We start from the raw sequence: 111,022 nt of genomic DNA on the forward strand, positions 1-111,022 counted from the left end.
CAAGCCCCCTCTCCCGCCCGGGAGCGGGGGTTGGGGGTGAGGGGCTCGCGGCAGGCGCTGCGTCCCGCCTCTGCCCCCTCACCCCTGCCCCTCTCCCCCTGAGAGGGAGAGGGGTTGCAGTCCCCTCGCCCTCCGAAGCCCCCCGTACCCGCACATCCAGCCACCCTGCCAGCACCTCCGGCTCCCGCACCGTCGCGGACAATCCGATGAACCGGCACTCCGGCGCCCATTCCGCCAGCGTCGCCAGCCCCAGCGCCAGCAGGTCTCCCCGCTTCGACGGCGCCAGCGCGTGGATCTCGTCGATGATCACACAGCGCAGATCCGCAAAGAATGCCGCCGCATGGTCCGACGCGATCAGCAGCGCCAACTGTTCCGGCGTTGTCAGCAGGATGTCGGGCGGCGATTTGCGCTGGCGCTGGCGCACATGGCTCGCCGTATCCCCCGTCCGCGTCTCGATGCGGATATCGAGCCCCATCTCCGCCACCGGCAGCATGAGGTTGCGCGCCACGTCCGCCGCCAGCGCTTTCAGGGGGGAGATGTAGAGCGTTTGTAATCTCGGGCGTTTGCTTGAAGTGCTCGCCGCTGCTCCGCCGCCTGCGGCGCCGGGCGGCTGCGCCTGCGCTTCGCTCGTAAGTCCCCTCTCCCTCAAGGGAGAGGGGGTTGGGGGTGAGGGCCTGGCGAGCTCCACCAGGCTCCCCAGGAACCCCGCCAGCGTCTTGCCCCCGCCCGTTGGCGCGATCAGCAGCGCGCTTTCCCCGCGCAGCGTTGCTTCCGCCAGCGCCAGCTGGTGCGGCCGGGGCGACCAGCCGCGCGCCGCAAACCATGCCTCAAAGCGCGCCGGCAACCGGAATGTCAGGGGGGATGAACCATCCATTCACCCAAGATTAAACCAGCCCCGGATTAAACCAAGGCAAGGCGCCGCCTGCCGCCCTTTCTTTTTTCTGGCCCCGCAATATCGTCGCGCTGTTCTTTCTCCCCAGCGCCGCCCCAATCAACGGACCCGTCCCATGCGCTTATCCCCGCTGACCTGCCTGATCCTCACCAGCCTGACAGCAACAGCCCTGCCGGCGGCTGCAGACGCCGTGCTGGAGCGCGCCCGCACCGCCAGCAAGGAAGGCCCGCCCTACATCCTCGACATGGTCTATGAACGCGGCAGCGAGCGCTTCCAGATGACCGTCGACCAGAGCCGCCCCGAAGGCCAGCGCGTCACCGCCTTCAGCCCCGATCCCGCAAGCCTCACGGGCGATGCCGCAAGCCGCGCCGAACGCCTGAAGGCGCGCACCACCGGCGAAATCTGGTGCAGCGGCTTTGCCGCCAACATTCCCGCAAATGCCCGGCGCGTCTCTGAAGCCGGCGGGCGCGCGACCTACCGCTTCACACCCCTGCCCGGTCCGGACGACAGCAACGACATCGCCAGCGCCTATCGCCATCTCGAAGCCACGGCAGTCATCGACACCGCCAGCGGCCAGATCTTCAGCTACCAGATGTCTGCCCCCCGGTCCTTCAAGCCGAACCTTGCCGCGAAGGTCGATTCCTTCAGCCTGGAGGTCACCTGCAAACCCGCCCCGGATGGCCGCACCCATGTCGAGACCTACCGGATGCGCCTCGCCGGCTCGGCCATGATGCAGTCCTTCAACCAGGATGAATCGCGCCGCATTTCGAACCTGCGGCCCGCCCCTGTGAGCGGCACCGGCTCACGCTGAAATTCCCGGCACCTGCCCCGCCATGCCTTGAAACTGCCCGATACCTGCCGCACAGGTGCCTCCTGAAGTTGCGGGAGGTATCCAGAATGTCATTTGTTTCGAAGCTTAAGGCGGGTGCCCTCTCGCTCGTGCTGGCTGCAGCGCCGGTAACCGGTTTTGCACAGAGCACATACTTTCCGCCAACGTCCGAGCTCGCCCAGACCGCCGACACACTCTTCGAAGCAGCGCTGCGCCGCCCGGCCCCGCGTGCCGGCGCGCCCGCCTTCGATGCCGCGAGCCTTGCTGCCCTGACCGGAGACGCAGTCTCCCTGACTTTTAATTCTTCTGCTCCTGATGCCGCCACCGGCGCCTGGCAGCTGAGCGGCATCGCCCTGACACTCGACCCCAACGCGCCGAAGCCCTTCATGACGGCGGATTCCGCCCTTGCCTGGGGCTTCGACAGCGCAGCCCTCGCGGCCCGTTTGCGCGGGGAACGCCTCGGCGAGACCATCCGTGTCTTCGACCGGATCGAGCTCTCCGGTGTGAACTTCGACATCACCGATCTCAGCAATACGGTTCAGGACGTCACCGCCGAAATCTCCCCGGATTCGAGCCAGGTCATTTATCAGGACGCGGATTTGGCGGTGAGCCGTGTCGTCCTTGGAGGCCTGACGCTGCACCCGTGGACGCACAGCGCGACCGAGGGCGAAGACGCGGGGGTTGCAGCGATCCGGCTTCTCTCCGCCATTGCCCGCAGCTTCTCGCTCGAAACCCTGCTCTTTGAAGATGTTGTGAGCACGCAATCTGTCGAGACCGATGAAATCTCCGGGGATATTTTCTACAGCTATCCTCGCACCCTGCTCACTGGCTATGATCGCGGCAGGATCGAGGGCCAATACCAGACGGGCTTCAGCTTCAATTTCGACTATGGTGTCGATGGCCTCACCCCGGAAGGATCGGAGCTCGGCGCTTTCCACATGAGCGGCCGCGGCGGCTATGGCGGCTGGACCGGGCTCGACTTTTCGAACCTCCTCGCCTGGGGTGAGCGCGGGGAGCTGCCCCCGATAACTGAGCGCAATCTCTTTAGCTTCGGGCGGTATGTGCTCGATGACATGGAGTTCGACCTCAACGGCCAGCCGCTGTTCAGCGTCGGCCGGATGGAGATGACCGCCGACGAATTCGCCTGGTTCATGCCGGAACGCATCAGCCTGGGTTATCAGGGCCTCACCGTCGATATCGGGGGCTTCCTCAACTTCACCGAAGAACTGACCGCCGGAGTTCCGATTGCCGAGGGCCAGCCGCGCCCGGCAGACATCGCTGCGCTGCTGGAACGCGTCGGCCTGTCCAAATTCAGCGGCGATGGCATGCTGGACCTGCGCTGGAATTCCGAAACCGGCGAGGGCCTGATCGAAAGCCGCGGCTTCAACGATAACCTGTTCCGGGGCCTCCTGCGCTTCGATATGAACCTTCCGTCATATGCCGCCCTCGTCCCGGCATTTGGGCCGGACGGCACCTCACCGGACGAGGAAGTGATCGGCAGCCTGTTCGAGAAGACCACAGCCCTGCGCCGCGGCGAGTTCACGATGACCGATATCGGCGGGCTGAACGCGATCGCCAGCCTGATCATCGAACTCGCCAATTCCGGCTATGTTGATGACCCGTCGCTCGCGTCCTTTGCTGGCCAGACGCCGGATGGCCTGCGCATGACGGCGTCTGCCCTCATGTCGATGGGAGCGGGCGCCGCGGCAGCTGAAGTGCCGGAAGCCCGGGCGTGGATTGCGGCTCTTTCCCGGTTTGTCACGCAGGGCGGCACATTCTCCGTCCGGATGGATCCGAAAAAGCCGGTTAAAGCCGATCACCTGAACGGCCCGGGCACGGAGACACCGTCCGGCATCGTCAACCTGTTCGGCCTGACGATCACGCACACCCCACCGGCCCGGTAGGCGCGCGCTGCGATCAGTTGCGCCGGATCAGCGGCAAGCGCGGCGTCGCCGCACGCTCATTCTCTTCTTCTGCCTGGCGGCGCAGCGCTTCTGCCGCTGCCAGGCGGTCTTCATCTGCGGCCTGCAGCGCGCGCACCACATCAAGTGTGAAGGCATTGATGTCAAAACGGGCGCCGCCGATGACATCATGGCCCTGGCGGACCACAACGGCGTTCAGCGCCGGCAGGATCACAACATACTGCCCGCGATTGCCAGCGGCATAAAAGGTGCCCGCCGGCACGCCGGGCACATCATTCATGATCCAGAACTGCGCGCCATACGCCGCTCCGCTGGCTGGCTGGGCGGGGGCAGGCGTCGCCACGAATTCTGCCCAGCCCTCTGCCAGAATGCGCTCATTCCCCCACATCCCGTCCTGCAGGTAGAGCTGGCCCAGACGGGCAAGATCGCGCGCCGTGGCCCAGACCTGGCTTGAGGAAATAAAGTCGCCATTCCAGTCGACTTCCAGCGTCGTGCGCAGCGCGCCGATCCGGTTCAGGAGGCCCTCATACGGGAAGCGGTGGAACGCGCCATCATCCTTCATGGCTTCCCGCAAGGCGCGCATGATGATGACCGTGTCATTGTTTGCATATCTGAAGCGTTTGCCGGGTTCGGCCTCCAGCACATTGCGGGCGGCCTGGTCGACCACGCGCCCACCCCCGAAATACAGCCGGTCGGTGCGTGAGCCATTGTCGCCGCTATCGAGGCCGCTGGCCATGTGCAGCAGGTGCCGCAGCGTGATGTCCCGGCGCGGGTCTGCCCCGTGGTTCCACGCCTCGATGACGGACGGATGGTCAATTCCGATCTTGCCCTGCTCGCGCGCTGCACCGATGATCGTTGCTGTGAGGGCCTTGCCTGCAGACCAGGTGCGCTGCGGGGTTTCGTGGGTGACTCCCCGGCCGTAGCGTTCGGCAACGACCTGACCGCCGCGCGCGATGACGACGGCGCTGGTGCGCGTGCCGATGCCATAGGTGCTTTCGTCAAAGGCTGCAGTCATCGGGTTTTCCAGCCGCTCGGCGTCTTCCAGCCGGAGCTCAACCCGAACATTCGAACCGATGGCGCTGCCCCGATCCTGCCCGTTCACGGCCGGCCAGGATGAGAAACGCGGCAGGAAGGCAATCGCCTCTTCCCCCGCCCCGATCGGCAGCTGTGTGCACCCGAACCCCGGACGGTAAGCCGCAATCCTTGGCGGCATGGTGGGCGAATAGCGGACGGATACGAGGCGGCGCGTCTGGTCGATCTCGGCGTCAGGCAGCGCATCGAACGTGCTGATATAGTCCGGATAGATGCCTGAAAGTTCGTTGCGGTCGACTGTTTCCGGGCTCTGGCCCGCGACAAAGACGCCGGAGCAGAGGAAGGACGCCTTCCAGCCAGCCGCCAGTGCCGATCGGGTGACAGCCGTGGTTCCGGTCTCCTGCGATACCGCTGGCAGGACGAGAGCAAGCGGCAGGATCATGGCCGCAAGGACGGGGCGCAGGTGGGGCATGTCTTTGGACTCCGGTTACTGAGCAAGGTTTTACCTGCCCACCCGCCCGGGCCAAGCCCGCTGCGGCAGTTGGCCTGCCTCTGCGGGCGGTTGACCCCGGCCCCCTGAACAGCCTTTATGCCGATCCGCGATGTTTTCAGAAGGGGACCATCGGACATGCGGTACTTGAACCTGCTCCTTGGCGCGAGCGCCGCTTTCATTCTCCTCGCTGGCTGCGATCAGGTGCGCCTGCCGGGCAATGCGCCGGAACCGAAAGCGCCGCTGCGCGCCGTGCCCGAAGCTGCCCCCCGCAGCGTTGCCCCGCCTGCAGCCGTTGAAGAGCCGCCTGTGCAATCTGCCGATACAGCAGACCTTGCCAACGCGCCGGAAGCCGGGGAGCCTGAGACGCTTCTCGCCGAGGCTGACACGACCGGAACGGATGAAGACGGTGAAGCGCCCGGCGCAGAGGCCGGCGGCGACGATCCAGCTTCGGATGCGGAGGCCGGCACTGACGTCCAGCCAGCCGCCCTCGCGGCGATGAGCCTCGGCCAGATCAACGCCATGCGCTGCGCCCTGCCGGAAGATGCTGCTCCCACGCCAACCGTCGCCATGGTCGCCGGCGCGACCGAGATCGAGGATCCTGTCGTTGGGGTAGAGGCCGTTAATGCCCTCGCCGCCCGGCTCAGCGCCTTCCCTGGCATCGTCAAGCTAGAGCCCCGCCGGACCGAACCGACCGGCGCGACTGCCACCGGCCATTGCGGCGCCCTGCGCATTTCTCAGAACTGGTTCGTCACCGCCGCGCACTGTGTGGACCAGCCCTATGACGAAATCGGGCTGATCGGCGCGGCCGAGGACCTGCGCAGCCCGGAAGCCCGCCGCGTGCCCGCAATCGGCGCTGTGTGCCATGCGGGTTATAAGGGCACCGCCAACGGGTACGCCAATGACATCGCCCTGATCCGCCTGTCAGACGAGCAGGTGGCGGCGCTGGAAGCCGTCCCCGCAGCCCGCTTTGGCGAAACGCGCCTGCCGCTTGCCCCTGTAAACTATCCTGAAGCGGAAATGGCCGGCTGGGGCGTCACCCGGTTCGGCGGCCCGCTGTCCAGCCAGCTGCTCGCCACCGGCCTTGAGCTGACCAGTGCCGGCCCCGCCGCCATCACCGTGCGCAGCCGAAATGGCGCGGGCCCGTGCATCGGCGACAGCGGGGGCCCCCTCTTCGTCACCGAAGCCGACGGCACCCGCACCGCCATCGGCATCCTCTCGGTCGTCGAGCAGAACCGCACCACAGGCAATTTCTGCGAGGGTGAGTATTCCGGACGTTATATCAGCCTGCAGGGCTATGCCGGCTGGATCTCCTCGGTCATGTCGCTCTGCGAGACCGACCCCGCCGCCTGCCGCTGACAGCCAGGCGCTGGACCGGGCCTTGCCGCCGGATATATGACCTCGCAGACGGGCCTGTTGCCCGCATGCGAGGATCCGGCTGCCCATGGCGCGCCTCTTAGCCTTCCTGATCCTCCTCACAGGGATCGCACAGCCGCTGGCCGGCGCGCTCGCGCCCGCCTTCGGCATCGGCACGCCCATCGGCGCGGCCACATCCGGACAGGACATGCCGGACCAGCCCTTGCCTGCTTTCTTCTCGATCTGGAGCGTGATCTTTGCGGCCTATATCGCATTTGGCGCCGCCGCTCTGATCCGCCCGCCAGCCTGGCTTACCCGCTTCGGCCTGCCGCTCCTCGCCGCCGGTCTTCTCAACATCCTCTGGATGCTGACCGCGCAGCTGGTCGTCTACCAGCCGCTCGACTTCCTCATCCTGTTCCCGATCCTGGCTGCCAGCTGGACAGCGGCCCGCATCGCGGCCCGGATCAATGCCGGGGGCGAGCGTTCGCTGGCCTTCCGTTTTGCCGAAGCGGCCAGCGGGCTCCTTTCGGGGTGGATTTCGGTCGCCACCGCCATCTCGGTCCCCCTCACGATCCGCAGCCTGACGACCATTGGCCCGACCGACCATGCCTGGCCGATGGTCTGGACCACCCTCCTCACTGCCGGCGCCCTCGGCGTCCTCTACACACGCTTCATCAGCCCCGCGCTCTGGTTTTTCGCCGCCGCCGGCTGGGGCCTTCTCGGCATCGCGATGCACAACTGGCTGGAAACCGGTATGCACCTCATCGGACATGTCGCAGCAGGCTACCTTGTGCTCCTGCTCGTCTGGAGGCTGACGCGCGGCGCAAACCTCGCTAAACCGGCCTGATGACCGACCTGACCGATGCCAGCTGGCTGCTCGCCTACATAACGCTCGACACGACCGGCTGGCCCGGCTGGCTCGCTGCGACCTGGCCACAGATCCTGAAATGGACGCTGGTGCTGATCTCGGTTGCGCTGATCTGGTTCATCGCCTCGCTGGTCAAGTTCGCCGTCCAGTTTGCAGGGCGGCGCCTGACTCCGAAGGACAAGGAGTTCGAAGGCTCGGTCTGGGATTTCAGCGCCTCCATCGCGCGCGTCTTCGCCTTCATCCTGATGTCGCCCCTGCCGCTCGGCCTTGCGGGCTTTGACTGGCGCACCCTGATCGAGACACGCGGCCCCGGCGCCTTCTCCGCTGTCATCATCTTTGTCCTCGCCATCCTGATCGCGAATTCCATCGCCAAGGCGCTGCGCCGCTTCGGTGAGAAGGCCCACTCCCGCGCCGGGGCAGATGACACGCTGATCGCCTTCAGCGCCTCGCTGATCAAATACATCATCTTCGCCGTCGCGATTGTCCTCGCCCTCGTGCAACTCGGCTTCCCCGCTGCCTCGCTCGCCGCTGTGCTCGGCGCCGCCGGCCTCGCCATCGGCCTCGCGCTGCAGGACACGTTGAAATCTGTCGCCGCTGGCGTCATGCTCGCCCTCTTCCGCCCGTTCCGCATCGGCGACTTCGTCACCCTCGCCGGCCTCGATGGCGAGATCACGAACATCACGCCCTTCACCACCTCGCTGAAGCAGATCGACAACAAGATCGTTTCGGTCACCAATGACAAGGTCTGGGGCTCGCCCCTGATCAACCACACCCTCCAGCCCTACCGGCGGCTCGATATGTATTTCTCCGTCTCCTATGACGATGATCTCGACCATGCCCTCGACGTGCTCAAGAACGCCGCCGATGGCCATCCCAATGTCGTGTCCTATATGAACATCTGGACCGGGGTGCATTCGCTCGATGACTGGAGCGTCAAGTTGCGCCTGCGCGCCTGGACCGCAACCGTCGACTTCGTCCAGGTCCGCGCCGATATCAACAAGGCCGTCAAGCAGGCCTTTGACCGCGAGGGCATTATCATCCCCTATCCGCATGCGGTCGAATACCAGATCGAGGGCAAGCCGAAGAAATTGCGGGAAGGCGCCCTCTATGACGACAAGCCCCGCGCCTATGAGCCGCCGGACGATGAAGGCGGCGACTGAAACCGGGCCGGCCCTGCGCCAGCCCTGATGCCGGAGCGCGTGAGCGCGGCGCCCTGCGCCCGCTTCGCCTCGGCCAGACAGGAGTATTCCATGCCAGAGACCATTGACCCCGCCGCCTTGTGGGCGACGCTTGAACCCTATGTCCTGCCCTTCGGCCTGCGCGCCATCGGTGCGCTTGTCCTGCTGATCATCGGCCTGCGCGTTGCCAGCTGGCTCGGCCGCACCGTCCGAGAACAGACGAAAAAGAACCCGCATATCGACGACACGCTCGGCAGCTTCTTCGCCTCCCTCGTGCGCTGGGGCACCACGGCAGCGGTGTTCATCGCCGTCCTGCAGGTCTTCGGGGTCGAGGCGACCAGCTTCGTCGCGGTCCTTGGGGCGCTCACCCTCGCCATCGGCCTGTCGATGCAGGGCGCCCTTGGCAATATCGCCTCCGGCGTCATGATCATGGTCTTCCGCCCCTACAAGCTCGGCGATTTCATCGACGCGGCCGGCGTCTCCGGCACGGTGCGCGACATCAACCTCTTCCAGACCGTCCTCGCCACGCCGGACAATATCAAGGTCCTCGTCCCCAACAGCCAGGCCATCGCCGGGGTCATCCGCAATTTCTCCGGCTACGAAACCCGCCGCGTGGATGTCACCTTCGGGATCGACTATGACGACGACATGGACAAGGCCCTGAGCATCATCCGCCGGGTCATTGAGGCCGATGAGCGTATCCGGCGGGATCCGGAACCCTTCGTGAAGGTCGTTCGCCTTGGTGATAGTTCCGTCGATATCGCCACCCGCAGCTGGGTCGCCGCGCCTGACTACTGGGATGTCACTTTCGACCTGACCAAGCGCGTCAAGGAAGCCTTCGACCGTGAGGGCATCTCCATCCCCTACCCGCACCGCACGCTGGTCACCAAGCCCGGCGCAGACGCCGCCTGACTGACCCTATGACTGGCCCTCTGACAGGCCCGCTTCCCGGCGCCCGGCCGGGCAGGTATCATGGCCCCATGACCCGCCCGGCCGATCCGCCCCCTGAAACAGATGCGCCGGCCCCGGCAACCCCCGAGGTTCCGGCCCAGGTTCCCGCCCAGGCGCCGCCGGCGGCAGAGGCAGCCCCGCCCCGCCCGCTGGTCCAGCGCCTCTTCGGCATCTCCTTCTGGGGCGCGATAAAACTGCTCGGCCTCTGCATCCTCACCGGCTTCTTTGTCATGGCCTCAAATTTCGATCCCCGGAATCCGGGCTTCGATCCGGGTGAGGCTTTTGGCGCGATCGTCAGCCAGTCCTTTGCCGCGCTCGGCTGGGCCCTGCGCAATTTCTGGCAGCCTGCCCTCGCCGGCGCCCTGGTCGTCCTGCCGCTCTGGATCCTCTGGCGCCTCGTCAGCCTTCCATTCCGGAAATAAGCCTGCCGCGACGTTCCCGCTGGCGGCCTCCCCCCGGCGGCCTATACTCCCCCCAACGCGAAACCGGGAGGATACGGCAATGGACACTTCGAAGCTCATGTTCAAGGACGGCCTGATGGCGGGCGAGCGTATCCTCGTCACCGGCGGCGGCACGGGCCTTGGCAAGGAAATGGCCGAAGGCTTCCTAAAGCTCGGCGCCGAAGTCCACATCTGCGGCCGGCGCGGCGGCGTGTGCGAGGAAACCGCCGCAGAACTCATGGGCAAGCATGGCGGCAAGGTCGTGCCCCATGCCTGCGATATCCGCGTCGCCGAAGCCATCACAGAAATGAACGACCATATCTGGGCCAAGCACGGCCCCCTCACCGGCCTCATCAATAATGCGGCGGGCAATTTCATTTCGCGTACGGAAGATCTCTCCATCCGCGGCTTTGATGCCATCTCCAACATCGTCTTCCGCGGCACGTTTTACATGACGCACGATATCGGCAAGCGCTGGATCGAGCAGAAACTCAAAGGCAATGTCTGCTCCATCCTCACAACATGGGTCTGGAATGGCGGGCCCTTCGTTGTGCCCTCGGCCATGTCGAAGGCCGGCGTGAATGTCATGACCCAGTCGCTCGCCATCGAATGGGGCCGCTATGGCCTGCGCTTCAACGCGATTGCGCCCGGCCCCTTCCCGACCGAAGGCATGTCCAAGCGGCTTTCTCCGGATACGGATATGGGCTCCAGCATGGACCGGGGCGTCGCCAACCCGATGGGCCGCGTCGGAGAGATGCACGAACTCGTCAATCTCGCCGTCCTCCTGATGGCGCCCGGCTGCGAATATGTGAACGGCCAGACCATCGCCATCGACGGCGCCATGTATAACGCCTCAGGCGGAAACTTCAGCATGCTGACCGCCTGGGGCGACGAACAATGGAACGCGGCCCGCCAGGCCATCGAAGCCACCAACGCCCAAGACAGGGCTAAACGGACGGTGTAAGCTCACCCCGGCTGGCGCGTCAGGGGGGGCATCCATGCAGGTCGCGAACCGGGACATGTTCCCAACGCCCGAAATGCGGGCGCGCTTTCCGGCCATCACCGCCCTCCTGACGAACGCCCCGGTGGACGAGGCCTTCAACCGGCACGAAGCCCTCTCGGTGCGCGCCAAGCGCGCTTATCACCGGCTCGGCCTCGCCTCCGTCGTCTTCATCAGCGGCGCGGCGATCTACACCATTGCCGAGACACTCCTGTTCCGCGGCGCGGCGCCCTCATGGATCGCCATCCTCGTCGCCATCGCCGCCGCCCTCGGCGTCAGCGCGCAGGTCTATATGCTCGCCGCGCGCCTGCGCAGCACATGGCTGATCAACCGGTTTGCGTGCGAGCGCCTGCGCTCCATCAAGTTCCAGGCCTATGCCCACGCCGCCGGCGCCAGCAGCGCCGCAGACCTTGAAGCCCGCACCGCCGCCTTCTCCAGCGCCGAACTCGCAAAGCTCGCCGAGGAAGTGAATGCCGGCATCTCGATGTTCGAGAATTTCGTACCGGAAAAACTCGTCGCCGATCCCGGCCCGCCGCCTAAGCCCGGCGATCCAGTCCTCATCGCCGAAGCCACCACCGCCTATCGCGAACTGCGTACACTCTATCAGGACCGCTACGCCCTGTCAGAGCTCCATCGCCTGCGCCACAACCGCCGCTTCTTCCACTCCGCCGCCGACCTCATCTATTTCGCCGGCGCCGTCCTCGTCCTGCTCTCGCTGCTCTCCAAGGTCGTGCCCGCCATGCCGATCAGCGCCTGGGTCGATTTCCTCGCCATCTCCTGCTTCGTCGCCTCGCTGTCGAAACTCGTGCTCGACAATGCCTCGCTGACCGAGCCCTCCGCCGCCCGCTTCGTGCGCTACCGCGAAGACATCGCCCGCGTCACAGCCAGCATGGACACGGGCGCCGGCCTCCATGCCTTCGTCCCCGCCATGGAACGCATCGCGCTCGGCGAACTCGAACAATTCTGCGACGCCGCCAAGACGATCAACTACCGGCTCTGAAGTGGCGTTCCGAAAACTGGGAACCTGTTTTCGGAAAAGCGCCGCGACAAACAAGAAACCAGGACACAGGGACCCGGCGTCCTAGTCCTGCACCGGCCAGCCGCACATCCAGATGTCATCCGGCCCGTAAACAAACACCTCCGCCTCACCCCTGCCCGTCACCCGCCCAAGACGCCCCGACACATGCCGCGCGAACCGCTCGCAGTCCGGCCGCACCATTTCCCCGGCAAGATCGATGATGGCTGCATTGTTCCCCTGCGGATCATATTGCGCCGAAACCACGTCCGGCACCCCGCGTACCCCGGCCAGGAACTCGACCGGCACATCGGCCATCCGCTCCGGGTTCAGCATCGAAATCACGCCGCCCCGCGAAGGTACGAAAAATTCCAGCCCGAGCGCCTCCCCCGGCACGATGCGCCCATCCGCCGTGCGCAGCCGCTGGACCAGAGAGAAAACCGTGGACTTGTCCGTCCGCACAACGATCCGTACCGTGACCGTTTCCCCCGCCGGCACCTCGAACGAGGCTGGCACAATCGCCACATACCCCTCCCGCTCCGGATCAAGGTAGAGATCGTGCATCAGCATGCCGGGCGAAGCCACGATCGACCTCGGCAGCTCGTTCGACACCCGCGCCCGGAACACCGCTTTGCGCACCTCCCCCAGCGAGGAATACTGCAACTCGCCCGAAGCGCATACAAACGCCTCGCTATCATAGGCCGCCGGTACAGCCTCGCCGAGCTCCACTTCCAGGTCCGGAAATCCTGCCTCTCTCGGCACCGCTTCCAGCCAGTCGCCCGGCCCCGGTAGGCGCCGCGACGGCTCCGCGCACGGGTCCATCACCGAGACAGTGCCCCGCCACATCCGCATCACACGGCCAAAATCCTTCTCCGGCAGGCCCCACTGGTCGATCCGTACCAGGACCGGTTCCATCGGCCCCCAGCCCTCATTGACGATCCGCATCAGGCGGTAGTCGATCTCGGCCTCCCGGATCACCGGCAACGCCCTCAGGTCCGGCTCGGCCGAGACCACCTCGAACTGGATTTCCCGGATCGCCAGCGCCGCATCGCCCCGGTTTGTCACCGTCACGTCCAGCTCCGCCGCCTCCGCCACGAAGGGCGATCCCATGAAGGCCAGCCCGGTGATTTCGCCCGCCTCATGCACACGGTCCCGGTACGGAATATCGGCCGCAATCACCAGCCGGCCATCGCTGCCGCGCTCGCTGCGAAAGCCATTGCTGGAAACAAACCGCGTCCGCCCGCTCATGTCGGACCCTTCTGCCAGCGACACCGCGCTCACCGCCCCGGCCACCAACGGCGCGCCGGCGTCTTCGCCTGGCCCGCGCGTTATCACCATTGCCAGCGCCGCCAGCGCCAGCCCGCCCGCCAGCAGCGCGAGCCCCTGCGGCGAGGCCAGCCACTGCAGCGCCCCCGGCCGCGCAATGCCGCCGGCCAGTGCGTCCATGTCCCGCTTGAATGTCGCATGGCTCAGGAACACCGCATTGTGCCGCGTCAGCTGCGCCACATCCTCCGGCAAATCCTCCGCACGCGGCATGTTTGCCCCGTCCACCAGCACCGGGATGATCTTCAGCCCCTGCGCCAACGCCGCGGCCACCTCGATGCGCACGAAATCCCCCGGCAGGTCGATCCGCCGCTGCCCGGCGGCCGTCCGCGCCTCCAGCCAGCCCGGCCCGATGATGACGAGGAACACATCAGAGGCGGCAATCGTATCGCGGATCTTGCGGACGAAATCCTCGCCCGGCGCCACGCTGTCGACATCCATGAACACGCGCGCCTGCCCCAGCCGCGCCACCAACGCATCATGAATGCGCCCGGTGATATGGGCCGCATCATCCCGCCGGTAACTGACGAAAACACCCTTCGCCACCGCTGTCCCCTCGCACTACGCAGAAAACCCTGCACCCACCCAGTTCAGCTGGCAAGCGGTGTTCAAATGCGAACCCCTTCACCCCTCTCCCACTCGTGGGAGAGGCTGCGAAAGTTCCAGTTCCGCCCTGACCTGTTCGTTTCATGTCATCTCAAAGAGTGTCGGGAGACAGAAAAGCGAAGCAGGACAAGTCTCAACTCGCCCCCGAATTTTGTCGGGGTGACAAGAACGATGGGTTTTGCAGTGGTCTCGCTCGCGGGAGAGCAGGGCCCCATCGAGAAGCGATGGGAGGTGAGGGCCTTTACGGCACGATCACAACCTTCCCGACAACTTCCCGCCCGCGCATCATGGCGAACGCCCGCCGCCAGTCGGTGAGCGGAACTTCGGCATGGATGTGCGGCTTCAGCTTGCCTTCGGCGGCCCAGCGCCAGATCGTGTCCATATTCTCGCGCCCGCGCTCCGGAAACCTGCGCCCATATTCGCCCGCCCGGACACCAACCACAGAGAAGCCCTTGATCAGCGGCATGTTGACGTCCACGGACGGTATCCGCCCCGAGGTAAAGCCGATGACCAGAAGCCGGCCGTCAAAGGCGATACAGCGCACACTCTCATCGAACACATCCCCGCCGACGGGATCATAGATCACGTCTGCGCCGCGCCCGCCGGTCAGCGCCTTCACCCGTTCGCGGAAGCCCTGGCGCACATTCAGCGCATAATCCGCTCCGCGCGCGACCACGGCGTCCAGCTTTGCATCTGAGGCTGATGTCGCGATCACTGTCGCGCCAAGGAGCTTGCCCATATCGACAGCGGCGAGACCGACGCCGCCGCTTGCTCCGTGTACGAGCAATGTCTCGCCCGGCTGCAGGTTCGCCCGCCGCACCAGCGCCACATAGGCCGTCAGATACGCCGCGCTGAATGCCGACGCCTCCGCATGGGTAAGTGCCTCGGGCTTCTTCCTCAGCACCGCCGCCGGTGCCAGCGCAAAGCCGGCAAACGCGCCCGTCTTGGCCCCGCCGACCACCGCATCGCCCTGCGCCCAGCCGGTCACACCTTCGCCGACCGCGTCAACAATGCCGGAAAATTCCATGCCCAACACGAAAGGAAGCTCCGGGCGGAACTGGTATTTTCCCTCCGTCATCAGAAGATCGGGAAAATTGAGGCTCGCGGCCTTCACCGCTACGCGCACCTCGCCCGGACCGGGCTCCGGCACGGGCTGGTCTTCAAGCACCACTCCGGCGAAATCGGCCTCAAGCCTCTGGCAGACGAGCGCCTTCATCGCCTCGCTCCCGCGCGCATCATGCCTTGCCGGCGAACATGTCGTGGACCATTCCGGCAATTTCCGCGCACGCCGCCTTCGATCCCGGCGACATGAAGGTGAAGGCCGTGAAGGCATGGGCGAGATGGTCATACCGCTTGTGCATCACCTTCACGCCCGCGCCTTTCAGCCGCGCGGCATATTCATCGCCCTCATCCACCAGCGGGTCATGCCCCGCCGTGATCACGACCGCCGGCGGCAGGCCCGAAAGGTCCGTCTCCTGCCCCGGCGAGACATTGAGGTCAGTATAGTCAAACCCCTTGGGCAGGTATTGCTGCATGAACCAGTCCATCGTGTCCTGGCTCAGCGAGAAATTCCGCGCAAACAGATCCTTGGACGGATAATGTTTCGAAATGTCGATCGCCGGATAGATCAAGAGCTGCAGCGCGGGGATCGTCTTGCCCTCGCGCTTCATCCGCTGGCTGATGATGGCGGAGAAGTTTCCCCCCATACTGTCGCCGCCCACAGCGGCCCTGCCCTCCGGCGCGCCAAAGCGCGTAGTATTCGCGACGCCCCACTCATACGCCGCAATGCAATCGTTCAGCCCCGCCGGAAAGATATGCTGCGGCGCGAGGCGATACTCCACCGACAGCACGGGCGCCTTCGCCCCCTTCGCCAGCATCCCGCAGAAGGCATGGCAGGTCTCCATATCGCCGATGACCCCGCCACCGAAATGAAAGAACACGATCAGCGGGTGTGCCGGGTTCTGTCCCTCCGGCCGGTAAGACCGCACTGGGATCCGGTTACCGTCCGGACCCGGAATATCAAAATCTTCCGTCGCCACGCCCGCGGGCAATTGATCGGCAAACAGGTCCAGCTGCGCCTTCACCGCCGCCTGAACCACCTCCGCCGGCAGCGACGACAGCGGCGGCGCATTGCGCCCGTTCCACGCCATCAGTTGCAATTGCGGCTCCAGCGTGCGCCCGGCAACGGTGAGCGGCTTGCCGCCGGACATCGACACGATCATGCCCCCCGGCAGGCTGGCTATTGCCTTGGCGATCGTCCGCTGCAAGCTCATGGGTTTCCCTCCGAGATACCGGTTTTGGTTCTGGCCGTATTTCGATCGGGAAAGTCTGGCGGGTTTTGCCGTCTCCGCCAAGGGGTTCCCCAGCGGCGTCCGCTTCAGCGCTGCTCCATCATCGCCCGTGCGCCGCCGATGACGAGGCCGACCGCAAAGCGTGTCGCCCCCTCCACATCCACCGGGCGGCGCTGCAGCATGTAGTCGCCCATCTCCCGCGCCATGCCGATGGCTGCGGCGGTAAGGTATTCGATGTCGAGCCCGGCGGCCGCTTCGGTGTTCAGCGCGCGCTCGATATCGGCGCGGATTTCCTCGGCCACCGCCTCCATCTCCGGCGTATCGACACGCACGCCGACGAGGGCCAGGTGGGGCGCGCCGCAGGCGATCGCTTCTTCATTCTCGCGCGCGATGAAGCTGAAATAGGCCCGGAACGCGTTCTCGATATACTCTTCCAGCGTCGAGGCCCGCGCCCGCACATCCGACAGGTGCGCCCGGAAGCGCTGGGTGGAGTCCTCGGCAATCGCCTGGAACACCTCTTCCTTCGACTTGAAGTAGTTATAGAATGTGCCGGAGGCGAGTTCCGTTTCGCGGATAATGTCGCGCACGGTGGTCGCCTCAAAGCCGATCCGCGCGAACACCCGCCGGCCCGCCTCCAGGATCGCGCGGCGGTTTGCGGCCTTGGTGCTGGCGCGCTTGCCGCTGCGGCTGATACTGTCGGCGGTGTCTGACATGAATTGGCCTTTCCTGAATACGCTACCACCCTGCCCGAGGCGTCACGAGGCGTCAACTTTGTAGTTTGTACTTGGGGGGGGGTGCAACGGCGCCCCGCCCAATCCGCCGATCTGCGGGTCCTGTCTCAGGCCTGCTCGAGGACCAGCCCCACGCCTGCCAGCCGCAACTCGTTGTCGACGACTTCAAGACCCAGCCGGATCGCGCGAGCGGCCGCCTCGGCGGCGTCCGGGATGGCAAGTCGGAAACGGGCCAGCCGGTCCACCGGTCCCGGATGGATCATCAGGTCTGCGTCGGCGATCTTCACGAGGCCGCCATTGGCTTCCACGCCGAGACCCTGCGCCCAGCGGGCGGCGAGACGGGCGGGGTCATTGCTGGTCAGCACCGCGCCGGTCAGCCGCCCGGGAACGGCGTTCTTCTGCCAGTCCGGGCCGCCCCAGCGCCAGCTTTCTGCCGGACGGGCCTCGTCAATCGACACAATCGCGGCGCCAACATCCGCCGGGTGGAGGTGGCTGGCGGATATGTCCGGCAGGTCAATGTTCCAGACCCGGCGGATACCGGCGGCGTCAGCGCGCGCGCGGGTGGCCGCGATATCGTCTGTCTGGAAGATCGCCATATAGCCCCCTTCCCCGCCGCGGGCGATGAAGCGGGCGGCAGGCGCAGTTTCGGCCACCGGCACGACGACCTCAAGGAACTGGTCGCCGAGGGCGTACACCCGGTTTACGAGGCCGAACTCCCCAACACCGGGGTCGATATAGGGCGTGCCGAGGCTCAGCACTTGGGCGAGTTGGTCAGCTGTCTCCAGCGAACGGGCGGCAATCACCAGCTGGCGCAGGCGGGGCGGGTTTGTCATGGGCAATTCCTCCGCCCCCCAGCCTAAGGCAATACGCAGGTATTGCTATCACGCGCGCATTGATTTTCCCCGCGCCGCAGGGCACGCCGGAGGCAAGATGAGCGAGCAGAAGCCTCCCCCGGATTGCACGGCCCCGGACGTCGCGGCCCCCGGCAGCGCACATGCCCATGCCCATGCGCACGGGCTGGCGCATGATCATGACCATGCCGGCCACCCTCATCATGAGCATCATTCGGACATGACGACGGCGGATTCGCGCCGGCGGGTCGCCCTTGCCGCAGTGCTGACGGGCACGTTCATGATCGCGGAGGTCGTTGGCGGCGTGATTTCCGGCTCGCTGGCGCTGATTGCCGATGCGGCGCACATGCTGACGGATACCGGCTCCCTGCTGCTGGCCTGGCTAGGCTACAAGCTGGGCGAGCGGCCGGCGGACGCGGCACGCTCCTACGGCTTTGCGCGAATGAAGATCCTGGCGGCGTTCACCAACGGCATCCTGCTGGTGATCCTCGCGGGCTGGATCGTCTGGGAGGCCATTCACCGCATCCTGGAGCCTGTGGAAATCATGGGCGGCGTGATGCTGGGCATCGCGGCGGGCGGGCTCCTCATCAACATCATCGCCTTCCGTATCCTGCATGGCGGAGATACCGACGACCTGAACCTCAAGGGCGCCCTGTGGCATGTGGCGGGCGACCTGCTCGGCTCGGTCGCGGCGATTGTCGCGGCGGGGATCATCCTGTGGACAGGCTGGGTGCTGGCCGATCCGATCCTGTCGGTGCTGGTGGCGATCCTCGTGGCCTTTGCGGGCATCAGGATTGCACGGCAGGCAGGCCATATCCTCTTGGAAGGCACGCCGCCGGGGCTGGAGCCGGCAGCAATCATCGCGGACCTGACGGCGCATGTGCCGGGCGTGGCGAAGGTTGCGCATGTGCACGCCTGGGCGCTGACCGAGTCGCGCCCGCTGGTGACGCTGGAGGTGACCGCCGCGCCGGGGGCAAGCGCCGAACAGCTGCGCCGCGACGTGAAGGCCCGCCTCGCCCATACCTTCAAGGTGTCCCACGCCACCGTGGAAGTGCTGACGAGCGCGGAATAGCCGCCTTGCAGCCTGCGCCGGTGCGCTTTAACCCTCAGTCTTCGCGTCCCATATGGGCGCCCTGACTGCTGCGAGGGAGGCCCGGATGGCCGAAACGAGACATGCCGAAATCCTGATCATCGGTTCCGGCCCGGCTGGCTGGACCGCCGCCGTCTATGCCGCCCGCGCGCTGCGCGACACGCTGGTCGTGACCGGAATGCAGCCGGGCGGCCAGCTGACGATCACCACGGAAGTCGAGAATTATCCGGGCTTTGCGGAGATCCAGGGGCCGGAACTCATGCACAAGATGCAGGAACACGCCGAGAAGATGGGCGCCAAGGTCGCCAATGATCACATCGCCGGCGTCGATTTCGAGAGCCGCCCCTTCAAGGCCATCGGCGAGAGCGGCACGGTCTACACCGCCGATTCGGTGATCATCTCCACCGGCGCGCAGGCCAAATGGCTGGAGCTGCCGAGCGAGGAGAAGTTCAAGGGATTCGGTGTCTCGGCCTGCGCGACCTGTGACGGGTTCTTCTATCGAGGCAAGGAAGTCATGGTCATCGGCGGCGGCAACACCGCTGTGGAGGAGGCCCTGTTCCTGACGAACTTTGCCTCCAAAGTCGTCGTCGTGCACCGGCGCGACCATTTCCGAGCCGAGAAGATCCTGCAGGACCGCCTGTTCAAGAACCCGAAGGTCGAAGTGATCTGGAACCACACGCTCGAGGAAGTCGTCGGCCACGAGCAGCCCCTCGGCGTGACGGCTGCACGTATCCGCGATGTGAACACCGGCGCGGTGCGGGAGATGAATGTCCACGGTATCTTCATCGCCATCGGCCATGCGCCCTCGACCGAACTCTTCGTCGGCAAGCTGCCAATGAAGGAGAATGGCTACCTCATCACCGAACCGGGCTCTCCGCGCACGGTCATTCCGGGCGTCTTCGCCGCCGGGGATGTGACCGACGAGACCTATCGCCAGGCAGTCACCGCCGCCGGCATGGGCTGCATGGCAGCGCTGGACGCCGAACGCTTCCTCTCCGAACAGGAAGCCCATACCGAGGCAGTGGCGGCGGAGTAGACTTCGCGGCGTTGCCGCCGCTAGACTGGCGGGATGGGACGCAAAACAATCATTTCAATGCTGGCCGCCGCTGCCCTTGCAGCCTCGGCCACTGCCGCGCCTTCGGGCCTCAATGCAGCGATCGATGCCTGGCTCAAGGATGACCACAGCCAGATGCATGTCATCGAGCGCCATGCCGGGGCGGGCGATCCGGCGGCGCTCGGCGTACTCGGGCAGGCCTGTTTCTACGGCATCGGCTGCACCCGCGACCGTCCCCGGGCGCTGGACCTGATGACCCGCGCCGCCGAGGCAGGCGATCTGCCCTCGATGGTGCTTCTGGGACGCATCTTTGAATATGGCAGCAGCGATGTGCCGGCTGATCCGGCGCGGGCGGCGAAATGGTTCCTGGCCGCAGCAGAGGCCGGCGACACGATCAGCGCCCCGGCCGGGCTGAAGCGCCTGCCGCGCGAGATGGTGATTGCGGCCGGTGGCAGTGCCTGGCTGGAGGACAGCCCCTCCGCAACCGCCCTCGCGCCCCCTGCTGCGCAAGCTCCGGCCCCGGCTCCCGCCCCAGCCCCGGCCGTGCAAGCAGCCCCACCCCCAGCGCCTCTGCCTGCGCCTCCTGCGCCTTCATCTGCACCTGCGGCAGCGCCCCCACCAGCGCCCGCCTCTCCTGCCGCGCCGGAGCGCAGCACCACCCTCACGATCGCCAACCTCTTCGGCATCTCCACCTCACCACCAGAGCCGCTCCGCATGCGCGATGGCACGGCTTTCCCGATCTATGTCAGCTCGAACATGGGCCCGCGCGGGGATGCCGCCGCCAGCTGCCTGCTCGACCTCGACCCGGCGATTGAGGCCAAGATGGACGAACTGGAAAAGCTGGCCGCACGCGCGCGCACACAGGATGCAGTCGGGCGCCTCGGTACGACGGCGCAAATCGATGTCGCTCAGGCGGAGATCCGCACCCTGATGCTCGCCCGCCGGACTGCCCGCGAGACGCTGGACGCGGTGCCGGACAGCAGGGGGCTCACGGCAGATGCCGTCAATCTCGCCTTCAGCTTCCACATCGATGCCAGCAAGACCCGCCCGGAAACGGGGCCCGGCGCGGACACCTGCCGCCGCCACTATCTCGCGCTGGACGCCCAGCTGCTCGTCCAAGAATTGCAGCCCTAGGCAAACAGGCGAGGCAGCGATTGGACCGGTTTGAAGCAGACATTGTGGTGATCGGAGCCGGGGTGATCGGCCTTGCCTCGGCGCGCGCACTGGCGCGGGCGGGGCGCGAGGTGATCGTGCTTGAGGCGGAGGACGCCATCGCCGTGCACACCTCCTCGCGCAATTCCGAAGTGATCCATGCCGGCATCTATTACCCCCAGGGCAGCCTGAAGGCGCGCCACTGCGTGGCCGGGCGGCGGATGCTGTATGACTATCTCGATACGCACGGCGTGGCGGTGAAGCGCTGCGGCAAGCTGGTCGTGGCCATCGGCGAGGCCGAGGCGGGGGAACTGGGCGCCATCAAGGCGCGCGCAGAAGCCAATGGCGTGGAGGAATTGCGGCTGCTGAGCGGCGCAGAGGCGCGCGCGCTGGAGCCGGCGCTGAGCGGGGACGTGACAGCCGCGCTGCATTCTCCCGTCTCCGGCATCTTCGACAGCCATGCCTATTTCCTCGCCCTGCAGGGCGAGCTTGAGGATGCCGGCGGCAGCATCGCGTTCGGCACACCGCTGGTCTCCGGCGCAGTGGAAGCCAGCCATGTACGGCTGGTGACCGGGGGGGCAAGCCCTGCGGAAATCCGCGCGCGCACCGTGGTCAACGCCGCCGGCCATCAGGCGGTCGCCATCGCAGCCGCCATCGAAGGCCCGCATACCGCCGCCCTGCCGCGCACCTGGTTCACCAAGGGAAATTATTTCACCATCACCGGCCGAGTGCCGTTCAGCCGGCTGATCTATCCGATGCCGACGACCTCCAGCCTCGGCCTGCACCTGACGATTGATCTTGGCGGCAATGGCAAGCTGGGCCCGGACGCCGAATGGCTCCCCGAAGATGCCGCCCCGCCCTTCGATTACCGGGTGGACCCGGCCCGGGCGGCCGTGTTCCTGGCCGAAGCCCGCCGCTACTGGCCGGAGCTGACGGAAGACCGGCTGGCGCCCGGTTATGCCGGGGTGCGTCCCAAACTTGTACCGAAGGGGGCGCCCTCCGGCGATTTCCGCATCGAGGGGCCGGAAGCCCATGGCAGCGCAGGCCTGATCAACCTCCTCGGCATCGAAAGCCCGGGCCTCACCTCCTCGCTTTCGATCGCGGAGCATGTGGCGGAGCTGGCGGGTTGACAGCCCCGCTACTTGCGGCGACCTGAGATGTTGTGAGTCCACGGGGAGCATATGACGGATCTCTACGGCCTCTTCCAAATCCTCCGCGACGTGTTCGGGTTGCACTGGGCCGGATTTGCTATCTTGGCCCTGCTGATCCTGGCCGTCGTTTTTCTGTATTACTATCGCGTTCGGCTCCGGCCCTTTTCGGTCTTCGATGCGGACACCCTGGAAGGCGAAAACGAGCGGGCGCTTTATGCCCAGTGGCGTGAGCGGCTGGTGAATAAGGGCGGGCGGCTTGGCCATACTTATTCTGCGGGGGTGGGGGCCGCTCTTGACCGGATCGACCGGTTTTTCGGGGATGGGGACAATTATGAGAAGCGCGGGCATCATGCCTATTGGAGCGGCGCTTCACTGGACCGCTGCCTGGGGCTAGCCGTCGCCTATCCGGTCCTTACACTGATTATTTCATGGCTCGTTTCCGGATATGTTGGCCCGGTTGAACAGGCCATCCTCTTGGCCGAGGGGACGACGGGTTTGCAACGGCTTTCCACAGCAGCCGCACTTGTTGCGCTGACGATAACCTCGATTTGGTTTGTTAATCCCCCTGCCAGCCATCGTTCATTCATCTGGACCATGCTACGCTTTGCTGCATTCGCAGGCGCAGGCGTAGGCGCAGGCGCACTCGCATTCGCAGGCGCAGGCGCAGGCGCATTCGCATTCGCAATCGCAGGCGCAGGCGCACTCGCAGTCGCATTCGCAGTCGCATTCGCAGGCGTAGGCGCAGGCGCATTCGCAGTCGCATTCGCATTCGCAGTCGCAGTCGCAGGCGCAGGCGCAGGCGCAGTCGCAGTCGCAGGCGCAGTCGCAGGCGCATTCGCATTCGCAGTCGCAGGCGCAGGCGCAAGCGCACGCGTGGAGCGCCTGCGAATGCGCTGGCTGATTCTGCTGATTTTCAGCGCTTCGATTATGGCTGGCCTCGTTTAACTGATCCGCGCGCCGGGGTTTCTCTTCGGCGAACTTGATCCTGAAGGTCTGAACTGGTCTTTCCTGATCCTGTTTGCGGCCCTGCCACTCGTTGCCGCGCTCTTCAACTGGCTGTCCCTCGGCGTGACACGCCTCATGATGCGAAGCGGGCAAAGCATCGGAGGCTGGTCGCCGATCATCTTTGCGGTGATCGATGTCCTGATTGCCACAATGCTGCTGTTCGCAATGCTGCTGGCCTCGCTGGCCTATGTGCAGGTGCTGAATGCCGAAGCCCTGAAAACCGGCGCGCCCCTTCCCTTTGACGTGGACAGCTTGCTGGACCTGATGCGAGAGGAGCCCGCGAGCCCTGCGCTCTGGTGGGTGTATGTGACGGTCTTCAGCACTTTCCTGCCCTCCATGGTGAACCTGATACTCGGTGGCCTCTCCATCCTGCGCGGCCTGCCCGGCCTTGGCCGGTTCGCGGCGCATCACTTCTTTCCCGAGGACCCGCGCAACCTGACCGGGGTGAAGCGGTTTGGCGGCAGCTTGCTTCTGACTGGGCAGTTTGCTGTCGCGGTGACCGGGGCGCTGTTGCTCGCGCTGCTAGCTCTCAATTTTGGATTGCAGTTCCTTGGTCTTGTGGGGATTAACCTGCTCAGCGTCGCAGAACAGGCTAATGACTGGATCATGCAGAGCATTACCCAAGCAGATTGACCCCAATAACGCCCAAACGGCAACGACACCTCGACGCTTGCATGGCCCTCGGTCCGTGTGTATCAGGCGCGTTCGCCGATGCGGCAGACGGTTCGGTAGCTCAGCTGGTTAGAGCGCGCGACTCATAATCGCGAGGTCGAGAGTTCAAGTCTCTCCCGAACCACCACTCGCGCCGGATCGCCCCTGATCAGGTCACAGATTGCCCCTGAAACTCAGTGTGATGATCCGCAACCGATGGCGGCTGGCCGCCCTCCTGCGCGCCTCATCCGCCCGGACCGCCATGATCTGCGCCCGGCTCGATTTGAGCTTCCGCTTCGACGGCTTCCCGGCGACGGACTCACTCTTTGAATGCGGGACCAATCGGATTTCGGCTCAGCTTGCTTCGAACTTACTTCAGCCTGCAACGGGCCACTCGCCCCGGCCCGCAGGCCGACGATATGCAGTTGCTTTTCTTCGAGTTTTTCTGGAGCGGGCGAAGAGATTCGAACTCTCGACCCCAACCTTGGCAAGGTTGTGCTCTACCCCTGAGCTACGCCCGCGTCCTGAATGGGTATGTACGCCTTGCGGCGAAGCGCACGGATTAAGCGCAAGCCGCGGGCTTTGCAAGAGCCAATTCCGGCCTCTCCTGCACAAACCCGGCCAAGCCTGCACCGGGCCTGCACAAAGCCGGAAAAGCCTCAGCCGCGCAGCACCGGGCGGATCTGGTCGGGGCGCACTTCCCGCCCCTCGGCATCGACGAATGCCGCCCGGATCGCGCCTTTCGACCCCGCCTTGGTGAAACTGATCGGCGGCGGCTCGCCCTTGCCGAGCCAGACATCACCCCATTGCGTCAGCCCGATCAGGATGGGCCGCAGCGAGATGCCCATGGCGGAGAGCACATATTCCGGCCGCGCGCGCTTGCCGGCCACCTTGTAGGTGCGCTTCGACAGGAGGCCCGCATCCACCAGCGTCTTCAGCCGGCCGGACAGCACGGTGCGCGGGCAGCCAAGCTCGGCCTGGAAATCATCGAACCTGCGCACGCCATACAGCGCGGCGCGCAGGATCAGCAGCGACCAGCGGTCGCCGATCAATTCGATGGCGCGGGCGAGGTTGCAATTCTCCGGCGGGATCGGAGAGCGGCGGGCGAGGGGAATCTGGCTCATGCCCTCTCCCTGCATGGGTTCGGTTTGCAAATCCAGAGGCAAGGCGAGGAAGGTTCATGCAATGGTAATGTGCGTGCCATCCCCTCGCCATGATTTGGCAATTATGAGCCAGCTGACCTGATGTCCCCAGACCCAGAGGAGCCAAAGATGCGCTTCTTCGCTGCCCTGCCCCTGATCCTCGCGCTCGCGGCTGCGCCGGCCTGCGCCGCGCCGCAGAAGCTGCAGGATGGGCCAGTTGCCGCTGCGCCGGCTGCAGACCCGGGCGCGCCGCTCTGGCACTTTGAAACGGCAACCCCGGGACTGGTGGCAGCCTCCTGCCCGGCCGGCGTGCAGAACCTCGATCCACTGCCCATCGACCTGATGGTCAGCCCCCTCGCCGCCGCTGACACCGCCCGCCTCAACGCCCTCATGCCATCCGGCGCAACGCTCGCCGGCGCCTGGGAACTCAGCTCCCGCAATCCCCTGTTCGGAGGCCTGTCCGGCCTCGCCCGCCTGCCGGAGGACGAGGGCGGCGGCCTGCTCGCCGTCACCGATGAAGGCCATTTCGCCTGGATCACGCTCGAAGGCGGCGCGCCCGCATCTGCAGCACTCTCGGCGATGCGGCGGCCGGATGGCCAGTCCTTCGCCTCCAAGCAGGACATGGACGCTGAGGGCCTGCTCTATCAGGACGGCATCGCCCTCGTCAGCTTCGAGCGCAACCACAGGATCGAGGCCTTCGCCCTCGGCCATTGTGGGGCGGCGGCCCGGGCGGCGCAGGTTGCGTCCCTGCCGGAGACTCAGCCAGCGACCCAGGGAGGCCGCCAGATCGACCCCAATCAGGGCGCCGAGGCAATCTTCCTGACGCCGCAAGGCACGCTGGGCTTCGGCTATGAAGGCACGCTCGGCGTCTCCCCGCTGGGCGAAGTGCTCGCAGGCGGCACCGCCCGCTGGACCGGTGTGCGTGCTCCCGCGCCGCGCCTTCACGGCCTCGTCGCCAAGGAAATCGCCGTGCACCCGCAGACCGGCGAGACCTTACCCATCTACCTCTTCCGCGCCTGGGATCCGCTGCGCGGCAACCGTATCGAGCTCAGATGGGGCGAGGGCGACCCGTCGGTGATCCGCATTTCCCGGCCCGCCCCGGTCGACAATTTCGAAGGCCTCGCCGCAGAATGGCTCGAAGATGGCCGCCTGCGCCTCTGGATCATCTCCGACGACAATTTCAATCGCAGCCAGCGCACCCTGCTGTTCGCCTTCGACATATCCCTGTGAGGCCCGCTTCCCAACGGCCTCCACACCCACTACATTCGACAAGCACAAGGGCTGCGGCGCGCGCGAGGGACTGATCTCCGGCGACCTTACTTTCCGTCAGGGAGCTGGCATCCTGGCTGGGACCGTGGTCCTGGCTCATCCGGCGCCCACCTAGTCTCTAGGTCGACGGGAGTGAAATGTGCCCGGCGGCGTTGTGGTTCTTGTGCACTTTATCCCCAGCCGCCAGACTTCAGGAGCTTTCATCCCGGCGAAAGTCGAGAACCAGATTCAGCGGCCAGAGCTAGTTTCCGGCTTTCGTCCGGATGACAGGCGCAGCCTCTGGTAAACCGATGTTGCGCCCGCTTCCCGCCGCGCAGTAGAAGCGCCCCATGACCATCGAAGCCGACAAGACCCAGCTGCGCCACCGGATGCGCACGATCCGCGCCGAGGCAGCTGCCCGCGATCCGGATGCTGCCGAACGCCTCGCCGGGCTGTTCCCGATGAAGCTGCTGGAACGCTATGGCCCGGTCGTCTCCGGCTATATCGCCATCCATGAGGAGCTCGACCCCGCCCCGCTGATGGACCGCCTCGCCCGCGCCGGCGCAGAGACCTGCCTGCCGCGCATGGACGAGGCCGGCGAGATCAGCTGGCGGCTCTGGTCGCCCGGCGAGCCGCTGGAACGGCGCGGCTTTGGCCTGCTGGAGCCGCCTGCCGACGCGCCGGAGGTGGCGCCGACCCTCGTGCTCACCCCGCTCCTCGCCTTTGACATCATGGGCAACCGGCTGGGCTATGGCCGGGGCCATTACGACCGCGCGCTGGCGAAGCTGCGCGCCAGTGGCCGCGCCTTTGCCTGCGCCGTCGCCTATGCCGCCCAGCAGATCGACCGTGTGCCCGCCGAGGCACACGACCAGCCGCTCGACTGGGCGATCACGCCCATCGGCTCGGTGCCCCTGTTCATGACCCGCAACCGGGCGGCCTTTGCCGCCCCGGCACCCGGAAATGACAGCCCCGCAGGCTGATTCCGCTTTCCTTAACAAAACCTTGGCGCGTATCTTGCTCATTTACGAAGGATTAACCTTCGGGGTGTGCCCATGCCGCGTTCTGGCGATGTCACGTTCAATCTCAGGAGCGACGCTGCCCGCAGCATTGACGCGCTTGTCCTGACCTGTGTCGCGGCTGTGGCCGGCCTTGGCCTGCTGGTTCTGTCGGCGACTTCACCGGAACTGCCGCAGACGGGCGATCCTGTTGTGTATGCAGCAGTTTCAGCGCCGCACGCAGACGCAAGCCGCCTGCCGCCGCAATTCTATCCCTGGCGGGCGCCGGAGCCGTTTGCGCCGCCCGTGCCGGAGGCCGCGCCCCCTGCCGCGCCGATCAGCCGCCAGCCGGCCTTCCTCACCCGGCTCGCCGATCCGCACAATGACCGCACCTTCCGCCCGGCCGCTTACGACAACAATAACAGCCATTACGGCGCCCACTGGCGCGAACAGAATGCCTCGCCGACCTCCAGCGGCACGCTGCTGACAGTGCGCCGCACGCCCGGCCTCACCGTGCCGTTTACCTCCTCCGAGATGTCGACCGGCCGCACCCATGGCTATGGCCGCTATGAGGTGATCATGCGCCCGGCCCGCGGCGAGGGGCTGGTCTCGGCCTTCTTCACCTATACCGGCCCCTGGTTCGGCGATCCGCATGACGAGATCGACATCGAATTCCTCGGCAAGGATACGACCCGCGTTTTCCTGAACTATTTCCGCAATGGCCGGCGCGGCCACCATGCCACGATCGAGCTGCCCTTCGACGCCGCCGAGGCCGACCGGCTCTACGCCTTCGAATGGACGCCGGAGACCATCACCTGGTTCATTGAAGGCGTGCCGGTCTATTCCAGCGCCGCCAGCGAAAGCCGCCATCCGGTGGCAGCGGGGCGCATCTATATGAATGTCTGGCCCGGCGCCCCGTCGATCCATGGCTGGACCGGACAGCCGCGTCTTGCCCAGCCGGCCGGGGCACATTTCAGCTGTGTGTCTTTCGTGCCGATGGGGGGAACAGGCCCGGCCTGCGCCGATGTCTACACCCCGCCGGGGCAGCCCCTCAGCCCTTGAGGTCGTTCATCACCTGCTCGCGCGCCACGGGCATCAGGCGGGCCATCTCTTCCCGGATCTGCGCATCGGTGCGGGAAAGCCCTGTCTTTTCAAGGTCGCCGCGCACCTTGCGCACGACATCATCATCGCCGGCCTCTTCAAGGTCAGCAATCACGACCTCCTTGGCATAGGCCTCCGCCTCAGCGCCGGAAATGCCCATCAGCTCCGCAGCCCAGAGGCCCAGCAGCTTGTTGCGGCGGGCGTTGATCTTGAACTGCGTTTCCTGGTCGAGGGCGTAGCGGGCTTCTTCTGCGCGCTCGCGGTCGTCGAATGTGCTCATGTTCGGGGCCCTTCTTCTGCCAGGTTCGGTGTTGGCGCTGATATAGGGCGGGCCTGCAGGTGTTCGCAATAATTGTTTCCGGCGTGCGAGTGGAGTAACAGTCCCGCCTTCAGGGGCGTGGGCGGGCTGATTCCGGCCTGCCGGGGCCGCGCCCCCTGACTGACGCAGGAAGGACAGGACCGGATGAGCAAACGCCGCATCATCTATGAGGGCAAGGCAAAGATCCTGTACGAGGGTCCCGAGCCCGGCACCCTCATCCAGTACTTCAAGGACGACACGACCGCCTTTGACGCCACCAAGAAGGCCATCCTTGATGGCAAGGGCGTGCTGAACAACCGCATCAGCGAATTCATCATGTCGCACCTGACCACGGTCGGCGTGCCCAACCATTTCATCCGCCGCCTCAACATGCGCGAGCAGCTGATCCGCAAGGTCGAGATCATCCCGCTGGAAGTCGTTGTGCGCAATGTCGCCGCCGGTTCGCTGTCGAAACGCCTCGGCCTGCCGGAGGGCCAGTCCCTGCCGCGCCCGCTGGTGGAGTTCTATTACAAGAGCGACGCCCTGCACGATCCGATGGTGTCGGAAGAACATATCGCCGCCTTCGGCTGGGCGAGCCCGCAGGAATATGACGACATCGTCGCGCTCGCCCTGCGCGTGAATGATTTCATGTCCGGTCTCTTTGCCGGCGCCGGCATCCGCCTCGTCGACTTCAAGGTCGAGTTCGGCCGCTGGTTCGAGAACGACCATGACATGCCGCGCATCCTGCTGGCCGACGAGATCAGCCCCGACAGCTGCCGCCTCTGGGACGTGAAAACCAACGAGAAACTCGACAAGGACCGCTTCCGCCGCGACCTTGGCGGTGTGACCGAGGCCTATGCCGAAGTCGCGCGCCGTCTCGGCATCATCCGGGAATCAGGCGAGGAGACCGACAACGTCATCCACTTCACCGGGGGCAGCAAATAATGAAGGCGGTCGTCCATATCTCGCTCAAATCCGGCGTGCTTGATCCGCAGGGCAAGGCCGTCGCCGACACGCTGACCCGGATGGGCTATGCTGAGGTTGCCGGCGCCCGCGTCGGCAAGGTCATCGAACTCGACCTCACCGGCAGCGAAGACCGCGCCGCCGCCGAAGCCCGCGTGAAGGAAATGTGCGAGAAGCTCCTCGCCAACACCGTCATCCCACGCAACCGCATCGAACGCGCGTGCCGCGCGGCCGGGCCCACCCGCCCGCACTGCCCGCGAAAAATCTTCCTTTGTGAGCGAACACTCACTTGCATTCGGCGGAAGCGTGTGCTACGCATCCTCCCATAGCAAGGGAGTCTGCCCCGATGGCCACCAGACCAAAGCCTGCCCCCCGCGCCAAGCCGGCCGCCCGCAAGGCCCCGGCCAAACCGAAGGCAGAGCCGGAAACGCCCGCCCGCAAGCCGCGCGTGCGCGATGCCCGCCCGAAGATCGAGCGTGCGGCCCTGAAACTGTTCATCCATGAAGGCGTCGACGCCGCCACCACGCGCGGCATCGCGGAGAAAGCCGGCGTCTCCGAAGGCGCGCTCTATCGCCACTATAAAGGCAAGGACGAACTGGCCCTCGCCCTGTTCATGGAGACGCATAACCGGCTCTCCGAAATGCTCGCCGAAGCCCTCTCCGGCCCTGGCAGCCTCGAGGAAAAAGTTCATGCAGCGGTCGAGGCATATTGTCAGCTGGCGGATGAAGATTTCCTCCTCTTCTCCTTCCACCTCGTCTCGCTCAACCGCTACCTGCCCTATGACAAGCGCCGCGACGATGACCCTGTCTCGATCACGGAACGGATCATTGGCGATCTGATGACGGCCGGCATTATCCCGAAGGGCGACCCGGCGCTGAAAGCGGCCATGGCGCTCGGCGTGGTGATGCAGTCCGGCCTCAACAAGATCTACAACCGCCTGCCCGGCCCGCTCGGCCGCCACGCGCCCGCCCTGTCGCGCGCCGTGCTCGCCGTGCTGAAATCCGGCTGATAATCCGCTTACGGAGCAAGACGCCCATGCGCGCCGCCCTTTTCCAGCTTGCCTACTGGCTGCTGTCTGCCCTCTATGTCCTCGTCTCGCTGCCCTTCCTCGCCTGGCCGGGCCACAGCCCGGTGCGCGCAATCATCCGCAGCTATACCCGCGCGATGAACCTCGCCCTGCGCCATATTGCCGGTATACGGAAGGAAGTGCGCGGGCGTGAGCGCCTTCCCGAGGGCGCCTTCGTCATCGGCGCCAAGCATCAGAGCTGGGGCGACGGCTTCCTGATCTATCCCGAGATCAAGGACCTCGCCTTCGTCACTGGTGACCATCTCGAACGCTTCCCCCTCGTCGGCGGTATCCTCAAGAAACTCGGCGCCATCGTCATCGACACCTGTGGCGGCGGCGAGAAGAAAGCCTCCTCCCTCGCCAATGGCATGGCCCGCGCCAAGGCCGATGGCCGCCGTGTGCTGATCTATCCCGAAGGCCACCTTGCGCCCGTCGGCTATCATTTCCGCTACAAGGCCGGCCTCTGGCACATGGCCGAGGCGATGGGCGTGCCCGTCGTGCCGGTCGCCACCAACCTTGGCGTCTTCTGGCAGCAGCAGGAAAGCCCGCGCCGCAAGGGCACCGCCGTGATCGAATTCCTCGACCCTATCCCGCCCGGCCTGCCGAAGGACGAATTCCTCGCCCGCCTGACCGACGCCATCGAGACCCGCACAGCCGAGCTCGTCGCCGAAGCCACGGGCGAGCCCGCCCGCCGCGCCACCCTCATCCCCGACCCACCCAACGGCATGGAAGCCAGCCCCTCCCCGGACAACCTCGCCGCCTTCAAGAAGGCATAACCCTAAGCCCCCTCTCCCTTGGGAGAGGGGGTTGGGGGTGAGGGGCTAGCACCAAACACAGCGCCTGCCCCCCACCTCGCCCACATACGCAGACAGACGCGCGGGGTGCGCCAAGATTCCCCTTGGATTCCCTCCCAAAACCCCCATCTCTCCCGCACACCCAAGGAGGACGGCCTCCCCCATTTCGGGAACGGTTCGGGACGGCCCGGCTTTACGGAGCCTTCCCATGTCCTGGGTTCTTCTTCTCATTGCCGGCCTGCTTGAAATTGTCTGGGCGGCGGCGATGAAACAATCCGCCGGTTTCACGCGGATCGTCCCCACACTGATCATGCTGGCCGCCATGCCCGCGAGCTTCATCCTGCTGGCGATGGCGATGCGCAGCCTGCCGCTCGGCACGGCCTATATGATCTGGACCGGCATCGGCGCGGCCGGCGCCTTCATCTTCGGCGTCATCTGGCTCGGCGAAGCGGTCACGCCGCTGCGCCTTGCCGCTGCCGCCCTGATCGTCAGCGGCATCGTGCTGATGAAACTGGCGGGCGGCGACTGAATGATCAGCGCGCGAAATATTTGTTCTCGGCTGCGTCGAACTGCACCATCCGGTCGGCGTCGCAGACGAGGTCGCTCATCCGTCCGGTTGACTGGCCCACGACGCCGAGCCGTTTGCACCCCGCTTCGATCTGAATTCTGCCACTGCCGCCCGCAAGTTCCGCAGCACAATCAGACAGCCGCCCCCAGCGCGGCCAGAAGGCACAGGAAATCGAGTCCGCGCGGCCATCGCCGTTGAGGTCATGCGTGAAGCTGCGCCGCCCGTCCGGATTGTCCTCGAACACGCTCGAGCGCAGCTCCGCCAGCGCCGGCATTTCCGGACGCACAGCCTCGCTCACCAGCACCGGCATGTCGCCCTCGAAGCGGAAAATGCTCGTCCACTCCCGGAAATCACGGGTGTTCATGCCCTCATTGACCGACACGAACTTCACCAGCGTCTCGCCGTCCTGCTCGATCAGCTCAGGCCCCTCCCAGGAATAGATGCCGGGAATCTGCCGCACGGTAAAATCCCTCCCGCCACGGTGCGCCGCGAAATAATAATCAGACGGACAACAATTGCCCCCGCCATTCACTGCGATGATCGCGTCGGTCGTCCCGTCGCCATTCAGGTCCAGCTGCAGCTCGGGAAAGGTGTGCATGTCCTCGAACACGCGCACGGTCACCGTCTCGCCATCGACCTCAGCGACAATCGTATCGCGCATCGCCCATTCTTCCGTGCCGCCGACGCGCATCGAATAAACCGCGCCGGGTGCAGCGTCCGCAGCCGGTGCGCTGTCTGGCGCCTCTGCCCCTGTCTCGGCGGAGCAGGCCGCAAGCCCTATCCCTGCCAGCAAAACTGCAAACACCTTGAGCATCTCATGTCCCCCTCAGGATCAGCCACCTGCCCCGGAATGTCCCTCAGGAGGCGGATGTCATGCAACCCCAAACATTATGAATTCAGCCTGAGCAGTCCGGCCCGCCATGCCGCCTGCTTGGCCTGAAGCGACAGCGCGGCGTGTGCCGGGCTGGTCGATGGCAGCACAGCCATCCCGGCCCCGGCGGGCATATGCGCTGCGCCATGCCTGCGGAAAACAGCCGCCGCCTTGCCGCCATTCAGGCCGATGCGCCGGATGCGCGGATGGGCGGCAAAGAAGGCGGCGAAATCATTCGGCGCTTCCTCGGTAATGTCTGCGTCCAGGCTGCCCGGCCGCACACAGGCGCTCAGCACATCCCATACCGCCACGCGCGCAGCGATCAGCGCTCTCACGCGCTGGGCATAGGCAAGCTCCGGCCCCGCCCCGAACAGCGCGCCCATCACTGGCCAGAAAGCATTGCGCGGATGGGCATAATACTGCCCCGCCGCCAGCGAGGCCGCGCCCGGCATCGAGCCAAGGATCAGGATTTCGGCATCCGGAGCCGCAATCGGGGGAAAGCTCTCAACCCGCATCCGCGCGGCCCGGGCGGCTCAATCCGCCGCAGCCGGGACGATCGTCACGCTCTCGCCGCAGCCGCAGGCGTCGGTCTGGTTGGGGTTCCGGAACACGAATTTCTCGTGCAGCAGCGTCATCTCATAGTCCACCTCGCTGCCGAGCAGGAACAACACCGCCTTGGCATCGATCAGGATGGTGACGCCATTGTCCTCCACCACCTCGTCCAGCGGCTCCGGCGCGGCGGCATAGTCCATGACATATTCCATGCCCGCGCAGCCGCCATTGGTGACGCCGACGCGCAAATAGCCCATGCCGCGCTCTTCCATGATGTCGCGCACGCGGGCCGCGGCGGCGTCAGTCAGGCGAACGGGTTTGGGGCGAGGTCTGCGGGCCATGGACGTTAAGTGGGCCGGAACGGTGCCCGGATCAAGGCCCCCCTGCCGCTGGCGCCCGGAATGTGGCAGGCTGGGAACCAACCTCGAAGGGAACATCCGATGGCACTGAAGGATGCAGGCGCGGTCACATTCATCCTCACGGCAGACCGGGCTGCCGCGAAACCCTTCTACGAAACGGTCCTCGGCCTCCGGCTCCTCAGCGATGATGCCTTCGCGGCCGTCTTCGATCTCGGCGGCGGCGCGGTCCTGCGCCTCACCGATATCGAAGGCCACACGCCCGGCCCCCATACCGTGCTCGGCTGGAACGTGCCGGATATCGAGGCCGCCATGGCCAGCCTTGCCGCGCGCGGCGTCAAATTCATCGAATATCCCGGCATGACCGACGCAAAGGGCCTCTGGGTCTCGCCGGGCGGGAAGGCCAAAGTCTGCTGGTTCAACGATCCGGACGGCAACAATCTGAGCCTGACCGCCAGCTGACAGCGCACTGCTGCCGGCTGCCCGATTCTTTGTCGCGCCCGCCCGGCGACCGGGCAGCGCAGGGGCATTCCCCTGCAAACCTGCCCACGGGCAGCCCCGGTCAATTGCACTCCCCCGCAAGGCGCCTAGTCCGGAAGGCAGGACATCAGTGCGAGGGAGTCCCGGTTGGCGCCAGACGCCGAAATCCTCAATACGGCCACGCTCGGCTTCATCGCTGCGATGCTGGCGGCCGGCGCCCTGGCAGGCTTCGTCGCCGGCCTCTTCGGCATAGGCGGCGGCTTTGTGGTCGTCCCGGCGCTCGCTGCCGTTCTGACGATGCTGTCGCCCGGCAGCGATACCAGCAAGATCATGCATGTCGCCATCGGCACCTCGCTCGCCACCATCATCTTCACCTCCCTGCGCTCGGTACAGGCCCATGCACGGCGCGGCGCGGTGGATTTCGCCATCCTGAAAGCCTGGGCGCCCTGGGTCGTGGCCGGCGTGCTGCTCGGCCTGATCATCGCGCGCTATCTCGACGGGCAGGCCCTGAAGATCACCTTCGGCGTCGGGGTGTTCCTGATGTCCTGGCATTTCCTGTTCCCGGTGCTCACCCGGCGCGGGCCGCTCTCGGACCAGATGCCCACCGGCATCATGCGCGGCGGGCTTGGCAGCTTCCTCGGCGGCTACTGTACCCTCCTGGGCATCGGCGGGGGCACACCGGCGGTCCTCATCATGACCCTCAGCGGCCAGCCGATGCACCGCGCCATCGCCACAGCTGCCGGCTTCGGCACGATCATCGCGGTGCCTGCCACCATCGGCGCCGTCCTCGGCGGCCTCGGCGAGACCGGCCTGCCGGTCGGCTCGCTCGGCTATGTGAACCTCATTGCCGCCCTCGCCATCATCTCGATGAGCATGATCACCGCGCCCTGGGGCGCCGCCTTCGCCCACAGCCTGAACGCCGCCCATCTCGGCCGCGCGCTGGGCGCCTACCTCCTCATCACCTCCTGCCTGATGCTCGCCTCGGCCTTTACCGGCGCGGCCCCGGCAGCCCCCGAACTCATCCTTCAGACTGCGGAGACAGACCATGGGATATAGGCTCACTCGGCGCGGGCTCCTGTCCGCAGGCTCCCTCACGGCAGCGACCAGCCTCGCCGCCTGCGCCAGCGGGACGACACAAGCCGCTGCCCTCGCCGAGGCCACCGGCGCCTTCCCGCCCGGCGCGCCGGACCCGCTCTTCGGCCCCGCGCCAGGTGTCGCGCTGCTCTCCCGCAACGAAAACCCCTACGGCCCGTCTGCCTCCGCCCTCGCAAAACTCCGCGAGGCCGCTGAGCAGGGCGCCTACTACGTCAATCCCGAAGCGACCTATACGCTGATGAAGCTGATCGCCGGCCGCCATGGCGTTGAGCCCGAACAGATCGTCATCACCACCGGCTCGGGCGAAGCGCTGAGCGCGCTGGCGCTGATGTATGGCCCCAAAGGCCCCATCGTCGCCCCGCGCCTCTTCTGGGACACGACCGCCATCTACGCCTCGAAACTCGGCCTCGCGAGCATCACCCGTGTTCCGCTGACGGAGGATATGGAAGTCGACTATGCCGGCATCGAAGCCGCCATCACGCCGGAAACCGGCATGGTCCAGCTCTGCAATCCCAACAACCCGACCGGTCTCACGACTCCCGGCCACATCATCCGCCCCGCCGTCGCGCGCATGGCGGAGAAAACCACGGTCGTTGTGGACGAAGCCTATATCGAGCTGACCGATGACGAGGCCGGCATCACCTGCCTGCCCCTCCTCCATGAGGGCAAGGATGTCATCATCACACGGACCTTCTCGAAGATTTACGGCATGGCCGGCATCCGCGTCGGCTACACGATCTCCTCGGCTGAAACGGCTGAGAAAATCCGCAGCACCGCCATGTCCTGGACACCCTGCACCTCCATCGCCGCCGCCATCGGCTGCGTCGATGACGAGGCCTTCATCGCCTATTCCAAGGCAAAGATCACCGAGGGCCGCCAGATGGTCGAAGCAACCCTCGACACGCTCGGCCTGCCCTATCTCAAATCGCAGGCAAACTTTGTCTATTTCCAGAGCGGCCAGCCCGCCAATGACCTGCAGAAAGCCATGGCCGCCGAGCAGATCTCCATTCGCGGGCAATACATGGATTACGCGCCATGGTCGCGCGTCTCGATGGGCAAGCTGGAAGATGTGGAGCGCTTCTGCCGCGCCCTGCCGAGGCTCATCAGCGCGTAACCCGCGCCGGCAGCCTCAGAGCATGTTCAGGGCCAGGCGCGCCTCGTCCGACATGCGCGCCGGCGTCCAGGGCGGATCAAAGGTCAGGCGCACCTCGACATCGGTCACCCCGTCCACGCCCTTGGCCGCCGTCTCGATCCAGCCGGGCATATCGCCCGCCACCGGGCAGCCGGGCGCGGTCAGCGTCATCTCGATGTCCACCTTCCGGTCGTCATCGATATCGACCTTGTAGATCAGCCCCAGCTCATAGATGTCGACCGGGATTTCCGGGTCATACACCGTCTTGAACGCCGCAATCAGGTCATCGGTTATCCGGTCGAGTTCCTCCTGCGGAATCGCCGAAGGTGCCGCCGGATCACGGGCGCCAAGAAGGTCCTGGGAGGTCATATCGTCAGCCATGTGGAACACTATACCAGCATTTTCCGCGCCTTGGCGAGCGCTTCGGCGAGCGCGTCCACTTCGGCCTCTGTGTTATACAGCGCAAAGCTCGCCCGCGCGGTGGCCGAGACGCCCAGAAGCTGCATCAGCGGCTGGGCGCAATGGTGCCCGGCGCGGATCGCGACGCCGTAGCGGTCGAGGATCTGGGCGAGGTCATGCGGGTGGGCGCCTTCAAGGCTGAAGGCCAGCACGGCCCCCTTGCCCGGCGCCTCGCCATGGATGCGGATGCCATTGACACTGCGCAGCGCCGCCGCCGCCCGTTCATACAGCGCATGCTCATGCGCCGCGATCTGCGCCTTGTCGAAGGCGGCGAGCCAGCGCAGCGCCGCGCCAAAGCCGATCGCTTCGAGGATCGGCGGCGTGCCCGCTTCAAACTTGTGCGGCGCGGTGTTGTAGGTCACGCGGTCCGTCTCCACGACCTCGATCATTTCCCCGCCGCCCTGATAGGGCCGCGCGCGGGCGAACGCTTCCGCCGTGCCATACAGCGCGCCTATGCCGGTGGGCCCATAGATCTTGTGGCCTGTGATCACATACCAGTCGCAGCCTATGGCCTGCACATCCACCGGCAGGTGCACCGCCGCCTGGCTGCCATCGATCAGGATTTCCGCGCCCGCATCATGCGCAAGCCGCGTGATCGCGGCCACATCCACCACCGTGCCGAGCACATTGCTCATATGGGTGATGGCGACCATCTTCGTCTTCGGCCCGATGGCGGCGGCCAGCGCGTCCATGTCGAGCGCGCCATCTTCGCTCAGCCCGACCCAGCGCAGCACCGCGCCTTGCCGCTCGCGCAGGAAATGCCAGGGCACGATATTGGAGTGATGCTCCATGATGGAGAGCACGATCTCATCGCCCGGCTGGATCCGCGCCGCCAGCGCCGAGGCCACAAGATTGATCCCCTCGGTGGAGCCCTTGGTGAAAACGATATTATCCGTAGACGGAGCTTTCAGGAAAGCGCGCACGCTTTCCCGCGCCGCTTCAAACGCCTCGGTCGTCTCATTCGCCAGCGTATGCAGCCCCCGGTGCACATTCGCATAGGCCGTGCGCATCTGGTCTGCCATTGCGCCAATCACCGCCTCCGGCTTCTGCGCGCTCGCCGCATTGTCGAGATAGACCAGCGGATGCCCGTTCACCTCCCGCGAGAGGATCGGAAATTCAGCGCGGATGGCAGGGATGTCCAGCTTACGGGGCATGGCGCACCTCCAAAGCCCCTTCTCCCCGGGGAGAAGGGTTCAAGAATGCCCTGAGCCACATCATCGCGCCAGCCATGCCCCCGCCTCCGCGCGCAGCGCCGCTTCCGCCGGGCCCGCCTCTTCCAGCGCTTCGGCGATGAACGCCTCCGTCAGCAGCGCGCGTGCCGTCTCCAGCGGAATGCCGCGCTGGCGCATATAGAACAGCTGGTTGGCATCCAGCGCGCCGGATGTGTTTCCGTGCGCACACTGAACATCATCGGCATGGATTTCCAGCTCGGGCTTGGCAAACACTTCGGCGCCATCTTCCAGCAGCAGCGCATTGTGCTGCATCGAGGCGTCCGTTTGCTGGCCGGCATTCTTGGGGACATGGAACTTGCCCTGGAACACGCCGCGCCCGCCATCCAGAACCGCGCCCTTGGTCGCCTGCCGCGTCACGCAGGCGCGCGCGCCATGGCGCACATGCGTGGTAATGTCCGCATGGAAACCATCCCCGGCGAGGTAAGCCGCGTTCAGCGTCGCCTTCGATCCTGTCTGCTGATGCACCAGCCGGGTCTCAATCCGGCAGGCCTTCGCGCCGAAGGACAGCACGGTCTGCACCGTCTCTGCGCCCGCTTGCTGCTCGATCTGTGCCGTGATCGCCACAGCTTCCCCGGCCCCGCCGCGCTGGTACACCGTCCGGCGCAGCTTCGCGCCGGCCTCCAGCTTGAACTCGATCAGCGAAGTGGAAAAATGCGCGCCGCCGACATGGCTCTCGGTCAGGTCAAGCTCCGTCCCCGAACGAAGGAGCACCACCACGCGCGCCGCATGGAAGGCATGCCGCCCTTCAAACAGCATATGCAGCCGCGCCGGCTCAGGCCCGGTCACTTCCACCACGACCACGGATGGCAACCCGCCGCCGCCCGCCAGCGCCGCGGCCAGCGCGCCGAGCGGCATATCCTCCGCCCCCTGAACAGCCATCGGATCTGGAAGCGTGCGGATCGTCAGCCCCGGCACGGATCGCGGCTCGCCGAGCCTGCCCGGGCTCAGATAGAGTTCCGGCACCCCCTCCACAGCCAGCGGATCGGGAAAAGCATTCTCCCGGTATCCCGGCAGGTCCCTGACCGCTGCCTTGAAATCGCTCCAGCGCCAGTTCTCCAGCCGACGGTGCGGCAGGCCTGTCGCGGCAAACGCCTCGAACAGCCGCTCGCGCCGCCCGTCCGGCGCAAAACCGGCATAGCGCTCGACAAGCGAAAACTCCGCATCCGTCGGATTACGGATCATATCCTTGAGCGCCGTGCTCACACTGCCTCCGCGAGCACGCCGTCATAGCCCTCTTTCTCGAGCCGGAGGGCAAGTTCCGGCCCGCCGGTCTTGATGATCCGGCCCTTGGCGAGGACATGCACCTTGTCCGGCCTGATGTGGTCCAGCAGCCGCTGATAGTGGGTGATGACCAGCATTCCCCGGTCGGGCGCGCGCAGGGCATTCACCCCATCCGCCACCGTACGCAGCGCGTCGATGTCGAGCCCGGAATCGGTCTCGTCCAGCACCATGAAGCGCGGCTCCAGCATCATCATCTGATAGATTTCCAGCCGCTTCTTCTCCCCGCCAGAGAAGCCGACATTCACCGGCCGCTTCAGCATCTCGCCGTCGAGGTTCAGCATCGCCGCCACCTCGCGCGACTTGCGGATGAAATCCGGCGCCGAGATTTCCTTCTCCCCGCGCGCCTTGCGCTGGGCGTTCATCGCCGTGCGCACAAAGGTCATCACCGGCACGCCGGGGATCTCCACCGGATACTGGAAAGACAGGAACAGGCCCTTGGCCGCCCGCGCCTCGGGGTCCATCCCCAGGATGTCCTCCCCGTCCAGCACGGCGCTGCCGCCGGTCACCTCATATCCCTCCCGGCCGGTCAGGATGTAGGAGAGCGTGGACTTGCCCGCCCCGTTCGGCCCCATGATGGCGTGTACCTCGCCGGCCGGCACTTCCAGCGACAGGCCATTGATGATGGCCTTGGCCGTTTCGCCCTCGCCGACACTGGCGCTCAGATTTTCGATCTTCAACATGCGCGGGATTTAGGGCGGACAGCCTTCTTTTGAAAGCGGAAAGCGCCGGGAATCGGCGGCTTGTGTCACATGGCCGTCATGCATCCGCGCCGGACAGCGCTTCAGCCGAGCGCAGCGGCCAGCAGCGGCGCCATGAAAATGGCAATTACCAGAAGGGCATAGCCCCCGATTTCCTTCAGCAGACGCGACATTCCCAGCTCCCCGGAGGCCACAAAGCGCCTCCACGGCAGAGATGAGAGCAAAAAGCGTGCCTTGGTCTTCGGGTCTTCGGCGGCCCCTCACCTCCCACGCCCTTCGGGCGCGGGCCCCTCCTCTCCCAGCGGGAGAGGGGTTAATGCGAAGTGCAACCCACCCCTCTCCCGCTTGCGGGAGAGGAGGGACCCATTGCGCAGCAATGGGAGGTGAGGGCCTTAACCCACCGAACCTTCCAGGCTCACTTCCAGCAGCTTCTGCGCCTCGACGGCAAACTCCATCGGCAATTCCTGCAGCACCTCGCGCACGAAACCATTGACCAGCAGGGCCACCGCCTGTTCCTCGCCAATGCCGCGCTGGCGCACATAGAACAGCTGGTCTTCCGACAGTTTCGTCGTCGTCGCCTCATGCTCCAGCTGCGCGTCGGCCCGGCGGTTCTCGATATACGGCACCGTATGCGCCCCGCACCGGTCGCCGATCAGCAGGCTGTCACACTGGGTAAAATTGCGCGCGCCTTCGGCCTTCTTGTTGATGGAAACGAGGCCCCGATAGGTGTTCTCGGACTTGCCCGCCGAGATGCCCTTGGAGATGATCCGGCTCTTCGTGCGCTTGCCCAGATGGATCATCTTGGTGCCGGTGTCGGCCTGCTGGCGCCCGTTTGTGACGGCGATGGAATAGAACTCGCCAACCGAATCATCGCCCCGCAGTACGCAGGACGGATATTTCCACGTCACAGCCGACCCCGTCTCCACCTGCGTCCAGCTGATCTTCGAGCGCGCGCCCCGGCAATCGCCGCGCTTCGTCACGAAGTTATAGATGCCGCCCTTGCCGTCCTCATCGCCCGGCCACCAGTTCTGCACGGTCGAATACTTGATCTCCGCATCATCCAGCGCAACGAGTTCCACCACCGCCGCATGCAGCTGGTTCTCGTCCCGCATCGGCGCGGTGCAACCTTCAAGATAGGACACATACGCGGCTTCATCGGCAATGATCAGCGTGCGCTCGAACTGGCCGGTATTCTCCGCATTCATCCGGAAATAGGTCGACAGCTCCATCGGGCAGCGCACACCCTTCGGGATGTAGACGAAGGATCCATCGGAAAAGACCGCCGAATTCAGCGTCGCATAGAAATTGTCCGTGGTCGGCACAACCGAGCCCAGATACTTCTTCACCAGCTCGGGATGCTCATGCACGGCTTCGGAAATCGACATGAAGATCACGCCGGCCTTCTTCAGCTCCTCGCGGAATGTCGTCGCCACCGAGACAGAATCGAACACGGCGTCCACCGCCACCCGGGGCTTCTCGCGCGCCGCTGCTGCCGTTTCCGCGGCCCCGGCGACGCCCAGGAGCACTTCCGCCTCGCGCAGCGGGATGCCGAGCTTCTCATACGTCTCGAGGATTTCCTTCGGCACCTCGTCGATCGAGTTATACTTCGCCCCGGCCTTCGGCGCGGCGTAATAGTGATAGGCCTGAAAGTCGATCTTCGGATAGCTGACCCGTGCCCAGGTCGGCTCCTCCATCGTCAGCCAGCGGCGATAGGCTTCAAGCCGCCATTCCAGCAGCCATTCCGGCTCATTCTTCTTCGCCGAGATGAACCGCACGGTATCCTCGGAGAGGCCCTTGGGCGCCATCTCCATCTCGATCTCGGTGACGAAGCCGGCCGAATAATTCTCAGACTCGAGCCGCTTGGCCGCCTCGACCGTCTTTGCATCAATGCCGTCCTTCACCTTCACTTCGGTGCACTCGTCATCATGCTCTTCAATTCCGCCGCAGCATTCCATCACGCCGATTCCTTCAACACAGTCCGCCGCGCCGCTTCCAGCCAGGCTTCTGCCACACGCCCGAAATCCGCCGGCGCGCTTGCCCAGCCAAAACTGGCGCGGATGGCCGATTCCGCAAGGGCGTCATCGGCGCCCATCGCCAGCAGCACAAGCGATCTCTTCACCTTGCCCGACGAACAGGCCGAGCCCGCAGAGACGCACACGCCTGCGAGGTCCAGCGCCATCACCTGCGTCTCCGCCCGGAAGCCCGGCCGCGCAAAATTCGACACACCCGCCAGCCGCGGGCTTTCCTCGCCTATCACAACAACGCCGCCCTCGGCCTTCAGCCGCGCTTCCATCGCTTCGCGCGGCCCGGCGAGTTTCGCATACTTCGGCAGGTCCCGAACTGCCGCCGCAGCAGCCGCCCCAAATCCCGCAATCCCGGCGACATTCTCCGTGCCCGAGCGCAGCCCCCGCTCCTGACCGCCGCCATATTGCACCGCCTTCAGCGGCGCCCCGGCCCGGTGCCACAACGCGCCCACGCCCTGCGGCCCGCCGATCTTGTGCGCTGACAACGCAAGGTAATCTGCGCCCAAGAGAGCAACATTCACCGCCGTCTTGCCGAGCCCCTGCACCGTGTCACAGATCGTCAGCCCGCCCGCCGCGCGCACCAGCGCAGCGGCCTCGGCCACAGGCTGCAAGATGCCCGTCTCATTATTCGCCAGCATCAGAACCAGCACCGGCGTACCCTTCGCCGCCCGGTCCCAGGCGCCCAGCCGCGCCTTCAGGTCCTCAAGGTCCACCTGCCCCGATGGCAGCACATAGGCGGTCTCCACCGGCACGCCGGCATGTGCCGCCGCCTTGCCCGCCGCCTCATGCTCGATGGCCGAGACGATCAGCGTCGCCGCCCCGTCCAGCGCCGCCACCGTCCCATAGATCGCCAGCGTCAGGGCTTCGGTGCCCCCGCTGGTAAACACGATATCCTCGGCCCGGCTGCCGATGGCCGCGCCAATCTGGCCCCGCGCCTTTTCGATCACGCCGCGCGCCGCCCGGCCCGCCCGGTGCACCGAGGAGGGGTTGGCCGCGCCAAGCTCCAGCGCTGCGAGCATGGCGTCGCGCGCTTCCGGGCGCAGGGGCGCCGTGGCGTTGTAATCGGCATAGATCATGGCGCCTATATAGGCCGCCAGCGCCCTGAATGCACGGGCTTCCTGCGCCTCTGCGCTCTACTGGGCGGGCGGAGCGACATAGCCGGCTGCCGGCCAGTCGGTGTCCCCTGTGCGGGTTAGGTTCATCTCGAACACTTGCAGAGGCTCGCCGCCCTCTGGCGTGTATTCGCCGATCTGGTCCCAGACGCCATCGGCCACGGTGGCCGTATACACTATCCGCGCGCCCGGCCCCGCCGGCGTGCTCCAGCGGAAGCCGGTCTCCGTCGGCTCGAACGGAAACGTCCCGGCATTGCCGCCGCTATAGCTGCGCATTTCCCAACTGCCGGTGTGATTGTTGCGCGAGACGGCCGCAAAGGCGCTGAAATACAGCGTGCCATCTGCCCCATATCCGCGGCCCTCGATCACAGTGACCGCGCCGTCCAGCATCGGCCCGACCCGCTCGGTCTGGATCACCTCATAGGGCTGCTGGTCCGGCCCGATGCCCTTGGCCGTGCCGATCCATTCGCCGAACAGGAAAGCGAGCGGGTGGCTCTCCGCCGCATCCCCAGCAGCCACCGGCGCCGCCGCAGGCGCCGGCTCCGCCATGCCAACCGGCCCGCCTGCACAGGCCGCCGCCGTCACGAATGCGCCCGCAAGCGCCAGGATCCTGATTTTCAAAGAAGTTTCCCCTGCGCATCAGATGCGGCACCTGCCGCAGGCCGACGCTAACAGACACCGCCCCCGGAGGTGCATAAAAATTTGCTTTTCCGGTCCCAATTGGCCTATCTACCCGCCCTTCTGTGCAAAAAACGCCGAGGTTGCGATGGCCGAGATCATTATTCCGGGTCCCCAGGGCCGTATTGAAGCGCGCTATACCGAGCCGCCCTATCCGGGCGCGCCCATCGCCCTCATCCTGCACCCCCACCCGAAAGCGGGCGGCACGATGCAGGATCCCATCACGATCATGCTCTACCAGCTCTTCGAGAAGCACGGCTTCGGCGTCCTCCGCTACAATTCGCGCGGCGTCGGGCGCAGCCAGGGCACCTATGATCAGGGCATCGGCGAACTCGAGGACGCCGCCTATGTCCTTGATTACCTTGAGAACCTGTCGGAAACCCCGCGCTATGTCTGGTGCGCCGGCTATTCCTTCGGCGCCTGGATCACGCTGCAGCTGCTCATGCGCCGGCCTGAAATTGACGGCTTCCTCGCCATCTCCCCGCCCGCCAACCATTATGACCTCTCCTTCCTCGCGCCCTGCCCGGCCTCCGGCCTGATCATCTCGGGCGACAAGGACGCTGTCGCCTCGCCCGAAGACGTCGAGCGGGCGCTGACCAAGGTGCGCGTCCAGAAAGGCCAGAAGGTCGAGCGCGCCAAGGTCGCCGGCGCCAACCACTTCTATGCCGACCGCCGCGACGAGCTGATCGGCCTGTGCGAGGAATACCTGCTGCGCCGCCTCGCCGAGGCCGAACAGCAACTCCGCCAGGAAGCTGAAGAAGACGACGCCCCCGCCCTCCTAGAAGAAGACGAAGACTTCGAGGATTGATCCTCTGCCCCGGCCCACTCCCCCGCTCGCCCTCGCGCAGGCGGGGGGCGGGCCGGTCCTTTCTGACACGCAACCCCGCGTGCGCGGGGATGAGCGGACAGGTCAGGCCGCCACCACCCCGCCCGTCATCGCCTCCGCCACGCCCGTTGTGCCCGGCCAGCTGAGCGGCAGTCCTCTCGCTGCGCGCACGGCCAGCAGGGCAAACGCCTCCGCCTCGATCGAATCCCCGCGCCAGCCGGCCTGTTCCGCCGACAGCACAGCGCACGGCACGCGCCGTTTCAGCGCCGCCATGAAGGCAGGATTATGCCGCCCGCCGCCGCACGCGATCAGCCGCGCCGGCCGCTCCGGCAGATGCTCGAACCCGCGCGCCACCGCCGCCGCCGAAAACTCCGTCAGTGTCGCCGCGCCATCCTCCAGCGACAGCCCGCGCGCCATCGAGGCGCTGAAATCATACCGGTCGAGCGATTTGGGCGGCGTCTCCTCAAACCAGCCATGATCGAGCAGCTGCGCCAGCAGCCCCTCATGCACTCGCCCAGCCGAGGCGAGCCGCCCGCCGGTGTCCTGCGTGCCTTTCCCATGCCCCTCGACCCATTCATCGATCGGTCCGTTTGCCGGCCCGGTATCAAACGCGATCAGCGTGCCATCGCCCATCCGCGCAGTGATATTCGCCACCCCGCCGAGATTGAGCACCGCCGCTGCCTCCCCGCCGAGCCGCGTCATCAGCGCACCGTGATAGGCAGGCGCCAGCGGCGCGCCCTGCCCGCCAGCTGCCACATCCGCAGACCGGAAATCATAGGCGAGCGGCACGCCCAGCGCCGCGCGCATGGCGCCCGCCTCGATCAGCTGCAGCGTCGCGCCCGGCGCGCCCGGCCTCGCCCTTCGGTGCAGCACCGTCTGCCCGTGCACGCCAGCAATCACAGGCACCGGCGCCCCGGCCTGCCCGGTCAGCATGGCCCAGGCATCGGCATGGGTCGCCGTGATCACCTCGCAGGCCGCCGCAAACGCTGCTTCTGGCCGCGGCCCTGTCCAGTTCCAGGCCCGCGCCGCGTCCGTCGCCGCCTGCAGCACGGCCCGCTCCCCCGGCGTATACTTGCGCTCCGCCACCGGGCCGAACTCCAGCACAGCTTCGCCATCGGTCAGGATCATCGCCGCGTCCACCGCGTCCAGCGAGGTGCCGGACATGAACCCCGCCGCCCAGACCGGGCCTGATTCTACAATCGCCCTGTTCAAGCCCTGCCCTTTCCGTGTTAGGCGCCCTTCGCTCCACGGAGACACAAGAAGATGAGCGAATACAAGTCGGAATTCCTGCGCGAGCTCAGCTGGCGCGGCTTCATCAAGGACACGACGCACAAGGCCGAGCTCGACGCCTATTGCGCTTCCGGCACGCCCGTCGCCTATGTCGGCTATGACGCGACCGCCGACAGCCTGCATGTCGGCCATCTGATGACGATCATGATGCTGCGCATCTTCCAGCGCCATGGCGGCAAGCCGATCACCCTGATGGGCGGCGGCACCACCAAGGTCGGCGACCCGACGGACAAGGAAAAATCCCGCCCCCTGCTCACCGATGAGCAGATCGCCGCCAACATGGCCGGCATCAAGCAGGCCTTCCTGCCTTACATCCGCTTCGGCGATGGCGCTTCGGACGCCGTCATGGTCAATAATGACGACTGGCTGGGCAAGCTCGGCTACATTGAAATGCTGCGCTCGGTCGGCACCTATTTCACCATCAACACGATGGTGAAGCAGGACACGGTCGCCCGCCGGCTCGAGGCTGAGCAGCCCTACACCTTCCTCGAATTCAATTACCTGCTGATGCAGTCCTATGACTTCCTGGAGCTGTTCCGCCGCCATGGCTGCCGGATGCAACTCGGCGGGTCGGACCAGTGGGGCAATATCCTCGGCGGCGTGGACCTGATCCACAAGGCGGATGGCGGGCAGGCCTTCGGCCTGACGGCGCATCTCGTCACCACTTCCTCCGGTGTGAAGATGGGCAAGACGGTCGGCGGCGCGGTCTGGCTGAATGCGGACCGCAAGAGCCCGTATGAATACTGGCAGTTCTGGCGCAACACGGAGGATGCCGATGTCGGCAAGTTCCTCCGTCTGTTCACGGATCTTCCGCAGGACGAAATCCTCCGCCTTGAAGCCCTTCAGGGCGCAGAGATCAATGCGGCCAAGATCGCCCTCGCCAATGCGGCAACGACGCTGCTGCATGGCGAAGCCGCCGCGCAGGAAGCCGAAGCCGCCGCAAGGGCAGTCTTCTCGGCCGGCGCAGCTGCAGACGCATTGCCGACCGTGAATATTCCGCAGGCGGACCTTGCCGCCGGCATCCTCGTGGCCGCCGCCTGCGCCGCTGCCGGGCTGACCAAATCGAACGGCGAAGCCCGCCGGATGATCGAACAGGGCGCGATCCGCCTCAACGATGTGCTCGTGACGGATCCCAACGCAACCCTCACCCTCGCCGACCTGAAAGACGGCGCCGCCAAACTCTCCGCCGGCAAGAAACGCCACGCACTGGTGAAGGCCGGGTAGGTACAACAGACCCGCCATCGCGGTTCCTTCGTCACACTCGACGGGCGACAGCCCGTCTGAGTGCCCATCTCCTCACCTTACCACAATTCCGGGTGGCGACACCCGGAGATGGGCGCTCAGATGGCCCCCGCTATCGCGGCGTCCATCGAGCGTGACGAAACTCAGGAACCGAGCGGTCAATGGAACGCTCTTCTTCCTCACTTCAAAACGTCTCTTCCTTGATCGGCGGAAGCTCTGTGGGAATGGGCTTGTCCGGCGGGCGGGGCATTGCCTCGGGGATGCGCGTATCGGAGGGGTTCTCGAAGATCCGCCGGATCACGCCCGGCGCCAGCGCCGAGAGCGGATTGACCGCCACATTGGCCTTGTCCAGAGTTCCGCGCACGGAATAGGTCAGCGAGAACACGCCCTCCCCGTCACGCCCGACGACGAGGTCGCCCAGGATCGGAATTCCTCCGAGGGCGGAGTTCACACCGAAGCTCGGCACCAGCACCCCATCCAGTTGCAGATCAGTCGTCCGCGTATCCACAAAGCCGCTGGCGGTCAGGCCAAGAGCCGGACCCTGCGCCTTCGCCCCGGAGACCACATATCGGCTGCCCGAAACCTTCAGCGGAATGTCGATCCGCGAGAACAGGACCCCCTCCCCGCCCAGCGTATCCGTCAGCCCCCGGAGCGAGGCGAGCGAGAGGATCTGCGTCAGGAACGGAGCCTCGCGCATCCGCGCATTGGTGATCTGCAGCGCAAGGTCGGCGGGCTGCCCGTCCTTTTCCAGCGTGCCGGAAATCACCATCTGGCCGCCGCTCAGGAAATCGGCGCCGAGGATTGCCCCCGTCAGGAAGCCCGCATCGCCGGACGTCACATCCAACCGCGCCGGGCCATTGCCCGTCGCATCGAGGCGCGCTTCCAGCGGGGCGCCGCCGGCGGTCTGCCCGCTCGCCTCCAATGTCTGCAGCCCGCTGCGCCCGGACGCTGCCATCAGCCTTGCCTGGCGCAGGTCCAGCCCTGGCCGCACTGTCAGCCGGTCGACGGAGGCGGCAAGCCGCATCGGAACCCCGTCATCTTCCGCCGCAGCACTCGCCGCCCCGAGCCCGGAGAGCACGCCCGAAATATCGAGATACCTGCCAGCCAGCGTCACGGTCAGGCTGTTGTCCCGCTCCCGCGCGACGGAGCCTGACACTTCAGCCGAATTGCGCAGGAAGGCTTCGCGCAGCGTGGCCGCAACAAGGCGCGAATCCGCGCCGAGGGTCAAGTCTCCGTCAAGGCGCGCAGAAGGGCTGCGAAAGCTCACGCTCGAGACAGTCCGTCCGTCCACCTCGCGGTGATCAATGGTCGCGGCGGCCTGCTCCCCGGCCGGCTTGATCCATCCGAACTCTGACAAATCAAGCCGCGCCGCAGACAGGTCCGCCCGGACCCGCGACTGCGCCACATCAGGACCATCCAGCTGGACCGTGGCTTCGAACGGCGCCTCGCCGGACATGTACGCCCGCCCGGTAATCCCGAACCGGTTCAGGAAATCAGGGGTCACGGTTCCACGCGCCGTAAGGTCGGAACGCGCATTGCCGGTCATGAAAGCCTGCGTCCAGCGGAAACTGACCGGCGCCGGCCCCAGCTGCCCATCTCCCCGGATCTCCGCCCCGGCCTGGTCCACCGTCACCGTGACCGCCCCGCCCGTCAGGTCATATCCGAGGGCCGCGGCCCGCAGGCCAACCTCCCGCGCGGTGCCGGTCGCGGAGAACCGGACATCCTCATACGGAACTTCGTTCAGCGCCGGCCGGAACATTTCGAATGTCCCTTCCCCCTCGCCGGAGAGGCGCGCCGGATCAAACTCGATCGCGAGCCGCGACTCGACCAGCGTCCGCATGAGCCTGTGCGCAGGGCCACTGGCGCGCCCGAACACGCGCATCTCCTCCCCGCGCGGCCAGAAGGCCGGCAAATGCACCAGCCCCTCGCTGACCTGCCAGCCGGAAAACTGGGCCCGGTCGGCAATCAACCGAAAGCTGTTGCCCGTGAGTTCTCCGCGCCCGAACGCATTGGTCACAGGCGGCAGATCATCAAGGAAGGCAACCGTCACATCCTCCGCGCGGAAGGTCAGGGCCAGATGATCGTCCTTGAGCGATCCATTTTGCAGGCTGTCCCCCTCCAGCCTCAGCCGGCCCCGGATGTCATGCACCGTCCCGCCGCTGATGCGCTGCACGGCAAAGCTTCGGGCCCCGTCGCCCAGCTGGACCGGCCAGAAGGCGTAAACGGTCTCGGGCGTTATCGCTCCGTTCACTGAAAAATTGATCGCGCCGAGCAAGGGAGGCTGCCCCGGTTGCCGTGCCGGCGTGCGCGCCAGCGCTCCGTCGACGCGGAAGGCCGCCCCGCTGCTCGCAAACTCTGCCGTCATTCCGCTGACGGACAAGGCATCGATGTCGGCCTCGCCCGCGATGCGCAGGCTGGCGAGGTCCAACGGGCCTTCGAACATCGGGGCAAGGTTCAGCGTCAGCGCCGGGCTGGTCATCTCGAACGGGCGCGGCCCCTCCCCGCGCAGGGCCGCATCGATCCCGATGGCCGCGGTGCCGGTCACCGGGCCGGCGCCGCGTGTGGCGAGGGTCAGCTCCATCCGGTCCGCCGCCCGGTCATAGGACAGCTCCAACCCCAGATCGCGGACCTCCAGCATCATGTCCGCCAGGCCGATCAGGCCAGCGCCGCTCTGCGTCTCGATCCGCACATGCTCCAGCCCGTCTTCCTCGCTCAGCCCGGCGGTCACCGCGATGGCCGAGACCAGCCCTTCGGCCGCTTCCGGGGCAACGCCCAGCCGTTCGGCGAGATCGCCCAGCGGCCAGGCATCCAGCGCCAGCTCCGCCTCCACGCGCCGCTCCGCATCCAGAAGTGACATCTGCAGCCGGATCGCGCCGGGAAGTCCCGCGCCCTGCCCGTTGCCGGACAGCGCCAGCGTCAGCCCCGCTTCCTTGCGCTCGATCCGCCCGGCCGCGTCATCCACCTGGCCGGTGATCGCGCGCCCTTCGTTCCGGATACGGACTTCAAACCCCTCGAACGCCGCCCGTTCCAGCGTCAGCCCGCCGCCCGCCTCGCGCAGCGCCCGCAGCCAGGCAGGCAGCACCTCGCCGGTATAGTCGATCCAGCCCTGCGGCGTGTCCGGCAGGTCCCGGGTGGGCGCAAAGGGCGGCAGGGGTTCCGCCGCCAGCGCCCAGCGGCCGTCCGGCAACGGATCAAGCGCGATCCATCCCTCGCTGAGATCAATCGCCAGCACCTCTGCCTGCCCGAACAGCAGCGACGAACCGACCAGCGTGATCTGCGCCGCGCGCGCTTCGGCTACCGGCTGGCGGGCATGGTCATACAGGCGCACATCCTGCGCAGTAATCTCGACCCGGCGGCTGCCGCGCGACCATTCCAGCTGTAGTGCGCCCAGCGAGACAGGCCGGCCCTCCCGCGTTTCGGCGAGCGCCCGCTCCACATCATCCCGGAACGGGGCAAGGTCGATCGGCCCGCTCGACAGGCGCAGGAACAACAGCCCGGCCAGCACCAGGGCCAGGAGGATCAGGGCGCCAAGGATTTCCAGGAAGATCACAACGGCGGTCTGACGGACCAAACTTCGGCTCCTCAGAAAAAACACAACAGCCGCAGGGTATTTTGCACAAAGAAACTATAAACAAGATGAACCGGACGAACCATAGGAGGATCACATGACGGCTGCGCCTGCAGAGGGAAAAAAGGCTCCGGAATTCAGGATGGAGACCCTTTCAGGCCCGAAACGGCTGAAAGACTATGCCGGCCGCTGGCTGGTCCTGTATTTCTATCCGAAGGACGACACGCCCGGATGCACCCGGGAGGCGCTGGACTTTACCGCCCTCGCCGCAGAGTTCGACGCGGCCGGTGCCGCCATCCTCGGCGTCTCGCGCGATCCGGTATCCAAACATGAAAAATTCGCGGCCAAGCATGGCCTGACCGTGGAGCTTGGCAGCGATGATGCAGGCTCGGTGTCCAAATCCTATGGCACATGGGAAGAAAAATCCATGTACGGACGAACCTATATGGGAATGGCCCGGCGCACCTTCCTGATCGGGCCCGACGGGCGCATTGCGCGAACCTGGCAAAAGGTAACAGTTGCCGGCCATGCGCAGGAGGTTCTGGACGAAATCCGAAGCCGTTCCCGCGCTTAGTGCCTGTTGCTGACGCAGCAGACGAGCAGGTTAAGCGCAAGTTAACCCCATAAGGCGAAGATTGCTGAAAAATATGTTTTGCAGGGGTTTCGCCCTCAGTCGAATTCGGTATCTATACCCCGGGGTGTAGGAGTTGCTGCGGAGGGGTCCGTGGCGCACATGTTCAAGTATCCAGCGGACGGGTCACTTACATGGCTAAGTTGAGTGCTAACCTCAAAACGGCGTTTGATCGCGCGTTCCCGGAACGTCAGATCTATCACCGGAGCGGAGGCACCGTCCGATACATATCCGTCTCTCCCTGGCAGCAGGCCATCATGGCCGCGGGCATCACCGCCCTGGCTGGCTGGACCGTTTTCGCGACTGCCAATTTCCTGGTGGGCGGCGGCCCCTCGGGCGCCGGCGCGGCGGAGAGCAAGGAACTCGCGAAATACGAGCGCTGGGTGCACAACCTGCGCGCTCAGGAATCGCTGCAGCGCACCCTGTTGGAAGAGCGCACCCGCGAAACAGCCGAGCTTGAAGCCAAGCAGCGCGCGCTGGAAGAACTGCTGAACGAGATCCGCGATGAGGACGGGCTGAAACTTTCCGCGCTCGAAGGCGATGGGGCTTCCCTGCTGATCGAGGCGACGATCGAGGAATCCGACCGGCGCCAGTCGCGCGACGCGCATTTCAGCTTTGCAGCGGTCGGCATGAACGCGGCACGCGGCACACCCCGCGCCATCGAGGCGGACATGCTCCGCCTGTTCAACCAGATGGAAGACATGGCCGCCGAACGGGCGGAGCGCGCCCGGGGCGTCCTGATGCTGACCCAGGTCAGCACCGAACGGATGGGCACCCCGCCCCAGGCCGGCGTTGGCGGGCCGCTCGTCTCGCTCGGCTCGCTCACCTCCTCCGGGGCCGCTGCGGGCCTGCGTGACACCAACTTCACCATCCGCCTAGACCAGGTGCGCGCGCGGATGCTCGAGATGAAGCATTATGAAGGGCTCGTCCGCGACCTGCCCCTCGGCAAGCCAATCAGCGTGCCGTATCGCTATACCAGCCGCTATGGCCGGCGGATTGACCCGTTCACCCGCCGGATGGCCGCGCACCTTGGCCTCGACATGGCCGCCTATCGGGACGCGCCTATCGTCACCACAGGCCCGGGGCGCGTCGTCCATGCCGGCTCTCGCGGCGCTTACGGGCTGCTGGTCGAGGTTGACCACGGAAATGGCTTCTCGACCCGGTATGCTCACCTGCGCTCGATCACCGTGAAGGTCGGCGATAAGGTCAAACAAGGTGATCTGATCGGACGGATGGGCTCAACGGGGCGCAGTACCGGGGATCACCTTCACTATGAAGTGTGGTACAATAATAAACCATACGACCCGATGAATTTCCTGAAAGCAGGCAGACATGTTCACCAAGAATAACAAACCGGCCCCGCCGCCGGCTGCAGAAGCGCAGAAACCGGTGCCCGCCCAGGAGGCCGTGCGCGGCGCCGTGACGAAATCGGCCGCCCGCGCCGCTTCGATCATCTGTGCAGACATGCGCATCAATGGCTCCGTGACTTCCGAAGGCGCCCTGCAGATCGACGGCATCGTCGACGGGGATGTCAGCGCGACCGACATCACGATTGGCGCCAGCGGCCAGATCACCGGCGAGGTGAAAGCCGAAGTCGTCAAGGTGAAGGGCAAGATCAAGGGCTCCATCCGCGCCCGGAAGGTCGAGCTGGAAACCGGCGCGCATGTGAAGGGCGACATCGTCCACTCCTCGCTGCAGATCCAGTCGAACGCCGTCTTTGAAGGCCAGGTCAAGCACGCCGAAGACCCGCTGCGGGATACCGGCCCGGTTGCCGCGTCCGATGTGAAACCGTCGGCAAGCGCCAGCGCCCCGGCCGCAGCCGGCAATGGCAATGGAAACGGGCATGGCGGAACAGTTGGCGCCCCGCCGGTTGCGCCCCCGGGCTGATCGCCCCGCTCGTCTGAGATCATCTCTGAAAGTCCAGGAACACCGGCAGTTTTTATTGCCGGTGTTTTTCTTTTGGGGCCGTGCCAAAGGCAGACAGGCCGTGCCGCCTCGCCAGTGGGGGCGCCCCCAACCTCACTCTCGCCGCCACCGCGCAGTCGACGAGCTGCTCCTGCGGTGCGGGTGCGTACCGCCCTTTAAGCCCCCCCCCTATAGGCCGCTGGCGGCGAAAGGCGCCAAGAAAAAACCCCGGACGCGGGGCCCGGGGTTTCTTTGAAGGCGTGTCCGGAAAGACCCGGCCCGATCAGACCGGCTGCGCGGAGACCCGGCGGCATTCCGGCGTGTCGCGGAACCGCTGCTCCAGCTCCGTCAGACGCTCGCGCACCGTGCGGCAGCCTTCCGGCAGGTTCTCGTCGCCAACCACCGACAGGCGCTGACAGATCTTCTGCTCGTTCTGGACATTGGACAGGGCGGACTGGACCTCGAAGCACACCAGCGCCGCCGCCGTGTATTCCTCCGAATCCATGAAGGCGAGCCAGCCGCGGCCAGCCGGGTTGTTGGCCTGGCGGAAGGCTTCGCGGGCGCCGGAGCGGTCATTGCGCTCATACCGGGACTGGCCAATGCGAACCCAGGCTGCCGCGCGGTCACGGATGCCGGGAGTGTTCAGGGCCCGGGTCAGCGCTTCTTCGGTTTCAGCCCAGCGGCCAAGCTCGTTATAGGAGGCGCCGAGACGCTCATACATCGCGCCGCCGCCGCCCATTTCGGCGGCCTGACGGATCACCGGGATCGCCTTCTCATGCTCACGCGCCACCTGGTAGAGGTTGGCGAGCAGGTCGAGCCGCTCAACGGTCTTCTGGATGCGACCGGCATTCATTTCCTTCTCGAGGATCCGGGCAGCGTGATAAGGCGCGTCCAGACGGTTATAGAAGTTCACGATCCGCATGATCTCTTCTTCGGTGCGCAGGAGGCCGGCGAGATACATCGCCTTCTGCACTTCGAAGGCACGCTGCTCCTGGTTGGCCTGGAACAGGTTGCCGGCGATGGCATCCCAATAGCGCCGCTCCTGCGGGTTGCGCTCGACGAGCACTTCCAGGATCTCGGCGACCTTGGCGTTGTTGTTTGTGCGGTCATAGAGGAAAAGGAGGAGGTCGTAGAGCTGCTGGTCGAACCGGCTGCCATCCTCGCGGCGGACTTCCTCGGCCCAGCGGACGGCCTCGGCATAATTGTCGGCGCGCTGGTTCAGTACGGCGAGCTGCCATTTCTGCGTCCGGTCCGGCCGGCCGCCGGCGCGCTGCCAGCGGGTCATGTATTCGAGCGCCTGACGCAGGTCTTCTTCCTGCAGATAGATCTGGGCGATGTTGTAATAGGTCGAGGCCATCTGGTCCTGCGGAATGGCGCCCATATTGATCAGCGACAGGAGGTCCTGCACCGCGCCGCGGCGGTCGCCGCGCTCCAGCTTCACATAGGCGCCAAGACGGACGATCGCGATCCGCTCATAGCAATTGAGTTCCATGGTCTGCAGCGTCTGGAGACGCGCGGCGGCGGTGTTGAAATCCTTGTTGGTCATCGCCGCGGTTTCGGCTTCGAGGTAGATCGCCCCGGTCCGCGCGCCGAACTGGGTCTCGGTACAGGCCTGCTGCGCCAGCGCGCTGCCTGCGCCCATGACCGCCATCACCCCGGCCACGATCGCCCCTTTGAGGATTGCCTTGAACTGCATCTGTCTTTCTCCTGACCGTTTGCACGGTGTCGTGATGTTCTGGGGCGCCTGGGAGGCGGCAAACCTCCGCCGGCAGCCCGGAAGGGCGGAGCTGGCCGCCGCGCCCGCCAGGACGCCGGCGGCCAGGCCCGGAAGCCCTACTGGAGCTTGAACTCCAGCGGGTAAACCACGTTGCGGCGCTCAACCGCCTGGCCGCGAACAATCTTCGGTGCGAATTCCACGCGGGACACGGCCCGTTCGGCTTCGGACTTGAAGATGTTATCGGTGCAGGTCGCCGAGACATTGTAGGGCTTGCCGCGCGTGTCCACGTCGAAGCGGACATCGCAGGAGCCGGAAATGCCGCGCTCGGCGGCGCGCTGCGGGAAGGACGGGGCCGGCGGCCGGATCGGCTGCGCGTCACGGTCCGACACCGCCACCGGGTCGATGGCAAGGCTCTGCATCCGGCCAAGGTCGAGGTTCTGCGGCGCGCCGCCCTCGATCTTCGGCGTCGGCAGGTTGATGCTCGACTTGGTGGCCGACTGTTTCGGCGGCGGCGGCGGCTTCTGGGCAGCATCAATCTGCTTCGGCGGGGTCCGGGTGCGCGTGCGCATCTCGCTATCCTGCTTCTGCGGGGTGATGGCGGACAGGGTCCGCGTTTCCGCCTCGTTCAGCTCGATTTCCTTGACCGAAATCAGCCAGTTCATCAGGAAAAAGATCGCCAGCACGATCGGCACCGCGATCAGGACACCGATCAGAAGGCGCAACAGGGGATTGTTCATCATGTCTGCGATCTCCTCTAGCCGCTGGTTTTTGCCGAGATATTGATGACCGTAGACCCATCAATCTTGTTGATGGCTTCCATTACGTCAACCATTACTTGCGCCTCGGCATCCACATCGGTCTGCAGGACGATCTCTCCGCGCGGGTTGTCTCCCCGCATCTCCCGGATAATAAAGCCTATTTCCGATGGGGCGACCCGCTGCTTGTCGACATAGATTTCACTGTTCTTGTCGATGGCGATCAGGATCGCGAGCGGCTTGACGCTGGCTTTGTTGTCAACGTCCGGCCGAAGAACCGGAACGCCCGGCTCCTTGATGAACTGCGCGGTAACGATGAAGAAGATCAGGAGGATGAACACCACGTCCAGCATGGGCGTGAGGTTCACATCCGTATCGTTCTTGGGCCCCCCGGAGGATTGGCGTTTTCTGCGTGCCATAGTTCGGGTCTCCTCTGGATCAGCTCTGCGAAATCACGATGTTCACGCGATCCCTGAAGCCGGCATTGTAGGCCTCGTCCCGTATCCGGATCACCATACCACTGCGGGTTCTCGGATGGGCCTGGATGATGAGCGCGCTGTTGGGCTGTTCGGCCACGACACGCTCGATGTTCGCCCGGACGGAGCCGATATCGGTCACCCTTCCGTTCACAGTGATGAGGTTGGACTCATCAATGAAGATCAGGATGGCCGGCACCGGCGGTGGCGGCTCGTCCGTGGGCGGCGGTGGCGGCGGCGGCGGTTCGAGGCCGATGGCCTCTTCCCGTGCGAAGGTCGCCGTCACAATGAAGAAGATAAGCAGGATGAACACAACATCCAGCATGGGAGTCAGGTCGACTTCGGCCTCATCAGGCTGTCTCGATGAACGTCCGCGCATCAGCTGATCTCCATCTCGTCTTCGACAGCCTGGACTGCGCGGCTGACCCGCCGGTCCATGCCCGAGGTGAACATGATGCCTGACAGGGATGCCACCATGCCCGCCATCGTTGGGATCGTGGCGCGCGACACACCGGCCGACATGGCCTTCGCATCCGCGCCCGAAGTGATCGCCATGATGTCGAACACCGCGACCATGCCGGTCACTGTGCCGAGCAGACCCAGCAATGGCGCAAGCGCCACCATTGCCTTCGTCAGCTGCACGTTCGCTTCCGCCTTGCCCCGGACTTCGGAGACGAGCTTGTCGCGCACCCAGTGGGCCAGGGCTGACTTGCGGTCAGACCGGGCGCGCCACTCGGCGACCGCCTCAGCGGCCACCTGCTTGTGCGCAAAGCGGAAATAGAACAGCCGTTCCAGGATCAGGGCCCACATCACGAAGGTTGCGGCCATGATGACGACGAGCACCGGGCCGCCGCGATCAAGGAAGGCTTGCAGGTCTTGGAAACCCATACCGGGTTACTCCTCTGACGCTACGGAGCCCGGGCTTATGCCCGGCCTCCTTGCAGCGATTCCATTTTCTCGGCGACGAGACCGGCAGCCTGCTCATCGAGCAGTTGCTGGTTGCCGCGCGCCATGGCCGAGACGACCGCGTGAATCAGGAGCAGCGGGATAGCTGCCACGAGACCGAACACGGTGGTCATCAGCGCGACCGAGATACCGCCAGCCATCAGCTTCGGATCGCCGGCACCGTAGATGGTGATGGCGGTAAAGGTGATGATCATACCGATAACCGTACCGAGCAGACCCATCAGCGGGGCGACAGCGGCCAGCACCTTGATGATGTCGTTGAGGCGCTCGATGCGGGGGCTCTCGCGCAGGATCTGCTCGTCGAGCTTCAGTTCGAGGGTCTCGACATCGGCATTGCGGTTGTTCTCGTAGACTTCGAAGACGCGGGCCAGCGGATTGCCGGTGCCGGCCTGTTTCGTCTTGGCCGTTGCGCGCATTGCGCCGCCCATCGTGAACAGGGTGAAGATCTTGAACAGGCCGATCAGGATACCGACGAAGGCAAGGAAGGCGATGACCGCGCCGACCGGGCCACCCTGGGCGAGACGCTCGCCGAAGGTCGGCAGGTCGCCGAGGATGCTGAACAGCGCGCCTCTGGACGGATCGACCGGTGCGCGGACCAGCTGGCCTTCACCCGCCTGGATCAGCGAGCGCATGGTCGAGGCATAGGTGCCGCCCGGCTGTTTCGGGAAGGCGGTCAGGAAGGTGCTGCCGGCGGTGTCGCTGCGGCCGACTTCGACGAACTGGCGGTCCGCCGTGGTGGCTGCGGTGAACACGCCGATGCGGAACACTTCGACTTCAGCGTTGGAGCCGTTCGGGCCGACGCCGTTGACGACAGCGTTGAAGGCTTTCACTTCCGACTGCGCGATCATTTCCTGCAGCATCGCCTTGGGCAGACGCTCCAGCTGGGCGCGGGTCGGCAGGGTGCGGGCTTCGGCGATCTCGGCGATGCCGGCCACGCGGCCCTGATAGTCGAAATTGGCGATCGAGTTGGCGATCAGCGGCATGGTGGCGCCGGCTGCAGACCGGAACTGGCCAAGCAGCTCCTGGAAGTCGCCGGCCTGTTCGGACACCTGCTGGTCGAGTTGCGAGAGGCGGGCCTCGTTGGCGTTGAACTCGGCAGCGAGCGCGCGGCCGCGGGCTTCGGCGGCGGCGAGGGCGTTGCGGGCCTCGGTCATCCGGGCGGCCTGGCTGGCGCGGTCGGCCTGGAATTCGCGCAGGCGCTGTTGGTCAGCAGCCGACATCTGTTCGGAGTCGCGGCGGACGGCGGCAAGGACGTCCGAAAGCGACTGGGCGAACACCGGCGGAGCGGCGAGGATTGCCGAAGCGCCGATCAGGAGGGACGCACCGGCAGCCTTCAGGGAAGAAGAAATCTTGAACATGCTGTGAAACCTTTAGCTTCTGACGGACGGCCGGTTACTGGACCGAGAATTTCTGGACAGGAGCGAACAGCACGACCTGCTGGGCCTTGCCTTCAGCGACGCGGATCGCCTGCTGGATGTCCGGAACATAGCTGTTCGGCAGGTCCACCCACTCGCGCGTGGCGCGGTCAAACCGGGCCGCGCGGCCATTCGGCGTCACATAAACCAGAGCCACACGGCCATACTGGAACATCTGGACGGTCGTCGGCGCGCCGTTGATCTCCATTTCTTCCGGCCAGGTATCCATCGTGCTGCCATATTCCATCTCGGCCGCGTAGGCTTCCATGATCAGGCGGTACTGTTCAGCGGCAGAGACGTTGGCCGAGGCCATCGCACCATCGAGGCCCGCGAGGCGGTCCTGGCGCAGGTCCATCTTGAAGGGCAGGTCCGCGTTCACGAAAAGCTTCAGGTCCTCGATCATGCTGAGCAGCATCGGCACCGTCTGGGCCGTGATGTCGTCGATCGAGCCGAGCTGCTGGGCGAGCGACTCGATTTCCTCGCGCTGGCCGGCCACGACGAGGGCCTGCTGGCGGGCGAACAGCTCAGCCGCGTCGCGGCGCTGCAGCAGCGTGCGATATTCGCGGGTCATGTCCGAGCGCTCATCATCGAGCTGGTTGATCTGCTGCTGGATCTGGGCTGCACGCCGGGTCGCCTGCTCGCCGGTGTTCAGCGCATCGCGCAGCTGGGCCTGGGCCGGAATGGCCAGCCCGAGAATGAGCGCAGCAGCGATCACACTGCGGGCGGGTGTAAGACGTTTCTTCATGAGGTCAGCCTCTCAACTCTCCAAACGGTGACGCGCCCCTGCGGGCGCGCAAATCCTGGTTCCGGGCGGACCTGCTGGCGAGGCCGTCCCAATTGTTCCCGGCTCAGACACACAAGAGCCAAAGTTTACCTGGAAGCGGTGGATCACACCATCACCTCCCCTGCTGGTAAGTCCGGGGCGTTTGCCGCCCTCTGTTCTTGTTACCCGTCTGCGCGGATCGATCCGGCTTTCTGCTGCGGATTGCCGCAAGCCTTAACGGTGAAGCGCAACGGTAACAATCCTCTAATTGCCGATCAATCCGGCTTTACGGTTCGTTCAGAAAATACCCCCGCCCGGATCGAACACAACCTGCCGCATGCAGCGCGCCCGGATGCAAGATCTCCTGCCCCCCGCGACCTCTAATCCGCAAATGTGACAATTATCCCGGCACCCGGCGCCCATTCAGGGATCACTGGCACGGATCACCTGTCGGACATGTGCCTCGCACGCGGGAGACTGAACTCCGCGCAGCGTCATTATAATGTCGGTTGGATCGGGCGGGAGAGAGATGGCTGGGGTGCTAGGATTCGAACCTAGGGTGGCGGTACCAAAAACCGCTGCCTTACCACTTGGCGACACCCCAGCAGAGGAAGCGCCAGATAGCTGCTCTTCCCGCCGCTGGCAACACCCGGCGCGCGGTGTTTTGCAGATGCCGCACCTGCTCATGCGGCGCTCCGGGCCGCTTCCCCAGGGTGCGTCAGATGAGCCCTTTACATCTTATCGATAATCAACAATATTCTTAAGGTTAGCCTCGCGCAATCCGCGCTGCTCGATCAGAAGGCCACCTTTTCCATGAGAACATTTCTGCTGTCGCTGGCAGGCGCCTTCGTGGCGATGATGCTTTTCTTCATTCTCGGCTTTTTCATGCTCTTCGGCCTGATCGCCAGCATTGCGAGTGCCAAGCCCCCGCATCCGGCCAGCATCGTGCTGACGCTGGACCTCAACGAATCCTTCGTCGACCAGGCGCCGACATCCGGCCTCGCCGCTTTCTCCGGCACGCCAGGCTTCATCGACCTTCTGACCAAGCTGAAAGATGCGGAGACGGACAGCTCCGTCAAAGGCCTTTATATTCGCGGCGGCAGCTGGGCGGTCGGCACCTCCCGGTCCGAGGAGCTGCGCCAGGCGATCCAGAGTTTCCGCGATTCGGGCAAGTTCGTCGTCGCCCACTCCCAGGGCATGTTCTCCAGCAGCGGCCCGTCGCTTTATCACTCCATCTCTGCCGCCGATGAAATCTGGATGCAGCCCGGCACGGAATTCATCATCAATGGCGTGACGTTCGAGGCTGAATTCTACAAGGGCCTGTTCGACATGATCGGCCTGACGCCGGAGATCTACGCCTTCTATGAATACAAGAACGCCCCTAATGCCTATTCCGAAACCAGCCTGACGGAACCGCACCGGGAAGCGCTGCAGGCGCTCGCCGATTCGATCTGGTCCACCGCGCTGGAGGCGATCTCCGAAGACCGCGAGATTGCGCTGCCGGCCCTGCGCGCCCTTCTGGAGCGCGGCCCGATGACGGCGGAACAGGCCATGGAAGCCGGGCTTGTCGATTCGCTCGGCTGGCCGGAAGAGGTTGAGGAAGCCACGCGCGAGCGCGCGGGGCGCAACACGGAAATGATCCGCCTCGCCCAGTATAACGCCCCTCCCGAGCGCGGGCGCAGCCGCGCCCCGGTCATCGCCGTGATCGGCGGACAGGGCATGATCGTGCCGGGCGGCGGCGGCTCCAGCTCGCCTTTCTCCTCCCCGCCGGAATTTGCCTCGGATGTGATCGCCCGCGCCATCCTCGATGCCGCCGATGATGACGATGTGCGGGCCATCGTCTTCCGCGTCGACAGCCCCGGAGGCGTGCCGAACGCCGCCGACCAGATCTGGCGCGCGGTCGAGCGGGCCAAGGAAAAGGGCAAGCCGGTCGTGGTCTCGATGGGCAGCGCTGCGGCCTCGGGCGGGTATTATGTGTCCATGGGCGCCAATGCCATACTCGCCAATGAAGGCACGATCACCGGCTCCATCGGCATCTTCGGCGGCAAGTTCGCCATCGAAGGCACGCTGAACAAGATCGGCATCAGCTTCGACACGGTGACCACCGGGGGCGAGTATGCCTCCGCCTGGGGCGTGTCGGAATTCACCGACGCCCAGGAACGGGATGTCCGCGCAATCCTGAAGCGGGGCTATGACCGCTTCGTCACCCTAGCCGCCGAAGGGCGCGGCAAGACGTTCGAGGAAATGGACCGTCTGGCCCGGGGCCGGGTCTGGACCGGGCGCGATGCCGTCGGCATTGGCCTGATCGACGCCACCGGCACGTTCATGGACGCGGTCGAAAAGGCCAAGGAACTCGGCGGGATCGATCCGGATGTGAAACCCCGCCTCGCCTTCTATCCGGTCCGCAAGAGCGGCTTCGAAGCGCTGGAAAACCTCTTCGGCGTCTCCGCCGAAGCGGCCCGCGCGGCGGCCCTTGTCGGCGCGATCGCCGGCGACCGGCGCACCGAAGCCCTGCTCGAGCAGCTCGCTGTCGCGGAGGCCGTCAATTCCGGCCAGACGATTGCGGTTGGCCCGCGCCTGCGCGAACGCTGAGGCTGGCAGAATGTGCCGCGCCGGGCTTGCTGCCGGCGCGGCATTGGTCTAGCCGCGCGGACAAGGCGCAAATGAGGCGGTGAGATGCAGATAATCGTGACCGGGGCGGCCGGCTTCATCGGCAGCGAAGTGGCCCTTCGCCTGCTGAAGGAAGGCTTTTCCGTCACGGGTATCGACTGCTTCACGCCCTATTACGACCCCGCCCTGAAGGAGGCCCGCGCCGCACGCCTCGCCGCCTTCCCGGCCTTCCGCATGGAGCGGATCCGGGTCGAGGACGCAGAGGCGATGGAGGCGATCTTCCGGCGCGACCGGCCGGACATCGTCCTGCACTTTGCCGCCCAGGCCGGCGTGCGCTACAGCCTCGACCATCCGCGCGAGTATATCGAGGCGAATGTCGTCGGCTCGTTCAATGTGATCGAGTTCGCGCGCCGCTATGGCACGCAGCACCTCCTGATCGCCTCGACCAGCTCGGCCTATGGCGCGAACCAGAAATTCCCCTTCGAGGAACAGGACGCAACGCCCCATCCGCTGACCATCTATGCGGCCACCAAGCTCGCCAGCGAATTCATCGCGCACAGCCATGCCCATCTTTACGGCGTGCCGACGACCAGCCTGCGCTTCTTCTCCGTCTACGGACCCTGGGGCCGGCCGGACATGGCCTTCTTCCAGTTCACCGGCCGCATTTTCCGGGGCGAGGCCATCGACGTCTACAATCATGGCGACCTGATGCGCGACTTCACCTATATCGACGACCTCGTCGAAGCGATCCGCCGGCTGATGGATCATCCGCCCAAGGCGGAAGGCGAAATCCTGCGCGGGGATTCGCTCTCCCCCGTGGCGCCTTACCGGCTCGTCAATATCGGCAATGCGAGCCCTGTGCGCCTGATGGACTATATCGAAGCCATCGAGGACGCCATCGGCCGCAAGGCGCAGATGAACATGCTCGGCATGCAGCCGGGCGATGTGAAGCAGACCTTTGCGGATGTGACGCTGCTCAACCAGCTGACCGGCTATACACCGGACACGGACTATCGAACCGGCATCGCGAAATTCGTCGACTGGTACCGGGACTATTTCAAGCCGGAGTGAAGCCCCGCGCGCTTCGCCGCCGCGCGGAATGCCTCCGGCACCGGCGCCGCCAGCTGCAGCCGCCCGCCCTCCGGATGCGGAATATCCAGCCGCGCCGCATGCAGCATCAGCCGCGCCCCGCTTGCTGCGCCCTCGCCATAGAGCGCATCGCCAAGGATCGGGCAGCCGAGCGACATGAGGTGTACCCGGATCTGGTGCATCCGGCCGGTTTCCGGGCTGAGCTCCATCAGCGCGAAGGCGCCATCCCGCGCAAGGATACGCCAGCCCGTGCGCGCCGCCTGCGCGCCCTTGCGGCCGGGCCGCGCCGGAATCATCCGCGACCGCCCGCTTTCCTCCACCTTCGCCAGCGGCGCATCAATCACGCCTTCCTCCGCCTGCGGAAGGTTGCCCTTCACCAGCGCGAGGTAAGTCTTCTGCACATCCCGCCCGGCAAACGCCTCCGACAGGAAGACAGCGGCCGGGTGCGTTTTTGCTGCGACAATCACCCCGGATGTGCCGGTATCCAGCCGGTGCACAAGGCGCGGCCGCTTGCCGTTCGATCTTGCAAATGACGCCAGCAGGTCATCGAGGGACCGGGACACCCCCCGCCCGCCCTGCACCGGCAGGCCGGACGGCTTGTCAAACGCCAGCACCGCCCGGTCCTCATGGATCAGCAGCCCACGGACGAACGCCGCATCCTCAGCAGAAACCGGCGGAATGGGGATGTTGCGGGTCATTGCGGAGGTGCCCCAAGGCCCTCACCTCCCACGACCTTCGGTCGCGGGTCCCTCCTCTCCCGCAAGCGGGAGAGGGGTTGGGACGCCGCCGCGAGCGCAACGCAAAACCCCTCTCCCTCTGGGAGAGGAGGGGCCCATCGCGCCAGCGATGGGAGGTGAGGGCCGCGCCGCACGCTGGTCATGCTACTCCCCCCGCCGGCGCGCGCGCAGGGCGGAGATGCGCTCAAGGGCTTCGGCAATAGGCTTCTCCCGCCCCTGCCCCTTGGGATCATAGAAAACGGGGCGCTTCATGCCTTCGGGGAAGTAATCCTGCCCGGAGACGCCATCCTCCGTATCGTGATCATATTCATAGCCCGCGCCATAGCCCTGCTCCTTCGTCATGCCGGTCGGCGCGTTGAGGATATGTCTGGGCGGCATCAGGCTGCCGGTCTCCGCCGCCGCGCGCCGGGCCGCCTTGTAGGCCACATAGGCCGCATTCGATTTCGGCGCGGTGGCGAGATGGATCACGGCGTGTGCGAGCATCAGCTCCCCTTCCGGCGAGCCGAGCCGCTCATAGCTGCGCGCCGCCTCGCCCGCGATCATCAGCGCGGTAGGGTCCGCGAGGCCAATATCCTCGCTCGCCATGCGGATGAGGCGCCGGGCGATGAACAGCGGGTCCTCCCCGCCCTCCAGCATCCGCGCGAACCAGTAGAGCGCCGCGTCAGGGTCTGATCCGCGTACGGATTTGTGCAGGGCGGAGATGAGATTGTAATGCTCCTCCCGGTCCTTGTCATAGGCGACTGCGCGCTTCTGCAGGCCGGCGGTAAGCTCCTCAAGGCTCAGCAGGCCCGGCTCGCCGCGCATGGCGAAGGCCTGTTCGGCGAGGTTCAACAGGTAGCGCCCGTCGCCATCGGCCATGCACAGGATGGCCTCGCGCGCCTCCTTCGTCGCCGGAAGACGCCGGCCCATCGCCTGCTCGGCGCGGGTGATGAGTTCGGCGAGGTGCGGGTCCTCCAGCCGTTTCAGCACCATCACCTGGCAGCGTGAGAGCAGCGCGCTGTTGAGCTCGAAGCTCGGATTCTCGGTCGTTGCGCCCACAAGGGTCACCGTGCCGCGCTCCACGAAAGGCAGGAACCCGTCCTGCTGCGCGCGGTTGAAGCGGTGGATCTCGTCCACGAACAGCAGCGTGCCCTTGCCGACCTTCCGGCGGGCTTCGGCCTTGTCGAAGGCGGCGCGCAGTTCCTTCACGCCGGTGAAGATCGCCGACAGCGCCTCGAATTCCAGCTCTGTCTCCTGCGCCAGCAGGCGCGCGATGGTCGTCTTGCCGGTGCCGGGCGGGCCCCAGAGAATCATCGAGACGAGCCGGCCATGGCGCAGCATCCCGCCGATCGGCCCGTCCGGCCCGAGCAGGTGATCCTGCCCGACCACATCGCGCAGCGTCTGCGGGCGCAGCCGGTCGGCCAGCGGGCGCGGGGCGCCTTCATCGAGGCCGGCGGCGGAAAAAAGGTCGCTCATCGGATGTGTTCTAGGCGAGTGCGCCGCTCATGATAAGCTCCCGGAAAAAGACCGGGAGGAAAGACAATGACATTGGACATCACACCCTCGGGCGAAGCCTGCGGCGCCGCAGTGCGCGGGGTGGACCTCGCCAGCCCCCTGACGCCGGACCTTGTTGCGCAAATCCGCGCTGCCTGGCTGGACCATCAGGTGCTCGCCTTCCCGGACCAGAGCCTGACCGATGATGACCTCGAACGCTTCACCCTCGCCTTCGGCCCCTTCGGGGAAGACCCGTTCATCGCGCCCATTCCCGGGCGCCGCCATATCATCGCGGTGAAGCGCGCAGCCGATGAGACCTCGCCCATCTTCGCCGAAAGCTGGCATTCCGACTGGAGCTTCCAGAGAACCCCGCCGGCGGGCACCTGCCTCTATGGCATCACCATTCCGCCCACCGGCGGCGACACTTTGTTTGCCAGCCAATACAAGGCGCTGGACGAGATGCCGGACGCGCTGCGCAAACGGATCGAGGGGAAGAACGCCATCCATTCGGCGAAGAATGCGTATTCCCCGCAAGGCATGTATGGCGCGGGAGATAAAGGCCGCTCGATGGACATCCGCCCCTCCGCAGAGGCCGAGGCGACCTGGACGCATCCCTTCATCCGCAAGCATCCGGAAACAGGCCGGGAAAGCCTCTTCGGCTGCGCGGGCTATATCATTGGCGTTGAGGACATGGACCCGGCCGAGGGCTGGGACCTCGTGACGGAAATCTATCGCTGGCAGACCCGGCCCGAATTCCAGTACCGCCATCGCTGGCAGAAGGACATGCTGGTGATGTGGGACAATCGCTGCACCCTGCACATGGCGACCGGCGGCTATGCCGGCCATGACCGCCTGCTCCACCGCACGACCATCGGGGCGGCCTGAGCCGCGCATATGCCAAGGGCCGGACAGGGCCTCGCCCTTCCGGTTTTGACTGGGTGTAGCGCGCGGAGACAGAATCAGGCCGCAGGCTCAGGGGTTAGTGTTGAAACAGGCAGTCGCGACCTGCCCGTCTCCGCCGCCGGGGCTCTCGCCCCCGCCCGCCAGTGCATACCCTGCACGGGCGACAGGGGGATCATACCATGGGTTTGGAGGTGTAGGATTGTTTTCCTGAATTTTCCTGCGATGTGGTGTGGTTGCTGGGGGTGGGTCAGCAAAAAGTGTTGGATAGAGGCGGGTCTGAGACAGCGGATCGTGATTTGTATGAACTGTTCATACATGCTAATACTCAGCCATGAAGGAGCCCTGCCCATGATGCGCAAGACGATCTCCATGCCGGACAGGATGGCGGCCTGGATTGCCGCGCGTATCGAGCAGGGTCAGTTCAACAATGAGAGCGAATACTTTCGTGATCTCGTGCGGCGCGATCAGGAAGAGGAAGCGCGCAAGGCCTATCTGCTTTCCCGTCTTGATGCCGGGGCAGAGCAGCTTGCTCGCGGCGCCTATACAGACCTCACAACGGAAGAAGAGATCGACCGGCTTTTTGATGCCGAAGGCTGATCCTCCATGGTGACGCTCCGCATCACGGAAGATGCCCAGCGCGATCTGGCAGAAATCAGGGCCTTTACCCGCCGCAAATTTGGAGCGCGGCAGACGTCACGCTACATGGACAGCTTGAAGGAAGGCTTCAAAACCCTTCGAAGGCATCCGGAAATCGGTTTTCCCATAGACCATCTCAAGCCGGGCTATCGTTGTTTCCGCGTCCAGCATCACGCGGTCTTTTACATGCTGGCAGGCGACGTCATCGCCGTCGTCGCCATCCTGCACGAAAGCCAGCTGCCGGCACGCCACCTGGAGCAAAGGTCTGGCGGCTGACATCGGAGAAACTGCACTCAATGACCCGCCAGAAAGGCGTACGGCGCACCCTGCGGGATACTGCCACGTAGGGTGCAGAGGAGACGGCGCACCTCAACCGGCTTTGCCGGTTTCGCTGCACCCTACGGGACGCGACCTTGTAGGGTGCAGCGAGCGCAGCGAGGTGCACCTGAACTGAACTAGGTCCGCACAGTGCCGCGGATGGTGCGGCCGTTGCGTTCCAGTTCGATTTCCCAGCTGCGCGCGTCCTGGCCGAGCACAGATTGCAGTTCCTGAACGGTGCGCGTCTGACGGCCATTGACCTCGCGGATGATGTCGCCGGGGCGGAAATAATTGCGCGAAATCGTGCCGCGCGTGACCGAGTGGACATAGATGCCCGAGCCCTTGGTAAAGGGGTCGAGGCCGTTCTCCTCGGCAAGGCGGGGCGAAAGCTCGATGACGCGTGCCCCATTGAACACCGACTGGCCGGCCAGCAGCACCACATCGGCCTCGGTCGCCCCCGGCGGGGGCTGCACGGTCACGGCAATCGTCTGCGGGCGCCCGCCGCGCAGCACCGTCAGCTCCGCCCGCTCGCCCGGATTACGGACGGCGGCCAGGAAGCGCAGGCCCTTCTCGTCAAACACTTCGCGGCCATCGATCATGGTCACAAGGTCGCCCCGGCGCAGGCCCGCCTGCTCGGCCGGGCCATCGGGATAGACTTCGGTGACCATCACGCCGAGGGGCCGGTTCAGCCCCTGCGCGCGGGCCATGTCGAAGCTGACCGACTGCGCCGCGAGGCCGAGCCAGGGGCGCACGAAGGTGCCGCCATTGACGGCGGCGTCGACCACGCGCTTGACCATCTCCGCCGGGATCGCAAAGCCGATGCCCGCCGATGTGCCGGTGCGCGAATAGATCGCCGTGTTGACGCCGACGAGCTCGCCGCGCGTGTTGATCAGCGCGCCGCCGGAATTGCCGGGGTTCACGGCGGCGTCCGTCTGGATGAAGAAGGCATAGTCGGTCACGCCCACATCGGTGCGGGCGGTGGCCGAGATGATGCCATTGGTGACCGTCTGGCCGACACCGAACGGGTTGCCGATGGCCAGCACCAGATCGCCGACTTCGGCGTCGCGCGTATCGGCGAAGGGCAGCACGGGCAGCGGCTCGCCGCTGGTGTCGATGCGCAGGACGGCGAGGTCTGTGCGGGCATCGGCAAGGATCAGCTCTGCGGGGTATTCGCGCCGGTCGCTGAGGACCACGCGGATCGAATCGGCGCCCTGGATGACGTGGCTGTTGGTGACGATCACGCCTTCGGGGCTGACGATGACGCCGGAGCCGAGCGAGTTCTGCACCTGCCGTGTCTGGGCGGGCACGCCATACATCAGCTGTTCCAGCGGGGTAGCGGCGGCGGAAACCGTGCGCGCGGTGTAGAGGTTGACGACCGCCGGGGAGGCCATGCGCACGAGCGGGGCGAAGGTCAGCGTGATCTCGCCGGAGGTCAGCGGCACGACTTCTGCGGGCTGGGGCAGCACCTGCAGCGGTTCGGGCGGGGCCTCGGCGGCCGCCGGGAATAGGTCTGCGACCACGGAGGGCACAGGCGCGGGCCGGTGGTCCTCGCCGTCCGTCTGGCCGAAGACCGGCAGGATGGCAAAGGTGAGGACGGCCAGAACGGCAAAGAAGGCAGCCGCCAGCAGTTTCGAGGCATGTCGGGTCATGGAGCGGAGGTGCAGCATGATCATGGCTCTAATGCGGTGCGAAATATGGCGCAATTCGCGCTGTCATGACATTTCAGATAGGGCAGCTTGCCGCAGGCGCAACCGCCGGTGGCCATGAACCGCAAAGCGGCTCGCGTCGCTGCTCAGCCGCCAATGCGCCGCTAGCCCTGTTCCGCTGCCGCGTCCCGGTCGCGCAGCTTCTGCAGGTTCTCGGCATGGCTCTCCCGGCTGATCTTGTAGAAGCTGACGCAGATCAGCATGAGCGTCCAGGCGGTGATCAGCGCCACCGCATAGCCGATACCGAGGGTGCGGACAGTTTCCTCTGTCGCCGCCGCCGCCCCGCCGCCCTGCGAGAGACCGGCCACAGCCAGGACCATCGAGGCGGTGATCACCCCGGCCCCTTGTGACAGCTTCCGGATGAAGCTGATGCCGGCAAAGAAGATGCCTTCCGAGCGCCGGCCCGTCTGCAGCTCGGAATCCTCGACAATGTCCGCCACCATAGAGCCGAGCAGCATCTGGGTGACGATGATCAGCGCGACATCGAAGACAGTGACGCAGATGATGAACAGGAACAGCGCGTCCGAACCGTTGGGCGGCAGGAGGCCGAACAGACGCAGCACCACCGGCATCGGCGCTATCGAGAAGGCCAGCGAGCCGATGATCAGCGCGCCGCGCTTCTTGCCCAGCGTCTTGCCGACGATCGGCGCGATGATCAGCGCCAGCACCGCCGAGACATAGACGCCCATCGTGAGGTTAGCGATCTGGCGATTGTCGAACTCCCAGAAGATCGTGTTGATATACTGGTTGAGCGTCGCCGAAACGCCGGTCGCGATCAGGCCGCAGAGGGTGGCGAGGAACAGCGCGCGGAAGGATTTGTTCGAGATCGTCTCGAAAATCTCGCCGAAGATCTTCTTCAGCGTCAGCGTTCGCGCCGGGGGCGGCGCCTTCAGGTACGGGATATGCGAATGGGTGCCTGCCGCGCAGATGAACACGCAGCCAAGGATGCAGAAGGCCGCGATGGTGCCATAAGTGTTCCAGCCATCGATGTTGAACACGCCGATGGGAATGTCCTCGGTCGGCACCAGCAGGAAGCGGAACAGGAGGATCTGGATCGTTAGCCCACCGAACCAGCCGAAGAAGAAGCGCAGCGCCATCAGCGAGGTGCGCTCGTCATAGTCCTGCGTCAGCTCGGCGGCGAGGGCGGAGCTTGGTACATCATAGAAGGTGAAGGCGACGCGCACGCCGATAGTGGTGGCGACGAGCCAGGGGAAGAGCTCATTGCCGGAGAGGCCCGCCGGCGGGTTCCAGGTGAGGAAGTAGACGAGCGCGGTCGGAATCAGCGCGGCATAGATGAACGGATGGCGGCGGCCAAACCGGGTGCGGGCATTGTCCGACCAGTAGCCGACCACGGGGTCCGAGACCGCATCGACGACGAGGGCGACCAGCAGCGCGACACCCACCAGCGCCGCATCGACCCCCATGATGTTGCTGTAGAAAAACAGGAGCGCGTAATCGAAGCCGTTGTTCTTGATGCCGTCAGCGGCGCCGCCGATGCCGAAACTGATGCGCGTGAAAAGGCTGGGCTTGCCTGTCGCTGATGCCGCCATGTCGTGTGCCGCTCCTTGGGGGTCGGAAGGCTTGCCGGTCTCTCTCTCAGAGACCGAGGACCATTTTTGCGATGATGTTGCGCTGGATCTCGTTGGATCCCGCATAGATCGAGGTCTTGCGGTAATTGAAGTAGGACGGCGCCGCGGTCAGCGTATGGACAGGGGTGGCCGGTGCCTCGTTCGCGCCGGCGGTGGCGAGGGCCTGCGTGTCCTCAACAAAGGGCGGGGCGTAGATGCCGGCAGCCTCGAGGGCGAGTTCGGTGATCTCCTGCTGGCAGTCGGACCCCTGGTATTTCAGCATCGAGCTTTCCGGGCCGACATTCTGGCCGGCCGACAGCGCCGAGAGCACGCGCTGCTCGGTGGCGTCGATCGCCTCGATCCGCATTTCCAGCAGGGCGAGCTTGCGGGCAAAATCGGGATTGCGGATGACCGGCTCGGCGCCGTCCATCTCGACCGAGGCGATTTTCTTCGCCTTGCGCAGCATGTGGCGCAGGCCGGGCGCATAGGCATTGCCCCGCTCGAATTCGAGCAGGTATTTGGCATAGGTCCAGCCCTTGTTCTCCTCACCGATCAGCGCGTCGGCGATTTTCACGCGGACATTCTCGAAGAAGACCTGGTTGATCTCGTGCTGGCCTTCCGGCGGGCCGTCGAGTGTCGGCAGCGGGCGGATGGAAATGCCCGGCAGGTTCATCGGGAAGACGATGAAGCTGATGCCCTCCTGCGGCTTGCCGGATTTGTCGGTGCGCACGAGGCAGAAGATCATGTCCGCCCACTGGGCGAGCGTCGTCCAGATCTTCGAGCCGTTGAGGACATACTCATCGCCGTCGCGCACGGCGGACATCTGCAAACCCGCCAGGTCAGAGCCTGCGCCGGGTTCCGAATAGCCCTGGCACCACCAGACGTCTGAGGAGAGGATGTTCGGCAGATGCTCTTTCTTCTGCGCCTCATTGCCGAAGGCCATGATGACGGGAGCCACCATCGAGACGCCGAACGGGGCCACATTCGGCGTGCCCGCGCCGGACAGCTCGGCATGCAGGATGTGGCGCTGCGTGGCCGAGAGGCCCGGCCCGCCATGCTCGACCGGCCAGTTCGGGGCGATCCAGCCTTTCTGGTGGAGCTTTTTCTGCCAGGCGACCTGGCTTGCCTTGTCGACATAGCCATTCTTGGAGAGCGCCATGCGGGCGCGCAGGTCTGCATCGAAATTCTCAGCGATCCAGTCGCGGACTTCCTGCTGGAACTTCAGATCGGACGGCGAGAGCGAGAGGTCCATGGCCGCCGCGCCCCTTATTCGACGATATCGAAATACTCGATCACCGGCGCGCCGCCGAGGACAGCGCCGAGCTTTGGCCCGGCGGCCTTGAAATAGTCCGTCTGGCCATGGGCCTTCAGGTCATCGGCGGAGGCATACTGCTCCATGAAGATATAATCGGTGGAGGAGCCACGCGCCTTGTAGAGCTGGTAGGTCAGGCAGCCCGGCTCGTTCGCCTTCACCTTGGCCATGAGATCCTTGGCGACGGATTCGAATTCGGCCTGCTTGCCGTCCTGAATCTTGAGCTTTGCGACAACACCGATCATTCGCTTCCTCCGTAACTTTGCGTATTTTACGCTTATCGACGCACAATATGGGCTCCGCGCCGGTTCACAAGGCTCTCGCTGGGTCAGCCCGCGCGCTTTTCGGCTCAGCCAGGCGGCTCTTGCGGTTCCGCCATGGTAAATTCTGCGTCAACTCGTATGGAACGGAACTTGCTGACCAGGCCCGGTAACGACGCATGACCCAATCCAGACGGAAACCGATGTTGACCGTGATCGAACCGAGCCTTGCCCATACGCCCCAGCTGAAGGTGGACCCGGCGGCGATTCTTGCCGTCATCCCGGCCCTGAACGAGGCGCGCCATATCGAGGAGTGCATACGCTCGCTGATGGCCGGCAGCCCGGTACTGCGGCTCGTGCCCCTGACGGTGGCTGATGGTGGCAGCAGTGATGGCACGCAGGCCATCGTGGAGCGGCTGAAGGGCGAGTTCCCGAACCTGCGGCTGCTGGAGAATCCGAAACGCCTGCAATCGGCCGCACTGAACCTTGCCGCCGAGACGCATTCGAGCGAGCGCACGCGTTATCTCGTGCGCTGTGATGCGCATTCGATTTACCCCGAGAACTTCATCCTGCTCGTTGCCGCTGCCCTGCAGCGCACCGGCGCAGCCTCGGTCGCGGTGCCGATGGACGCTGTCGGCGAGACCTGTTTCGAGAAGGGCAATGCCTGGGTGGTCGATACCCTGCTCGGCTCCGGCGGCTCGGCCCATCGGGGCGGGCAACGCTCCGCCTATGTCGATCATGGCCACCATGCCGGTTTCGATATCGAATGGTTCCGCAAGATCGGCGGCTATGACGAGACCTTCTCGCACAATGAAGATGCCGAATATGATGTGCGCCTCGGCAAGGCGGGCGGGAAGGTCTGGCTCGATGCCGGTATCCGCATCCAGTATGTGCCGCGCGGCACGGTGCGCAGCCTTGCGCGGCAATACTATAATTATGGCAAAGGCCGCGCCCGGAACCTCGCCAAGCATGGCTCGCGCCTGAAGGTGCGCCAGGCAGTGCCGGTGGTTGCCCTTGTGGGCAGCGTCGGCGGACTTCTGGCAGCGCCCTTCTTCCTTCCGGCGCTGATCCTGCCGGCCGGCTATCTCAGCCTGCTGGCAGGCGCCTCTTCCGCTGTTGCGGTCCGCCGGAAGTCAATTTGTGGACTATTCGCAGGTATAGCCGCAGGAACGATGCATCTTTGTTGGGCGGCTGGATATATTCGGCAGCAGTTTGCCCGGGGAAACCCGACCTGACCATGAGTGTCTTTGCATTTCCGGAACAATACACTAAATTAAAGTTTAAAATACGCGGATGGCGGTGATGCGGCGTGGGAACCTGACGACAGCGCTGAGGGCAAGCCTCGGTGAGCTGACGCGCAGAGCTGGCGCGGTCGGCAAGCGCGTGTTTGCGCCTGCAGCCCAGGAAGCGCCCCCCCAGAAAGCCGCGCCCCCGCCTGTCACCCGCGTGACGCAGGCCCCCGACGGCGTGTGCCTCTATGCCATCGGCGACATTCACGGGCGGATGGACCTGTTAACCCTTCTGATGCAGCAGATCGAAAGCGATGCCGCAACCCTGCCGGACGGCACAAAGGCGCAGATAATCTTCCTGGGCGATTATATCGACCGGGGCCTGCAATCGCGCGATGTGATCGAATACTTTGCGAGCGGCGCAGCCAGCCGGTTTGACCCGGTCTTCCTGCTCGGCAACCATGAAGAGGCGCTCCTGCGTTTCCTGCGCGAGATGGAGTTCGGCAAGCAATGGGCCCGTTTCGGCGGCGCCGAGACGCTGTATTCCTATGGCCTTGCCCCGCCCAATACCCGCGCGAGCCTCAACTCGCATGAGGAGATGGCGGCGGCGCAGAAGGCCTGGGAACGGGTCTGGCATGAGTTCCGCACCCGCCTGCCCGCCCATCATCTGAGCTTCCTGGAGGGCCTGAAACCCTGGCATGTGGCGGGCGACTACCTGTTCGTGCACGCAGGCCTGCGCCCCGGCGTCGCCCTGGAGCGCCAGAGCGAGCGCGACATGCTGTGGATCCGCGAGGAATTCCTGGATGACCGGGCGCCGTTTCCGCAACTGGTCGTGCACGGGCACACACCGGAAGATTCCATTTACCGCGATGACCGCCGCATCGGTCTCGATACCGGCGCGTTCCTGACCGGGCGGCTTTCGGCTGCGCGGCTTTACGGCACAGATGTTGCTTTTCTAAGCACCTGAGACCGGGTACACCCCGGCAGTCGGAGCGCTATATGCTTCGCAAACACGAGATGCCGGAGACATGACGATGCTGCACTTTCGCGCCCTGCTTGCCATTCTCAGCCTGACGCTCTTCACCCTGCTGGCGGCCTGCAATACCACCCCGACTGCCGGCGTCCGCGAGGCTGGACCGGTGGGCGAGTCCCAACGCCTCGGCGCCTATATGCTGGGCTCCAGCGACCGTCTGCGGGTCACGGTGTTCGGCCATCAGGACCTTTCCGGCGAGTTCGAAGTGGATGGCACAGGGTCGATCTCGATGCCGCTCATCGGGCAGGTGACAGCCGAGAACCTCACGACCGTCCAGCTGGAACAGGCCATCGCCGAGCGCCTTTCCGATGGCTACCTGCTGAACCCGCGCGTCAGCGCCGAAGTGATCAATTACCGCCCCTTCTACATCCTCGGCGAAGTGAACCGGCCGGGCGAGTATCCGTATACGAACGGATTGACAGTGCAGAATGCGGTGGCCGCAGCAGGCGGATATACCTATCGCGCCAACCAGCGGATCATCTTCATTCGCAGCATGGGTGAGGAGCGGGAAGTGGCCTACACGCTGACTCCCTCCACGGTTGTGCGCCCGGGCGACACGATCCGGATCGGCGAGCGGATCTTCTGAGACCCCGCCCCCAACACTGTTGACATGTGCTGAAACGCCGCCCCGGAACAGGGCGGCGTTTTGGTGAGTCGCTGGCAGATTCCATCGTCTTGAGAGGCAATTTTTGCCTGTTTGGTTAACACAATTGCCTCTCATGCGGCACACGCTGCACCACCGGCGAGCATTTGCGCCAATATTTTGCGAATACTTCGCCTGTTTGGAGAAACTTTTCGAAAGCTCTTATTTTGCAACAGCGAAGGTGGTATACGCTTTGCAAACGCCAAAACATGACAACGCAACGGCAGTTTCATAAAGGAACACGCCGCCGGTGGGACCCGGGTGTTGCAGTTAACAATGTTGAGCGGCGTAGAGTATGAAGGGGACAGGGATGGATTTCAGGATCACGGACACGGCGGACGGTGTTGAAACCGACGCTTTCACCGAGAACTATGTCCGCGCAGAATCAGGCGACCCGCGTCCCTCGCCGCCGGTTACGGCGAAGCGCGTGCTGGATGTCACGATCGCGGTGGTGGCCCTTATCTTTGTGGCCCCCGTGCTGCTGACGGTCGGCATCCTGATCCGCCTGCAGGATGGCGAGAAGGCCATCTTCCCGCACACCCGTTACGGCATGAATGGCCGCACGTTCAAATGCCTCAAACTGCGCTCGATGGTGCCCGATGCGGCGGAGCGCCTTCAGGCCCTTCTGGAAAGCGACCCGGCCGCCAAGCGCGAATGGGACGAGACCCAGAAGCTGACCCATGACCCGCGCGTGACACCGCTGGGCAAGTTCATCCGCGCCTCCTCGATCGACGAGTTGCCGCAGCTGATCAACGTGATCCGCGGAGACATGTCGCTGGTCGGCCCGCGCCCGATCTCGATGTCCGAGCGCAGCCGCTATGGCGAGGGCTTTGCCGACTATTGCAGCGTGCGCCCCGGCATCACCGGCAAATGGCAGATCAGCGGCCGCAGCAATGTGAGCTATCCCGAGCGCGTCGCAATGGACGTGACCTACGCCCGCACCCGCACCTTCTGGGGCGATGTGATGATCATGCTGAAGACCGTCCCGGCTGTGCTGTTCTCGGTCGGCGCCCGCTGATCCCGGCGCTTCACCCGGCCCCAGCCTGAGGGCTGGGGCAAGACACGAACGGAACCTGATCCATGCGGCGCTTCTGGCCGAGCCCTGGCACGACGCGCGGCGGTTTTGTCCTCGGCCTCCTCCTTGCGTCGGGCGCTTTGCTTGCAGCCTGCACGACCTATCCCGATCCGGAGACCGGCATCCTGCCCGGGCGCGAGCGCCTGCCCCTCCATGCCGAACCGCAGCCTGAAGCCGCGCCGGAAACACTGGAAGGCGCCTCCTTCCTGGAGACATTCGACGGGCCGCACGACCCAACGCGCTGGACCCGCAGCAACCTGAACTACCCTTCCGATTTCCACCCCGCCTGGCTGAGCCGGCATGTGCATCACACGCCCGGCCGGCTGGAGCTGGAGCTCGCCCGCCGCCGGGTGGACGGCAAGACGCTCGCCGGCGGCGAGTATCAGCGGCGGGGCTTCTATCATTTCGGGCGCTATGAAGTGGTGATGCGGGCTGCGCCGGGCTCCGGCACGGTCAGCGCCATGTTCACCCATACGCATGGCCAGTTCGGCGACCCGCATGACGAGATCGACATAGAATTCCTCGGCCGCGATGCGCGCATGGTGACGTTCAATTATTACACCGACGGCCGCCAACATGGCACAATTGGCATTCCGGTGCCCTATGACACGACCCGCGAGGCGCATCTTTATGCGTTCGACTGGGAACCGGACCGGATCCGCTGGTATGTGAATGACACGCTGGTGCACACCTCCACCCCGGAGGACCACCCGATCCCGCAGAGCCCAGGCCGGCTGATCCTGCAAGTGTGGAGCGGGGGACCGGGACAATACGCCTGGCACGGCCCCCCCACCTTCCACAACCATACGAGGGCGGCCTATTCCTGCGTCAGCTTCCAGCGCGCCGGAGACATGGCGCCGCAATGTTCGGACACATTTGTGCCGCCGGGAGATTAGCGAAAAGGCTGCGCCGCCAGGGTTCAGCGGCCAGGCGGCATCAGGGCTTCGAGGAAAAAGTTCTGGCGCGCGGCCTCGATCCGCTGGGCTTCGTCGCGTTCCCGCTCCTGCTCACGCTCATGATCGGCAGCAATCGAGATCTGCCCCGGCAGGGCGGCTTCGGCGCGCTCTGCCCGGTCGCGGCGTTCCTCCGATGGGGTCCGGCCATGGGTCACGGCGACCCAGTCCACAAGATCGCAGTCGTCGGCGAGGATACGGCCCTGCGCCCGCAGCGAGTCGATGATGGCCGCCTGTTCCGGCGTGACCTGGCATCCCCGCGCGGCGCGCGCGGGGCGTGGGGCGGCAGTGAGAAAGGCGGCGCCTGCTGCGGGGTCGCGGGCGCGGGCGGCGGGGTCGATCTGGTCGACGGCGCCGCGCCGCTCGGCCGGACCGATCTGATCAAGCGCGGCGCGGCTGCGATCCGACGTGCGGGCGCCCTGCTGGACCTGGTCTATGGCAGCGCTGCGCGGGGCCTGCTCTGCGAGGGCGGCCGCCGGGACGAGCGCCGGAAAAAGGATAGCGCAGAGGGCGGGAGCGAGCCTGCAGCGCATCCTATTCGTTCCTCTGGGTTATGATCATCTGCGAGCCGCCATATTGGGTGACTGCGATGCTGAGTCCATTGCCTTCCTGAAGCTGGACCAGCCCGTTGTTGCCGCCGATCTGCAGGAGGGTTGCAAGATTGTCATTGCCGAGCTGTGTCAGGCTCGCGGCATTGGCCGAGCCGGACTGGACGATTTCGGCGTGGTTGTTCGTTCCGATCTGATGCATCAGGAGCAGCGTGCCGCCGCTCGCGAGACGTTGATCCGCCATCAGATGGTTTTCCGGACCGCTCTGCACGGACAGCACCATCCGCTCCGTATCCGGAACGGATGGTACCAGGCTGCCTCCCCGGAGCAGTGAGAGAATCCCATTGCCCTCGATCAGGGAGGCCTCACCCTCACCGGCAAATGCCGGTGCCCCAGCCCCGCTGAAGAGGACGGCCGCAAGGACCGCCCCCCTGAGCTTGGCGCAGATCGGCCGCATCGCCCGTCTCTCCTTACTGGGAGATCGTGGAGACGTGGCCGAAGCCGGTTTGCGTGACCGTCGACACAGCGAGGCTGCGCATCTGGTTCACGTTTGCGAGGTTCGATCCGCCATCCTGCGTGATCGTCGAGACGACATTGTTCAGCCCCGAGGCGAACCCGCTCTGCTGGACGTTCGCCTGATTGTTGCCGCCAAGGCCCAGAAGGTCTTTCTGGGTGACATTGGCGGTCGCAAAGGCGCCGGCCTGCAGGATCGTTGCGCTGCTGCCGAAGTCCGAGATCTCCTGGCGGATGTCCGACAGGTTGTTGAAGCTGGCCCCGGTCGTCGTCAGGATGATCGTGCCATTGGTCGAGCGCTGATCAATATTGGTGATGTTCTGGTCACCATACATGTCTGCGTCGATCAGGCCGCTGTTGCCTTGCTCGAAGATGGTCGCCTCATTGCCGAAGCCGACCTGATTGACATAGATGGTCGAGTTCACGCCATTATTGTCAATCGTTGCGCGTGAGCGGCTGGAAACCGGCGAAGCGCCGACAGCATTGGTATAGTCGCCCTGGCGGACGATGACCGTGCCGTTCGTGCCGCCCTGGCGGACAACTGCCCGGTTCCAGATGCCGTTCTGCTGGACAGACGCCACCGGCATGACCGAACCATTCAGCTGACGGATGTTGATGAAGTTGCGATCGCCCCGCTGCAGGGCGGCCGCAGCGGCATCCGCAGCAATCTGGGTGATGTTGGCTTCGTTTCCAAAGGCCTGCTGGTAGTCATGGATCTGTTCGACCGTGGCGCTGGTGCGGGCCCGGCGCTGATCGATCGACGCCGTGTTGGCAAAGCCACCCGGACGCGGGCTTGTGGCCGTTGTCTGGCTGATCATGGCGCGGCCGGCATTGCTGCTCTGGCTGATCTCGGCCTGGTTCTGGCCGTTGATCAGTCCGTTCACGGCCTGGTCGATCGTGGCTTCGTTGTTGTTACCCGTCTGCGTGATGCGAGCCGAGTTGTCGATGCCCGGGGCCGGAAAGACCTGGGCGAAGGCCGGCGCGGTGCACAGGGCAACCAGCGCGGCGGATGCTACAAGATATCTGTTCATGATCCCCTCCATGAGGTGTGTACTGAACAATTACTGATTGACGAAGGCGTAGTTGTTCGTGCCCGCTTGCGTGATGATCGCAATGGCATCGAGCGAAGCCTGCGTGACAAACGCCCGGTTGCCCGTGCCGCCGCCTTGCGTGACCTGAGCATGGGCGCCGCTGGTGCTCTGATCGATGTCGATCAGGCCGTTGATGCCATTCTGAAGCACGTTGACGGAGTTCATCCCGCCGGCCTGGCTGATCAGCAGGTTGTTGCCCGTGCCGGACTGGTTGACGGAGGCGGTGTTGAACGAGCCGTTCTGGAAAAGGTCCATCGCATTGCCAGTGCCCGACTGGTTGAGCAGCGCAAAGTTGCCGTTCAGCTGCTGGCGGACCGCCATCGTGTTACCCGAACCACTCTGACTGACCTGGGCCGTCTGCGCCGAACCGCCCTGACGGATGTCGAGCGAATTGGCCGTACCAGCCTGCGTCCCGCCAACGAAATGCAGCAGGCCAACCTGTTCCATATAGGCCGTTGAATTGTCCGCCGACTGAACGAAAGCGTTCATGCCAGATCCGACCAGATTGGCTGCGCCGTCCTGGTTCACGGTTAGAACCGAACCATTGCCCGTCTGCTCGAGGAAGGCCGAGGAGCCGGAACTCGTGCCGATCTGTTGGACGAAGATGCTGCCGAAATTGCCGGTCTGGAGGACATTGGCGAAGTTCTCGGCGCCCGACTGGTCCACCGACATGGCGTTCTGCGTGCCGAGCTGCGATGCAATCACCGACTGGGCGGTGCCGCCCTGCTTGACGTTGATCACGCTGTCGGACGAGCCTTGGTCGATCGTCGCAATGCTGTCCGTGGACGTCCCATTCGTGATGCCCTGGTCAACATAGACCGTCGTGTTGTTGCCGGACTGGCCGACGGTGGACTGGTTGCCCGTCCCGTTCTGGGTGACATCGGCGGTCACCGGGCCGGTGGCGGCCTGGTTGATGGCGGAGTTGTTGCCCGAACCGGTCTGGTCGAGCAACGCAGCCGCATTGCTGCCGGTCTGGGTGATCGAGGACACGTTGGCAGGGCTTGCGCCGGCGCCGGTGTTTGTCTGCTTCACATCAGCAAGGTTTGCCGCGCCGCTCTGCACGATGGTGCTGTCATTGCGGGTGCCGGAGGTTCCGGCGCTCGACAGGTCGCTCTGATCGACCTTTGCGAGATTGTCCTGGCCATTCTGCGTGATCGCAGACTTGCCTTTCGCACCGGAGGCCTGATCGACCGTCGCGGTATTGTTCAGATTGTTCTGGATGACCGTCGATTCATTCGCGATCGACGGACTGGCCATCACGAGCGCAAGCGCCGCACCGGCCATGAGTTTCATACGCATAAAGTGTCTCCCTACTAAACTGCGTCCCAGGCCCGCCTCAGCAGCAAGACCCCAACCACTCCCTGTGTCCGCAGCCCGGGACCATCCCGGGCAACGAACGATGGTGACGCGACCCCGCGCCGCCTTCCGGTGCCGGTCCCCGCTGCTGCCTGTTTAGTCAGGGCGCGGAGGATTCGGCGAAACTGTTGCCCCGTTCAGCGATAGCCGCTGGACGAGAGGAGCGTTGCCGGCGGCTCAGCCACGGGAACGCCTTGTTCCGAGCGTCCCTGCTGCGCTGAACTGGTGCGGCGCTGCCGGCCGGGCGGACCCGCCTGCGCGGTCCGGCGCGGCTCGGTGCTCGCAAACTGGATGTCGTCCTCATTGAACCGGCCATCACGCTCTGCGCGGTAACGCTCAAGCCGTTCGGCGCCGGCCATTTCATCCTGGAAGCCCCAGACACCGAGATCGGCGCCTTCGAGGATCAGAAGCTCGACGGCCTTTTCCACCGCCTGGCGCAGGGCCAGAAGGTCCGGCTCATTCGTCGTGAAGCCGGTATCGACTTCGAGCAGTTCCTTGAAGCTGACATAGCGGAAGACGTTCGCCGCGACACCGAAGGAGGCAACCTTCTTGGAGGCGACAACCGAGGTGATGACCTCGCCGCTCCGTACACTGACGGCGCGGAGATAGACGGTGACCTTGTCTTCGCGGTAGCTCGTATGGGCGCCGATGCCGAGGAAGCGCGCGCCGGCCCCGCCGGTCACGGTGTTGGTATCATAGCCGATGATGCCGCCTTCGAGGATGACGCCGGCAAACAGCAGCGGCGGCAGGGCGGCTTCGTTGAGGTCTTCCTCGCCGAGATATTGCCGGCGCATTTCGCGGATGATCTGACGCTCTTTCAGGAGGTGGTCGAGGTTCTCCCGCTCGATCACTGTGAACCATGACCGGTCGCCCGCATCCTGCAGCGCTTTCAGCAGGATGGAGGTTCCGCCCTGGGTCACCGCCTTGGACAGGGTCTGCACCCTGTCCGAGGGTTTGAACTGGCCTGTCTGGTCATCGAAACGATAGACGGCGACGGCGGCGCGCTCGCGCGGAGGCGGCAGGCTGCGCAGGCTGTTCTGCGTATCGGTGCGCACTTCGGAAACGGCCGCACGCTGGATCATGCCGGGGTGGCCATCATTCATCGTGGTGGCGCAGGCACCGAGAAAAAGCAGGGCGGCGCAGGCCGCTGCCTGCAGCATACGGAGGACACTGAACATGTCAGAACCCTCCGTTCGTGAGGTCGCCGAGTTCATTGAAGGACGAGCCGAGCGTCGACAGCGCCGGCGGCTGGGCCAGCGTTTCTCCGGAAAGCAGGCTGGTCGAGCCCGCAGGCGCCGGCTGGGTGTAGCCGGCCATGCCGAACAGGTCGGACCCGCCGGACGGATCCACCTTTCCGCCCATCAGGGGGATGATGACTTCCGTGACCGTGCCGGTCGACAGGTCCTTGATCGTCAGGGTGACAGAATCCAGTCCACGGACGAATGTGATTATCTGGTCGCCGAAGGTGATCGTGCCGGATTCCTGCGGATTCGGCCCGAAAATCGCATCATTCACCTGCGCGGCAAGCGATGAGAGCAGCCGGCTCTGCAACTGGCGGAGGAACTGGTCCATCTGGGAATTGGAAACCGATGGGGCGTTCGGATCGCGATAGGTGTTCTGCGCATTCGCGATGGCCAGAAGGTGCGACGAGTTGAAACTGTCGCCGCCGAATGACGGGTTGATAGGTGCATATACGAGCTGCTGCGCCAGCGCGGGTGCAGAGACCGAGGCGAAGATGGCTGCGGCCAGGATTGCCCGCGCGGATTTGATTGATCCCACCATTATTTGCGTCCCTCCGTGAGAAGCATCTGCCGTCAACGGAGTATCGTTGGCGCGGCTTCTCTACCCTCAAGATGCAAGATAAACGCCAGTGGATCAGGGGGGTCAACACGAGTCTCGTCAGAGCGGCACGGACGCCGGGAATTCACCCGTATGGGGAGTGATGACACCGCCTGTTTAGCGATCCGGATCGATCCACACACCTGTCGGCGTTAAAATTCCCGTATGCGGAGAATATTCCGCGACCTCTACCCCTCTTGAGCCATTGCGCCGGTTACGTCCGAAGCTGAGCGGCTGGGTGATTGCGCCTTCAAAATCGCGGATATCCTCAAGTGAAGAGACAAATCGCTCGCGTGTGAGCTCCCTACCGGTGCGCATCAGTGTCTCGATCAGCACAGCCGCAACGGAGTAGGCTTCAGCTTCAGCGATGATCGTCTCGCGGCTTGTGCCGGCGCGCGCACGCGTTCGCGCAAGGGCTGTCTGCGCGCCCGGCGCCACACGCGAGAGGGGAGCTGGCAGCGCAACATAGGTCTCAGCCGGAAGGCTGCGGCGCTCCGCAGGCGGAAGTTTCACGAAGACAGTATTGGGAATGAGGAGCTGGCCGGCCTGCCGCGCGCCGCTCAGACAGTCAGTGGACAACAGGAGCCGGACCGCTGCGGACCCAGGCTGGCAGGCATCCTGAACCGTCACCACACCGAGCCGTTCGACTGCAAAGCGGCGCAGGGCGGCGGCCTCGTCTTCCGGGCCCGCCAGCAGGGAAAACCCGAGCGGATCTCCGCCAAGGCTCGCCGACAGGTACAGTGTTGGCTGGCCCGCCGCAGGCGCGGCGCCGGCTTGCGACACAACAAGGAAGGCGAATGTTCCTGATGCCGGCGTCCCTCCCGGCGGGGCCGCCTCGAACATCAGGGCGCGCCCGTGAATTCCGCCAAGCGCATTGATATCGCCGGCGAGCATGTCCAGAACCCGGCGTTGCGCTTCGCCGGCCGGGCCCGGAGCAAAGGCGACGGCAATGCGCACCTCTGAATCGTCCACACCTGGATCATTCAGCGTGTCAATGACTTCGAGAAAAGCCCACAGATCGGCAAGGTCTGTGTCCGGAAGGTCAAAACGTGGCATGGCTTCGGCGAGTGCATTGCCGCCGGGATCCTTGCCCGCGCGGATGGCGGCGCGGAAGGACGCCAGTGTATAGGGCGGGCGCTGGCGCCCGGCGCTGGCAGAGACGGTGTAAGGCCGGGTCAGCGCTCCGCGCGACAGGTCGGTTGGCGCGGCGCCCCGCTCGGCAAAGCCCGAGCCCGAGCGGCCATGGCAGGAGGCACAGGGAAAGCCCCTGGCCGGAAGGCGCACATCCATGCCGCCGACACGGGCTGTCGCGTGGTCGAGCGGAGAGCCTTCCTCGCCGAAGTAAATCTGGCGGCCACGGTCCTGCGCGGCCTGCAGCTCAGCTGCCGTTGCCGGCGGGGCGGGCGCCTCCGCCGCCGGAGGCGAACAGGCAGCGAGAAACAGGATCAGTCCGCAGGCTGACCATTGCCTAATTCCAGACATCGTCGGCGATGTCCCTGATCTGCCCGGCGATGATGGCATCGCTCAGATGGGCGGGAATCTTGCGCCAGCGCGCCGTGCGCGTATTGCCGACGAGCAGCGCGGTGAGGTGGGCATCGCGCTCGAACACCTGGCCGAGCTTCTGGCTGACGGTTTCGATGTTCCGGGTCGTGCCGGTGAGGAATATCCAGCCATCCATCGCCTTGAACTTTTTCCGGTAGTCCGACAGCACCGCCACCGTGTCATTTTCCGGGTCCACGGTGATCGATACAATGACGATGTCCTTGCCGATCCGGTCGCGCAGCCTGTCCTGGACACGCTCCAGCGTGGCATTGATCAGCGGGCAGGCATCCGGGCAGGTTGTGAAGATGAAACTGATGACGACCGTGCGCCCTTCGAGCACATCGGAATAGAATTTCACCGAGCGGCCTGTGTGATCCACAAGAACCGTATCGGTGAAATAGGCCCGGGCGCGCTCGTCCCCGGCGGAAGCGGATACGCTGCGCGTTTCCACACGGTCCGAGCCATGATTGTGGCCGCCATGGGCGGTTGCGCCCTGCGCTGCGATGAGACCGGAAGCCATCAGTGTCAGGATTGTCAGAAGGCGACGCATTTCGGAATCCTCGTTGATCAGTGCTGGTGCAGGACGGCGGGCGCCGCCTGGCGGCGGGCCATCAGGGCGCGCACGCGCCCCTCGATGACAGCCGGGTCCGGCAGGCCATAAATGCGGGAAAACTCGCCGGTTGCGGTGTCGCCAATGACGATCATCGCCGTATGGTCTTCCGGAACGATGGCGTAGGCGTTGAGCCAGGTCAGCGCCTCGTCCATCACCGGCTTCTCACCGGTCAGGAAGCTCCATTCCGCGCCATGGCGGGCGGCGAACGCGGCGAGGCGGGCCGGCGTATCCGTGCGCGCATCGACGCTCATCGAGATGAAGGCAAGATCATCGCCGCTGATGTCCGACAGGCGGCGGTGGCCATCGGCCATCAGCGCGGTCGTCACGGGGCAGATGGTCTGGCAACTCGTGAAGATGAAATCGACGACGATGATGCGGCCTTCCGCAATATCGGATTTGAGCCGGCGGACGGCGCCGGTCTGGTCGAGCATCGGCGCATCGCTGAGCACGACGAGTGCGCGCTGCACGGTGCCTTGTGCTTCCGGCGCGGCGGCGGCAGAATGGTGCGCATGCGGATCAGCGCTGCCTGCCGCCGGCGAGCATGCCGCAATCAGCGCAACCAGGATCGGGACGAAGAGGCCGGCACCGAGAACAAAGCGAAGCATCACGGCGCGCCTCCGCTGCGGGCTTCTTCCTGCGCCACCACTGTCAGGAAGGGCAGCTTGCCGAAATCCAGCCCCATGCTGCGCACGGCCGGATAGACATAATGCGCCCCGGCCTCAGCGGGCGTGAAGGTGACTTCGTAAACGCCCTCGCCGACAGCGCGGGCCTTGTGCTCGGCACGGTCATGGCCAGGCGCGCGGAAGGTGACCGCGATCACATCATCGCGCGCATAGGGCGCGCCATTGTTGGCCGTATCGGTGAGTGTAAAACGTACACGGACGGGCTGGCCTGCCGGCGCCATCATGCCGCTGCGGGTATCATAGGCGATGCGCAGCGGAGCTTCGTCGCGCGCGATGTGCGGGTTCTGCTCCGCGGTGAAGGGGAAGCACTGGATCATCTGGGGCGCATCCATCGTCAGGATCAGATGGAAATTGCCCGTCGCCGGGATTTTCACCACCGAGACATATTCGCCGGGCGCGGCTTCCTTGATCGTGCGGTCGACGACAAGCGCCGAGAGCGGACGGTGGCCATAGCCGCCGAAACTGCCCATCGGCGCGTTCATGCCTTCCATATAGTAGTAGACATTCGCGTCCCCCGGGCTGACGACCATGGTGGCGGCTTCGGTGACGGCGGTTGCGAAGAGATCAGACGGCAGGAGCTGCGGAGAGTCCGAGGGCGGACGTTCGCCCGCTTCAAAGCGGTTGATCGTCACCTGCTCCCGCCCGCCAAGGTCAGCGAGGCGGATCATCGAGACGGTGGTGCTCGTCAGGGAACGGACAAAGGCAAAGCTGCGCGAGAAGCTGATCTGGAACGGCTCACCGGCAATCTCCAGCCGGTGGATGAGCTGGTTGTTCGCCGTGTCGATCACATAGACGGTGTTGGCTTTCGGGTTGACCGAGAGCAGGAACCGCCCGCCGGGCGCCACACGCATCGGGCCGAGGCCGGGTTCGAGCGGGATCGTGGCGCGCACGCGGCTGGAGCCGGGCTCGGTGACGATCACTTCGCCGGTTTCAGCATCGGCAATGTAGACCGCGCGGGCGAGATCGGAATAGGCGAGCGAGATCGGCCGGCCGGTCAGGGTAAATTCGCCGGTCTTGCGCAGGCGGCGCACATCGATGACGGAGACGGTGCGGTCGTCGCGGTTGGTGACATAGGCGTGGCGGTTGTCGCCGGTCACCAGCAATTCGTGATGGCCGGCCCCGGTCGGGATCTGCGCGGCGATGGCGAGGGTTTCGGCATCGAGCACGGTGACGCCGGGCTCGGCGCCGGTGCGGCCGACCCAGATATAGCGGCCATCCGGCTGCACCATGATGCGCGTCGGGCGCTCGCCCACCGGGACGGTCTCGATCAGCCGGAAGGTATCGAGATCGACGGCGGCGACGGAACCGAGGCCCGGCATCGCGACAAAGACGCGCTTTTCATCCTGCGAGCGGGCCCAGTCCTCGCCGCGCCCTGGCAGGATGACCTGGGTGAGGAGCTTGGTGATGCCGCGCACGCCGATGATCGGATCAATGACGGCAATGGTGGGGTCAGAGTTGAGCACCACGAGATAATAGCTGTTGAGGTCGATCATCGGCCGGATGCCGACATAGCCGGCGAGATAGGTGCCGGCCGACGTGCGGCAGGCCTCCTCGCTGGCGGCGTCTTCCGCCCGCAGGGGGTCGATCCAGCCGGCGGGCAGCAGTCCCGAAACGGGACGGCCGGTTCCGGCGTCGGTGAATTTGAGCGAGAGGCGGGCAACATCCCCGGCCATCACGGGGCCATCCGGGGCCGTGACCGAGGTGATCGAGAATTCCACATTCAGGCCGTCGCGCGAAATCACCGGGCCGGCGGCACCCTGCTCTGCGGCGGGCGCGCGGAAGATGATGGCGAAGGCGAGGCCGGCCACGAGCAGGGCGGCCCCGAGGGTCACCCATGCCGGTTCTTTCAATAGACGCCTGAAATTAACCATACCGTGCTGCCTGCCCCCTCAACCTGCTTTCCGGCTGGCTCAGCAAGAAACTGGCCAGCCGGAACTTGCGGCGTGTCGTCAGGGGATCGGATTGTCCTCCTCGACCCGGAAGATACCCCACAGGCCGTTGAGATTGCCGAACGAGCCGATATCCCGGAAGAGATAGTCGCCCGGCGCGCGGAACGGTCCGCCCGCTTCGGTCACGACGTTCCAGCCATTGCCCGTGACGATGTTGTCGACCGTGGAACGATACACCTGGAACGCCGTCTTCGCCATCACATCCGACGGCATGTTGACCGAGATGAAGGGCTCTTCGGTCCAGTTGTGGCCGAGGATCGCCATCGTGGTGTTCCGCGCATAGCCCGTGGGCTTGGTGATGCGGAAGCGCACCTGGTCTCCGGGCCGGGCGAGGTAGACCGGCGTGGCCGGATCCGAATTGCCGCCCTGGGCATTCGCATAGGCCCGGAAGGCGTTGGGGATCGAGGCAAGGCCGGGGCCGGTCTCGTCGCCGAAGCCCCAGTCTGCGCCGGCGCCGAAGCCGAAGCGGAACCAGAGCGGCTCGGTGCCGAAATTGATCGCGGCGGCGCCGGCATCATGCGCGTCTTCCGGCACGCCGACCCCTTCACCCGCGATATTCTCGACCGGCGTGCCATCACGATACCGCAGGTTCACCGATTTCTGGATGATCATCGAGAAATCGCGGAACATGCTGCCGTTTGGCAGGGTCACCGTCGCCTAGGCGGTCGTGCCCGGATCGGTCACGAAGGTCGCGCCTTCCGGCAGCACCGTGATGGCGCCGAACAGTCCTTTCTGGCCCTGCTTGAGCGGGTCTGCCGGCATGACCGGAACGACCCCGAACTCGACCGGCCGCGCCACCAGCGGGAAGGCGTTGCCCATAAGGGCGCCATTCGCCTTCGACTTGCCGCTGCCCGCGCCCCAGACGCGCGGCTCCAGCTCCAGGTCGCCCGCGTAGAAGCGGTAGGTGCGCGAGCTGCGCGGTGCAACCGTCTGTACCGGGTTGATGCCGACATTCATGCCGTCATCGCGGGAGATGTCATAGGCCAGCTTCTGGGTATGCAGGCCGACATGGCTTGAAGGCCGGATCAGGTTGTTGTTGAAGGTCGTCGAGCCTTGCGGATCGCTCCGGTCACGGATCACGGTGTAGTGCTGCGTGACGTAGGAGGCGAGGTCCGGCACGGCATCCGGCAGGCGGTTGCGCAGCGTGATCTCGACACATTCACCCGCCGCCGCGCGGAAGGTGATGGGCTCGAAATTATACTGGTTCGGCAACCGGACGGGGCAGAACGGATTCGTGACACCGCCATTATTGTTGTTGCAGGCGGTCTGCTCGGCCGGGGTCGAGACATTGCGCAGCAGGTCGTGGGTCGGCACATAGACGAGCGCCGTCGGATCATGCAGGGGTCCGCGCATCCCATTGTTGAGCTGCGTTCCGCGCGTGTTGTAGCGCAAGGTCCCGCCCGCCGGATTAAGCGGGCCACCGACATGCATCACAGCCGAGTCATCATTCGGGATGATGGTCGTCTGGAAGTTATTCGACAGCATCTGGTTGACCGACACTGCCGTCACATCATAGCGCCGCACCGGAGCAGACCGCGGGCAGACCCCGTTGAACTCGCTGCGGTTGGTGATGGTGATCGGCATGGTACGCGGATTGTTCGGCAGCGAGGCAAGATCCGGCCGCGAGACCTCGTAGGAGCGCAGGACGCCCCATGAACCGGTCCAGAAGCCTTCCTGCGACGCATCGGACGTATACAGATAGTCTGAAACCACGCTGGCCTGGTCGACATCGCCGAAGATGTTCGTCGAGAACGACGCTTTCTCGGCAAGGCCGACCTGCATCGCGCTGCGCCAGCCGGAGTTTTCCGATGCGCCGAAGGAACTGCCGCCGGCAAGCCATTTGACACCATTGATGGTGGCCACATGCTCGTGCTCATGCGCCCCAGTCTGGATCCGTACACGGATTGCATCGCCGGCATTCGTGCGCAGGATCGGCGTGAAGGGATCGCCAGGCCGGATATCGCCGGTCATCGCCGGATAGGGCGTCGATCCGAGGCGCGTGTTGAGCGCCTGGATGGCCCGGTCCGTGCGAGTCTGGAGCGCGAAGGACAAGTCACCCGCCATGCCTTCGGCCTGCGCACCGCGCTTGCCATCCGGCCCGATCCGGTTGGGATCATAGACCCGGTAGCCGACCGGCTCGTTCCGGTAGTTGATCAGGAAGGTGCCGACATCATCCGATGACACCGCTTCGGGACACGGCCTCGGGACGCCGCCGGGACAGACCGCTGCGAAGCGGACGGCATCCGGGAAAGGCGCCGACTGGCGGTAGGACGGGTTCAGCGCATAGCGGAAGGTGTCATTGGTCGGCGGCTTGGGATTGCCGTGCCGGTCGACGCCCGCATAGACGCCTTCATTGTAGGCGTGGGCAAAGTCCTGCGCCTCGAGATAGAACTCCCGATAGGAATCGTCGGCCCCGTCGCCATCAATGTCGCCCGGCAGGATAATGGCCTGCCAGCTCGTCGGGCCGCCATCGGCGCGGGTATACATCATTTCCCCGGTCTCGTTATGCTTCCAGAGCGAGCCGGCCGGATTGACGAGCAGTGTGCCATAGAGGCCGACCTGCTGGTGCGTAGACGGACCGAAATGGTCATGCGTGAAGGTCACGCCGATGCCCCGGTCGCGGCCCTGCAGGTTGTGCAGCGGGTCCACGAACCAGCGCTGGATCATCGTCCGTGCACCGAGATATGTCCCGCCAGGACCCGCCCCGAAGAAGGGGTGGGGCTTGGCCGTCAGCAGCTGCGCCCCGGTGCCTTCTTCCAGCGAATAGCGGTTGATGGCGCGGATGCGGTAGCGGACGGTTTCAGCGCCCAGCGCGCCATCTTCATAGTTCCAGCCATTGGCGGCGCCATCGGCGGCCACAAGGTCCCATTTGGGCAGGTGGATGTGCTGGCCGATGATGTCGGTCGGCGACGTCACCTGGTAGTCGTCGACATAGTAGAATTCGGGCACCAGGTTGGTCTGGTAAAAGACCGCGCAGTCATATGAGTTGAGACGGATGACGAACGGCTCCGGCGGGCGCACCTGCGCCAGCGTCGGGGCAACATCTTCCCACAGGGCGATGATGCGCTGCTGTGGGAAATGATCGCCCACCTTGTTGAACACCGCATTGATCTGGATGTTGGCGCCCTTGTAGACGCGCGGGTTGTCCGCCCCGAAGGTCGCCGTGAACAGGTTGCCGAGTTGGCCGGGAACGCCGGAGAAGAACTGACCGGTCGTCCCGGTCAGGAACACTTCGCCCCGGTCGTCCATACAGGGCTCGAAGAAGGGCGCGCCCGGCGTGGGCAGGGCCCCGTTCGTGCGGAACTCCGCCGCCTGCACGGTGCCATTCATCAGCTGGCGGAAGGACGGATGCGCGCCCCGGGCGTGGAACGCCATGGCCGCACGTTCGATGTCATTGCCGTATTCACTCATGAAGACGGCCTTGGCCTTGTCGATATGCTTCTCGAAGCTGAACCGCGTCTCTGACGAATGCGTCAGGCCACCGGTGGAATAGCCGTCGAGGAAGTGGCGCGGCAGGCCGCCATCCCAGCCGCCGGTCGTCGGATCCAGCGGATTGGCCGCCATGTCGAGCGGCGGTGTCGGCGCACGCTGGCCGACCGCACCTTCCATGCCGCCGATCCAGAACGGATAGCCGGGATTCTTGAGGCCAAGCGGATTAAGCTGGTTGGCCGGGTCAGCCGGATTCAGACCGGCCATCACGACGCGGGTATCCACCAGCGACGGATCGCGGTCCGACCGGTCGATCACCGCCTGGCTGGATTCCGGCTTGCCGTCGCCATTCTTGTCAACGGCTGCGACATAGACACGGCCCGGCATCGGCGGGAGCGCCTTGCCCGGCAGCGGCACGATGGCCGGGATCGGTGTGCCGGCAATGATTTCGCCATCCGGCAGGGCGCGCGCGCCCGGCGCAGGCCGGCCGCGGTCAAGCGCAAACGGATCGCGGTGGAAGCCTTGCGCATTGGTTTTCACGTCCAGCACGGTGCCCGCCTCGAACACGTCATGGATGCGCCAGTGTGCCCACATGCCCTGCGCGAAGTGCGGATAATAGTGGCAGTGATAGATCGCGTCGCCGGCCGTCCGGTTGCGGTTGCCCGAGCCGCCGAACGCGATCTCGTATGTGTACGCACCGCCGGGGCCGATGCCCTGGGCGTCGATGTAGTTGGAGTTGTCGTCTTCCGGATTATACAGCCACTGGTGGTTGTGCAGGTGGAAGATGTGATGCTCCTTCGGGCCTGCATGCAGGTTCCGGAACTTCACGAAGTCGCCGATATAGGAGTGCGCGACGTTCGAAGGATCATCCGGGAACTTCGCATAACTGGCGCGGATGTTGCTGTCGCGCTCGCAGAAGGGATCGCCGGGCTGCGGGGTGCAGAATTCGAGGCCCGCATTGGCCGGCACATCCACCAGCATGGCCGGGTCGCCGACCGTGAAGGAAGACAGGAAGAATTCCTCATACGAACAGGAGAGGCAATCATGCGCCGGCCCGACACCGAGCCGGTTGGCGATGACCGTTGAACCCACACCGCCGGAGCCCATGTTGATCATGAAGCTGTCGCGCACGCCGTGCAGCGTGTGCGACATGACTTCATCCTCGAACCAGCCCGGGAAGGCCTGCATCGCGACGGTTTCGTCATGGAACATCGTGACGAATTCGCGGAAGGGTTCCAGCCGGTTCGGCAGAGCGGGGTTGCGCTTGCCCTGCGCTTCCAGCGGATAGGTGGAGGCCGGGAAACTGCCATCGGCATTCGGCCCGGCAATCACGGCGTTAAGGTCCGAATGGACCAGCCGCATCACCCCGCCCTGTTCCCGCAGCATGTTCAGGATCGGCAGGTTGCCCTTGCCTTCCGATCTCCACGGCTCGCGGTTCGGATAGCGCGCTTCATAATCAATGATCGGCTGGCCGCCGGGGGTGTGCCCGATGGTTGCAAGGCGCATGTCCTCTTCGGTCACCTGGCTGCGATAGTAGCGCGCGCCGGGGGGCTCGACCTGCACGACCCCGAAGAGGCCGTTGGAAATGTTCCCGCCGGTCGCCTCGCCGCCAAAGCTGGCGCCATGCGACAGAACGAGGTGCGCACCTTCATGCGCGGCAAAGAACCGGTAGGTCCGCGTCTGGCCGACATTGGCAAGCGGGTTCGTCCCGGTACCAACAAAAACGCCCGTGTCGAGCGCGGAATCGATCGCGTTCAAGCCCAGCGGCGTGAAGCCAACGCGGCGCTCTGCAACCTGGTCGTTTACCGTCAGAACCGACGGAACAGCATTATTCGGATTGTGCTGCGGATCGAGCAGGTTGGTCAGGCGCACTTCAAGGCAGTCACCTGCCGAAACACGGACAACCAGCGGGCGCGGGCGTTTATCGGGACGCAACCGGACATTACCGGGCGTCAGCGTGCCGCCCTGCGATTCAGGCTTTCCGGAGGAGCGGTCAACAACATCCGTACGCAGAGCATAGATCATGCCGTTGACGTTCTGCGCGCCCATTCGGTTGAACATCAGTGGCTGGTCGAGCACCACCACATCTGCCCTGACGGTCCGGCTGCAAACGGGGAGTTGTGCACTCGCCTCAAAAGCGAAAGTTGTATAGGCCGCAGCGCTCAGCACAAGCGCCGCGGCCACCTTCGATATCCCACCCAGCACAATTCCCTCCCCGTGGGGCTCCGCCCCTAATTCGTCAGTGCACGACTTGTCCCGAGCCGCTTCTTCTACATTGCAAGCAACATTACAGATAATTCAACGTCTACTAAAACCGCACCATTATTTGGAATATTGTGCGCTTCTCTCGCGATGCGCGATCAGGACTTGCACCTATATATCCGAACCGGAGAGCTAACCTTGCGCAAGGGGAGCCAACCTGCCCAATCCGCAGGCAGTTCAGTTTGAGAAAATCAACGGCGCAGAAATCCGAAACTCATCGCGGCCGCTTTTCGCGCTGATGGCAATATGCGCCGGAAGCGAAAGATCGTCCGTCCACATCGCCTCACGCGCGAATTGTGGCCCCTGCGGACTGCGGCGCCAGCCTGAATAGGTAAAGCGGATATCCTCGGCGCACCGGACAAGGATACGGCTGTCGGACGCGCTGGCGGCGAACTGCCCGGCCGCCGTCACATCTTCCCAGGTCAGGACGAGATCGGCGCCGCCCGGACATGCGCGGTCAGGCCGGGCGGCGAGCGTGATACGGGAATAGCCGGCGGGCTTGCGCCCGGCCTGCCCGTCCACGAGGAAGCTCAGCTGGCGCTCGCCGCCCCGGAACACAACCACATCCTCCGCTTCAACCCCGCGCTGCGGCAGCGCCCGGGCAACCCAGCTTTCGACAAGGCGGCTTGTCTGGCGCAGCTCGGCGGCGGCGGTCTCCGTCGCGGCCGATTGCCAGACGCGCAGCCCGGTGCGCACCGATTGGGTCACCGCCACCGAGACGAGGGCCAGCAGGGTCAGCCCCACCAGCACTTCCATCAGCGAGAAGCCCGCCGACCGGCTGCGCGGGGCCGTCATGGCGCCGCCTCCAGCCCCAGCTCCTGCGCAAGGCGCAATGTGGACACCCGCGCCGACCGGCCAGACGCTGCAGTCAGCTCCACCTCGATCCGCACGAACCGCGCGCCCTCTGGGCGCAGGCGGATGTCCCAGCGCGTGCCGTCTGCGTCCACACCCTGCAGCACCGGCCCGGCGCGGGCGGTCAGCTCTGCCTCAGTGATCAACTCCGCCGCGCGGGCTGAGAGTTCCGCCGCCGCGCCTGAGCGGCTGCGGATCTCGGCGGTCCTCGAATAGAGGTCCAGCAGCGCCACACTCGCCAGGCTGAACACGCTGAACGCGACCAGCGTTTCCATCAGCGTGAAGCCGGCTTCGCGTCTCATGGCGTGCGGCTCCGCTCGATGCGGGAGGTCAGCCAGTCGACGGTCACATCCTCGGAAACACCGGCGCCGGTCAGCGTCACGCGCCCGCCCGTCGAGGAGCCATCCGGCAGGAACAGCACCGCCGACGGACCAGCTGCTGCCGAGGAGAGGAGGCTTGCCTCGATCCGCTCCGGCAGGATGAGCGCCTCATCCCCGGCGATTTCAAACCGGCGTTCCTCCGGCAGGAAGGCAACGCGCACCATGCGGTTCTCCTCCTGCGCCCGGATACGCGCCTCACGGAACAGGCTGGTCACGTCCGAGGCCGTCCGGCGCAGCTCCATGCCGGGATTGGGCCGGATCAGCGCCATCGACACGACGCTCATGGCGAGCGCGAGGATGGTCAGTGCCACCATCAGCTCCATCAGGCTGAAGCCCGCTTCGCGTGTAGTCGCGGGCCGCGCTGTCATGACTGAACTGCCAGATCATTGACGCTCATGATCGCGCTCAGCAGCGTTAGCACGATGCCGCCGATCAGCACGCCGAGCAGCAGGGTCAGCACCGGCCCGGCAATCGCGGTGAGGCGCGAGATGCGCCGGCGGCTGCGTTCCTCGAGGATGCCGGCGGCCTGCGCCATCTGGCCGGCCATATCCGCCGAGCGTTCGCCGACCGCTGCCATCTGGGCGGCGGTGACGGGCAGCGCGCTTTCCTGAAGCATCGCCTGTGACAGGCGCTCACCGGTGCGCACCTCGCCCGCAATGCGCAGGACGCCCTCGCGGATCACGGTATTGCCGGTGCCTTGCGCAGCGACTTCCAGCGCGGGCACTAGGCTCATCCCGTTCTCCAGCAGCGCCGAGAGCGAGGCGAGACAGCGCGCCGCCTCCATATCCCGCACCAGCGGCCCGGCGACCGGCACCGCCAGCACAAGCCGCGCCAGCATCCGGCGGCCAGCCGCGCTGCGCGACCAGATCATGGCCATCAGGATCAGCGCCAGCGGCGTAATCGTCAGCACCGGCCAGAGCTCCTGCAGCCCCTTTGCCGCGGCCAGCAGCAGGCTTGCCGCCATCGGCGGTTCCTGGCCGGCCGTGCGCAGCACAGGCTCCAGCGCCGGGGCGACGACCAGAAGGATGATGAGCACTGAGGCGAGCGAGGTGACCATCAGGATCACCGGATAGACCAGCGCGCCGCGCACCGCGTCCGACAGCTTCGCCTGATTGTCCAGCGTTTCGGCAAGGCGGTGCAGCACCGGCACGACCGAGCCGCCTTCCTCGCCCGCCCGGACGAGACCGATGACATAATCGGGCGGCGGCGCCTTGAGCGCCTGCAGCGCCGCGCCGAGCGAAAGGCCCTGCAGCACGCCGCTGCGGATGTCGGCGGCAAGGCGCGCGCCGCGCCGGTCGCCGGAATCCTCGGCGAGCAGTTTCAGCGCTTCATCGAGCGGCAGGCCGCCGCCGAGCATGGAGGCAAGGTTGCGGCAGAAATCCCCGAATCCGGGGGCGACCTTCCGCCCGGCATTGACCGCATGAACAGGCGCGGCGGCGCCGGCCTCGGCAATCTCGAACGGGGTCAGCCCCTCGGCCAACAGCTGGCGCACGGCATCGGTCTCGCTGGGCGCAGAGACCCGGTCGGTGACCATGCGGCCACTGACGGCATAGGCGCGGTAGCGATAGTCCGGCATCAGGGCTCACCGGACCCGGTAACGGCGAAGACTTCAGCGAGTGAAGTGCGCCCGGACGCGGCGGCCAGCACGGCCTCCTCGAACAGGGTGCGCATGCCTTCCTGCCGTGCGATGGCGCGCAGGCGGCTGTCCGGCGCGCGGGCGAGAATAGCTTCTTCGAGGGCAGGCGACATGGCCATGACTTCAGCAACGCTCATCCGGCCGCGATAGCCCGTGCCGTTGCATTCAGGGCAGCCAGCGGGCCCATGCCAGTCGCACGGCATATCTGCGGGCAGCGCCGCCTCCAGCCGGGCGGCGAGCGCTGGCGGCGGAGCGGCGGGCTGCCTGCAGGCCGGGCACAGCACACGCAGAAGGCGCTGGGCCGCGACGGCGTTCACCGTGCTCGACAGCAGGTAGTCCTCGATGCCCATTTCCAAAAGGCGCGTGATCGTGGCGGGCGCATTGTTCGTGTGGATGGTGGAGAGCACCATATGGCCGGTCAGCGACGCCTCGACCGCAATCTGGGCCGACTCCTCATCGCGGATCTCGCCGATCATCAGCACGTTCGGATTGTGGCGCAGGACCGAGCGCAGGGCGCGCGCAAAGGTCATCCCGATCTCGGGCTTCACCTGAATCTGCGAGACACCGGCAATCTCATATTCGACCGGGTCTTCGACCGACATGAACTTGGTCTGCGGGTTCATCAGATGGCGCAGGCAGGCATAAAGCGTCGTCGTCTTGCCGCTGCCGGTGGGGCCGCTGACGAGGGTGATACCTTCGGGCTTCGAGATGGCGGCGATCATCCGCTCGCGCGCCAGCGCCGACAGGCCGAGCGCGTCCAGATCAAGATGCGCCGCCGACTGGTCCAGCAGGCGCAGGGCGACGGTCTCGCCGTGCAGGCTGGGCATGGTGGCGACGCGCAGGTCGATCTCGCGCCCGCGCAGGGCAGTGCGGATGCGCCCATCCTGCGGCAGGCGGCGTTCAGCGATGTTGAGCTTGGCGAGCACCTTGATGCGCGACACAACCGCTTCCGGCGTGCCCTCCAGCGGCAGGTTCACCGGCGCCAGCGCGCCATCGACGCGGATGCGCACGCGCAGGTGATCCCGCTCCGGCTCGATATGAATGTCGGACGCGCGCGCCTCGACTGCGAGGGCGAGGACATCCTCCACCCAGCGGATGACCGGCGCGCCGCGCGCAAGGTCGATCAGGCGCTCTATGTCCGCTTCCGCTGCGCCGCCGGTGGCCGGGTCTGCCTCGGCGGCCGCCTCCTTCGGATCAGTTGCCGACAGCCAGGCGCGAACATCGGCGCGGCTCGCAGCGGCGCGGGGCAGCGTGCGCCCGGTCTTGTAGAAGACGGCCTTCGCATCTTCCTCATTCAGCGGATCGGCCATCGCGAGCACAACGGCGCCGCTGTCCGACTCCAGCGGAACAATGTCCGCATCCCGAAGGAAGCGGCGTTTGAGGCCCAGCAAGTCGGCGGCCGGGCGCCATCCGGTACCGGCGCGGACATGATCGATGCCCAGCATTCCGGCGAGCGCAGAGGCGACAACATCCTCCGGACACAGACCGAGCTTGACGAGGATCGAGGCGAGCGGTTCGCCGGTTTTCGCGGACGAGGCGAGCGCGCGGGAGAGCTTTACATCCGTAAGCTGTCCGCGTGCAATCAGCAGCGCACCCAGCGCCGCATGGGGATCGGCCGGACGCGCCGCTCCGCCGCCGGGAGCCGGTGCCGTCTCGCTGCCCTGCCTGGTCATTGCCGCGTCCCCAATCAATCGCCTGGCACAGGAAGTGCACTCGCCTTGCAGATGCAAACACTTTGCCAGATGCCATTTATCACATCACAGTTGAGTGTAGCGCGCAAACTGTGTTGATTGACACTCTGCGGTTTGCACCTGAATATTGATGGAAGCCTTGCATGACGGCCTGGGGGACAGGGCGCTTGCCGGGTGGGGGAAGGGCAAATGCCGAGGGACGACAGGACACGCGCCGCGAGCCGGACACCCGGCAGCAGCATGGCGCAGATCCTTGAATTCATGGAATGGTGGGGCGGCACACTCGCCTCCATGGTGCCCGCCTGGCTGCGCGGCGCCTTTATTGCGAAGCGCAACTGGGTGCGGGTGCAGCGTACGGACGATACGTTCCGCGTTTACTCCGCAGACGGATCAGACATCGGCACACTCGCGTCGAGCGCGAAGGCGCGCCGGCGGGCTCACTCAGGGGATGTGCTGGTCGTGCTGGATCCCGGCGAGGCATTCCTGCGCCAGCGCCGCCTGCCGGCCACATCCGAGGCAAACCTGCGCGCCGCGCTGCGCCTGCAGATCCCTGCCGATACCCCGTTCGACATTGATGAAGTGTTCGAGGACAGCCGGATTGTCGAGCCAGCCGCCACCGGCGGATTGCTGCTAGCCGAACAGGCGATTGTCCGCCGCAGCCTCGTGCACGAGGTGCAGGCCCTCGCGCGAGACTGCCGGATCGACCTTGCCGGGATTGATGTGCCGGGTGCGGAGGGTGAGCCGGGCGGGTTCAACCTGCTTCCGGAAACCGAGCGCGCCCGCAGCGATGCCTTCCTGCCCTCGCTCAATCGAGGCCTCGCTATCGGCTGCGTGCTGCTCGCGGGCCTGACGACCGGGCTGTATCTCGTGTCGCTGGACCGCCAGTTGGGCGCGCTGGAAGGCGAGATCGAAACGGTCCGGGCCGAGGCGGGCGATGTGCTGGCGCTGCAGCGAACCCTGCGGGCGCGCGCCGATGCCATCGGGCTGATCGAGGCGCAGGCTGCCAATCCGGTCCGCTTCACCGCGCTGGTGGACCAGCTCTCTGCCGCCCTGCCGGAGGATACGTGGCTGGAAGGCCTCGCCTATGACGGCAAGCGGGTGAACCTTGTCGGCCTGTCGCGCTCGTCCGACGGGCTGGTCGCCCGGCTGGAGAATATTCCCGGCATCGTTGCGGCGCGGGTTGTGTCTTCCGTGATGCGCGACCAGCGCCTGGATGCCGACCGGTTCCGGATCGAGCTGGTGATCGACGAGACGGCCCCCGCCCCAGCCGCAGCCGCCATCCCCGCCGCAGAATTCCTGCCGGAGGACAATGGATGAATTTCTACAGCCTCCCCCAGCCGCGCCAGCGGATGATCGCAGGCCTGCTGCTCGCCGGCGTGGCCGCTGCAGCGGCCGTGCTCGCGGTGCTGCCGGCCATGGATCATGTCCGCGCGCGTGAAGGCGCCATCCGCGCCGCCGAAGCCGATCTTGCGCGCTGGCAGGGCATTGCCGCCTCCCGCGCTGTGCTGCAGGCCGGTATGAATGATCCCGAAGCCGCCGCCCGCTCGGCCGCGCTCACCCTGCCCGCCTCGACCGAGGCGCAGGCGGCAGCAACCGTGCAGGCAACCATCCGGCGGATCCTGTCCGATGCGAGCGCGGACCTGAAAAGCATCCAGCCGCTGGAGTCGCGCAGCCGCGGATCCCTGCAGGAATCCGGCGTGCGGATCGTGGCGCTGGCAACCCAGCGCCAGCTGGATGCGGCCCTGTTCGCGATCGAGCATTCCAGCCCGCGTCTCTTCGTGCGCGAGGCGAACATCCAGGTCTCCGGCGCAACCCGGCGGCCGGGCGATGTCGTCGAGGAGCCTGTGCTCCAGGTCCGCCTCGACGTGTTCGCCTTCGCCCTGCGTGAAACAGATTGAGGCAGGATCCATGAGTTTCGTCCGTCTACCAACAGCCGGGGTCTCCCTGTTCCTGATCGGGGCAGGCGTCGCCCTGCTCTATCTGCTTGCCGTCCTGACAGCCAGCGGTAGCACGGCGGCCCGTCCGGAAACGCCAGTCCAGCCCGGCCTGACGGCACCGGTCTTGCCGGCGTTAACCGTCATCTCTGATGAGGATACGAGCGCGGCAGCGGAAAAGCCCCTGTTCCATCCCGATCGCCGGCCCTTCCAGGGCCCGGGAATTCCCGCCAGCGCAGCCATAGAGCCCGGCCGGGACGGCTCCGTTCCCCCCTTCGCCCTGCGCGGCGTGGTCCTGTCAGATGGCATGGCTCGTGCATCGCTCGCCCATCAGGACACCGGCGACATCCGGTGGATAACCCGAGGGGGAATGATCGATGGCTGGCAGCTTCAGCAAGTGCGTCCCGGAAGCGTCGTGCTCGGCCGCGACGGCCAGAACGTCACGCTGCAGCTCCATGCAGGCCGTCAGGTCGCCCCGGCAGACTAGCCGGACGCAAGGAACACAAGGCATGATGACCAAGGTTAACCCCGGCCGCCTGATGCGGCAGGCCCTTCTCGCCGGCGCAGCCACGCTCGTGCTCAGCGCCTGTTCGACCTATCAGACCTCACCGCCAACCTACAATGTCCGCGTCGCCCCGGCGCCGCCACCGGCAAGCCGCGCCGCGCCGCCCTCCTATCAGGAGCTGATGCAGGCCGAATCGCGGATGCAGGGCTTCGAACAGATCGGCACCGGCCAGATGCTGGCCCCGTCCGCAGGCGCCGATACGCGCGGCTCGATCACGATCAACATGGTCGATGTGCCGGTCGCCGATGCCGTCCAGCAGGTTCTGGGCGAGATCCTGCGCGCCAATTACGTCATCGAAACGCCGCTTCAGGGCGAAGTGACCCTGCAGACCAGCCGGCCTGTCACCCGCGAAGGCGCCCTGCGCCTCCTGACCTCCGTACTCGCCAGCCGCAACGCCGAACTCGTCGATGCCGGGGATTTCTTCCGGATCACCACGATGGGGCGCGGCGATGGCGGCAGCCTCAGCGGCGGCGCGCGTGTGCTGGCGCCGCGCTATGTCTCGGCCGAAAGCCTGAAGACGATCCTGGCCGGCAGCTCCGACCGCTCGCTCAGCGTCGAGGTCGATCCGGTCCGCAACGTCCTCCTGCTGCGCGGCAATGCCAATGCCATCGCAGAGGCCGAAAAACTCGCCGCCGTGTTCGATGTGAACTGGCTGCGCAACATGTCCTTTGCAGCCGTGCCGGTCAGCTTCGCTTCGCCCTCGCAACTCGTGTCCGATCTCGAAACAGTGCTCGGCGCGGCGAATGGCGGCCCGCTCTCCGGCATCGCCCGCTTTGTGCCGCTGGACCGGCTGAACAGCGTGGTCGTGATTACCCCGCAGCCCAGCTATATCGCTGAGGCCAAAGCCTGGATCGAGCGCCTTGACCGCAGCGGCGGACAGGGCGGACAGCGCCTGTTCGTCCTGCCGATCCAGAACCGCGCCGCGACAGAAGTTGCCGCGATCCTCACCGAGACCCTCGGCAGCGCGATGGGCGACACCGCGTCTGCCGGCCTGCGTCCCGGCGATGCCGCGATGTTCAGCTCGACCACCGGCGAAAGCGCCCCGGCGGGGCTCACTTCTGCCTCGCTCGGCTCCGGCTACAATGTCCCGCCCGCGCGGATCATCGCCGATGACGCGAACAATTCGATTGTCGTGCTCGCCAATGCCGAACAGTTCTCCATCCTGGAGAATGCCGTCTCCCGCCTCGATGCGATGGCCAGCCAGGTCTTCCTCGAAGCGACGATTGCCGAAGTCACCCTGACCGACAGCCTGTCCTACGGCCTCACCTGGTTCTTCCAGAGCGGCGAGTTCAGCGCCTCGTTCAGCGATGCCAGCAATGGCGCGGTGGCGCCGCAATTCCCGGGCTTCTCGGTGCTGTTCGCCGGCGCCAATGGCCGCGCGGCACTTTCTGCCGTGGCGGGCATCACGGATGTGAAGATCCTCTCGGCGCCGTCCCTGATGGTGCTCGACAACCGCACCGCCACCCTGCAGGTCGGCGATCAGGTGCCGATCGTCACCCAGTCCGCCGTCAGCGTCACCAATCCCGATGCCCCCATCGTCAATTCGGTCTCGCTGAAAGACACCGGCATCATCCTGAATGTCACGCCGCGCGTGAATGATGGCGGCGTCGTGATCCTCGAGATCGACCAGGAAGTTTCCGATGTGGTCGCCACATCCAGCTCCGGCATCGACTCGCCCACCATCCAGCAGCGCCGCATCAGCACCTCCGTGCTCGTGCGCGACGGCGAAAGCGTGGCCCTTGGCGGCCTGATGCGCGAGCGCCTCTCCGACGGACGGCAGAAAGTGCCGCTGCTCGGCGACATCCCGCTGCTCGGAAATGTGTTCACGACGAAACGGACCACTTCCACCCGGACCGAATTGCTGGTCATGATCACTCCGCGCGTCGTCCGCTCGACGGATGCGACGCTGGCTGTGACTGATGACCTTGTTCGCCGGATGAAGATGATCGAAGACACCTTTGTCGTCCGCCCGCTGGAGCCGATTGCCTCGGTTGCGAACGAGGCCGGCAGCGACTCATGAGCCCCCCGCCCCCCGGCCGCGACACGGCGCGGACGCGGGGCGCCTCACTGATCCTTGTGGTCTGGGCCATCGGGCTGATGGCAGTCATCGGCGCGCTGGTGGCGCGCGACGCCCATCTGGGCGCCCGCGAAAGCCGCCTGCTGCAGGACGACCTTGCCGCACGCCTGCTGATCGAGAGCGGCATCCGCCTCACGCTCGACCGGCTCGACGGGCCGGAACGCGCAGAGGGCCGCAGCTTCCCGCATGTCTGCGACCTGGCCGAAGGCCGGCTCATCCTCGATGTGCGCCCCGTCTCGGCCTTTATTGATCTCAATGCGGCGCCGGAAGAATTGCTCGCGGCCCTGTTCGCAGTTCTGGGCGCGCCGGAGCGGGAGGCGGACAGCCTCGCTGCGCGCATCGCCGATTTCCGCGACGCGGATGCAAGCCCCCGGCCCGGCGGCGCTGAACATGCGGAGTATCGCCGCGCCGGCCTCCCGCACGGCCCCGCCAATCGCCCGTTCAACCGGATCGGCGAGGCCTCCGAAGTTCTGGGGATGCCGCCCGCGCTGCTGCTGGCCGCGATGCCTCACCTGACGGTGCAATCCTACAGCACGCGCGTATCGCCCGCCTATGCCAGCGCCGAAGTGCGCGCCGCGCTGGAGCGCTTTGCCGCTGTGCCGGCCGCGACACTCGACGATGAGGATTGGGATACCGGCATGGCGGGCGGCCTGTCGCCGGTCTCTGCCGGGCCGGTCGTGATCCGGATCGAGGCGCAGCTGCCAGCCGGCCGGCGCGCCTCCTTCGCCGGCACCTTTTCGGCGCCGATGCGCGAGCCCGGCAGCCTGCGCACACTGGTGGAGGAATATCCCGCAGGCGGCGCCTTCATCACCGCGGCAGGCGCGGAGCTTCCGCCCCCGGTGGCCTGCCTGTGAGCGGCGGGCAGACCGGCGGCTCAGCGGGCCGGGCGGCCGATATCGGCATCCTCGCCGCTGCCGCCTTCAACCCCGTCGCGGCCCAGGGAATAGACCCGCACGCGAACGCCGTCCGGCGCGGTTGCATAGAGGTAGGGGCGGCCCCAAGGGTCTGCCGGAACCTCATCCTCATCGAGGTACGGGCCTGCCCAGCCGGGCGCGCTGGCCGGCGCCGCGACGAGCGCGCGCAGCCCTTCCTCCTCGGTCGGATACCGGCCGACATCCAGCATGAACATGTCGAGCGCGCCCTGCATGTTGCGCACCTGCGTCTCGGCGGTCTGCGACTTTGCGCGGCTGAGATAGCCAATGACGCGCGGCCCCACGACGCCCATGATCAGCGCGAGGATGACCAGCGCGACGAGCAATTCCATCAGGCTGAAGCCTGCCTGCCGGCGCCGGTTTCCAGCTGCGTCATTCATCTGTCTGCGTCCTTGTCCCACAAGCGCCAAGGATACCGTTTTTTCAGGGATCGCCAAGCACAAGCCGCCCGAGAGGGGAAGTCTGCATGACCGGCATAGAGCTTTTCGCGATTTTCAGCGGGTTCATCATCGGCTCAGGCATTGATGCAGCCTCCCGGCGCTTTGAGACAGGCACGCCCTGGCTCACGCATCGCTCGCGCTGTGATCATTGCCAGCGCCCGCTCAGATGGTTCGAACTTGTGCCGGTGGTCAGCTGGCTCGCCCTGCGCGGGCGTTGCCGCACCTGCAAGGCGAGTATCGGATGGAGCGCTCCGCTTACGGAGTGTGCCGGTGCACTGGCTGCGCTCGTCGCAGTTGCCTTGACGCCGCGTGATGTTCCGTACGGGATCATCTTCAGCCTCTCCTTCGGCTGGCTCCTGCTCGCCCTTGCGGCGATTGACCGGCGGCATTTTATCCTTCCGGATGTATTGAACGCCGCGCTGCTCGCAGCCGGCGCGATCATGGTGGCCGTGACGAAGCCTGCTGACTGGCCCATGCATTTAGCGGGCGCAGCAACCGGGTTTGGCCTTCTTTGGCTGGTGGAAATTGCCTATCGCCGCCTGCGCGGGATCGATGGGCTCGGACGCGGCGACGCAAAACTTCTCGGCGCAATTGGCGCCTGGGTCGGCCTCATTGGAATTCCGTCCGTTCTGCTCATTGCCTCTGTCGCGGCCATTGCCGGAACGCTCATCATTTCGCTCGTGCAAAAACAATCCGTATCCGGAAAAACACCTATCGCCTTTGGTCCCTGGATCGCGCTTGCCGGATTTACCGTCTGGCTGCTTCCCCCACCCGGATGGGTTTAATAAGTTCGCTCCCCTCTCAGGAGAAAATTGTTGCGTATTGGGGCAGGGAAAGAACATGCTATACTCCAGTAGCCGAGGGGACACAAACGGCTGGTAGAGTAAGCATCAATACAGTCCGGAAATTTAACCCGCGTACACCAAGGGGGACGCAATGTTCAGGAATATCACAATGGCAGCTGCTTCGGCAGTTGCGATGGGTACCATGTGCCTGCCGGCCAGCGCACAACTCGTGCCGCTGGAAATCGAAGGGCCGATGACGGCTTCAGCAGCGACCACTCCGGAGTCCGGCACCATCACCGCGATGGGGCAGGTGATCTTCTATGATGAGAACACAGTCTTCGCGACGCCGACCTCGGACAAGACTCAGACCCGCCGCACCAATGCGAACGGCGTCCTGACGAACCGCCCGCTGACGGCAACCCAATGGCTTCGCGGCGAGAACTTCGAAGGCCGCAACCGTCCGGGCTTCCTCAATGGAACCGTGATCGTGACCGGTTACTGGGACCCCGCCCTGAATGGCGGCGCAGGCGGTGTATATGCGGAAGAAATTTTCTCGGACATCGCCGAGAACGTCATCCTCGGCGTGATCACGGCGAACCAGTGCACCAATCCGACTTGCACGGGCCCTGACGATTTCATCCAGGGCAATGGCACGACCCCCTTCGTCGAGAACAAGGACCAGCGCCTTCCGGCTGAACCGATCCTGGATGGCGGCCTGTTCGAACTGAACCTGACGGGCGCAAACCTCGTCGGCACAACGTTTGGCGGCGAAGGCTATTATTCCGACGCGCCGGTCCATCCGCGCAGCGCGCCGGCCGAGCGTGCCCTGGTCTACTGGGATTTCCAACTCGGCGATTTCCGCCCGGACCTGCTTCTGCGTCCGAACCAGCCAGAGATTTCGGTGCTCCGCATCCGCTGCAATGTCGGCGACCGGCTTGAAGTGCGCGGCTGGGTACACCAGCCGATCAATTCCAACCTGAGCCCGGCTGTCGGAACGATCCGCGCAACCATGAGTTTCCCGGACAGGCCCGATGTTGTGGTCACGAATGGTACGCCGACACTGGCTGAGGCGACTGTGCCGCGCTACGGGATCTACCGCCTTCGCGGGGACGTGCCGGCCTGCGCCGACGATGTGAAGGTGGAGTGGATCGTCAATGGGCTGACGATTGCATCGGCCGATGCATCGGTTGATCGCCTGCGGGGCAATGATCCGGAGGAATGATCCGACATCGGCCTGATAAGGTCAGTAAACGGATGGCCCGCCTGAATGGCGGGCCATCTTCATTTGATCCGCGCACTTACAAAACTAGCTCGCCAGCTCTGCCGCGATACAGGCCTTCAGCCCCTCTTCCAGCGTGAAGCGGGGTGACCAGCCGATCAGCCGGGTCAGCCGCGAGGCATCCAGCGTGCTGACGGCCACATCGGCCGCCCGTCCGGCGGCAAAGCGCTTCGGGATGGCCTGGCCAAGCTCGCGCTCGATCAGCTGCACCACCTCCATCACGCTGGTGCCCTTGCCGGTGCCGACATTCACCGTCTCGTTCACCAGCGCCGGATGCTGTCCGCCGAGGATCATCGCCTCCACCGCATCGTCGATGTAGAGATAATCCCTCACCGCCCGGCCCTCATCGAGGATATCAACCGGCTCGCCCGCCCGCACGCGGGAGAGGATGGCCGGCACAAGTCCCTGCCCGCGATTGAGCCGCTGGCCCGGCCCGAACGGATTGGCAAGGCGCAGCACCGTGCCACTCAGCCGGCCCCGGTCTGCAAACAGCCGCAGATGCTGCTCCGCCGCCGCCTTCAGGAGGCCGTAGAACGAAATCGGCTTCAGCGGCGCCGTCTCCGGCGTCGGCAACACGTCCGCATTGCCATACACCGTGCCGCCGGACGACACATACACGACCCGTATCCCCGGGCGCTGCTCCGCCCATTCGAGGAAGCGCACAAACAGTTCGAGATTCGCGGCAATGAAGGCCGAAGGCTGCCCGGCAGAATTCGACGGCGTCATCGTCGAGATCAGATAATAGCAGGTGGCGCCCTCTTCGGCATGGGGATCCAGCGCGTCAAACCCGGTCAGGTGGCCGGAGGTGATCTGGTCTGCCGGGCCGGGCAAGCTCAGCGGCGCTGACAGTCCGGCCAGCACCGGCCGCTCGCCGCGCGCCGCCAGCGCATGGGCGAGGTGATGACCGAGAAACCCGCCAGCCCCGAGAATGATACTGCGTGCCATAGGGTCCTGTCGGCTTAGCGTCCCGACCGGCGGGAAAGGGTCTGACCTGCCGGAACGGCAAGGCGCCATGCTAGCCCGGCTTCAGCCCCGCCTGCAAATGCAAGTTTGAGGCGGCGCGCCAGCTCAGCGCCAGCCCCGCAGTACCCCCGCAAGCCCCGGCCTGACGGCGTATTCGCCGGCGCCATACTCCTCGACCCCATGGCGGTGGAACCAGTTGTGCAGCCCGCGCCGGCCCGCCTCCGTGCCGATGGGCAGCGCCTCGCGAAGGTCCGGCCGCAATTCCCAGAAGCCCATCATCAGACGGGTGATCACCCGGCCGTTCTTCTGGTCGATCCGGGGGTCCGGCGCGTTCCACCAGTCGAGGTCCGGCGCCTTGAACCAGTCTGCCGGCGTGCCGACTTCCGGCGGGCGGCGGCGCATGGGCGGCAGGATCGGGCTGCCATCCGCAAACCGGCTCCAGGCATAGGCAATGCCTGCCCATTGCGCGTGCCCCTGCGCGGCGAGGTCGGCGCGGTAATCGAGCGCCAGCGCATTGGCGATGCTGCCATCCTCGGGGCCTGCCGCCGTCGCAGTATGGCGGGAGAAAACATCCGGATCGGACGGGTCAACGCCGCTGAAGTGAAAGAAAACAAGGGGTTGGCCGTTCGCCTCGACCGCGCCGCTGGCTGTGCGCGTCAGGCGGCGCCGGGCGAGGTTCCAATAGGCGACGTTATACCCCTGATGCCGCAGGATGTGCAGGTTCGGCAGGAAACCCGGCGCAAAGTCGATGAAGCGCTGGTCAACAAACAGCCCGCGCTCGAAGGCGGCATAGCAGTCTGTGTGCAAGCGCGCCGCCCACCAGCGCAGGAAGGAAACGCTCTCCGGCGCGGCTGAAAAGGCCGCAAAACCGAGATTGAAGGCACCGCTCTTCAGAATGTCGATTTCGCCGGGAGAGGCGCCCTCCGGCAAGGGGCCGAGAATGTGCGGCGTGAGCACCGCAGACGCCCCTGCCTCCAGCGCGGCGGCAACCTCGCCGAGCGGCCGGAACACCTTGATATCAGGGTCCAGATAGACCGCCGCATCAAAGCCGCGCCGCGTCAGAAGGTCGAGGAAACAGTCCGCCTTGATCGCGGTGTTGAACTCCATGACGGTGTAGCGGAACGCCATGCCCTCAAGGTCCGGCAGGCCCAGCTCCCCCACGGGGATGATCTCCACACCCTCCGGCGCGCCTTCCTCCAACGGGGCATCGGCCAGGTATACAAAGAACGCAGCGCCGGGCTCAGCCGCCAGCAGGCTGTTGCGCAGCACCAGCGCATAAGCCAAGTAATTTCGGGAACAGATCGTGAAGTAGGCGGTTTGCATCCGCGTCTGCTAGCACTGGCGCATCCGGCCTTCAAATACTCACTCTCCAATTGAACAGGATTGATTTGCCGCTTCATTTGGCCGACAGGAGAGGGCCAAAGCTGACATTGAGAGTGGATTATGCAGGACCGGCCCGCCGGCGCAGGCGCGATCATGTTGGTTCGGCGCTATGTTTCGCAGTTTTTCTGGTCGGCCTGGAAGGCCCTGCCCCTCTCTGACCAGCAGAGACAGCAGGCGATCGACACCCTGTTCCGCCGGGCGCCGTTCGCCGTCTCATGGACGAAGAGCTATGCGCTCTGGCAGGCCGAACAGCAGCGCCAGGCCGAACAGCTGGCGCAAATGCTGGAGATCCAGCAGCGCCGGCAGGAGCTGCAGGGCGATGAACAGCACGGCAAGGAGACGTCCGCCGCCGCGCACGCGCGCTATGAAGAGCTCACCGCCCTGCCCCGGCCAGCCGCGCTGAAAGCCCGGGCGATCGCGTTTTACCTGCCCCAGTTCCACCCCATCCCCGAGAATGACCGCTGGTGGGGTAACGGTTTCACCGAATGGACCAATGTGCGCCGGGCCCGGCCCCTGTTCGAAGGCCACCGCCAGCCCCGGCGGCCCGGTGAGCTCGGCCATTATGACCTGCTCAGGAACCCCGAAATCCGCCGGCGCCAGGCCGCGCTCGCCCATCAGCACGGCCTCGAAGGCTTCTGCTTCTATTACTACTGGTTCGGCGGCCGCCGCCTGCTCGAACAGCCGGTCGATGCCTATGCCGGGGACGAGGCGGCAAGGCTGCCCTTCTGCCTCTGCTGGGCGAATGAAAGCTGGAGCCGGCGCTGGGACGGACGCGAGGACCAGCTGCTGATCGGCCAGTATCATTCGGCAGAAGATGACATCGCCTTCATCGCCAGCCTTGCCCGCTACCTCGCTTCAGAGAAATACATCCGCGTCGGCGGCCAGCCCCTCGTGATCCTCTACCGGCCGGACCTTCTGCCCGATGCCAAGGCGACGGCCGAACGCTGGCGCGGCTGGTGCCGGGAGAATGGCATCGGCGAGATTTTCCTCGCCTACACCCTCTCCTTCGCCTCCGGCTCGCCCGATGAGTACGGCTTCGATGCCGCGATCGAGTTTCCGCCCAACAATATGGGCCTGTCCCCGCGCGACAATCTCGTCGTGCCGACAGGAACGGAGTTTGCTGCGAAGGTCTATGACCTGATCGACCTGCCGCTGGAGTCGACACCTTACCAGCGGCCCTCCTTCAGACTGTTCAGGGGCGTCACGCCGCAATGGGACAATACCGCCCGCCGGATGGGCAATGCCGCAGTGATGCTGGATGCAGGCCCCTCCGTCTACGAACAATGGCTGCGCGCCGCTGCCGATGACATGGCGAAGCGCGAAACGCTGCCGGACGAACGCCTCGTCTTCATCAATGCCTGGAATGAATGGGCCGAAGGCGCTTATCTCGAGCCGGACACCGATTATGGCTATGCCTGGCTGAACGCGACCCGCCGCGCGCTCGCAGACGGCGACAGTGCCGAGACCGGCACAGCCGCTCCGGACACCAAGGCCGAACCCCGGGAAAAAATCCTCCTGGTGACGCATGACCTCAACCGCAATGGCGCGCAGATGCTGTCGCTGCACCTGTCGCGGATCTGGTCGCGCACCTTCGGCTTCGAAGTGACCACGATTGCCTGCGATGACGGCCCGCTGAAGGCGAATTTCGAGGCCTATGGCCAGCTGCTGATCTGCCCGAAAAGCTCCGCCGGCAGCAGGGATTTTGCCCGGACGCTTACCCGGCTGCACGAGGATGGCTTCACCCGGGCGGTGGTCAATTCCTGCGCCGGGGGCTGGATCACGCCGCACCTCGCCAGGGCCGGGATCGAGAGCATCGGCCTCCTGCACGAACTGCCCGAAGTAATCCGCCAGATGAAGCTGGAAGACGGCATCCTCGGCTTTGAGGCGCATTGCCGGCATGTGATCTTTGCCTCCGATTTCATCCGGGAGCGGACCGAAACGGACTCCCTCGGCCAGGCATGGCCGCGCCCCGTGATCCTGCCGCAGGGCCTGTTCAAGGCCGAGACCATCCTGTCGGTGGACGAGAAGGAGGCCGCCCGCGCCGCCGTCCGGGCGCGCCTGTCCCTGCCGGAAGATGCCGAGATCATCCTCGGCATGGGCTATGGCGACGCGCGCAAGGCGCCGGACATCTTCTGCAGCTGGGCGGTGGAGGCGGCGCGCCAGAATCCGCGCCTCTATTTCGTGTGGATCGGCGACCTGACCCCGGACATGCGCACCGCCTGCCATGCCATCCTGGCGAATGCCGGAGCGCTGGCCGATCATGTCCGTATGCTGACTTACCAGAGCAGCACCGGAGACTTCAACAAGGCCGCCACCGCCTATGCACTCAGCTCGCGCGAGGACCCCTACCCCTCCAGCCTGCTTGAGGCGCTGGCCTGCGGCACGCCCGCCTTCATCGTGTCCGGCCGGACGGGGCTGACCGCGCTCTCCCGGCATCCATCCGTGATCGAACTGCCGGATGATGACCCCGCCGGCTTCGCCGCCGCGCTCACCCGGTTCATCAAGTCACGCCCCCGGCGCGCCCGGGCGGAACAGGCCGCTGCCGACCTGATCCGCAGCGAGTATGGCTTCCAGTCCTATGCCGGGGACCTGTTGCGCCTCGCCGGCGCGCATGCCCCGCGCATCTCGGTCATCGTGCCGAACTACAATTATGCCCGCTACCTGCCGCAGCGCATCGCCACCCTCCTCAACCAGCGCCTGCCGGTCTGGGAGATAATCTTCCTTGATGATGCCTCCACCGATGACAGCCTGGAAGTCGCCGCCCGGCTGCTGAAGGATTGCGGGATCAATTACCGGATCGTTCCGAATACGGAGAATTCCGGCTCTGTCTTCGCCCAGTGGCAGAAAGGCGTGAAGCTCGCGCGCGGCGACATCGTCTGGATTGCCGAGGCCGATGACTGGGCCGGCGCCGATTTCACGCGGGCCGCCGCCGCCGCCTTTGCCGATGAGGACGTCGTCCTCAGCTACACCCAGTCCCAGATGGTCAGCGAGGACAGCGAGATCCTCGCCCCGGACTATCTCGCCTATGTCGCCGATATCAGCCCGGACCAGTGGCGCAGCGCCTATGTCCGCGATGGCGCCGAGGAGCTGGCCTGCGGCCTGTCCGTCAAGAATACCATCCCGAACGTGTCCGGCGCCCTGTTCCGGCGCGAGGCGCT

At 65.5% G+C, this 111,022-nt stretch carries 102 protein-coding genes, 3 tRNA genes and 1 pseudogene; 50 read left to right on the forward strand and 56 right to left on the reverse strand.

Features of this window, described 5'->3' with window-relative positions; genetic code table 11:
* Positions 1–874: DEAD/DEAH box helicase (locus ACK4SV_RS05445; RefSeq protein WP_409916793.1), on the reverse strand; the 874-nt coding region annotated here is incomplete at its 3' end.
* 133 nt (positions 875–1,007) lie between these two features.
* Between ACK4SV_RS05445 and ACK4SV_RS05450 the strand changes: the two genes are divergently transcribed.
* Together ACK4SV_RS05450 and ACK4SV_RS05455 are read left to right on the forward strand one after the other, a co-directional pair.
* A complete protein-coding gene (locus ACK4SV_RS05450; RefSeq protein WP_409916794.1) occupies positions 1,008–1,703 on the forward strand; it encodes a hypothetical protein in 696 nt (231 codons plus the stop codon).
* A gap of 86 nt (positions 1,704–1,789) precedes the next feature.
* The gene (locus ACK4SV_RS05455) at positions 1,790–3,625 is read left to right on the forward strand and encodes a hypothetical protein (RefSeq protein ID WP_409916795.1); all 1,836 of its coding nucleotides are present in this window, start codon (positions 1,790–1,792) and stop codon (positions 3,623–3,625) included.
* A 13-nt stretch (positions 3,626–3,638) separates the two neighbouring features.
* Here the strand turns inward: ACK4SV_RS05455 and ACK4SV_RS05460 are convergent, their stop codons facing one another.
* Complete coding sequence (locus tag ACK4SV_RS05460) at positions 3,639–5,147, reverse strand: serine hydrolase domain-containing protein (protein ID WP_409916796.1); 1,509 nt, start codon at positions 5,145–5,147, stop codon at positions 3,639–3,641.
* A gap of 156 nt (positions 5,148–5,303) precedes the next feature.
* Between ACK4SV_RS05460 and ACK4SV_RS05465 the strand changes: the two genes are divergently transcribed.
* The 7 genes from ACK4SV_RS05465 (at position 5,304) to ACK4SV_RS05495 (ending at position 11,958) form a co-directional block, all read left to right on the forward strand.
* Positions 5,304–6,524 (forward strand): trypsin-like serine protease, encoded by a 1,221-nt coding sequence (locus ACK4SV_RS05465; RefSeq protein ID WP_409916797.1) that lies wholly within the window; start codon positions 5,304–5,306, stop codon positions 6,522–6,524.
* An 85-nt stretch (positions 6,525–6,609) separates the two neighbouring features.
* Positions 6,610–7,368, forward strand: coding sequence for a hypothetical protein (locus ACK4SV_RS05470; protein WP_409916798.1), 759 nt, complete (start codon positions 6,610–6,612; stop codon positions 7,366–7,368).
* The gene (locus tag ACK4SV_RS05475; protein WP_409916799.1) at positions 7,368–8,549 is read left to right on the forward strand and encodes a mechanosensitive ion channel domain-containing protein; all 1,182 of its coding nucleotides are present in this window, start codon (positions 7,368–7,370) and stop codon (positions 8,547–8,549) included. Before ACK4SV_RS05470 ends, ACK4SV_RS05475 begins: the two co-directional genes overlap by 1 nt.
* 90 nt (positions 8,550–8,639) lie before the next feature.
* Positions 8,640–9,479 carry a mechanosensitive ion channel family protein gene (locus tag ACK4SV_RS05480; protein WP_409916800.1) on the forward strand — a complete coding sequence of 280 codons (840 nt, stop codon included), beginning with the start codon at positions 8,640–8,642 and terminating at the stop codon, positions 9,477–9,479.
* Between the two features lie 68 nt (positions 9,480–9,547).
* The gene (locus tag ACK4SV_RS05485) at positions 9,548–9,940 is read left to right on the forward strand and encodes a hypothetical protein (protein WP_409916801.1); all 393 of its coding nucleotides are present in this window, start codon (positions 9,548–9,550) and stop codon (positions 9,938–9,940) included.
* 79 nt (positions 9,941–10,019) lie between these two features.
* Complete coding sequence (locus ACK4SV_RS05490) at positions 10,020–10,922, forward strand: SDR family oxidoreductase (protein WP_409916802.1); 903 nt, start codon at positions 10,020–10,022, stop codon at positions 10,920–10,922.
* Between the two features lie 34 nt (positions 10,923–10,956).
* Entirely contained in the window at positions 10,957–11,958 is a 1,002-nt protein-coding gene (locus ACK4SV_RS05495; protein ID WP_409916803.1) for a DUF4231 domain-containing protein, read from the forward strand.
* 81 nt (positions 11,959–12,039) lie between these two features.
* On the opposite strand, the gene ACK4SV_RS05500 is transcribed toward ACK4SV_RS05495, so the two are convergent.
* The 5 genes from ACK4SV_RS05500 to ACK4SV_RS05520 form a co-directional block, all read right to left on the reverse strand.
* The gene (locus ACK4SV_RS05500) at positions 12,040–13,842 is read right to left on the reverse strand and encodes a toll/interleukin-1 receptor domain-containing protein (RefSeq protein ID WP_409916804.1); all 1,803 of its coding nucleotides are present in this window, start codon (positions 13,840–13,842) and stop codon (positions 12,040–12,042) included.
* A gap of 301 nt (positions 13,843–14,143) precedes the next feature.
* On the reverse strand, positions 14,144–15,118 hold the full coding sequence (locus ACK4SV_RS05505; RefSeq protein WP_409916805.1) for an NADPH:quinone oxidoreductase family protein: 975 nt from the start codon (positions 15,116–15,118) through the stop codon (positions 14,144–14,146).
* A 19-nt stretch (positions 15,119–15,137) separates the two neighbouring features.
* Positions 15,138–16,175: an alpha/beta hydrolase gene (locus tag ACK4SV_RS05510; RefSeq protein ID WP_409916806.1), complete on the reverse strand. Its 1,038-nt coding sequence runs from the start codon at positions 16,173–16,175 to the stop codon at positions 15,138–15,140.
* A 104-nt stretch (positions 16,176–16,279) separates the two neighbouring features.
* The gene (locus tag ACK4SV_RS05515) at positions 16,280–16,906 is read right to left on the reverse strand and encodes a TetR/AcrR family transcriptional regulator (RefSeq protein WP_409916807.1); all 627 of its coding nucleotides are present in this window, start codon (positions 16,904–16,906) and stop codon (positions 16,280–16,282) included.
* A 125-nt stretch (positions 16,907–17,031) separates the two neighbouring features.
* Complete coding sequence (locus tag ACK4SV_RS05520) at positions 17,032–17,757, reverse strand: VOC family protein (protein WP_409916808.1); 726 nt, start codon at positions 17,755–17,757, stop codon at positions 17,032–17,034.
* 97 nt (positions 17,758–17,854) lie between these two features.
* Between ACK4SV_RS05520 and ACK4SV_RS05525 the strand changes: the two genes are divergently transcribed.
* The 7 genes from ACK4SV_RS05525 (at position 17,855) to ACK4SV_RS05555 (ending at position 24,026) form a co-directional block, all read left to right on the forward strand.
* Positions 17,855–18,847: a cation diffusion facilitator family transporter gene (locus tag ACK4SV_RS05525; protein ID WP_409916809.1), complete on the forward strand. Its 993-nt coding sequence runs from the start codon at positions 17,855–17,857 to the stop codon at positions 18,845–18,847.
* An 85-nt stretch (positions 18,848–18,932) separates the two neighbouring features.
* Positions 18,933–19,901, forward strand: a complete 969-nt coding sequence (trxB, locus tag ACK4SV_RS05530) for a thioredoxin-disulfide reductase (RefSeq protein WP_409916810.1) — start codon at positions 18,933–18,935, stop codon at positions 19,899–19,901.
* A gap of 33 nt (positions 19,902–19,934) precedes the next feature.
* Positions 19,935–21,053 (forward strand): tetratricopeptide repeat protein, encoded by a 1,119-nt coding sequence (locus ACK4SV_RS05535; protein ID WP_409916811.1) that lies wholly within the window; start codon positions 19,935–19,937, stop codon positions 21,051–21,053.
* A gap of 20 nt (positions 21,054–21,073) precedes the next feature.
* Positions 21,074–22,201 carry an NAD(P)/FAD-dependent oxidoreductase gene (locus ACK4SV_RS05540; RefSeq protein WP_409916812.1) on the forward strand — a complete coding sequence of 376 codons (1,128 nt, stop codon included), beginning with the start codon at positions 21,074–21,076 and terminating at the stop codon, positions 22,199–22,201.
* Positions 22,202–22,252: 51 nt separating this feature from the next.
* The gene (locus ACK4SV_RS05545) at positions 22,253–23,167 is read left to right on the forward strand and encodes a hypothetical protein (RefSeq protein ID WP_409916813.1); all 915 of its coding nucleotides are present in this window, start codon (positions 22,253–22,255) and stop codon (positions 23,165–23,167) included.
* A 135-nt stretch (positions 23,168–23,302) separates the two neighbouring features.
* Positions 23,303–23,860 carry a hypothetical protein gene (locus ACK4SV_RS05550; RefSeq protein ID WP_409916814.1) on the forward strand — a complete coding sequence of 186 codons (558 nt, stop codon included), beginning with the start codon at positions 23,303–23,305 and terminating at the stop codon, positions 23,858–23,860.
* Between the two features lie 89 nt (positions 23,861–23,949).
* Positions 23,950–24,026, forward strand: a tRNA-Met gene (locus ACK4SV_RS05555).
* Between the two features lie 298 nt (positions 24,027–24,324).
* On the opposite strand, the gene ACK4SV_RS05560 is transcribed toward ACK4SV_RS05555, so the two are convergent.
* Positions 24,325–24,399: transfer RNA gene (locus ACK4SV_RS05560), tRNA-Gly, on the reverse strand.
* Between the two features lie 138 nt (positions 24,400–24,537).
* Complete coding sequence (locus ACK4SV_RS05565; RefSeq protein WP_409916815.1) at positions 24,538–25,002, reverse strand: winged helix-turn-helix transcriptional regulator; 465 nt, start codon at positions 25,000–25,002, stop codon at positions 24,538–24,540.
* A 147-nt stretch (positions 25,003–25,149) separates the two neighbouring features.
* Between ACK4SV_RS05565 and ACK4SV_RS05570 the strand changes: the two genes are divergently transcribed.
* The 3 genes from ACK4SV_RS05570 (at position 25,150) to ACK4SV_RS05580 (ending at position 28,325) form a co-directional block, all read left to right on the forward strand.
* Complete coding sequence (locus tag ACK4SV_RS05570) at positions 25,150–26,250, forward strand: esterase-like activity of phytase family protein (protein WP_409916816.1); 1,101 nt, start codon at positions 25,150–25,152, stop codon at positions 26,248–26,250.
* Positions 26,251–26,618: 368 nt separating this feature from the next.
* Positions 26,619–27,248 (forward strand): 5-formyltetrahydrofolate cyclo-ligase, encoded by a 630-nt coding sequence (locus ACK4SV_RS05575; RefSeq protein WP_409916817.1) that lies wholly within the window; start codon positions 26,619–26,621, stop codon positions 27,246–27,248.
* Between the two features lie 72 nt (positions 27,249–27,320).
* Complete coding sequence (locus tag ACK4SV_RS05580; protein WP_409916818.1) at positions 27,321–28,325, forward strand: family 16 glycosylhydrolase; 1,005 nt, start codon at positions 27,321–27,323, stop codon at positions 28,323–28,325.
* Here the strand turns inward: ACK4SV_RS05580 and ACK4SV_RS05585 are convergent.
* Positions 28,315–28,644, reverse strand: coding sequence for a DUF1476 domain-containing protein (locus ACK4SV_RS05585; RefSeq protein WP_409916819.1), 330 nt, complete (start codon positions 28,642–28,644; stop codon positions 28,315–28,317). The genes ACK4SV_RS05580 and ACK4SV_RS05585 overlap by 11 nt on opposite strands.
* 183 nt (positions 28,645–28,827) lie before the next feature.
* On the opposite strand from ACK4SV_RS05585, the gene purC reads away from it, so the two are divergent.
* The 5 genes and pseudogenes from purC to ACK4SV_RS05610 all read left to right on the forward strand — a co-directional run bounded on the left by purC (position 28,828) and on the right by ACK4SV_RS05610 (position 32,014).
* On the forward strand, positions 28,828–29,607 hold the full coding sequence (purC, locus tag ACK4SV_RS05590) for a phosphoribosylaminoimidazolesuccinocarboxamide synthase (RefSeq protein ID WP_409916820.1): 780 nt from the start codon (positions 28,828–28,830) through the stop codon (positions 29,605–29,607).
* Positions 29,607–29,846, forward strand: a pseudogene (gene purS / locus ACK4SV_RS05595) (phosphoribosylformylglycinamidine synthase subunit PurS); the annotation flags it as partial. The gene purC and the pseudogene purS, both read left to right, overlap by 1 nt.
* Positions 29,847–29,971: 125 nt before the next feature.
* Positions 29,972–30,634, forward strand: a complete 663-nt coding sequence (locus ACK4SV_RS05600) for a TetR/AcrR family transcriptional regulator (RefSeq protein WP_409916821.1) — start codon at positions 29,972–29,974, stop codon at positions 30,632–30,634.
* A 26-nt stretch (positions 30,635–30,660) separates the two neighbouring features.
* Positions 30,661–31,467 carry a lysophospholipid acyltransferase family protein gene (locus tag ACK4SV_RS05605; protein ID WP_409916822.1) on the forward strand — a complete coding sequence of 269 codons (807 nt, stop codon included), beginning with the start codon at positions 30,661–30,663 and terminating at the stop codon, positions 31,465–31,467.
* A 226-nt stretch (positions 31,468–31,693) separates the two neighbouring features.
* Positions 31,694–32,014, forward strand: coding sequence for a DMT family transporter (locus tag ACK4SV_RS05610; protein ID WP_409916823.1), 321 nt, complete (start codon positions 31,694–31,696; stop codon positions 32,012–32,014).
* Positions 32,015–32,018: 4 nt separating this feature from the next.
* On the opposite strand, the gene ACK4SV_RS05615 is transcribed toward ACK4SV_RS05610, so the two are convergent.
* From ACK4SV_RS05615 to ACK4SV_RS05625, 3 genes are all read right to left on the reverse strand, one after another.
* Positions 32,019–32,858: a hypothetical protein gene (locus ACK4SV_RS05615; RefSeq protein WP_409916824.1), complete on the reverse strand. Its 840-nt coding sequence runs from the start codon at positions 32,856–32,858 to the stop codon at positions 32,019–32,021.
* An 83-nt stretch (positions 32,859–32,941) separates the two neighbouring features.
* Positions 32,942–33,439 carry a DNA-deoxyinosine glycosylase gene (locus ACK4SV_RS05620; RefSeq protein WP_409916825.1) on the reverse strand — a complete coding sequence of 166 codons (498 nt, stop codon included), beginning with the start codon at positions 33,437–33,439 and terminating at the stop codon, positions 32,942–32,944.
* Between the two features lie 18 nt (positions 33,440–33,457).
* Positions 33,458–33,817 carry a HesB/IscA family protein gene (locus ACK4SV_RS05625; protein WP_409916826.1) on the reverse strand — a complete coding sequence of 120 codons (360 nt, stop codon included), beginning with the start codon at positions 33,815–33,817 and terminating at the stop codon, positions 33,458–33,460.
* Positions 33,818–33,916: 99 nt separating this feature from the next.
* On the opposite strand from ACK4SV_RS05625, the gene ACK4SV_RS05630 reads away from it, so the two are divergent.
* From ACK4SV_RS05630 to ACK4SV_RS05640, 3 genes are all read left to right on the forward strand, one after another.
* Positions 33,917–34,294: a VOC family protein gene (locus ACK4SV_RS05630; protein WP_409916827.1), complete on the forward strand. Its 378-nt coding sequence runs from the start codon at positions 33,917–33,919 to the stop codon at positions 34,292–34,294.
* A gap of 219 nt (positions 34,295–34,513) precedes the next feature.
* Complete coding sequence (locus tag ACK4SV_RS05635) at positions 34,514–35,368, forward strand: sulfite exporter TauE/SafE family protein (RefSeq protein WP_409916894.1); 855 nt, start codon at positions 34,514–34,516, stop codon at positions 35,366–35,368.
* Positions 35,358–36,521 (forward strand): pyridoxal phosphate-dependent aminotransferase, encoded by a 1,164-nt coding sequence (locus ACK4SV_RS05640; RefSeq protein ID WP_409916828.1) that lies wholly within the window; start codon positions 35,358–35,360, stop codon positions 36,519–36,521. The genes ACK4SV_RS05635 and ACK4SV_RS05640 overlap by 11 nt, the downstream gene beginning before the upstream one ends.
* Before the next feature lie 15 nt (positions 36,522–36,536).
* On the opposite strand, the gene ACK4SV_RS05645 is transcribed toward ACK4SV_RS05640, so the two are convergent.
* The 7 genes from ACK4SV_RS05645 to ACK4SV_RS05675 form a co-directional block, all read right to left on the reverse strand.
* Entirely contained in the window at positions 36,537–36,920 is a 384-nt protein-coding gene (locus ACK4SV_RS05645) for an SUF system Fe-S cluster assembly protein (protein WP_409916829.1), read from the reverse strand.
* Positions 36,921–36,928: 8 nt separating this feature from the next.
* Positions 36,929–38,152, reverse strand: coding sequence for a cysteine desulfurase (locus tag ACK4SV_RS05650; protein WP_409916830.1), 1,224 nt, complete (start codon positions 38,150–38,152; stop codon positions 36,929–36,931).
* Between the two features lie 60 nt (positions 38,153–38,212).
* Positions 38,213–39,433, reverse strand: a complete 1,221-nt coding sequence (locus tag ACK4SV_RS05655; protein ID WP_409916831.1) for a SufD family Fe-S cluster assembly protein — start codon at positions 39,431–39,433, stop codon at positions 38,213–38,215.
* Positions 39,430–40,191: a Fe-S cluster assembly ATPase SufC gene (sufC, locus tag ACK4SV_RS05660; protein WP_409916832.1), complete on the reverse strand. Its 762-nt coding sequence runs from the start codon at positions 40,189–40,191 to the stop codon at positions 39,430–39,432. Before sufC ends, ACK4SV_RS05655 begins: the two co-directional genes overlap by 4 nt.
* Before the next feature lie 410 nt (positions 40,192–40,601).
* Positions 40,602–42,164, reverse strand: coding sequence for a Fe-S cluster assembly protein SufB (gene sufB / locus ACK4SV_RS05665; RefSeq protein WP_409916833.1), 1,563 nt, complete (start codon positions 42,162–42,164; stop codon positions 40,602–40,604).
* Positions 42,164–43,309 (reverse strand): cysteine desulfurase family protein, encoded by a 1,146-nt coding sequence (locus ACK4SV_RS05670; RefSeq protein WP_409916834.1) that lies wholly within the window; start codon positions 43,307–43,309, stop codon positions 42,164–42,166. Before ACK4SV_RS05670 ends, sufB begins: the two co-directional genes overlap by 1 nt.
* A 57-nt stretch (positions 43,310–43,366) precedes the next feature.
* The gene (locus tag ACK4SV_RS05675; RefSeq protein WP_409916835.1) at positions 43,367–43,966 is read right to left on the reverse strand and encodes a DUF1579 domain-containing protein; all 600 of its coding nucleotides are present in this window, start codon (positions 43,964–43,966) and stop codon (positions 43,367–43,369) included.
* Between the two features lie 145 nt (positions 43,967–44,111).
* Here ACK4SV_RS05675 and ACK4SV_RS05680 point away from each other — a divergent pair, with 145 nt between their 5' ends.
* Entirely contained in the window at positions 44,112–44,831 is a 720-nt protein-coding gene (locus ACK4SV_RS05680) for an alpha/beta hydrolase (RefSeq protein WP_409916836.1), read from the forward strand.
* Between the two features lie 102 nt (positions 44,832–44,933).
* Here ACK4SV_RS05680 and ACK4SV_RS05685 read toward each other — a convergent pair whose 3' ends face one another.
* Positions 44,934–46,061, reverse strand: a complete 1,128-nt coding sequence (locus tag ACK4SV_RS05685) for an anhydro-N-acetylmuramic acid kinase (RefSeq protein ID WP_409916837.1) — start codon at positions 46,059–46,061, stop codon at positions 44,934–44,936.
* A gap of 51 nt (positions 46,062–46,112) precedes the next feature.
* Here ACK4SV_RS05685 and tyrS point away from each other — a divergent pair, with 51 nt between their 5' ends.
* Positions 46,113–47,363 carry a tyrosine--tRNA ligase gene (gene tyrS, locus ACK4SV_RS05690; protein ID WP_409916838.1) on the forward strand — a complete coding sequence of 417 codons (1,251 nt, stop codon included), beginning with the start codon at positions 46,113–46,115 and terminating at the stop codon, positions 47,361–47,363.
* A gap of 202 nt (positions 47,364–47,565) precedes the next feature.
* On the opposite strand, the gene ACK4SV_RS05695 is transcribed toward tyrS, so the two are convergent.
* Entirely contained in the window at positions 47,566–50,952 is a 3,387-nt protein-coding gene (locus ACK4SV_RS05695; protein WP_409916839.1) for an AsmA-like C-terminal domain-containing protein, read from the reverse strand.
* A gap of 94 nt (positions 50,953–51,046) precedes the next feature.
* On the opposite strand from ACK4SV_RS05695, the gene ACK4SV_RS05700 reads away from it, so the two are divergent.
* From ACK4SV_RS05700 to ACK4SV_RS05710, 3 genes are all read left to right on the forward strand, one after another.
* Positions 51,047–51,523: a peroxiredoxin gene (locus ACK4SV_RS05700; RefSeq protein WP_409916840.1), complete on the forward strand. Its 477-nt coding sequence runs from the start codon at positions 51,047–51,049 to the stop codon at positions 51,521–51,523.
* A 191-nt stretch (positions 51,524–51,714) separates the two neighbouring features.
* Positions 51,715–52,929, forward strand: a complete 1,215-nt coding sequence (locus ACK4SV_RS05705; protein ID WP_409916841.1) for a peptidoglycan DD-metalloendopeptidase family protein — start codon at positions 51,715–51,717, stop codon at positions 52,927–52,929.
* A complete protein-coding gene (locus ACK4SV_RS05710) occupies positions 52,913–53,467 on the forward strand; it encodes a polymer-forming cytoskeletal protein (protein WP_409916842.1) in 555 nt (184 codons plus the stop codon). The genes ACK4SV_RS05705 and ACK4SV_RS05710 overlap by 17 nt, the downstream gene beginning before the upstream one ends.
* Before the next feature lie 301 nt (positions 53,468–53,768).
* Here ACK4SV_RS05710 and ACK4SV_RS05715 read toward each other — a convergent pair whose 3' ends face one another.
* From ACK4SV_RS05715 to ACK4SV_RS05750, 8 genes are all read right to left on the reverse strand, one after another.
* Entirely contained in the window at positions 53,769–55,181 is a 1,413-nt protein-coding gene (locus ACK4SV_RS05715; RefSeq protein WP_409916843.1) for a hypothetical protein, read from the reverse strand.
* A 137-nt stretch (positions 55,182–55,318) separates the two neighbouring features.
* Positions 55,319–55,942, reverse strand: coding sequence for an energy transducer TonB (locus tag ACK4SV_RS05720; RefSeq protein ID WP_409916844.1), 624 nt, complete (start codon positions 55,940–55,942; stop codon positions 55,319–55,321).
* Positions 55,943–55,956: 14 nt separating this feature from the next.
* Positions 55,957–56,376, reverse strand: coding sequence for an ExbD/TolR family protein (locus tag ACK4SV_RS05725; protein ID WP_409916845.1), 420 nt, complete (start codon positions 56,374–56,376; stop codon positions 55,957–55,959).
* A 19-nt stretch (positions 56,377–56,395) separates the two neighbouring features.
* Positions 56,396–56,812, reverse strand: a complete 417-nt coding sequence (locus ACK4SV_RS05730; RefSeq protein WP_409916846.1) for an ExbD/TolR family protein — start codon at positions 56,810–56,812, stop codon at positions 56,396–56,398.
* A complete protein-coding gene (locus ACK4SV_RS05735; RefSeq protein WP_409916847.1) occupies positions 56,812–57,321 on the reverse strand; it encodes a MotA/TolQ/ExbB proton channel family protein in 510 nt (169 codons plus the stop codon). Before ACK4SV_RS05735 ends, ACK4SV_RS05730 begins: the two co-directional genes overlap by 1 nt.
* Before the next feature lie 35 nt (positions 57,322–57,356).
* Positions 57,357–58,757, reverse strand: coding sequence for a MotA/TolQ/ExbB proton channel family protein (locus tag ACK4SV_RS05740; RefSeq protein WP_409916848.1), 1,401 nt, complete (start codon positions 58,755–58,757; stop codon positions 57,357–57,359).
* Between the two features lie 34 nt (positions 58,758–58,791).
* Positions 58,792–59,559 (reverse strand): DUF3450 domain-containing protein, encoded by a 768-nt coding sequence (locus tag ACK4SV_RS05745; RefSeq protein WP_409916849.1) that lies wholly within the window; start codon positions 59,557–59,559, stop codon positions 58,792–58,794.
* 548 nt (positions 59,560–60,107) lie between these two features.
* Positions 60,108–60,181, reverse strand: a tRNA-Gln gene (locus ACK4SV_RS05750).
* 209 nt (positions 60,182–60,390) lie between these two features.
* On the opposite strand from ACK4SV_RS05750, the gene sppA reads away from it, so the two are divergent.
* Complete coding sequence (gene sppA / locus ACK4SV_RS05755) at positions 60,391–62,169, forward strand: signal peptide peptidase SppA (RefSeq protein ID WP_409916850.1); 1,779 nt, start codon at positions 60,391–60,393, stop codon at positions 62,167–62,169.
* Between the two features lie 84 nt (positions 62,170–62,253).
* On the forward strand, positions 62,254–63,258 hold the full coding sequence (locus ACK4SV_RS05760) for an NAD-dependent epimerase/dehydratase family protein (RefSeq protein ID WP_409916851.1): 1,005 nt from the start codon (positions 62,254–62,256) through the stop codon (positions 63,256–63,258).
* On the opposite strand, the gene ACK4SV_RS05765 is transcribed toward ACK4SV_RS05760, so the two are convergent.
* Positions 63,240–63,974: an RluA family pseudouridine synthase gene (locus ACK4SV_RS05765; RefSeq protein ID WP_409916852.1), complete on the reverse strand. Its 735-nt coding sequence runs from the start codon at positions 63,972–63,974 to the stop codon at positions 63,240–63,242. The genes ACK4SV_RS05760 and ACK4SV_RS05765 overlap by 19 nt on opposite strands.
* Positions 63,975–64,157: 183 nt before the next feature.
* Positions 64,158–65,468 carry a replication-associated recombination protein A gene (locus ACK4SV_RS05770; RefSeq protein ID WP_409916853.1) on the reverse strand — a complete coding sequence of 437 codons (1,311 nt, stop codon included), beginning with the start codon at positions 65,466–65,468 and terminating at the stop codon, positions 64,158–64,160.
* Between the two features lie 66 nt (positions 65,469–65,534).
* On the opposite strand from ACK4SV_RS05770, the gene ACK4SV_RS05775 reads away from it, so the two are divergent.
* The 3 genes from ACK4SV_RS05775 to ACK4SV_RS05785 all read left to right on the forward strand — a co-directional run bounded on the left by ACK4SV_RS05775 (position 65,535) and on the right by ACK4SV_RS05785 (position 67,301).
* Positions 65,535–66,371: a TauD/TfdA dioxygenase family protein gene (locus tag ACK4SV_RS05775; protein WP_409916854.1), complete on the forward strand. Its 837-nt coding sequence runs from the start codon at positions 65,535–65,537 to the stop codon at positions 66,369–66,371.
* 366 nt (positions 66,372–66,737) lie between these two features.
* Complete coding sequence (locus ACK4SV_RS05780; RefSeq protein ID WP_409916855.1) at positions 66,738–66,986, forward strand: type II toxin-antitoxin system ParD family antitoxin; 249 nt, start codon at positions 66,738–66,740, stop codon at positions 66,984–66,986.
* Between the two features lie 6 nt (positions 66,987–66,992).
* Positions 66,993–67,301: a type II toxin-antitoxin system RelE/ParE family toxin gene (locus ACK4SV_RS05785; protein WP_409916856.1), complete on the forward strand. Its 309-nt coding sequence runs from the start codon at positions 66,993–66,995 to the stop codon at positions 67,299–67,301.
* Between the two features lie 179 nt (positions 67,302–67,480).
* Here ACK4SV_RS05785 and ACK4SV_RS05790 read toward each other — a convergent pair whose 3' ends face one another.
* From ACK4SV_RS05790 to ACK4SV_RS05805, 4 genes are all read right to left on the reverse strand, one after another.
* Positions 67,481–69,010 (reverse strand): Do family serine endopeptidase, encoded by a 1,530-nt coding sequence (locus tag ACK4SV_RS05790; protein WP_409916857.1) that lies wholly within the window; start codon positions 69,008–69,010, stop codon positions 67,481–67,483.
* A gap of 143 nt (positions 69,011–69,153) precedes the next feature.
* Complete coding sequence (locus ACK4SV_RS05795; RefSeq protein ID WP_409916858.1) at positions 69,154–70,599, reverse strand: MFS transporter; 1,446 nt, start codon at positions 70,597–70,599, stop codon at positions 69,154–69,156.
* 46 nt (positions 70,600–70,645) lie between these two features.
* Positions 70,646–71,869, reverse strand: a complete 1,224-nt coding sequence (locus ACK4SV_RS05800; protein WP_409916859.1) for an acyl-CoA dehydrogenase family protein — start codon at positions 71,867–71,869, stop codon at positions 70,646–70,648.
* A 14-nt stretch (positions 71,870–71,883) separates the two neighbouring features.
* Positions 71,884–72,174 carry a putative quinol monooxygenase gene (locus ACK4SV_RS05805; protein WP_409916860.1) on the reverse strand — a complete coding sequence of 97 codons (291 nt, stop codon included), beginning with the start codon at positions 72,172–72,174 and terminating at the stop codon, positions 71,884–71,886.
* Between the two features lie 194 nt (positions 72,175–72,368).
* Here ACK4SV_RS05805 and ACK4SV_RS05810 point away from each other — a divergent pair, with 194 nt between their 5' ends.
* The 5 genes from ACK4SV_RS05810 (at position 72,369) to ACK4SV_RS05830 (ending at position 77,065) form a co-directional block, all read left to right on the forward strand.
* On the forward strand, positions 72,369–73,424 hold the full coding sequence (locus ACK4SV_RS05810; protein ID WP_409916861.1) for a glycosyltransferase family 2 protein: 1,056 nt from the start codon (positions 72,369–72,371) through the stop codon (positions 73,422–73,424).
* A gap of 67 nt (positions 73,425–73,491) precedes the next feature.
* Positions 73,492–74,385: a metallophosphoesterase family protein gene (locus ACK4SV_RS05815; RefSeq protein WP_409916862.1), complete on the forward strand. Its 894-nt coding sequence runs from the start codon at positions 73,492–73,494 to the stop codon at positions 74,383–74,385.
* A gap of 67 nt (positions 74,386–74,452) precedes the next feature.
* Entirely contained in the window at positions 74,453–75,037 is a 585-nt protein-coding gene (locus ACK4SV_RS05820; RefSeq protein WP_409916863.1) for a polysaccharide biosynthesis/export family protein, read from the forward strand.
* Positions 75,038–75,404: 367 nt separating this feature from the next.
* Positions 75,405–76,112, forward strand: coding sequence for a sugar transferase (locus ACK4SV_RS05825; protein ID WP_409916864.1), 708 nt, complete (start codon positions 75,405–75,407; stop codon positions 76,110–76,112).
* 62 nt (positions 76,113–76,174) lie between these two features.
* Positions 76,175–77,065, forward strand: a complete 891-nt coding sequence (locus tag ACK4SV_RS05830; protein WP_409916865.1) for a family 16 glycosylhydrolase — start codon at positions 76,175–76,177, stop codon at positions 77,063–77,065.
* A gap of 23 nt (positions 77,066–77,088) precedes the next feature.
* Here ACK4SV_RS05830 and ACK4SV_RS05835 read toward each other — a convergent pair whose 3' ends face one another.
* The 17 genes from ACK4SV_RS05835 to ACK4SV_RS05915 all read right to left on the reverse strand — a co-directional run bounded on the left by ACK4SV_RS05835 (position 77,089) and on the right by ACK4SV_RS05915 (position 97,488).
* Positions 77,089–77,655: a hypothetical protein gene (locus ACK4SV_RS05835; RefSeq protein ID WP_409916866.1), complete on the reverse strand. Its 567-nt coding sequence runs from the start codon at positions 77,653–77,655 to the stop codon at positions 77,089–77,091.
* Position 77,656: 1 nt separating this feature from the next.
* Entirely contained in the window at positions 77,657–78,127 is a 471-nt protein-coding gene (locus ACK4SV_RS05840; RefSeq protein WP_409916867.1) for a curlin repeat-containing protein, read from the reverse strand.
* Between the two features lie 13 nt (positions 78,128–78,140).
* Positions 78,141–79,214, reverse strand: a complete 1,074-nt coding sequence (locus tag ACK4SV_RS05845) for a hypothetical protein (RefSeq protein ID WP_409916868.1) — start codon at positions 79,212–79,214, stop codon at positions 78,141–78,143.
* Between the two features lie 30 nt (positions 79,215–79,244).
* Positions 79,245–80,573 (reverse strand): hypothetical protein, encoded by a 1,329-nt coding sequence (locus ACK4SV_RS05850; protein ID WP_409916869.1) that lies wholly within the window; start codon positions 80,571–80,573, stop codon positions 79,245–79,247.
* Positions 80,574–80,767: 194 nt separating this feature from the next.
* Complete coding sequence (locus ACK4SV_RS05855) at positions 80,768–81,808, reverse strand: CsgG/HfaB family protein (protein WP_409916870.1); 1,041 nt, start codon at positions 81,806–81,808, stop codon at positions 80,768–80,770.
* Position 81,809: 1 nt separating this feature from the next.
* Positions 81,810–82,412: a curli assembly protein CsgF gene (locus ACK4SV_RS05860; protein WP_409916871.1), complete on the reverse strand. Its 603-nt coding sequence runs from the start codon at positions 82,410–82,412 to the stop codon at positions 81,810–81,812.
* A gap of 174 nt (positions 82,413–82,586) precedes the next feature.
* Complete coding sequence (locus ACK4SV_RS05865; RefSeq protein WP_409916872.1) at positions 82,587–83,951, reverse strand: hypothetical protein; 1,365 nt, start codon at positions 83,949–83,951, stop codon at positions 82,587–82,589.
* A complete protein-coding gene (locus tag ACK4SV_RS05870; RefSeq protein WP_409916873.1) occupies positions 83,938–84,561 on the reverse strand; it encodes an SCO family protein in 624 nt (207 codons plus the stop codon). Before ACK4SV_RS05870 ends, ACK4SV_RS05865 begins: the two co-directional genes overlap by 14 nt.
* Before the next feature lie 17 nt (positions 84,562–84,578).
* The gene (locus ACK4SV_RS05875; protein ID WP_409916874.1) at positions 84,579–85,229 is read right to left on the reverse strand and encodes an SCO family protein; all 651 of its coding nucleotides are present in this window, start codon (positions 85,227–85,229) and stop codon (positions 84,579–84,581) included.
* Positions 85,229–87,139, reverse strand: a complete 1,911-nt coding sequence (locus ACK4SV_RS05880; protein WP_409916875.1) for a cytochrome D1 domain-containing protein — start codon at positions 87,137–87,139, stop codon at positions 85,229–85,231. The genes ACK4SV_RS05875 and ACK4SV_RS05880 overlap by 1 nt, the downstream gene beginning before the upstream one ends.
* A 117-nt stretch (positions 87,140–87,256) precedes the next feature.
* Complete coding sequence (locus tag ACK4SV_RS05885) at positions 87,257–87,907, reverse strand: hypothetical protein (protein ID WP_409916876.1); 651 nt, start codon at positions 87,905–87,907, stop codon at positions 87,257–87,259.
* Between the two features lie 6 nt (positions 87,908–87,913).
* On the reverse strand, positions 87,914–92,869 hold the full coding sequence (locus tag ACK4SV_RS05890) for a hypothetical protein (protein ID WP_409916877.1): 4,956 nt from the start codon (positions 92,867–92,869) through the stop codon (positions 87,914–87,916).
* Positions 92,870–93,124: 255 nt separating this feature from the next.
* Positions 93,125–93,742: a type II secretion system protein J gene (locus ACK4SV_RS05895; RefSeq protein WP_409916878.1), complete on the reverse strand. Its 618-nt coding sequence runs from the start codon at positions 93,740–93,742 to the stop codon at positions 93,125–93,127.
* Positions 93,739–94,101 (reverse strand): prepilin-type N-terminal cleavage/methylation domain-containing protein, encoded by a 363-nt coding sequence (locus ACK4SV_RS05900; RefSeq protein WP_409916879.1) that lies wholly within the window; start codon positions 94,099–94,101, stop codon positions 93,739–93,741. Before ACK4SV_RS05900 ends, ACK4SV_RS05895 begins: the two co-directional genes overlap by 4 nt.
* Entirely contained in the window at positions 94,098–94,547 is a 450-nt protein-coding gene (locus ACK4SV_RS05905; RefSeq protein WP_409916880.1) for a GspH/FimT family pseudopilin, read from the reverse strand. The genes ACK4SV_RS05900 and ACK4SV_RS05905 overlap by 4 nt, the downstream gene beginning before the upstream one ends.
* Positions 94,544–95,755, reverse strand: coding sequence for a type II secretion system F family protein (locus ACK4SV_RS05910; protein ID WP_409916881.1), 1,212 nt, complete (start codon positions 95,753–95,755; stop codon positions 94,544–94,546). Before ACK4SV_RS05910 ends, ACK4SV_RS05905 begins: the two co-directional genes overlap by 4 nt.
* On the reverse strand, positions 95,755–97,488 hold the full coding sequence (locus tag ACK4SV_RS05915; protein ID WP_409916882.1) for a GspE/PulE family protein: 1,734 nt from the start codon (positions 97,486–97,488) through the stop codon (positions 95,755–95,757). Before ACK4SV_RS05915 ends, ACK4SV_RS05910 begins: the two co-directional genes overlap by 1 nt.
* Before the next feature lie 207 nt (positions 97,489–97,695).
* On the opposite strand from ACK4SV_RS05915, the gene ACK4SV_RS05920 reads away from it, so the two are divergent.
* Genes ACK4SV_RS05920 through ACK4SV_RS05940 form a run of 5 tightly spaced genes read left to right on the forward strand, consistent with a single transcriptional unit; the run spans position 97,696 to position 102,936 of the window.
* Positions 97,696–98,823, forward strand: coding sequence for a PilN domain-containing protein (locus tag ACK4SV_RS05920; protein ID WP_409916883.1), 1,128 nt, complete (start codon positions 97,696–97,698; stop codon positions 98,821–98,823).
* Positions 98,820–99,404, forward strand: coding sequence for a type II secretion system protein GspM (gene gspM, locus ACK4SV_RS05925; protein ID WP_409916884.1), 585 nt, complete (start codon positions 98,820–98,822; stop codon positions 99,402–99,404). Before ACK4SV_RS05920 ends, gspM begins: the two co-directional genes overlap by 4 nt.
* A 10-nt stretch (positions 99,405–99,414) precedes the next feature.
* Entirely contained in the window at positions 99,415–99,927 is a 513-nt protein-coding gene (locus ACK4SV_RS05930) for a hypothetical protein (RefSeq protein WP_409916885.1), read from the forward strand.
* A 22-nt stretch (positions 99,928–99,949) separates the two neighbouring features.
* The gene (gene gspD / locus ACK4SV_RS05935) at positions 99,950–102,025 is read left to right on the forward strand and encodes a type II secretion system secretin GspD (protein ID WP_409916886.1); all 2,076 of its coding nucleotides are present in this window, start codon (positions 99,950–99,952) and stop codon (positions 102,023–102,025) included.
* On the forward strand, positions 102,022–102,936 hold the full coding sequence (locus ACK4SV_RS05940) for a general secretion pathway protein GspK (protein WP_409916887.1): 915 nt from the start codon (positions 102,022–102,024) through the stop codon (positions 102,934–102,936). The genes gspD and ACK4SV_RS05940 overlap by 4 nt, the downstream gene beginning before the upstream one ends.
* A 20-nt stretch (positions 102,937–102,956) precedes the next feature.
* Here the strand turns inward: ACK4SV_RS05940 and gspG are convergent, their stop codons facing one another.
* A complete protein-coding gene (gene gspG, locus ACK4SV_RS05945) occupies positions 102,957–103,394 on the reverse strand; it encodes a type II secretion system major pseudopilin GspG (RefSeq protein ID WP_409916888.1) in 438 nt (145 codons plus the stop codon).
* Positions 103,395–103,480: 86 nt separating this feature from the next.
* Between gspG and ACK4SV_RS05950 the strand changes: the two genes are divergently transcribed.
* Both ACK4SV_RS05950 and ACK4SV_RS05955 read left to right on the forward strand, forming a co-directional pair.
* Positions 103,481–104,239 carry a prepilin peptidase gene (locus ACK4SV_RS05950; RefSeq protein ID WP_409916889.1) on the forward strand — a complete coding sequence of 253 codons (759 nt, stop codon included), beginning with the start codon at positions 103,481–103,483 and terminating at the stop codon, positions 104,237–104,239.
* A 169-nt stretch (positions 104,240–104,408) separates the two neighbouring features.
* Complete coding sequence (locus ACK4SV_RS05955; RefSeq protein ID WP_409916890.1) at positions 104,409–105,461, forward strand: hypothetical protein; 1,053 nt, start codon at positions 104,409–104,411, stop codon at positions 105,459–105,461.
* A gap of 84 nt (positions 105,462–105,545) precedes the next feature.
* On the opposite strand, the gene ACK4SV_RS05960 is transcribed toward ACK4SV_RS05955, so the two are convergent.
* Together ACK4SV_RS05960 and ACK4SV_RS05965 are read right to left on the reverse strand one after the other, a co-directional pair.
* Entirely contained in the window at positions 105,546–106,463 is a 918-nt protein-coding gene (locus tag ACK4SV_RS05960; RefSeq protein WP_409916891.1) for an NAD-dependent epimerase/dehydratase family protein, read from the reverse strand.
* 123 nt (positions 106,464–106,586) lie between these two features.
* Positions 106,587–107,804 (reverse strand): group 1 glycosyl transferase, encoded by a 1,218-nt coding sequence (locus ACK4SV_RS05965; protein ID WP_409916892.1) that lies wholly within the window; start codon positions 107,802–107,804, stop codon positions 106,587–106,589.
* A 120-nt stretch (positions 107,805–107,924) separates the two neighbouring features.
* Here ACK4SV_RS05965 and ACK4SV_RS05970 point away from each other — a divergent pair.
* A partial coding sequence (locus ACK4SV_RS05970; protein ID WP_409916893.1) for a glycoside hydrolase family 99-like domain-containing protein occupies positions 107,925–111,022 on the forward strand: 3,098 nt, incomplete at its 3' end.

Source organism: Hyphomonas sp., assembly GCF_046313735.1.
Lineage (GTDB): Bacteria > Pseudomonadota > Alphaproteobacteria > Caulobacterales > Hyphomonadaceae > Hyphomonas.

What these genes read in the sequence shown, in the direction of transcription:
- ACK4SV_RS05610 (WP_409916823.1), top strand. Translation starts at nt 31,694, where the DNA reads ATGTCCTGGGTTCTTCTTCTCATTGCCGGCCTGCTTGAAATTGTCTGG.
- ACK4SV_RS05960 (WP_409916891.1), bottom strand. Translation starts at nt 106,463, where the DNA reads ATGGCACGCAGTATCATTCTCGGGGCTGGCGGGTTTCTCGGTCATCAC.
- sufB (WP_409916833.1), bottom strand. Translation starts at nt 42,164, where the DNA reads ATGGAATGCTGCGGCGGAATTGAAGAGCATGATGACGAGTGCACCGAA.
- ACK4SV_RS05470 (WP_409916798.1), top strand. Translation starts at nt 6,610, where the DNA reads ATGGCGCGCCTCTTAGCCTTCCTGATCCTCCTCACAGGGATCGCACAG.
- ACK4SV_RS05605 (WP_409916822.1), top strand. Translation starts at nt 30,661, where the DNA reads ATGCGCGCCGCCCTTTTCCAGCTTGCCTACTGGCTGCTGTCTGCCCTC.
- ACK4SV_RS05800 (WP_409916859.1), bottom strand. Translation starts at nt 71,869, where the DNA reads ATGGACCTCTCGCTCTCGCCGTCCGATCTGAAGTTCCAGCAGGAAGTC.
- trxB (WP_409916810.1), top strand. Translation starts at nt 18,933, where the DNA reads ATGGCCGAAACGAGACATGCCGAAATCCTGATCATCGGTTCCGGCCCG.
- ACK4SV_RS05820 (WP_409916863.1), top strand. Translation starts at nt 74,453, where the DNA reads ATGCTGCACTTTCGCGCCCTGCTTGCCATTCTCAGCCTGACGCTCTTC.
- ACK4SV_RS05950 (WP_409916889.1), top strand. Translation starts at nt 103,481, where the DNA reads ATGACCGGCATAGAGCTTTTCGCGATTTTCAGCGGGTTCATCATCGGC.
- ACK4SV_RS05550 (WP_409916814.1), top strand. Translation starts at nt 23,303, where the DNA reads ATGATGCGAAGCGGGCAAAGCATCGGAGGCTGGTCGCCGATCATCTTT.
- ACK4SV_RS05680 (WP_409916836.1), top strand. Translation starts at nt 44,112, where the DNA reads ATGGCCGAGATCATTATTCCGGGTCCCCAGGGCCGTATTGAAGCGCGC.
- ACK4SV_RS05525 (WP_409916809.1), top strand. Translation starts at nt 17,855, where the DNA reads ATGAGCGAGCAGAAGCCTCCCCCGGATTGCACGGCCCCGGACGTCGCG.
- ACK4SV_RS05770 (WP_409916853.1), bottom strand. Translation starts at nt 65,468, where the DNA reads ATGAGCGACCTTTTTTCCGCCGCCGGCCTCGATGAAGGCGCCCCGCGC.
- ACK4SV_RS05810 (WP_409916861.1), top strand. Translation starts at nt 72,369, where the DNA reads ATGACCCAATCCAGACGGAAACCGATGTTGACCGTGATCGAACCGAGC.
- ACK4SV_RS05640 (WP_409916828.1), top strand. Translation starts at nt 35,358, where the DNA reads ATGGGATATAGGCTCACTCGGCGCGGGCTCCTGTCCGCAGGCTCCCTC.
- gspD (WP_409916886.1), top strand. Translation starts at nt 99,950, where the DNA reads ATGATGACCAAGGTTAACCCCGGCCGCCTGATGCGGCAGGCCCTTCTC.
- ACK4SV_RS05465 (WP_409916797.1), top strand. Translation starts at nt 5,304, where the DNA reads ATGCGGTACTTGAACCTGCTCCTTGGCGCGAGCGCCGCTTTCATTCTC.
- ACK4SV_RS05700 (WP_409916840.1), top strand. Translation starts at nt 51,047, where the DNA reads ATGACGGCTGCGCCTGCAGAGGGAAAAAAGGCTCCGGAATTCAGGATG.
- ACK4SV_RS05745 (WP_409916849.1), bottom strand. Translation starts at nt 59,559, where the DNA reads ATGAAGAAACGTCTTACACCCGCCCGCAGTGTGATCGCTGCTGCGCTC.
- ACK4SV_RS05600 (WP_409916821.1), top strand. Translation starts at nt 29,972, where the DNA reads ATGGCCACCAGACCAAAGCCTGCCCCCCGCGCCAAGCCGGCCGCCCGC.
- ACK4SV_RS05670 (WP_409916834.1), bottom strand. Translation starts at nt 43,309, where the DNA reads ATGATCTATGCCGATTACAACGCCACGGCGCCCCTGCGCCCGGAAGCG.
- ACK4SV_RS05815 (WP_409916862.1), top strand. Translation starts at nt 73,492, where the DNA reads ATGCGGCGTGGGAACCTGACGACAGCGCTGAGGGCAAGCCTCGGTGAG.
- gspG (WP_409916888.1), bottom strand. Translation starts at nt 103,394, where the DNA reads ATGAATGACGCAGCTGGAAACCGGCGCCGGCAGGCAGGCTTCAGCCTG.
- ACK4SV_RS05545 (WP_409916813.1), top strand. Translation starts at nt 22,253, where the DNA reads ATGACGGATCTCTACGGCCTCTTCCAAATCCTCCGCGACGTGTTCGGG.
- ACK4SV_RS05875 (WP_409916874.1), bottom strand. Translation starts at nt 85,229, where the DNA reads ATGCTTCGCTTTGTTCTCGGTGCCGGCCTCTTCGTCCCGATCCTGGTT.
- ACK4SV_RS05580 (WP_409916818.1), top strand. Translation starts at nt 27,321, where the DNA reads ATGCCGCGTTCTGGCGATGTCACGTTCAATCTCAGGAGCGACGCTGCC.
- ACK4SV_RS05865 (WP_409916872.1), bottom strand. Translation starts at nt 83,951, where the DNA reads ATGTCTGGAATTAGGCAATGGTCAGCCTGCGGACTGATCCTGTTTCTC.
- ACK4SV_RS05630 (WP_409916827.1), top strand. Translation starts at nt 33,917, where the DNA reads ATGGCACTGAAGGATGCAGGCGCGGTCACATTCATCCTCACGGCAGAC.
- sufC (WP_409916832.1), bottom strand. Translation starts at nt 40,191, where the DNA reads ATGTTGAAGATCGAAAATCTGAGCGCCAGTGTCGGCGAGGGCGAAACG.
- ACK4SV_RS05955 (WP_409916890.1), top strand. Translation starts at nt 104,409, where the DNA reads ATGGCAGCTGCTTCGGCAGTTGCGATGGGTACCATGTGCCTGCCGGCC.
- ACK4SV_RS05570 (WP_409916816.1), top strand. Translation starts at nt 25,150, where the DNA reads ATGCGCTTCTTCGCTGCCCTGCCCCTGATCCTCGCGCTCGCGGCTGCG.
- ACK4SV_RS05635 (WP_409916894.1), top strand. Translation starts at nt 34,514, where the DNA reads ATGCTGGCGGCCGGCGCCCTGGCAGGCTTCGTCGCCGGCCTCTTCGGC.
- ACK4SV_RS05860 (WP_409916871.1), bottom strand. Translation starts at nt 82,412, where the DNA reads ATGGTGGGATCAATCAAATCCGCGCGGGCAATCCTGGCCGCAGCCATC.
- ACK4SV_RS05900 (WP_409916879.1), bottom strand. Translation starts at nt 94,101, where the DNA reads ATGAGACGCGAAGCCGGCTTCACGCTGATGGAAACGCTGGTCGCGTTC.
- ACK4SV_RS05830 (WP_409916865.1), top strand. Translation starts at nt 76,175, where the DNA reads ATGCGGCGCTTCTGGCCGAGCCCTGGCACGACGCGCGGCGGTTTTGTC.
- ACK4SV_RS05720 (WP_409916844.1), bottom strand. Translation starts at nt 55,942, where the DNA reads ATGATGAACAATCCCCTGTTGCGCCTTCTGATCGGTGTCCTGATCGCG.
- ACK4SV_RS05455 (WP_409916795.1), top strand. Translation starts at nt 1,790, where the DNA reads ATGTCATTTGTTTCGAAGCTTAAGGCGGGTGCCCTCTCGCTCGTGCTG.
- ACK4SV_RS05940 (WP_409916887.1), top strand. Translation starts at nt 102,022, where the DNA reads ATGAGCCCCCCGCCCCCCGGCCGCGACACGGCGCGGACGCGGGGCGCC.
- ACK4SV_RS05520 (WP_409916808.1), bottom strand. Translation starts at nt 17,757, where the DNA reads ATGACAAACCCGCCCCGCCTGCGCCAGCTGGTGATTGCCGCCCGTTCG.
- ACK4SV_RS05620 (WP_409916825.1), bottom strand. Translation starts at nt 33,439, where the DNA reads ATGCGGGTTGAGAGCTTTCCCCCGATTGCGGCTCCGGATGCCGAAATC.
- ACK4SV_RS05845 (WP_409916868.1), bottom strand. Translation starts at nt 79,214, where the DNA reads ATGAACAGATATCTTGTAGCATCCGCCGCGCTGGTTGCCCTGTGCACC.
- purC (WP_409916820.1), top strand. Translation starts at nt 28,828, where the DNA reads ATGAGCAAACGCCGCATCATCTATGAGGGCAAGGCAAAGATCCTGTAC.
- ACK4SV_RS05475 (WP_409916799.1), top strand. Translation starts at nt 7,368, where the DNA reads ATGACCGACCTGACCGATGCCAGCTGGCTGCTCGCCTACATAACGCTC.
- ACK4SV_RS05735 (WP_409916847.1), bottom strand. Translation starts at nt 57,321, where the DNA reads ATGGGTTTCCAAGACCTGCAAGCCTTCCTTGATCGCGGCGGCCCGGTG.
- ACK4SV_RS05725 (WP_409916845.1), bottom strand. Translation starts at nt 56,376, where the DNA reads ATGGCACGCAGAAAACGCCAATCCTCCGGGGGGCCCAAGAACGATACG.
- ACK4SV_RS05740 (WP_409916848.1), bottom strand. Translation starts at nt 58,757, where the DNA reads ATGTTCAAGATTTCTTCTTCCCTGAAGGCTGCCGGTGCGTCCCTCCTG.
- ACK4SV_RS05625 (WP_409916826.1), bottom strand. Translation starts at nt 33,817, where the DNA reads ATGGCCCGCAGACCTCGCCCCAAACCCGTTCGCCTGACTGACGCCGCC.
- ACK4SV_RS05795 (WP_409916858.1), bottom strand. Translation starts at nt 70,599, where the DNA reads ATGGCGGCATCAGCGACAGGCAAGCCCAGCCTTTTCACGCGCATCAGT.
- ACK4SV_RS05805 (WP_409916860.1), bottom strand. Translation starts at nt 72,174, where the DNA reads ATGATCGGTGTTGTCGCAAAGCTCAAGATTCAGGACGGCAAGCAGGCC.
- ACK4SV_RS05965 (WP_409916892.1), bottom strand. Translation starts at nt 107,804, where the DNA reads ATGCAAACCGCCTACTTCACGATCTGTTCCCGAAATTACTTGGCTTAT.
- ACK4SV_RS05835 (WP_409916866.1), bottom strand. Translation starts at nt 77,655, where the DNA reads ATGCGCTGCAGGCTCGCTCCCGCCCTCTGCGCTATCCTTTTTCCGGCG.
- ACK4SV_RS05515 (WP_409916807.1), bottom strand. Translation starts at nt 16,906, where the DNA reads ATGTCAGACACCGCCGACAGTATCAGCCGCAGCGGCAAGCGCGCCAGC.
- ACK4SV_RS05565 (WP_409916815.1), bottom strand. Translation starts at nt 25,002, where the DNA reads ATGAGCCAGATTCCCCTCGCCCGCCGCTCTCCGATCCCGCCGGAGAAT.
- ACK4SV_RS05790 (WP_409916857.1), bottom strand. Translation starts at nt 69,010, where the DNA reads ATGCTGCACCTCCGCTCCATGACCCGACATGCCTCGAAACTGCTGGCG.
- ACK4SV_RS05645 (WP_409916829.1), bottom strand. Translation starts at nt 36,920, where the DNA reads ATGGCTGACGATATGACCTCCCAGGACCTTCTTGGCGCCCGTGATCCG.
- ACK4SV_RS05915 (WP_409916882.1), bottom strand. Translation starts at nt 97,488, where the DNA reads ATGACCAGGCAGGGCAGCGAGACGGCACCGGCTCCCGGCGGCGGAGCG.
- ACK4SV_RS05575 (WP_409916817.1), top strand. Translation starts at nt 26,619, where the DNA reads ATGACCATCGAAGCCGACAAGACCCAGCTGCGCCACCGGATGCGCACG.
- ACK4SV_RS05825 (WP_409916864.1), top strand. Translation starts at nt 75,405, where the DNA reads ATGGATTTCAGGATCACGGACACGGCGGACGGTGTTGAAACCGACGCT.
- ACK4SV_RS05855 (WP_409916870.1), bottom strand. Translation starts at nt 81,808, where the DNA reads ATGTTCAGTGTCCTCCGTATGCTGCAGGCAGCGGCCTGCGCCGCCCTG.
- ACK4SV_RS05585 (WP_409916819.1), bottom strand. Translation starts at nt 28,644, where the DNA reads ATGAGCACATTCGACGACCGCGAGCGCGCAGAAGAAGCCCGCTACGCC.
- sppA (WP_409916850.1), top strand. Translation starts at nt 60,391, where the DNA reads ATGAGAACATTTCTGCTGTCGCTGGCAGGCGCCTTCGTGGCGATGATG.
- ACK4SV_RS05850 (WP_409916869.1), bottom strand. Translation starts at nt 80,573, where the DNA reads ATGCGTATGAAACTCATGGCCGGTGCGGCGCTTGCGCTCGTGATGGCC.
- tyrS (WP_409916838.1), top strand. Translation starts at nt 46,113, where the DNA reads ATGAGCGAATACAAGTCGGAATTCCTGCGCGAGCTCAGCTGGCGCGGC.
- ACK4SV_RS05460 (WP_409916796.1), bottom strand. Translation starts at nt 5,147, where the DNA reads ATGCCCCACCTGCGCCCCGTCCTTGCGGCCATGATCCTGCCGCTTGCT.
- ACK4SV_RS05905 (WP_409916880.1), bottom strand. Translation starts at nt 94,547, where the DNA reads ATGACAGCGCGGCCCGCGACTACACGCGAAGCGGGCTTCAGCCTGATG.
- ACK4SV_RS05840 (WP_409916867.1), bottom strand. Translation starts at nt 78,127, where the DNA reads ATGCGGCCGATCTGCGCCAAGCTCAGGGGGGCGGTCCTTGCGGCCGTC.
- ACK4SV_RS05485 (WP_409916801.1), top strand. Translation starts at nt 9,548, where the DNA reads ATGACCCGCCCGGCCGATCCGCCCCCTGAAACAGATGCGCCGGCCCCG.
- ACK4SV_RS05775 (WP_409916854.1), top strand. Translation starts at nt 65,535, where the DNA reads ATGACATTGGACATCACACCCTCGGGCGAAGCCTGCGGCGCCGCAGTG.
- ACK4SV_RS05780 (WP_409916855.1), top strand. Translation starts at nt 66,738, where the DNA reads ATGATGCGCAAGACGATCTCCATGCCGGACAGGATGGCGGCCTGGATT.
- gspM (WP_409916884.1), top strand. Translation starts at nt 98,820, where the DNA reads ATGAATTTCTACAGCCTCCCCCAGCCGCGCCAGCGGATGATCGCAGGC.
- ACK4SV_RS05715 (WP_409916843.1), bottom strand. Translation starts at nt 55,181, where the DNA reads ATGCAGTTCAAGGCAATCCTCAAAGGGGCGATCGTGGCCGGGGTGATG.
- ACK4SV_RS05910 (WP_409916881.1), bottom strand. Translation starts at nt 95,755, where the DNA reads ATGCCGGACTATCGCTACCGCGCCTATGCCGTCAGTGGCCGCATGGTC.
- ACK4SV_RS05710 (WP_409916842.1), top strand. Translation starts at nt 52,913, where the DNA reads ATGTTCACCAAGAATAACAAACCGGCCCCGCCGCCGGCTGCAGAAGCG.
- ACK4SV_RS05535 (WP_409916811.1), top strand. Translation starts at nt 19,935, where the DNA reads ATGGGACGCAAAACAATCATTTCAATGCTGGCCGCCGCTGCCCTTGCA.
- ACK4SV_RS05705 (WP_409916841.1), top strand. Translation starts at nt 51,715, where the DNA reads ATGGCTAAGTTGAGTGCTAACCTCAAAACGGCGTTTGATCGCGCGTTC.
- ACK4SV_RS05510 (WP_409916806.1), bottom strand. Translation starts at nt 16,175, where the DNA reads ATGAGCTTGCAGCGGACGATCGCCAAGGCAATAGCCAGCCTGCCGGGG.
- ACK4SV_RS05495 (WP_409916803.1), top strand. Translation starts at nt 10,957, where the DNA reads ATGCAGGTCGCGAACCGGGACATGTTCCCAACGCCCGAAATGCGGGCG.
- ACK4SV_RS05730 (WP_409916846.1), bottom strand. Translation starts at nt 56,812, where the DNA reads ATGCGCGGACGTTCATCGAGACAGCCTGATGAGGCCGAAGTCGACCTG.
- ACK4SV_RS05895 (WP_409916878.1), bottom strand. Translation starts at nt 93,742, where the DNA reads ATGACGGCCCCGCGCAGCCGGTCGGCGGGCTTCTCGCTGATGGAAGTG.
- ACK4SV_RS05785 (WP_409916856.1), top strand. Translation starts at nt 66,993, where the DNA reads ATGGTGACGCTCCGCATCACGGAAGATGCCCAGCGCGATCTGGCAGAA.
- ACK4SV_RS05930 (WP_409916885.1), top strand. Translation starts at nt 99,415, where the DNA reads ATGAGTTTCGTCCGTCTACCAACAGCCGGGGTCTCCCTGTTCCTGATC.
- ACK4SV_RS05505 (WP_409916805.1), bottom strand. Translation starts at nt 15,118, where the DNA reads ATGAAGGCGCTCGTCTGCCAGAGGCTTGAGGCCGATTTCGCCGGAGTG.
- ACK4SV_RS05450 (WP_409916794.1), top strand. Translation starts at nt 1,008, where the DNA reads ATGCGCTTATCCCCGCTGACCTGCCTGATCCTCACCAGCCTGACAGCA.
- ACK4SV_RS05480 (WP_409916800.1), top strand. Translation starts at nt 8,640, where the DNA reads ATGCCAGAGACCATTGACCCCGCCGCCTTGTGGGCGACGCTTGAACCC.
- ACK4SV_RS05765 (WP_409916852.1), bottom strand. Translation starts at nt 63,974, where the DNA reads ATGACCCGCAACATCCCCATTCCGCCGGTTTCTGCTGAGGATGCGGCG.
- ACK4SV_RS05920 (WP_409916883.1), top strand. Translation starts at nt 97,696, where the DNA reads ATGCCGAGGGACGACAGGACACGCGCCGCGAGCCGGACACCCGGCAGC.
- ACK4SV_RS05760 (WP_409916851.1), top strand. Translation starts at nt 62,254, where the DNA reads ATGCAGATAATCGTGACCGGGGCGGCCGGCTTCATCGGCAGCGAAGTG.
- ACK4SV_RS05870 (WP_409916873.1), bottom strand. Translation starts at nt 84,561, where the DNA reads ATGCGTCGCCTTCTGACAATCCTGACACTGATGGCTTCCGGTCTCATC.
- ACK4SV_RS05650 (WP_409916830.1), bottom strand. Translation starts at nt 38,152, where the DNA reads ATGCCCCGTAAGCTGGACATCCCTGCCATCCGCGCTGAATTTCCGATC.
- ACK4SV_RS05490 (WP_409916802.1), top strand. Translation starts at nt 10,020, where the DNA reads ATGGACACTTCGAAGCTCATGTTCAAGGACGGCCTGATGGCGGGCGAG.